Annotated in this window: 110 protein-coding genes, 1 tRNA gene and 5 pseudogenes (2 of these 116 running past the window's edge); 48 read left to right on the forward strand and 68 right to left on the reverse strand. The window is 46.3% G+C overall.

Annotation, left to right across the window (positions count from 1 at the left end; all coding sequences use genetic code 11):
• From BST99_RS07515 to BST99_RS07525, 3 genes and pseudogenes are all read left to right on the forward strand, one after another.
• Positions 1-715, forward strand: partial view of a phosphatidate cytidylyltransferase gene (locus BST99_RS07515; RefSeq protein ID WP_105001250.1) — the 3' portion only. It extends 80 nt beyond the left edge of the window; 715 of the gene's 795 nt are visible here — the last part of the coding sequence; its start codon lies beyond the left edge, outside the window; the stop codon is at positions 713-715.
• Positions 702-1,346, forward strand: a pseudogene (locus BST99_RS07520) (phosphatidylserine decarboxylase family protein); the annotation flags it as partial. The gene BST99_RS07515 and the pseudogene BST99_RS07520, both read left to right, overlap by 14 nt.
• 124 nt (positions 1,347-1,470) lie before the next feature.
• Positions 1,471-1,746, forward strand: coding sequence for an acyl-CoA-binding protein (locus BST99_RS07525; protein WP_105001252.1), 276 nt, complete (start codon positions 1,471-1,473; stop codon positions 1,744-1,746).
• Here the strand turns inward: BST99_RS07525 and BST99_RS14925 are convergent.
• From BST99_RS14925 to BST99_RS07535, 3 genes and pseudogenes are all read right to left on the reverse strand, one after another.
• Positions 1,743-2,279: a hypothetical protein gene (locus tag BST99_RS14925; protein ID WP_317046128.1), complete on the reverse strand. Its 537-nt coding sequence runs from the start codon at positions 2,277-2,279 to the stop codon at positions 1,743-1,745. The genes BST99_RS07525 and BST99_RS14925 overlap by 4 nt on opposite strands.
• Before the next feature lie 26 nt (positions 2,280-2,305).
• Positions 2,306-3,001 carry a sterol desaturase family protein gene (locus BST99_RS14930; protein WP_317046129.1) on the reverse strand — a complete coding sequence of 232 codons (696 nt, stop codon included), beginning with the start codon at positions 2,999-3,001 and terminating at the stop codon, positions 2,306-2,308.
• A 45-nt stretch (positions 3,002-3,046) separates the two neighbouring features.
• Positions 3,047-5,675: pseudogene (locus BST99_RS07535) on the reverse strand (valine--tRNA ligase).
• A gap of 183 nt (positions 5,676-5,858) precedes the next feature.
• On the opposite strand from BST99_RS07535, the gene BST99_RS07540 reads away from it, so the two are divergent.
• Positions 5,859-6,245 (forward strand): DUF1573 domain-containing protein, encoded by a 387-nt coding sequence (locus tag BST99_RS07540; RefSeq protein WP_105001253.1) that lies wholly within the window; start codon positions 5,859-5,861, stop codon positions 6,243-6,245.
• A 41-nt stretch (positions 6,246-6,286) separates the two neighbouring features.
• Here the strand turns inward: BST99_RS07540 and BST99_RS07545 are convergent, their stop codons facing one another.
• Positions 6,287-7,627 (reverse strand): PDZ domain-containing protein, encoded by a 1,341-nt coding sequence (locus BST99_RS07545; protein ID WP_245916212.1) that lies wholly within the window; start codon positions 7,625-7,627, stop codon positions 6,287-6,289.
• Positions 7,628-7,721: 94 nt separating this feature from the next.
• Between BST99_RS07545 and BST99_RS07550 the strand changes: the two genes are divergently transcribed.
• The 9 genes from BST99_RS07550 (at position 7,722) to BST99_RS07590 (ending at position 16,440) form a co-directional block, all read left to right on the forward strand.
• Positions 7,722-8,915, forward strand: coding sequence for a pyridoxal phosphate-dependent aminotransferase (locus tag BST99_RS07550; protein ID WP_105001254.1), 1,194 nt, complete (start codon positions 7,722-7,724; stop codon positions 8,913-8,915).
• Positions 8,912-9,928, forward strand: coding sequence for a UDP-N-acetylmuramate dehydrogenase (gene murB / locus BST99_RS07555; protein WP_105001255.1), 1,017 nt, complete (start codon positions 8,912-8,914; stop codon positions 9,926-9,928). The genes BST99_RS07550 and murB overlap by 4 nt, the downstream gene beginning before the upstream one ends.
• Before the next feature lie 169 nt (positions 9,929-10,097).
• Positions 10,098-10,667, forward strand: a complete 570-nt coding sequence (locus tag BST99_RS07560) for an RNA polymerase sigma factor (RefSeq protein ID WP_105001256.1) — start codon at positions 10,098-10,100, stop codon at positions 10,665-10,667.
• A complete protein-coding gene (locus BST99_RS07565; protein ID WP_105001257.1) occupies positions 10,664-11,437 on the forward strand; it encodes an anti-sigma factor in 774 nt (257 codons plus the stop codon). The genes BST99_RS07560 and BST99_RS07565 overlap by 4 nt, the downstream gene beginning before the upstream one ends.
• 48 nt (positions 11,438-11,485) lie before the next feature.
• Entirely contained in the window at positions 11,486-11,689 is a 204-nt protein-coding gene (locus tag BST99_RS07570; RefSeq protein ID WP_105001258.1) for a membrane or secreted protein, read from the forward strand.
• Between the two features lie 11 nt (positions 11,690-11,700).
• Positions 11,701-12,267 carry an RNA polymerase sigma factor gene (locus tag BST99_RS07575; protein WP_245916213.1) on the forward strand — a complete coding sequence of 189 codons (567 nt, stop codon included), beginning with the start codon at positions 11,701-11,703 and terminating at the stop codon, positions 12,265-12,267.
• 46 nt (positions 12,268-12,313) lie between these two features.
• The gene (gene lipA, locus BST99_RS07580) at positions 12,314-13,189 is read left to right on the forward strand and encodes a lipoyl synthase (RefSeq protein ID WP_105001259.1); all 876 of its coding nucleotides are present in this window, start codon (positions 12,314-12,316) and stop codon (positions 13,187-13,189) included.
• 6 nt (positions 13,190-13,195) lie between these two features.
• Positions 13,196-14,203 (forward strand): type I glyceraldehyde-3-phosphate dehydrogenase, encoded by a 1,008-nt coding sequence (gene gap, locus BST99_RS07585; protein ID WP_105001260.1) that lies wholly within the window; start codon positions 13,196-13,198, stop codon positions 14,201-14,203.
• Positions 14,200-16,440 carry a response regulator gene (locus BST99_RS07590; protein WP_245916214.1) on the forward strand — a complete coding sequence of 747 codons (2,241 nt, stop codon included), beginning with the start codon at positions 14,200-14,202 and terminating at the stop codon, positions 16,438-16,440. Before gap ends, BST99_RS07590 begins: the two co-directional genes overlap by 4 nt.
• Position 16,441: 1 nt before the next feature.
• Here BST99_RS07590 and lpxK read toward each other — a convergent pair whose 3' ends face one another.
• The gene (lpxK, locus tag BST99_RS07595) at positions 16,442-17,452 is read right to left on the reverse strand and encodes a tetraacyldisaccharide 4'-kinase (RefSeq protein WP_105001261.1); all 1,011 of its coding nucleotides are present in this window, start codon (positions 17,450-17,452) and stop codon (positions 16,442-16,444) included.
• A gap of 49 nt (positions 17,453-17,501) precedes the next feature.
• On the opposite strand from lpxK, the gene BST99_RS07600 reads away from it, so the two are divergent.
• Both BST99_RS07600 and BST99_RS07605 read left to right on the forward strand, forming a co-directional pair.
• Positions 17,502-18,596 (forward strand): Nif3-like dinuclear metal center hexameric protein, encoded by a 1,095-nt coding sequence (locus tag BST99_RS07600; RefSeq protein ID WP_105001262.1) that lies wholly within the window; start codon positions 17,502-17,504, stop codon positions 18,594-18,596.
• Between the two features lie 3 nt (positions 18,597-18,599).
• Positions 18,600-19,379, forward strand: coding sequence for a zinc ribbon domain-containing protein (locus BST99_RS07605; RefSeq protein ID WP_105001263.1), 780 nt, complete (start codon positions 18,600-18,602; stop codon positions 19,377-19,379).
• A 20-nt stretch (positions 19,380-19,399) separates the two neighbouring features.
• Here BST99_RS07605 and BST99_RS07610 read toward each other — a convergent pair whose 3' ends face one another.
• The 5 genes from BST99_RS07610 to BST99_RS07630 all read right to left on the reverse strand — a co-directional run bounded on the left by BST99_RS07610 (position 19,400) and on the right by BST99_RS07630 (position 23,169).
• On the reverse strand, positions 19,400-20,755 hold the full coding sequence (locus BST99_RS07610) for an FAD-dependent oxidoreductase (protein WP_105001264.1): 1,356 nt from the start codon (positions 20,753-20,755) through the stop codon (positions 19,400-19,402).
• 172 nt (positions 20,756-20,927) lie between these two features.
• The gene (locus BST99_RS07615) at positions 20,928-21,476 is read right to left on the reverse strand and encodes a ClpP family protease (RefSeq protein WP_105001265.1); all 549 of its coding nucleotides are present in this window, start codon (positions 21,474-21,476) and stop codon (positions 20,928-20,930) included.
• 48 nt (positions 21,477-21,524) lie between these two features.
• Complete coding sequence (locus BST99_RS07620) at positions 21,525-22,373, reverse strand: mechanosensitive ion channel family protein (RefSeq protein ID WP_105001266.1); 849 nt, start codon at positions 22,371-22,373, stop codon at positions 21,525-21,527.
• Positions 22,374-22,375: 2 nt separating this feature from the next.
• A complete protein-coding gene (locus BST99_RS07625; RefSeq protein WP_105001267.1) occupies positions 22,376-22,594 on the reverse strand; it encodes a hypothetical protein in 219 nt (72 codons plus the stop codon).
• Positions 22,594-23,169 (reverse strand): RNA polymerase sigma factor, encoded by a 576-nt coding sequence (locus BST99_RS07630; RefSeq protein WP_245916215.1) that lies wholly within the window; start codon positions 23,167-23,169, stop codon positions 22,594-22,596. Before BST99_RS07630 ends, BST99_RS07625 begins: the two co-directional genes overlap by 1 nt.
• 147 nt (positions 23,170-23,316) lie before the next feature.
• On the opposite strand from BST99_RS07630, the gene BST99_RS07635 reads away from it, so the two are divergent.
• On the forward strand, positions 23,317-24,000 hold the full coding sequence (locus BST99_RS07635; protein WP_105001269.1) for a hypothetical protein: 684 nt from the start codon (positions 23,317-23,319) through the stop codon (positions 23,998-24,000).
• Between the two features lie 2 nt (positions 24,001-24,002).
• Here the strand turns inward: BST99_RS07635 and BST99_RS14935 are convergent, their stop codons facing one another.
• From BST99_RS14935 to BST99_RS07650, 4 genes are all read right to left on the reverse strand, one after another.
• Positions 24,003-24,536, reverse strand: coding sequence for an MFS transporter (locus BST99_RS14935; protein WP_317046130.1), 534 nt, complete (start codon positions 24,534-24,536; stop codon positions 24,003-24,005).
• Positions 24,537-24,634: 98 nt separating this feature from the next.
• Complete coding sequence (locus BST99_RS14940; RefSeq protein ID WP_317046131.1) at positions 24,635-25,150, reverse strand: MFS transporter; 516 nt, start codon at positions 25,148-25,150, stop codon at positions 24,635-24,637.
• A gap of 15 nt (positions 25,151-25,165) precedes the next feature.
• Positions 25,166-26,440 (reverse strand): kynureninase, encoded by a 1,275-nt coding sequence (gene kynU / locus BST99_RS07645; RefSeq protein ID WP_105001270.1) that lies wholly within the window; start codon positions 26,438-26,440, stop codon positions 25,166-25,168.
• Positions 26,441-26,470: 30 nt separating this feature from the next.
• On the reverse strand, positions 26,471-26,959 hold the full coding sequence (locus tag BST99_RS07650; RefSeq protein ID WP_105001271.1) for a GNAT family N-acetyltransferase: 489 nt from the start codon (positions 26,957-26,959) through the stop codon (positions 26,471-26,473).
• A 30-nt stretch (positions 26,960-26,989) separates the two neighbouring features.
• Here BST99_RS07650 and BST99_RS07655 point away from each other — a divergent pair, with 30 nt between their 5' ends.
• Complete coding sequence (locus tag BST99_RS07655) at positions 26,990-27,634, forward strand: O-methyltransferase (RefSeq protein WP_105001272.1); 645 nt, start codon at positions 26,990-26,992, stop codon at positions 27,632-27,634.
• On the opposite strand, the gene BST99_RS07660 is transcribed toward BST99_RS07655, so the two are convergent.
• From BST99_RS07660 to BST99_RS14945, 6 genes are all read right to left on the reverse strand, one after another.
• Entirely contained in the window at positions 27,635-27,907 is a 273-nt protein-coding gene (locus BST99_RS07660) for a Sec-independent protein translocase subunit TatA/TatB (RefSeq protein ID WP_105002466.1), read from the reverse strand.
• 90 nt (positions 27,908-27,997) lie between these two features.
• Positions 27,998-30,310: a M1 family metallopeptidase gene (locus BST99_RS07665; protein ID WP_105001273.1), complete on the reverse strand. Its 2,313-nt coding sequence runs from the start codon at positions 30,308-30,310 to the stop codon at positions 27,998-28,000.
• A gap of 59 nt (positions 30,311-30,369) precedes the next feature.
• Complete coding sequence (locus BST99_RS07670) at positions 30,370-30,906, reverse strand: DUF6702 family protein (protein WP_146106239.1); 537 nt, start codon at positions 30,904-30,906, stop codon at positions 30,370-30,372.
• A 42-nt stretch (positions 30,907-30,948) separates the two neighbouring features.
• Positions 30,949-31,740 (reverse strand): carboxypeptidase-like regulatory domain-containing protein, encoded by a 792-nt coding sequence (locus BST99_RS07675; RefSeq protein ID WP_105001275.1) that lies wholly within the window; start codon positions 31,738-31,740, stop codon positions 30,949-30,951.
• Positions 31,724-32,278 (reverse strand): hypothetical protein, encoded by a 555-nt coding sequence (locus tag BST99_RS07680; protein WP_317046132.1) that lies wholly within the window; start codon positions 32,276-32,278, stop codon positions 31,724-31,726. Before BST99_RS07680 ends, BST99_RS07675 begins: the two co-directional genes overlap by 17 nt.
• Positions 32,248-32,469 (reverse strand): hypothetical protein, encoded by a 222-nt coding sequence (locus tag BST99_RS14945; RefSeq protein WP_317046133.1) that lies wholly within the window; start codon positions 32,467-32,469, stop codon positions 32,248-32,250. Before BST99_RS14945 ends, BST99_RS07680 begins: the two co-directional genes overlap by 31 nt.
• Before the next feature lie 214 nt (positions 32,470-32,683).
• On the opposite strand from BST99_RS14945, the gene BST99_RS07685 reads away from it, so the two are divergent.
• The 6 genes from BST99_RS07685 to BST99_RS14950 all read left to right on the forward strand — a co-directional run bounded on the left by BST99_RS07685 (position 32,684) and on the right by BST99_RS14950 (position 38,548).
• Complete coding sequence (locus BST99_RS07685) at positions 32,684-35,002, forward strand: beta strand repeat-containing protein (RefSeq protein WP_146106240.1); 2,319 nt, start codon at positions 32,684-32,686, stop codon at positions 35,000-35,002.
• Complete coding sequence (locus tag BST99_RS07690) at positions 35,002-36,156, forward strand: gliding motility-associated C-terminal domain-containing protein (RefSeq protein ID WP_105001277.1); 1,155 nt, start codon at positions 35,002-35,004, stop codon at positions 36,154-36,156. The genes BST99_RS07685 and BST99_RS07690 overlap by 1 nt, the downstream gene beginning before the upstream one ends.
• A gap of 51 nt (positions 36,157-36,207) precedes the next feature.
• Positions 36,208-36,651: a GNAT family N-acetyltransferase gene (locus tag BST99_RS07695; protein ID WP_105001278.1), complete on the forward strand. Its 444-nt coding sequence runs from the start codon at positions 36,208-36,210 to the stop codon at positions 36,649-36,651.
• A complete protein-coding gene (locus BST99_RS07700) occupies positions 36,648-37,394 on the forward strand; it encodes a M15 family metallopeptidase (RefSeq protein ID WP_105001279.1) in 747 nt (248 codons plus the stop codon). Before BST99_RS07695 ends, BST99_RS07700 begins: the two co-directional genes overlap by 4 nt.
• A 39-nt stretch (positions 37,395-37,433) precedes the next feature.
• The gene (locus BST99_RS07705) at positions 37,434-38,213 is read left to right on the forward strand and encodes a M48 family metalloprotease (protein WP_105001280.1); all 780 of its coding nucleotides are present in this window, start codon (positions 37,434-37,436) and stop codon (positions 38,211-38,213) included.
• A 167-nt stretch (positions 38,214-38,380) separates the two neighbouring features.
• Complete coding sequence (locus BST99_RS14950; protein WP_317046134.1) at positions 38,381-38,548, forward strand: DUF6747 family protein; 168 nt, start codon at positions 38,381-38,383, stop codon at positions 38,546-38,548.
• Positions 38,549-38,611: 63 nt separating this feature from the next.
• Here the strand turns inward: BST99_RS14950 and BST99_RS07710 are convergent, their stop codons facing one another.
• The gene (locus BST99_RS07710) at positions 38,612-39,007 is read right to left on the reverse strand and encodes an ankyrin repeat domain-containing protein (RefSeq protein WP_105001281.1); all 396 of its coding nucleotides are present in this window, start codon (positions 39,005-39,007) and stop codon (positions 38,612-38,614) included.
• A gap of 128 nt (positions 39,008-39,135) precedes the next feature.
• Here BST99_RS07710 and gpmI point away from each other — a divergent pair, with 128 nt between their 5' ends.
• Genes gpmI through BST99_RS07725 form a run of 3 tightly spaced genes read left to right on the forward strand, consistent with a single transcriptional unit; the run spans position 39,136 to position 42,260 of the window.
• Entirely contained in the window at positions 39,136-40,653 is a 1,518-nt protein-coding gene (gene gpmI, locus BST99_RS07715; protein ID WP_105002467.1) for a 2,3-bisphosphoglycerate-independent phosphoglycerate mutase, read from the forward strand.
• Positions 40,654-40,656: 3 nt separating this feature from the next.
• Positions 40,657-41,469 (forward strand): type I methionyl aminopeptidase, encoded by an 813-nt coding sequence (gene map, locus BST99_RS07720; RefSeq protein ID WP_105001282.1) that lies wholly within the window; start codon positions 40,657-40,659, stop codon positions 41,467-41,469.
• A gap of 5 nt (positions 41,470-41,474) precedes the next feature.
• Positions 41,475-42,260 carry a class I SAM-dependent methyltransferase gene (locus tag BST99_RS07725; protein WP_105001283.1) on the forward strand — a complete coding sequence of 262 codons (786 nt, stop codon included), beginning with the start codon at positions 41,475-41,477 and terminating at the stop codon, positions 42,258-42,260.
• Here BST99_RS07725 and BST99_RS07730 read toward each other — a convergent pair.
• From BST99_RS07730 to BST99_RS07765, 8 genes and pseudogenes are all read right to left on the reverse strand, one after another.
• A complete protein-coding gene (locus tag BST99_RS07730) occupies positions 42,217-43,227 on the reverse strand; it encodes an FAD:protein FMN transferase (RefSeq protein ID WP_245916216.1) in 1,011 nt (336 codons plus the stop codon). The two genes, BST99_RS07725 and BST99_RS07730, sit on opposite strands and share 44 nt — an antisense overlap.
• A gap of 52 nt (positions 43,228-43,279) precedes the next feature.
• A complete protein-coding gene (locus tag BST99_RS07735; protein ID WP_105001285.1) occupies positions 43,280-43,648 on the reverse strand; it encodes a Na(+)-translocating NADH-quinone reductase subunit F in 369 nt (122 codons plus the stop codon).
• Positions 43,649-43,707: 59 nt separating this feature from the next.
• Positions 43,708-45,012: an NADH:ubiquinone reductase (Na(+)-transporting) subunit F gene (gene nqrF, locus BST99_RS07740; RefSeq protein ID WP_105001286.1), complete on the reverse strand. Its 1,305-nt coding sequence runs from the start codon at positions 45,010-45,012 to the stop codon at positions 43,708-43,710.
• Positions 45,013-45,014: 2 nt separating this feature from the next.
• Positions 45,015-45,755 (reverse strand): NADH:ubiquinone reductase (Na(+)-transporting) subunit E, encoded by a 741-nt coding sequence (gene nqrE, locus BST99_RS07745; RefSeq protein ID WP_105001287.1) that lies wholly within the window; start codon positions 45,753-45,755, stop codon positions 45,015-45,017.
• A gap of 3 nt (positions 45,756-45,758) precedes the next feature.
• On the reverse strand, positions 45,759-46,406 hold the full coding sequence (locus BST99_RS07750; protein WP_105001288.1) for an NADH:ubiquinone reductase (Na(+)-transporting) subunit D: 648 nt from the start codon (positions 46,404-46,406) through the stop codon (positions 45,759-45,761).
• 1 nt (position 46,407) lies between these two features.
• Positions 46,408-47,157 (reverse strand): Na(+)-translocating NADH-quinone reductase subunit C, encoded by a 750-nt coding sequence (locus BST99_RS07755; RefSeq protein WP_105001289.1) that lies wholly within the window; start codon positions 47,155-47,157, stop codon positions 46,408-46,410.
• 3 nt (positions 47,158-47,160) lie between these two features.
• A pseudogene (locus BST99_RS07760) lies at positions 47,161-48,407 on the reverse strand (NADH:ubiquinone reductase (Na(+)-transporting) subunit B).
• Between the two features lie 3 nt (positions 48,408-48,410).
• Complete coding sequence (locus BST99_RS07765) at positions 48,411-49,763, reverse strand: Na(+)-translocating NADH-quinone reductase subunit A (protein WP_105001290.1); 1,353 nt, start codon at positions 49,761-49,763, stop codon at positions 48,411-48,413.
• A gap of 150 nt (positions 49,764-49,913) precedes the next feature.
• On the opposite strand from BST99_RS07765, the gene BST99_RS07770 reads away from it, so the two are divergent.
• From BST99_RS07770 to pruA, 4 genes are read left to right on the forward strand one after another with little or no spacing between them, the layout of a single operon-like run.
• On the forward strand, positions 49,914-51,194 hold the full coding sequence (locus BST99_RS07770; RefSeq protein ID WP_105001291.1) for a type IX secretion system plug protein: 1,281 nt from the start codon (positions 49,914-49,916) through the stop codon (positions 51,192-51,194).
• Between the two features lie 27 nt (positions 51,195-51,221).
• Entirely contained in the window at positions 51,222-52,454 is a 1,233-nt protein-coding gene (locus BST99_RS07775; protein ID WP_105001292.1) for a DUF3667 domain-containing protein, read from the forward strand.
• 4 nt (positions 52,455-52,458) lie between these two features.
• Positions 52,459-52,845, forward strand: a complete 387-nt coding sequence (apaG, locus tag BST99_RS07780; RefSeq protein ID WP_105001293.1) for a Co2+/Mg2+ efflux protein ApaG — start codon at positions 52,459-52,461, stop codon at positions 52,843-52,845.
• Positions 52,846-52,889: 44 nt separating this feature from the next.
• The gene (gene pruA, locus BST99_RS07785) at positions 52,890-54,521 is read left to right on the forward strand and encodes an L-glutamate gamma-semialdehyde dehydrogenase (RefSeq protein ID WP_105001294.1); all 1,632 of its coding nucleotides are present in this window, start codon (positions 52,890-52,892) and stop codon (positions 54,519-54,521) included.
• Here pruA and rsmG read toward each other — a convergent pair.
• Positions 54,494-55,129 (reverse strand): 16S rRNA (guanine(527)-N(7))-methyltransferase RsmG, encoded by a 636-nt coding sequence (gene rsmG / locus BST99_RS07790; RefSeq protein WP_105002468.1) that lies wholly within the window; start codon positions 55,127-55,129, stop codon positions 54,494-54,496. The genes pruA and rsmG overlap by 28 nt on opposite strands.
• Before the next feature lie 87 nt (positions 55,130-55,216).
• Here rsmG and BST99_RS07795 point away from each other — a divergent pair, with 87 nt between their 5' ends.
• Both BST99_RS07795 and BST99_RS07800 read left to right on the forward strand, forming a co-directional pair.
• Positions 55,217-56,314 (forward strand): fatty acid desaturase family protein, encoded by a 1,098-nt coding sequence (locus BST99_RS07795; RefSeq protein WP_105001295.1) that lies wholly within the window; start codon positions 55,217-55,219, stop codon positions 56,312-56,314.
• Between the two features lie 105 nt (positions 56,315-56,419).
• Positions 56,420-57,615: pseudogene (locus BST99_RS07800) on the forward strand (pyridoxal phosphate-dependent aminotransferase).
• Here BST99_RS07800 and BST99_RS07805 read toward each other — a convergent pair.
• Entirely contained in the window at positions 57,612-59,111 is a 1,500-nt protein-coding gene (locus BST99_RS07805) for a TrkH family potassium uptake protein (RefSeq protein WP_105001296.1), read from the reverse strand. The pseudogene BST99_RS07800 and the gene BST99_RS07805 sit on opposite strands and share 4 nt — an antisense overlap.
• Positions 59,111-60,460 carry a Trk system potassium transporter TrkA gene (gene trkA / locus BST99_RS07810; RefSeq protein ID WP_105001297.1) on the reverse strand — a complete coding sequence of 450 codons (1,350 nt, stop codon included), beginning with the start codon at positions 60,458-60,460 and terminating at the stop codon, positions 59,111-59,113. Before trkA ends, BST99_RS07805 begins: the two co-directional genes overlap by 1 nt.
• A gap of 147 nt (positions 60,461-60,607) precedes the next feature.
• On the opposite strand from trkA, the gene ubiE reads away from it, so the two are divergent.
• Both ubiE and porT read left to right on the forward strand, forming a co-directional pair.
• Entirely contained in the window at positions 60,608-61,336 is a 729-nt protein-coding gene (gene ubiE, locus BST99_RS07815) for a bifunctional demethylmenaquinone methyltransferase/2-methoxy-6-polyprenyl-1,4-benzoquinol methylase UbiE (protein ID WP_105001298.1), read from the forward strand.
• Positions 61,337-62,035: a type IX secretion/gliding motility protein PorT/SprT gene (gene porT / locus BST99_RS07820; RefSeq protein ID WP_105001299.1), complete on the forward strand. Its 699-nt coding sequence runs from the start codon at positions 61,337-61,339 to the stop codon at positions 62,033-62,035.
• On the opposite strand, the gene BST99_RS07825 is transcribed toward porT, so the two are convergent.
• Positions 62,022-62,735, reverse strand: coding sequence for a TrmH family RNA methyltransferase (locus BST99_RS07825; protein WP_105001300.1), 714 nt, complete (start codon positions 62,733-62,735; stop codon positions 62,022-62,024). The genes porT and BST99_RS07825 overlap by 14 nt on opposite strands.
• A 78-nt stretch (positions 62,736-62,813) precedes the next feature.
• Between BST99_RS07825 and tamL the strand changes: the two genes are divergently transcribed.
• The 3 genes from tamL to accD are packed head-to-tail and all read left to right on the forward strand — an operon-like array spanning position 62,814 to position 67,350.
• Positions 62,814-65,336 (forward strand): translocation and assembly module lipoprotein TamL, encoded by a 2,523-nt coding sequence (tamL, locus tag BST99_RS07830; RefSeq protein WP_245916217.1) that lies wholly within the window; start codon positions 62,814-62,816, stop codon positions 65,334-65,336.
• A gap of 46 nt (positions 65,337-65,382) precedes the next feature.
• Complete coding sequence (gene fbaA, locus BST99_RS07835; RefSeq protein WP_105001302.1) at positions 65,383-66,450, forward strand: class II fructose-bisphosphate aldolase; 1,068 nt, start codon at positions 65,383-65,385, stop codon at positions 66,448-66,450.
• 33 nt (positions 66,451-66,483) lie between these two features.
• A complete protein-coding gene (gene accD, locus BST99_RS07840) occupies positions 66,484-67,350 on the forward strand; it encodes an acetyl-CoA carboxylase, carboxyltransferase subunit beta (RefSeq protein ID WP_105001303.1) in 867 nt (288 codons plus the stop codon).
• A 72-nt stretch (positions 67,351-67,422) separates the two neighbouring features.
• Here the strand turns inward: accD and BST99_RS07845 are convergent, their stop codons facing one another.
• On the reverse strand, positions 67,423-68,286 hold the full coding sequence (locus tag BST99_RS07845; RefSeq protein WP_105001304.1) for a hypothetical protein: 864 nt from the start codon (positions 68,284-68,286) through the stop codon (positions 67,423-67,425).
• A gap of 133 nt (positions 68,287-68,419) precedes the next feature.
• Between BST99_RS07845 and rpsO the strand changes: the two genes are divergently transcribed.
• The 6 genes from rpsO (at position 68,420) to BST99_RS07875 (ending at position 74,976) form a co-directional block, all read left to right on the forward strand.
• Positions 68,420-68,689: a 30S ribosomal protein S15 gene (gene rpsO / locus BST99_RS07850; protein ID WP_105002469.1), complete on the forward strand. Its 270-nt coding sequence runs from the start codon at positions 68,420-68,422 to the stop codon at positions 68,687-68,689.
• A 147-nt stretch (positions 68,690-68,836) separates the two neighbouring features.
• Complete coding sequence (locus tag BST99_RS07855) at positions 68,837-71,056, forward strand: polyribonucleotide nucleotidyltransferase (protein WP_105002470.1); 2,220 nt, start codon at positions 68,837-68,839, stop codon at positions 71,054-71,056.
• A gap of 193 nt (positions 71,057-71,249) precedes the next feature.
• Positions 71,250-72,113: a sigma-70 family RNA polymerase sigma factor gene (locus BST99_RS07860; RefSeq protein WP_105001305.1), complete on the forward strand. Its 864-nt coding sequence runs from the start codon at positions 71,250-71,252 to the stop codon at positions 72,111-72,113.
• Between the two features lie 475 nt (positions 72,114-72,588).
• Positions 72,589-73,242 carry a ribulose-phosphate 3-epimerase gene (gene rpe, locus BST99_RS07865; protein WP_105001306.1) on the forward strand — a complete coding sequence of 218 codons (654 nt, stop codon included), beginning with the start codon at positions 72,589-72,591 and terminating at the stop codon, positions 73,240-73,242.
• Between the two features lie 5 nt (positions 73,243-73,247).
• On the forward strand, positions 73,248-74,234 hold the full coding sequence (locus tag BST99_RS07870) for a YpdA family putative bacillithiol disulfide reductase (RefSeq protein ID WP_394335610.1): 987 nt from the start codon (positions 73,248-73,250) through the stop codon (positions 74,232-74,234).
• Positions 74,227-74,976 carry a hypothetical protein gene (locus BST99_RS07875; RefSeq protein ID WP_105001308.1) on the forward strand — a complete coding sequence of 250 codons (750 nt, stop codon included), beginning with the start codon at positions 74,227-74,229 and terminating at the stop codon, positions 74,974-74,976. Before BST99_RS07870 ends, BST99_RS07875 begins: the two co-directional genes overlap by 8 nt.
• Here the strand turns inward: BST99_RS07875 and BST99_RS07880 are convergent.
• The 15 genes and pseudogenes from BST99_RS07880 to BST99_RS14470 all read right to left on the reverse strand — a co-directional run bounded on the left by BST99_RS07880 (position 74,973) and on the right by BST99_RS14470 (position 85,616).
• The gene (locus BST99_RS07880) at positions 74,973-75,749 is read right to left on the reverse strand and encodes an ATP-grasp domain-containing protein (RefSeq protein WP_105001309.1); all 777 of its coding nucleotides are present in this window, start codon (positions 75,747-75,749) and stop codon (positions 74,973-74,975) included. The two genes, BST99_RS07875 and BST99_RS07880, sit on opposite strands and share 4 nt — an antisense overlap.
• A complete protein-coding gene (locus BST99_RS07885; RefSeq protein ID WP_105001310.1) occupies positions 75,749-76,027 on the reverse strand; it encodes a hypothetical protein in 279 nt (92 codons plus the stop codon). The genes BST99_RS07880 and BST99_RS07885 overlap by 1 nt, the downstream gene beginning before the upstream one ends.
• Positions 76,024-76,716 (reverse strand): NRDE family protein, encoded by a 693-nt coding sequence (locus tag BST99_RS07890; RefSeq protein ID WP_105001311.1) that lies wholly within the window; start codon positions 76,714-76,716, stop codon positions 76,024-76,026. The genes BST99_RS07885 and BST99_RS07890 overlap by 4 nt, the downstream gene beginning before the upstream one ends.
• The gene (locus BST99_RS07895) at positions 76,704-77,189 is read right to left on the reverse strand and encodes a hypothetical protein (RefSeq protein WP_105001312.1); all 486 of its coding nucleotides are present in this window, start codon (positions 77,187-77,189) and stop codon (positions 76,704-76,706) included. Before BST99_RS07895 ends, BST99_RS07890 begins: the two co-directional genes overlap by 13 nt.
• 9 nt (positions 77,190-77,198) lie before the next feature.
• Complete coding sequence (locus BST99_RS07900; protein ID WP_181044184.1) at positions 77,199-77,816, reverse strand: LysE family transporter; 618 nt, start codon at positions 77,814-77,816, stop codon at positions 77,199-77,201.
• A gap of 66 nt (positions 77,817-77,882) precedes the next feature.
• On the reverse strand, positions 77,883-78,314 hold the full coding sequence (locus BST99_RS07905; RefSeq protein ID WP_105001314.1) for a YHS domain-containing (seleno)protein: 432 nt from the start codon (positions 78,312-78,314) through the stop codon (positions 77,883-77,885).
• Positions 78,315-78,330: 16 nt separating this feature from the next.
• Entirely contained in the window at positions 78,331-78,870 is a 540-nt protein-coding gene (locus BST99_RS07910; protein ID WP_219843822.1) for a hypothetical protein, read from the reverse strand.
• A 268-nt stretch (positions 78,871-79,138) separates the two neighbouring features.
• Positions 79,139-79,552: a Rieske (2Fe-2S) protein gene (locus tag BST99_RS07915; RefSeq protein WP_219843823.1), complete on the reverse strand. Its 414-nt coding sequence runs from the start codon at positions 79,550-79,552 to the stop codon at positions 79,139-79,141.
• Positions 79,512-80,171 carry a ferric reductase-like transmembrane domain-containing protein gene (locus BST99_RS07920; RefSeq protein ID WP_105001317.1) on the reverse strand — a complete coding sequence of 220 codons (660 nt, stop codon included), beginning with the start codon at positions 80,169-80,171 and terminating at the stop codon, positions 79,512-79,514. The genes BST99_RS07915 and BST99_RS07920 overlap by 41 nt, the downstream gene beginning before the upstream one ends.
• A 2-nt stretch (positions 80,172-80,173) precedes the next feature.
• Entirely contained in the window at positions 80,174-80,557 is a 384-nt protein-coding gene (locus BST99_RS07925; protein WP_105001318.1) for a hypothetical protein, read from the reverse strand.
• Positions 80,550-80,768, reverse strand: a complete 219-nt coding sequence (locus tag BST99_RS07930; RefSeq protein WP_105001319.1) for a hypothetical protein — start codon at positions 80,766-80,768, stop codon at positions 80,550-80,552. The genes BST99_RS07925 and BST99_RS07930 overlap by 8 nt, the downstream gene beginning before the upstream one ends.
• 1 nt (position 80,769) lies before the next feature.
• Complete coding sequence (locus BST99_RS07935; RefSeq protein WP_105001320.1) at positions 80,770-82,716, reverse strand: thiamine pyrophosphate-binding protein; 1,947 nt, start codon at positions 82,714-82,716, stop codon at positions 80,770-80,772.
• Between the two features lie 4 nt (positions 82,717-82,720).
• Positions 82,721-83,989 carry a cation:proton antiporter gene (locus BST99_RS07940; protein WP_105001321.1) on the reverse strand — a complete coding sequence of 423 codons (1,269 nt, stop codon included), beginning with the start codon at positions 83,987-83,989 and terminating at the stop codon, positions 82,721-82,723.
• 3 nt (positions 83,990-83,992) lie between these two features.
• A pseudogene (locus tag BST99_RS14465) lies at positions 83,993-85,104 on the reverse strand (FMN-binding glutamate synthase family protein).
• Positions 84,996-85,616: a Rieske (2Fe-2S) protein gene (locus BST99_RS14470; protein ID WP_219843825.1), complete on the reverse strand. Its 621-nt coding sequence runs from the start codon at positions 85,614-85,616 to the stop codon at positions 84,996-84,998. The pseudogene BST99_RS14465 and the gene BST99_RS14470 overlap by 109 nt, the downstream one beginning before the upstream one ends.
• A 386-nt stretch (positions 85,617-86,002) precedes the next feature.
• Here BST99_RS14470 and BST99_RS14475 point away from each other — a divergent pair, with 386 nt between their 5' ends.
• The 4 genes from BST99_RS14475 to BST99_RS07965 all read left to right on the forward strand — a co-directional run bounded on the left by BST99_RS14475 (position 86,003) and on the right by BST99_RS07965 (position 101,321).
• On the forward strand, positions 86,003-86,140 hold the full coding sequence (locus BST99_RS14475) for a hypothetical protein (RefSeq protein ID WP_219843826.1): 138 nt from the start codon (positions 86,003-86,005) through the stop codon (positions 86,138-86,140).
• Positions 86,141-86,446: 306 nt separating this feature from the next.
• On the forward strand, positions 86,447-98,671 hold the full coding sequence (locus BST99_RS07955) for a T9SS type B sorting domain-containing protein (protein WP_245916218.1): 12,225 nt from the start codon (positions 86,447-86,449) through the stop codon (positions 98,669-98,671).
• A 124-nt stretch (positions 98,672-98,795) separates the two neighbouring features.
• Positions 98,796-99,527, forward strand: coding sequence for a pirin family protein (locus tag BST99_RS07960; protein WP_105001324.1), 732 nt, complete (start codon positions 98,796-98,798; stop codon positions 99,525-99,527).
• A gap of 69 nt (positions 99,528-99,596) precedes the next feature.
• Positions 99,597-101,321 (forward strand): amidohydrolase, encoded by a 1,725-nt coding sequence (locus BST99_RS07965; protein ID WP_105001325.1) that lies wholly within the window; start codon positions 99,597-99,599, stop codon positions 101,319-101,321.
• On the opposite strand, the gene BST99_RS07970 is transcribed toward BST99_RS07965, so the two are convergent.
• The gene (locus BST99_RS07970; protein ID WP_146106242.1) at positions 101,318-101,806 is read right to left on the reverse strand and encodes a hypothetical protein; all 489 of its coding nucleotides are present in this window, start codon (positions 101,804-101,806) and stop codon (positions 101,318-101,320) included. The two genes, BST99_RS07965 and BST99_RS07970, sit on opposite strands and share 4 nt — an antisense overlap.
• A gap of 197 nt (positions 101,807-102,003) precedes the next feature.
• Between BST99_RS07970 and BST99_RS07975 the strand changes: the two genes are divergently transcribed.
• Positions 102,004-102,375, forward strand: coding sequence for a hypothetical protein (locus tag BST99_RS07975; protein WP_105001327.1), 372 nt, complete (start codon positions 102,004-102,006; stop codon positions 102,373-102,375).
• 154 nt (positions 102,376-102,529) lie between these two features.
• On the opposite strand, the gene BST99_RS07980 is transcribed toward BST99_RS07975, so the two are convergent.
• The 18 genes from BST99_RS07980 to BST99_RS08065 form a co-directional block, all read right to left on the reverse strand.
• Positions 102,530-102,841, reverse strand: a complete 312-nt coding sequence (locus BST99_RS07980; RefSeq protein WP_105001328.1) for a DUF6122 family protein — start codon at positions 102,839-102,841, stop codon at positions 102,530-102,532.
• 16 nt (positions 102,842-102,857) lie between these two features.
• Entirely contained in the window at positions 102,858-103,328 is a 471-nt protein-coding gene (locus BST99_RS07985; RefSeq protein WP_105001329.1) for a VOC family protein, read from the reverse strand.
• 241 nt (positions 103,329-103,569) lie between these two features.
• Positions 103,570-103,911: a hypothetical protein gene (locus BST99_RS07995; RefSeq protein ID WP_146106243.1), complete on the reverse strand. Its 342-nt coding sequence runs from the start codon at positions 103,909-103,911 to the stop codon at positions 103,570-103,572.
• Between the two features lie 32 nt (positions 103,912-103,943).
• Positions 103,944-104,324: a DUF2750 domain-containing protein gene (locus tag BST99_RS08000; protein WP_105001332.1), complete on the reverse strand. Its 381-nt coding sequence runs from the start codon at positions 104,322-104,324 to the stop codon at positions 103,944-103,946.
• A 37-nt stretch (positions 104,325-104,361) separates the two neighbouring features.
• Complete coding sequence (locus tag BST99_RS08005) at positions 104,362-104,919, reverse strand: hypothetical protein (protein WP_105001333.1); 558 nt, start codon at positions 104,917-104,919, stop codon at positions 104,362-104,364.
• A gap of 49 nt (positions 104,920-104,968) precedes the next feature.
• Positions 104,969-105,499 (reverse strand): hypothetical protein, encoded by a 531-nt coding sequence (locus BST99_RS08010; protein WP_146106244.1) that lies wholly within the window; start codon positions 105,497-105,499, stop codon positions 104,969-104,971.
• Positions 105,500-105,518: 19 nt separating this feature from the next.
• Complete coding sequence (locus BST99_RS08015; protein ID WP_105001335.1) at positions 105,519-106,790, reverse strand: hypothetical protein; 1,272 nt, start codon at positions 106,788-106,790, stop codon at positions 105,519-105,521.
• 45 nt (positions 106,791-106,835) lie between these two features.
• Complete coding sequence (locus BST99_RS08020) at positions 106,836-107,780, reverse strand: hypothetical protein (protein ID WP_146106245.1); 945 nt, start codon at positions 107,778-107,780, stop codon at positions 106,836-106,838.
• A 12-nt stretch (positions 107,781-107,792) separates the two neighbouring features.
• Positions 107,793-108,422 (reverse strand): DUF998 domain-containing protein, encoded by a 630-nt coding sequence (locus tag BST99_RS08025; RefSeq protein WP_105001337.1) that lies wholly within the window; start codon positions 108,420-108,422, stop codon positions 107,793-107,795.
• A gap of 45 nt (positions 108,423-108,467) precedes the next feature.
• Entirely contained in the window at positions 108,468-109,151 is a 684-nt protein-coding gene (locus BST99_RS08030; RefSeq protein WP_105001338.1) for a CPBP family intramembrane glutamic endopeptidase, read from the reverse strand.
• 54 nt (positions 109,152-109,205) lie between these two features.
• A complete protein-coding gene (locus tag BST99_RS08035; protein ID WP_105001339.1) occupies positions 109,206-109,862 on the reverse strand; it encodes an NAD(P)H-binding protein in 657 nt (218 codons plus the stop codon).
• A gap of 413 nt (positions 109,863-110,275) precedes the next feature.
• Positions 110,276-110,349, reverse strand: a tRNA-Arg gene (locus BST99_RS08040).
• Between the two features lie 7 nt (positions 110,350-110,356).
• The gene (locus BST99_RS08045) at positions 110,357-110,809 is read right to left on the reverse strand and encodes a GatB/YqeY domain-containing protein (protein ID WP_105001340.1); all 453 of its coding nucleotides are present in this window, start codon (positions 110,807-110,809) and stop codon (positions 110,357-110,359) included.
• A 97-nt stretch (positions 110,810-110,906) separates the two neighbouring features.
• On the reverse strand, positions 110,907-112,940 hold the full coding sequence (gene ftsZ / locus BST99_RS08050; protein WP_105001341.1) for a cell division protein FtsZ: 2,034 nt from the start codon (positions 112,938-112,940) through the stop codon (positions 110,907-110,909).
• Positions 112,941-112,977: 37 nt separating this feature from the next.
• Positions 112,978-114,327 carry a cell division protein FtsA gene (ftsA, locus tag BST99_RS08055; protein ID WP_105001342.1) on the reverse strand — a complete coding sequence of 450 codons (1,350 nt, stop codon included), beginning with the start codon at positions 114,325-114,327 and terminating at the stop codon, positions 112,978-112,980.
• On the reverse strand, positions 114,314-114,499 hold the full coding sequence (locus tag BST99_RS14630) for a hypothetical protein (protein ID WP_245916219.1): 186 nt from the start codon (positions 114,497-114,499) through the stop codon (positions 114,314-114,316). The genes ftsA and BST99_RS14630 overlap by 14 nt, the downstream gene beginning before the upstream one ends.
• Positions 114,496-115,053, reverse strand: coding sequence for a cell division protein FtsQ/DivIB (locus BST99_RS08060; protein ID WP_245916220.1), 558 nt, complete (start codon positions 115,051-115,053; stop codon positions 114,496-114,498). Before BST99_RS08060 ends, BST99_RS14630 begins: the two co-directional genes overlap by 4 nt.
• Positions 115,043-115,343, reverse strand: partial view of a UDP-N-acetylmuramate--L-alanine ligase gene (locus tag BST99_RS08065; protein ID WP_105001343.1) — the 3' end only. The gene runs 1,055 nt beyond the window's last position; 301 of the gene's 1,356 nt are visible here — the last part of the coding sequence; its start codon lies beyond the right edge, outside the window; its stop codon occupies positions 115,043-115,045. Before BST99_RS08065 ends, BST99_RS08060 begins: the two co-directional genes overlap by 11 nt.

Consider the following 115,343-nt stretch of genomic DNA (forward strand, 5'->3'; position numbering starts at 1 on the left):
CTTGATTTTCATTTTTGGTTTGGCTTGCCTGTACGAACTCAAGAAGATCATCAAATTAAAGTCTCCTCTGGTTTACCTCTTGTACATCGGCCTTTGTGCCTATTTCTACTGGATGCCCTATGGTGACTATGAACTCTGGGGAATGCTGGGCCTGACCTTGCTCATACAAAGTCAGTTGATTTTTTCCCTTTTTAACCCCAGCGCAAAAAGATTGAATACCCTAAAGAAGACGGGGCTTTCCTTTTTTTACGTGGGAGGCGGTATTTTGTTCTTGATTCTGCTTTCTCGGGTGACCGGAGAGTACAGTCCCGAACTAATCACCGGTGTGATGTTTCTGATGTGGACCAACGATAGCTTTGCTTACTTGGTGGGCCGCAGATTCGGCAAACACAAATGGGTACCCCAAATCTCCCCAAAGAAATCCGGAGAAGGCTACATCGGCGGATTGGTCTTCTCTCTTTTGATGGCCTGGGGCATTAGTATTTATGTACCTGTACTAACATTAACGGAATGGCTTTTTCTGGCCCTGGTCGTTATCGTTTTCGGGAACCTAGGCGATTTGGTCGAGTCCAGTTTTAAACGGAAAGCTGGGGTAAAAGACAGCGGAGACCTCCTTCCTGGACACGGAGGTTTACTCGATCGCTTGGATAGTTTGCTAATTGCTGCTCCGTTTGCATTTTTGATGCTACATTTGCTCCACTATGTTTCATCGTGAAGGACAACGCATCATTACGGTAACTTTGATTGCCGTCATCGCCATCATACTGTTGGCGAAATTTCAATTGGATATTTTCTGGCTAAGGGTCGGCGTTCAGTTCGTCGCTATTGTAGCACTATTGGCCGTACTGCAATTCTTTAGAAATCCTGTTCGGGAAACCAATCCGCGATTCCACGAAATTCTTTCTCCCGTCGACGGTAAGGTCGTTACGGTAGAAGAGGTGGAAGAAACGGAATACTTCAAAGAGAAGAGGCTCCAGGTCTCCATCTTTATGTCGCCGCTGAATGTCCACGTAACGCGCTATCCTGCCAGTGGTGTGGTAAAGTACTCCAAATACCATCCGGGCAAATACCTAGTGGCTTGGCACCCCAAATCCAGTACCGATAATGAGCGGACTACCATCGTTGTAAATACCCCGCGCTTTGGTGAAATTCTATACCGACAAATCGCTGGAGCGGTTGCCCGACGCATTATTAATTATGCGGTAACCGGCCAGCAAGTAGAACAGGGGCAAGATGCCGGATTTATCAAATTCGGTTCTAGGGTAGACCTTTTCTTGCCGCTAGATTGTAAAGTGGCTGTTCAAATTGGACAGAAGGTCGTCGGCGGAACCAGTGTTATTGCCGAAATGGGAGAGTTGCAAGTCGATGAGGAAAACTCAGAAGCCATTCTCAGAGCGATGGGCAAAAGCATACGCAGTTCCTGGGAGTGGAACAAGGATACTTCTTCCAAGGACAGTTAAATCCCCGATCATGGCGGCAAAGTCACGCATCAAGTTAGAATTTGAATGGGCTGTTCAGTTCATCAATAATTATGCGGAACCAATTCCTCCAGATACCCTGCTCAAACTCTACGCCTTCTATAAAAAAGGAAACAACCAAGGAGGAGGTCCGGGTCGGAAGGGAATCCCACTGATCAACGCTTTCAAGACCAACGCGCTTATTCAAACACAAGACCTTAGTGAAGAAGAAGCGATGAAAAATTACATCGAACTCGCTAAAACGATGGGGATGCCAGAAATGGACTAACTCTCAGCACTTTTACGGAATTCAAAAAGGCAAAAGTAAGCCACCCACAGGGCGTTCAGGCCAAAATAGAAAGCCATCCACAGCCAGGCATTCTCGCCAAAGGAGTTTAATCCAAACCAATCTCCTTGAACATAAAGGATTCCTAGCCCAAAAAGAGAGCGAACAAGTTCCCAATACATGGACCAGATTTTACGATCCATGACCGACGTAAATCCGAAAATAGCGGTTATGATCATAAGACCGTATAACAACTGTTCATTACGAGTTAAATCGGCAAAGACCCCAAACAAAAAGAGCATTAGGGCCGTATTGAAAAGCAACTGAAAAACCGCGTAAAACTGCAAGCCTCTACTCGCCTTTGGAGCGTATTTTTCAAAATCGTAGACATTGGCGATTCCTTCTCGCGGAAAACGCTCCGCCACATCGGCAGGTCTCCAACCCGTAGGCATAAACCAAACCCTTGCCTTGTCCCACCAGCTCCGAGCATACCAGGCATCGAAGGCCAAACGTCCAAAATGTTGGAAATTGATCAATACCGGGTTCCAAGTATTGACAGGCTTCAGCACCCCATATTGGGGAGCACCTCTTCCAACTCTTCTTGGAATGTACCAAACAAGCGATCCCAAACACAGAAGATCTGCCCTAAATTCTTATCGATATACTCCGGATTAATGGCGTGATGCACACGGTGCTGTGAAGGGGTCACGATCACCCATTCCAACCACCCCATCTTTCCGATGTGCTGGGTATGATACCAAAACTGTGCGAATAAATGCAGCGGGGCCAGAATAGCTATTACTTCTGCCGGAACTCCCAATAGGGCGGCGGGCAGTAAGAGTAGAGGAAAATAACCGATTACATTGGAGATGGACTGGCGAAGAGCGCAGGCCAGGTTAAACTCTTCACTGGAATGATGCACTACATGCTGATTCCAAAGAATATTGATGTGGTGACTCAAACGGTGATTCCAATAACCCGCGAAGTCCAAGGCGATAAAAGCAATGACCCAGACATACCAGGCGTTGCTCAATTCCATCATCGATAATCGATCGACCAGAAAAGGATAGGTCACCAAAATCACGGCCAGTCCTAAAGAATCTTTGATGATATTGGACAATCCAGAACTCAAGCTGCTGACTGTATCCATCAGACGGTGCTTCTGCTTCTTCACCAGTGCCCCATACCCGACTTCGAGCAGGACCAGGACGATAAAAAAAGGAATCGCGTACAGGAGAGCGGTTGCATAGGTTTCCATTAGCCTAAATTAGGCAATCTTATCCAATTTCAGTGACTTTTTGGTCTAGCCCAACTGCTCCAAACTTTTCTCCAGGGTTTCGATCTTGGCCTCGGCATCGCTGGCTTTCTTTTTCTCGATCTCTACCACCTTTTCGGGGGCATTTTGCACAAAACGTTGATTCGATAATTTCTTCTGAACAGAGGCTAAAAAGCCTTTGGTATAGTTGAGTTCTTCCAGGATCTTTTGCTTTTCGGCCTCCAGATCAATACGACCACTTACCGGAACAAAATACTCCAGGGCCCCTACCCGGAACCCGACACTTCCCTCTGGCTGCTCCTCACTAAAGAGAATTTCTTCCATATTGCCCAGCTTACTGACCAAGGATTGGTAGTACTGAACAGCAGGATCTGAAGTTGGAGCCACAAGTTTAAGGGCCTCCTTTTGAGCAATTTGCTTGTCTTTTCGAATGGTTCTGATCCCCGCAATGACTTCCGTAAAATGGGCAAAATTCTGAAGTACTTCGCTGTTCAAAGAGTCCTCTACCTGAGGCCAAGACTGCAAACACAAGGACTCCCCTTCCGCCCGATCTTCCAATCGTTGCCAGATCTCTTCCGTTAAGAAGGGCATGAATGGGTGGAGTATTCTCAGGTTTTGGTCAAAAATCGACAATACCTCCTTCAAGGTTTCTTGATCAACCGGGCTTTGGTAGGCCGGTTTCACCAATTCGAGGAACCAAGAACAGAAATCATCCCAAATCAATTTATAGGTCGCCATCAGTGCGTCTGATATGCGGTATTTGGAGTAGTGATCTTCAATTTGTCCGAGCACTTCCTGGAATCGCTGGCGGTACCACTCAATACCTAAGCGTGCAGATTCCGGCTGATCGATATCGGCCACCTCCCAGCTCTTGACCAAGCGGAAAGCGTTCCAGATTTTGTTCGCAAAATTCTTGCCTTGCTGGCAGAGATTCTGATCAAACAAAAGGTCATTTCCGGCAGCCGAACTCAGCAACAGTCCAACACGCACCCCGTCTGCTCCGTATTCTTGAATGAGTTTCAAGGCATCGGGGGAATTTCCGAGCTGCTTGGACATCTTACGTCCTTTTTCGTCCCGAACCAATCCGGTCAAATAAACGTTGCGGAAAGGAGGTTGATCTCGTAATTCATAGCCAGAAATGATCATACGGGCCACCCAGAAAAACAAAATATCCGGACCCGTTACCAAATCACTGCTGGGGTAGTAATACTGCACCTCTTCATTCTCTGGTTCCAAGACACCCCCGAATACGCTAATCGGCCAGAGCCAAGATGAGAACCAGGTATCCAAAACATCCGGATCTTGGCGTAGGTCTGCTGCGGTCAAATCTTTTCCGGATTGGCTTTTCGCCACTTCAAGGGCCTTTTCAGGAGTCTCTGCAACGACAAAATCATTACTTCCTTCGCCGTAGTAGTAGGCGGAATCTGTTGCCCCCACCACAACTGACGCGAAATATTCCAATCCCGGATGTTTTCCATCCAGTGGCGGTAGGTGTTTTCGAACTTTTTCGGAAACAGACGTACTTCTTCCGTTTCTAAAACCGCCTTCAGAGCGGGTTCGGCCAAATCCTCCATCTTGAGGAACCACTGTTCCGACAGTCTGGGCTCGATTACAGCCTTGGTGCGCTCCGAAGTTCCTACATTGTTGGTATAATCTTCGGTTTTAACCAACTGGTCTTTTTCCTCTAATTCTTTCGCAATAGCCTTTCTAACGGCAAAACGGTCCTGACCTTCATAATGCAACCCATGATGATTGAGTGTTGCGTCCGGGTGAAAAATATCAATAAAATCTAGTTGGTGCTTTTCTCCGAGCTCTTTGTCATTGATGTCATGAGCAGGAGTCACTTTTAGGCAACCTGTACCAAATTCCAAATCCACATAAGAATCGGTGATGATCGGAATCTCGCGACCCGCAATCGGGACTATCGCTTTTTTACCGTGGAGATGCTTATATCGTTCGTCCTCAGGGTGAATACAGATCGCCGTGTCCCCCAATAAGGTTTCGGGTCGTGTGGTCGCTATGGTCAATTTCTCGTCCGAATCCACCACATCATAAGCTACATAATAGAGTTTACCATTGCGTTCCTCATAGATCACCTCTTCATCCGAGAGTGTCGTTTGGGCTTCCGGATCCCAGTTGACCATGCGGTAGCCTCTATAAATTAGTCCTTTTTCAAAGAGATCCACAAACATTTTGATCACCGAGCTGACATATCGTCATCCAGGGTAAACTTGGTGCGTTCCCAATCACAGGAGCAACCCAATTTTTTCAGTTGTTTTAGAATAACTCCCCCGTACTCGTCCGTCCAAGCCCAGGCATGCTTGAGAAACTCCTCCCGAGATAAGGTCGACTTCTCTATACCTTGGGATTTTAAATGCGCTACCACTTTGGCTTCTGTGGCAATACTCGCGTGGTCGGTTCCAGGAACCCAACAGGCATTAAGGCCTTTTAACCTGGCTCGTCGTATCAATACGTCCTGAATAGTGTTGTTCAACATATGCCCCATATGCAAAACCCCAGTCACATTAGGAGGGGGAATCAGTATGGTGTACGGCTCTCTTTCGTCTGGTACAGAGCGAAACATATGGTGTTGCATCCAGTAGTCATACCACTGTGATTCTACCTGAGACGGATCATATTTTGATGGAATATCCATGATTTCGGTACAGTTTTTGGACTTCACTCGTTGTCTGATATAAAAAAACCGGAAAAAGCATTCCGGCTTCAGGCAATTGTAGTGAATACGAAACAAAAATAACGAACGTTATTACATAACAAAAGAATTTTGGGAGCAGGAGCTTTTCTCCTAATTTTGAAAATTCGATTAAACTAAGTAAAGATGAAAAAAGCAGTACTTTTCTTATTTCTCGGTTGTTTTGCACTTGCGGTTAACGCCCAAGACAAGGTGGCCAAAATTGAGTTTAAGACCGAAACCATTGATTACGGAAAAGTGGAGCGCGGCAGCAACGGTGTTCGCACCTTTGAATTCACCAATACAGGTGCTATACCTTTGGTGATTACCGATGTAAAATCAAGTTGTGGATGTACAATCCCTAAAAAACCTGAGGAGCCTATTGCCCCTGGTGAAACCGGTATTATTGAAGTAAAATACGATACCAACAGAGCCGTTGGTCCTTTCCGTAAGGCCATCACGGTAACTTCCAATGCAGATACACCCACCAAGGTGTTGAAGATAAAAGGAGAATTGGTAGAAGGAGCCAAGTAAACGGCTCACTTCACAAGAATTAGAACCCTGATCCATAATGGTCAGGGTTTTTCTTTGAATACATCTTTCAGCAAGAAAGAGAAGGACAACTCCCGGTTGTAGCGCTCAATACGTACTTTAACACGCTTCCCTTCCCGTTCATTCAACATCTGAATGATTTCCTGCAGCTTATACTCGTGGACCTTCCTTCCATTGACAGCCAAGATGATATCTCCCTGCTGTAAACCGGCCTCATCTGCCGGACTACCCGCTCGAATACCCGAAACAACAATCTCGGGAACTAAACTGATACGGGTGCGGGGTTCTAAAAGGATTTTAACGCTCCCAATAGCCGTTCTGTCGTCGGTCTTTACTCGTCCGTGAACATCAGCAATCCGCTCTCGGATTAGGCGCACCCCGTTGTGCTGTATATCAATACCCGCCAGGTTGTACTGGAAAGGATCCTTGTAATACCCGTTCTTTTTGAGATACAGGCGGCTGTTTTTGTAATCCACCACCAGGTTAAACCTTTTGAGCACCTCTCCCCCCACACTGCCATTGCGATCCTCCAGGTTGATGATATTGGCAAAGGAATCTCGGAAAGGAAAAGCGGCTTTGGTTTCAATGAGCTGGTAATTCCCGATTCGGAAAGCTTTAATCTTGGTCCGGAGTCCGTGTATTTCACCACTGAGCCCCTTCCCAAGAAATTCTTCAAAGCTCTTTTCGGGCACATCCAGACCCTGCTCCAGGTCTCTAAACAGCCATATGGCATCGCTACTGCCCGTATCGACCAGCAACTTCACTTCCCGTTCTGTATTGTCTTCCAAGGTGACGACACCTTCCACAAAAGCCTTCTTCTTTTGGAGAATCAGGGGGATCTCCTGCATTTTTCTGAGTTTATCAGTTTTGAGGGTCCCCTGCTTGTGAAAGCGAATGTACTTCTTGCTGTAGTTGACCTCAACGGTAAAAGAACGGAATACTTCCCAACCAATAATCCCGTGGACCGGGCGGCCCAAGGAAGCAGAAAGGTTCAGTTCACGGTCTAAAACAACGAACATATTCTGATTCATCGATCGGGCTTTACCGATCGCAAACTGATTATTCTCGGACTTTAAAGCTTCAATGGGAGGGCCATCTCCCAGGCCTTTTAGACTGATGGTCGAAACATCATTGATTTGAATGGAATCCTCATCGGTCAGGTTGAATAAAATAGGACTGCTCACCCCCGAATCCAGAATAAAGGAGAGCTCCGACCCATTGACATCCATCGGAATAATGATTAAGTTATTGACCAATTCAAACCGAATCTTTTCTTGCTCGACTCCTTTGGGCAGAAGAAAACGCTGAGCACTGACCCAACTGACCATCCCGAGCAAACACACAATCAACATCCCTTTTTTCATATGCCAGAAATTTCCTTCATAAGGTACAAAAAACCCATGTCTTTTGCTTTCTCCTCCCCTATTTCTCATTTTTGTAATCTATTATTGATCCCTTATGCCGAGTATTTCAGAAAAAGGGCTGCAGATGCCCGCTTCCCCCATCCGAAAACTAGTCCCTTATGCAGAGGCCGCAAAGGCTTCAGGCAAAAAGGTTTTACACCTGAATATCGGGCAGCCGGATATCCGCACCCCTAAAGAAGCCTTAGATGCTGTGCGCCAAGCGCCGATTACAACACTGGCTTATAGTCGAACAGAAGGATCAGCTGAATACCGTTCAAAAATTGCGCAGTACTACGCCAAACACGGAATTGCAGTAGAAGGAGAACACATTATCGTCACCACTGGAGGTTCCGAAGCCCTTTCCTTTGCCATGGGTACCATTGCTGACCCCGGAGATGAAGTCATCATTCCGGAGCCGTTCTACGCCAATTACAATGGCTTTGCGCAAGCCAACGGGATTACCGTCAGAGCAGTCCCTTCTCGATTTGAAGATAATTTCGCCTTACCCCCAATCCCGGAGTTCGAAAAGCGGATCAACCAGAAAACCAAGGCCATTCTTTTATGTAATCCAGGGAACCCCACCGGGTACCTTTACACCCAGGAGGAAATTGAGCAATTGACTGCCTTGGCACTTAAACACGATATTTTCTTGATAGCCGACGAGGTGTATCGGGAGTTTGCCTACGACGGCCGAAAACACCATTCCATCATGACCCAAGCTGGGCTAGAGAACCACGCTATATTAGTGGACTCGGTATCCAAGCGCTACAGCATGTGTGGAGCCCGCATCGGATGCCTTGTTTCCCGAAATAAGGAAGTCATTCAAGCCAGTTTAAAGTTTGCTCAGGCAAGACTTTCCCCCCCGACCTTGGCCCAAATCGCCAGTGAAGCAGCTCTGGACACTCCAGAGCAGTATTTTACAGAGGTCATTGGTGAATACGCCGAACGAAGAGATATTCTTATCGCTGCTTTAGAAAAGGCCGAAGGCATCCGTGTAGCGAATCCGGGAGGAGCCTTTTACTGTATTGCTGAGCTGGAGGTTGACAATGCAGAAAATTTTGCTCAGTGGTTGCTTCAGGACTTTGATATCGATGGAGAAACGATTATGGTTGCTCCGGCAGAAGGATTTTACTCGACCCCCGGGCAAGGCCGTAATCAGATTCGAATTGCCTATGTTTTGGAAAAAGACAAACTAAAGAGGGCCGCCCATATTTTGGAAGCCGGCCTTCAACAATACAACAAAGCGTGACGATCCACGAGAACTACTCGCTAAAAAATTACAACACCTTTGGCATTGATGTCAAGGCCCGGTTTTTTGCAGAAGTAACTGGCCTGATGCAATTGCGCAAATTGTTAGACCTCAGTGTTTACCCCAATCGTTTTGTCTTGGGTGGAGGCAGCAACCTTCTCCTCATTGATGATATCGACGCCTTAGTGATGCACATTGCACTCAAAGGGATTCACATTTTTGAAGAAGAGGAAGACTATGTCATCATCAAAGCCATGGCCGGTGAGAATTGGCATGAGCTCGTACTCTGGTGTTTAGAAAAAGACTATGGAGGAATCGAAAACCTTTCCTTGATCCCCGGAAATACAGGAACAGCACCCATACAGAATATAGGTGCGTACGGCGTTGAACTCAAGGATGTGTTTGTCAGTTGCGAAGCAATGGATATGGAAAGTCTCGAATTGGTAGAACTCACCAAGAAAGATTGCCAATTTGGCTACCGTGATTCGATTTTTAAAGGGGTTGCCAAAGGAAAATACATCATCACCTCTGTCAAACTAAGGCTGACGAAAAAAGCCCACATTATTCGGACAGATTATGGAGGGGTTCAGGATCAACTCGAGCAAATGGGGATTAAAGTTCCTGGGATTCAAGAAGTCTCTAGGGCTATCATCCATATCCGCCAGAAAAAACTTCCCGACCCGAGCTTACTGGGCAATAGCGGGTCTTTCTTTAAGAATCCAGTCCTCGAAAAGTCTCGACTACTCCCTCTACAGGATAAGCACCCGGAAATGCCGGTATACGAAGTATCTGAAACCTTGGCCAAATTGCCTGCGGGCTGGCTGATTGATCAGTGCGGCCTAAAAGGCTACAGACAAGGAGACGCTGGCGTACACGAGCGACAAGCGCTGGTCTTGGTGAACTATGGAAATGCGAGCGGACAGGATGTCTTGCAACTCGCCAGGACGGTCCAAGACCGGGTCGAGAAAGAATTTGGAATTCGTCTGGAACCAGAAGTGAATATATTGCCCTAAAAAAGGAAAGACCCCTGTAGGATTATTTTCCTCCAGAGGTCATACCAAACCAAACTAACCAAATTTATTTCAAAGCCTTTCGAATTCGCTGGAAGGCATTTTTTTATTTTAGCTTCGTTATATCTACGGATCAAATCCCCATTTGGATCTTTAGACGCAAAAAAAATTCATGAGTACGCTGCTCGAGAATCACATTATACAACTGCTACACGAGCGCGATGAAAAAGCCATCTCCTTGCTGTACGAGCACTATGGCGACACTTTATTCGGGGTAGCGAACAAGGTCGTTCGAGATGAAGAATTGGCACAGGATATTCTGCAAGAAAGCTTTGTCAAAATCTGGAAGAACTCCGAAACTTACGACCCTTCTAAGGCTAAATTATTCACATGGCTGTTTCGAATTACGCGCAATACGGCTATAGATAAACTGCGCAGCGCGCAAAATAAATCCGATAAAGAAATCCAAATCGACTTTTCGGACGTATATACTATTGGAGTTCAGGGAATCCGACCCGATGAAATGGATATGGAAGAAAACCTGGCCAAGATCGATCCCAAGTACAGGGAAGTCTTGGAAGCCTTGTTTTTTATCGGACTGACCCAGCAGGAAGCCAGTGAAAAACTGGATATCCCTTTGGGAACCATCAAGTCACGATTAAAGATCGGCTTGAGGGAACTTCGAAAGATTTACGGTGACGGACCCTTGGTCCTCTTTGCAATTTTAAGTTATTGGCTATGAAAGAAAAAGTACGCGTTTTTTTAGAAGGAGATCACCTGGAGCAGTACCTGCTTGGCAGCAGCTCCACGGAGGAGTCTTTGCGTGTAGAACGTTATATAGCTTTGTATTCTGAGGTTCGAGAAGCCTATGACGAATTGCAGGAAAACCTCGAGATTTACGCCCGACTGCACGCCAAGAAGGCTCCGGAAAACCTCAAAGAAGAGATCCTGACCAACATCAGAACCCTTCAGCGTAAACGCAGTTCCTTTTTCCGCTTTGGTATAGCGGCCAGTATTGCAGCCCTTGTCTGTATTGCAGTGACCTACTACTTCTGGAACCAAAACAAGACCCTTTCTTTAGAAAACGAAATGGTGCAAACCCAAATTCGCAATCTGGAGATGGACATGAAATTGCAATTGGAAGATATCCGTAACCAGTACATTGTACTGAACAACCCGAATACCCGCAAATTCAATGTTCGCGGAAACCGCAAAGCCCAGGAACTTAAAGCAATCGCCTACATTAACCCGATCAAGAAATTATCGTACATCAATGTACAGAACCTGCCGCAGTTACCGGAAGATCAGTGCTACCAAATGTGGGCAGAAGTCAATGGAGAAATGGTCAACCTCGGAATCATAAACAAAGGCCTGGACAAAGAGCAATTGTTGGCTCTGCCTTATGGCGACAAGGCGATTTCATATATCACCATTGAATCCCAAGGGGGAACCAACAGTCCGACGGTCCAGAATATCGTTGCCAACTTCGACTACCACCAATCCGGGAATTAGTCCCTGTAAGAGAGAAGATTTAGTCCATTCTTTTCGTATTTTTGCCCTATGAAATTAGCAATCCTTACCATTGGATTACTCGCCCTTGCTTTTGCGGGTATTGCCATTAAAATTTGGTCCAAAAAAGACGGCAAATTTGCCGGTACCTGTGCCAGTCAGAATCCTTTTCTGAACAAGGAAGGAGAAGCCTGCGGTTTTTGTGGTAAGGCGCCAGACGAAATGTGTCAGCGCGAAGCGATGGAATCAGCCTAAAACCACATCATTTGTCTACGCCCCCTATCCAAGAGTGGATTGAAGCCGCTAAACAAGGCGATCAAAAAGCATATAGCGCTCTTCTGGACCAATTCTGGCCAGCTGTCTACGGTTTTCAACTGAAGCGAACAGAAGACGAAACAGAGGCGGAGGACATTGCTATACAATCTTTTTCTAAAGCCTTTGATCAACTGGAGCAGTACGATCCGAATTTCGCTTTCCAAACCTGGCTTATCGCCATCTCGAAGAACCTGCAAATCGACCTGCTTCGCAAGAAAAAGTCTCGTCTCCTAGACGAAATTGAACTCCCCGTAAATTCCCAAGCAGACCGCGTCCTGGATGAAACCCCTACTGCAGAAGACCTCATCATCCAACAACAGAATCTCAAAAAGCTTTTGGGCTGTATTAAGCAGCTCAAACCGGCCTACCAAGAGGTCATTCAATTGCGATATTTTCAGGAGCTTCCCTACAAAGACATTGCAGTCCAACTCAACGAATCATTGAGCAGCGTTAAAGTCAAACTTTTGCGTGCCAAAAGACTACTGGCCGAAATCATTCGGCTAGAAGCCGAAAACTAGAGAAAACAACCCTGCTTCGTATATTTGCACTAAAATAATTTGCAGGATGAGTGAGCTAGCAGTTGAGGCAAAAAAAACGAGAGAGGGAAAGCCCAAGTGGCTCCGTGTAAAACTACCGACCGGTAAAAAATACACCCAACTTCGCGGATTGGTCGATCAGTACAACCTTCACACCATTTGTACCTCCGGAAGCTGCCCCAATATGGGAGAATGCTGGGGGGAAGGAACAGCAACTTTCATGATCCTCGGAAACGTTTGTACCCGTTCCTGCGGTTTCTGCGGTGTAAAAACAGGGCGCCCAGAAGCAGTAGACTGGGAAGAACCCGAAAAAGTGGCCCGCTCCATCAAAATTATGCAGATCAAGCATGCCGTTCTCACTTCGGTAGATCGGGATGATCTGAAAGACATGGGATCCATCATTTGGTCTGAAACAGTTCAAGCCATTCGCCGAATGAATCCCGAAACGACTCTGGAAACCCTCATTCCGGATTTTCAAGGGATCACCACCCACTTGGACCGTATTCTCGAGGTTGCCCCGGAAGTTATCTCTCACAATATGGAAACGGTACGTCGCCTGACCCGTCAAGTGCGTATACAAGCGAAATACGACCGCAGCCTGGAGGTTCTTCGCTACCTCAAGGACAATGGTGCTCACCGTACTAAATCAGGTATAATGCTCGGTCTCGGAGAAGAAGCTTCAGAAGTTAAGCAAAGTCTTGTAGATTTAAGAGAAGCTGGCGTTGATGTGGTTACATTGGGTCAATACTTGCAGCCTTCTAAAAAGCATTTACCGGTTCAGCGTTTTGTCAGTCCGGAAGAGTTCAAGGAATACGAACTACTAGGTAAAGAACTCGGTTTCCGCCATGTGGAAAGCGGGCCACTAGTTCGATCCTCCTACAAGGCTCATAAGCACATTCAATAAGCCTTTATGTTACGTGTTGGAATTAATGGGTTTGGTCGAATCGGCCGGCGATTTTTTCGCCTACTCGCCCAAAGAGAGGAACCCATTGAGATTGTCGCAATTAACGATTTATCAGATGCCCAAACCTTGGGGCATCTACTCAAATACGACAGTCTGCACGGCCGGATGACCGAAGACCTGGAGATCAAAGAAAACGCTCTTCATTTCCGTGGGCGCTCAATTCCCATTACCCAGTACCCTTCCCCTGAAGATATTCCCTGGTCTACACTAGCAGTAGATGTCGTGGTGGAGTGCAGTGGTAAATTCAAAACCAAAGCAGCGCTTGAAGGGCATCTCAAGCAAGGAGCCCGAAAGGTCATTCTAAGTGTTCCTCCCTCGGATAACTCCATGAAGATGCTGGTATTAGGGGTCAATGATCAAGAGTGGACAGGGGAAGACGATTGTATTTCTCTGGCTTCCTGTACCACCAATAATGCCGCTCCCATGATTCAACTAATCGATGACCTCTGCGGAATTGAACAAGCCTATATTACCACGGTACATTCTTATACCTCTGATCAGCAACTGCACGATCAGCCTCACCGGGATTTACGAAGAGCTCGAGCAGCCACTCAGTCGATTATTCCTACTACTACAGGTGCGGCTAAAGCCTTAACCCAAATTTTTCCTCACCTCAGTGATGTGATCGGTGGTTGCGGTATTCGCGTACCCGTTCCCAATGGTTCGTTGACCGACATAACCTGTAATGTCAAGCGAGAAACCTCTATTGAAGTTTTGAATCGGCATTTCGAAGAGGCTTCCCAAGGTACTCTTAAAGGAATTCTCGAATACACAGAAGATCCCATTGTCTCGGCAGACATAAACAATAGTTCTTATTCCTGTACGTTTGATTCACAGATGACTTCCGTTATTGGACGGATGGTTAAAGTCATTGGCTGGTATGATAACGAAAGTGGTTACAGCTCAAGACTCATCGATGTGTTATCTTTAATGTTGGAAAAGAAATTTGTTTGAGTAATACTATTCTCTTAATTACGAATCAATTACGGCGGCTCTTACCCGCCCTGCTCCTTTTGTGCCTGCTGATTCCGGCCCAAGCACAGGATCTGAAAAAGATTGATTACAAGCAAATTTCTATCGATTCTCTTCACCGAAGAGCCCTTGTACAACAGCATCAGAACAAGGGCAAAGAGGCCTTTGAGTCTTTGGAACACGCCGCAATGGCTTCCGAAAAACAAGAAGATCTTCGTGAATTAATCGATACCTACCACCTTTTCGCTCGTTTTCATCTAGAAAATGGCGACTTGGATTCAGCGGATTTTTACATACAGTCTGCCCGTATTCGTTTAGGCACCCAAGATTACCGCTACGGAAGCGCCTACCAGGCTTTCTTATCGGCTCGAAGATCCCTTTACCAAAAGAATTACTACCAGGCCGCTGAATTCTTGGAAAAAGTGAAGGGAATGAGCAATGAGCGAAACCTGCTCAACCACATCACCTTGGCCAATGCCGAAGTTCTTTATCACCGGATGAAGTACGACGAGGCGGAAACCCAACTCAACGCGCTTTTAATCAATTCCGATCCGATCGAACGCACCTACCTCGCTACGAAAGCGAATTTGTGGTTAGCGCGCCTTATGGTCGACAAAGGCAAGATTCCGGAAAGTATCGAAGCCGGGCAAAACGCCTTACAGATAGCCAAGAGTAAGGGCTATCCAATGGAAGAAATACAGGCCTACGAGATTTTAAAAAATTCCTATAGCCTAGCCGGCTCCTACAAATCTGCATTGAGCAACAGTCAAGCCCTGCTCGATTTAACCCAAAGCAAGGAAAACGCTGAAAAAGAAAAGCAGGCGGCTATTAAGTCGGCAGAACGTATAACCCTGCAAGACCAGGCGAAAGAGATGAGGTTCTTGGAAGAAGAAAACGCCAAGCTGAATCAATCAGCCAGTCGTTCGGAGATCACAGCGATCTTAACTTCCGCCTTCTTAACCATCATCTCGCTTTTGGCTGTTTCTCTTTACCGAAACAACCAGATCAAACTCAAGACCAATGATCTACTTCACACCAAGAACAAGGAACTAGAGACGGCAAGGGATTCAGCGATCTCTGCCATGAAGGCCAAGGCCAATTTCTTGTCAACAGTAACCCACGAATTGAGAACACCGCTCTATGCAGTAACCGGTCTGACTCACCTCTTGTTGGAAGAGAATCCTTCGGACCACCAAAAAGAGCACCTGAAGTCTTTGAAATTCTCTGGGGACTACCTCTTGAACTTCATCAATGATATTCTTCAGATCAACAAGATTGACGCCGATAAGCTGGAACCCCTGAATATCGAGTTCAAGTTGAAAAAGGTATTGACCGATGTGATCGATTCTCTACAATCCTCGGCCAAAGACACCAATACCACCGTTAGTTTGGAGTACGACCCCAATATTCCTTTAAATCTACTGGGTGACCCTTTAAAGTTGTCGCAGATCTTCATGAACCTGGTTGGGAATGCATTAAAATTCACCAGAGACGGTAAAGTCGAGGTCATCGCTCAACTCAAGAAAAAAGGCAAAGAGCACGTCATGCTCTATTTTGAAGTGAGCGATTCAGGAATCGGAATTTCGGAAGAACAACAGCAGACGATTTTTGAGAGCTTCGAACAAGGCTCTGTCCAAATCAACCGAGAATACGGGGGTACTGGACTGGGGTTGACCATTGTCAAGAGTTTATTGGGTCTCTTTGGAAGCCGTATTGAGCTCGAAAGTGAGCTGGGTGTGGGTAGTTCTTTCTACTTTGACCTGAAGGTAAACTGTGAAGAAAACGCCATCACCGAGGAAGAAGCTAGTGAACAGGCCGAAGACGAATTCGACTTCACCGGCCTTCACGTTTTGATCGTGGAAGACAACAAAATCAACCAGGTCATCACGAAGAAAATGCTGACCAAAAAAGAGATGACTTGCGATATTGCCAATAACGGTAACGAGGCCATCGATGCAGCAAAATCAAAGCACTACGATGCCATTCTGATGGACATCCATATGCCAGGAATCAGTGGAGATGAAGCCACTCGTCAAATCCGCAAGTTCAATACCAATGTTCCAATCATCGCGTTGACGGCGATCTCTATGGATGACAGCGTAGATGCCTTCTATGCCGCTGGTTGTAATGCAGTGGTGACCAAGCCTTTCAAACCGGAAGTTTCTACCAGAAAATTGGGGAAAATGTCTTCAAAAAGGAAGCACCTCAAAAAGAGGTGAGTTAGTCCTCTACGATTCCGTACCAATTAAATAGGGTCTTTTTCAAGCGCTCTTTTCCATCGAATAGCAGCTCGTGGCGCACTTTTAAATAATACAAACGCTGCACTCTTCCTTCTAGGCGTGTAAAGTCTTTTTCTGTGCACAGGATGTACTCGAAGTTGTGAAATCGGAAAAGATCGTTCTCGGTAAAGTAATGGTGATCAGCAAAGCGAAAATGCTCATAATTTAAACCCATTCGATCCATATGCTCCAGAAGCGGAGAGGGGTTCGCAATTCCGGTGACCAAAGCAAAGGGAGTGTCTTTCATTTTAGACAAAGGCAAGGGCTCCTCCCCTCCCTGTAAATCGGTATCGTAACACAGGGTACTAAAAAAGAGTTGTTGGTGTGAAGATAATCCCAATTCCTTCTCAATCTCTAAGGCCTTCTCCTCGCTGAGATCAGCTGGACACTTGGTTACAAAGATGCCTTCGGCCCGCTTAATTTGATTTCTAGCGTCCCGTAAACGGCCCATGGGCAGGTAAAAATCACGGGGATATAAATTGGTAAATTGAGTGAGGACTAAGGAATGAGTCGGCAGAACACTTCGGTGTTGAAAGGCGTCATCTAAGAGGATGAGCTCAGGAGAACAATCGGCTTTCAAGTTTTGAATCCCTCGAATGCGATCCGCATCAACAGCCACTTTTACCTGAGGAAACTTCTTGAAGACCTGGTAAGGTTCATCCCCTAAATCTTGTACAGTTGAGTCGGATTGACCCAAAAGGTACCCTTTGCTCTTTCGGCGATACCCCCTGCTGAGTACAGCGAGATTACGGTGGGGTTCCAAAAGCCGAATCATGTATTCGATCATAGGTGTTTTGCCCGTTCCACCAACACTGAGATTCCCGACACACAAGGTAGGAGTCTCAAAAGATTGCGACCGGAAGATTCCCCAGTCATAGCAAAGGTTGCGGCAGTGCACCACTGTAGCATACACCAGAGAAAAAGGCCAAAGCAAATAGCGGAACAATTGCATTGGGCGAAAATAAATAAATTCGTGACTCCAATCACTAAGAAATAAGCCTATGAAGGTTGCAGATGTGCACCGGCTTTTGGAAGACTGGGCCCCCAGTCATTGGTCAGAAGAGTTTGACAACACCGGTCTTTTGGTCGGCGACCCCCAAAGTGAGGTCACGGGTATACTGGTTAGCCTGGATTGTCTGGAAAACGTAGTGGAGGAAGCGGAGAAAAAAGGCTGCAACCTGATTGTCTGCTTCCACCCCATCATTTTTAAGGGCCTCAAAAAAATCACAGGAAAGACTTATGTTGAACGCGTTGTGCTGAAAGCAATTCAAAAAGGCATCGCTATCTACGCCCTCCACACCCGACTCGATAACCACAGAGAAGGCGTTAACGACCGCATCTGTGAGCAACTCGGCCTCGATAAGCGTCAAATACTACTACCAAAATCCAATGAACTACTCAAGTTAATTACCTATGTACCCAAAGAACATGCCGAGGCTCTAAAACAAGGACTGTTTGAGGCTGGAGCGGGGAGCGTGGGCAACTACAGTGACTGCAGCTTCAGTATGCGGGGTCAAGGCCAATACAAACCCAGCCAGGAGGCCAATCCCCATCAGGGCGTTAAGGGGGAATTAGAAAAGGTGGAAGAACTGCAATTACAGGTATTAGTTGAAAAGTCCAATCAACACAAAGTCCATCGTGCCTTACTGAAAAACCATCCCTATGAAGAAGTGGCGCATGAGTGGGTACCCCTGGCCAATGAGCACCAAGACATCGGTATGGGTATGCTGGGCGAATTTTCAGAAGCCATAGAAATCCCAGCCTTCCTCAAGCTGATTAAGACCCAATTTGGAACCCCGGTTTTACGCCACTCCAATCCGGGCCTAACAAGCATTAAAAAAGTAGCGGTATTAGGAGGCAGCGGGGCCTTTGCTATTAACGCTGCTCGCCGTGCTGGAGCCGACGCTTTTTTGACGGCTGACCTGAAATACCACAATTTTTTTGAAGCCGAAAACCAACTGCTTTTGGTCGATATAGGACATTATGAGTCTGAGCAGTTTACAAAAAATTTGATCTGCGAATATCTTAGCAAAAAAATCAGTAGTTTTGCGGTCACCTTAGCGGAAAGCATAACGAATCCCATCAATTATTTCTGACGTATGGCCAAAACGAAGGAGACCACGGTAGAAGAAAAACTTCGAGCTCTTTACGATTTACAACTTATTGACTCCCGAGTGGATGAAATCCGCAACGTTCGCGGAGAATTACCTCTAGAGGTAGAAGACTTGGAAGACGAGGTTCTTGGATTGAAGACACGCCTTGATAAACTGAAAAGTGATGTCGAGAATGTCAACTTCGAAATCTCGGCCAAGAAAAACATGATCGACGAGTCAAAAGCCTTGATCAAAAAATACAGTGAGCAGCAAAAGAATGTGCGCAACAGTCGCGAATTCAACTCATTGAGTAAGGAAGTGGAATTCCAGGAATTGGAAATTCAATTGGCGGAAAAAAACATCAAGGAATTCAAGGTTCAGATCGAACAGAAGAAAGAGGTGATTTCGACCACCAAAGAAAAACTTTCGGAAAGAGAAAGCCACTTGAAACACAAGAAGTCTGAGTTGGATGCTATTCTTGCAGAAACCGAAAAGGAAGAGCAGGAATTGCTTAAGAAATCAGCTGAATTCGAAAACAAAATCGAAGACCGCTTGGTTCAAGCCTACAAGAGAATCCGCCACAACGTGAAGAACGGATTGGCTGTTGTTCCCATTGAGCGCGGTGCTTCCGGAGGAAGTTTCTTTACCATTCCTCCTCAGATCCAGGTGGAGATTGCTTCGCGCAAAAAGATCATCACCGATGAGCACAGTGGTCGCATTTTGGTTGATCCTACTCTCGCTGAAGAAGAGCAACAAAAAATGGAAACCCTTTTCTCTAAGTTGTAAGAGAAGGTTTTTAATGATATTTAGGAATCCTGTTGTTCGAGTAGCGACAGGATTTTTTGTTCTACCTCATCGCTGTCCCATTTCTCCTCAATATCGGGCAGGGTCATAATCTGCTTCATGATCCCCTCCTGGCGATCACCCTCCTCCAAGGCTTCCGAATAGGAATTATTCGAAAAGGTTACCCGACTGTAGGCAGGCACCCAGCGTTCGGGATGAGCATTAGCAAACTTTCTTTCAATCTTTTTCTGGAGTAAAAACAAAGGATCCGCCGTCTTGGTACTCATCTCTTTGAAGTTGCGAAAGCTGAGCTCCGCGATGGCATCTGCATTGGGTTTACGGGACTTTTCGTATTCCTTAAAGACTCTTTCCCAATTGTCTGGATAACGATTAAGGAGAGCGTCTAAAACATCAATGTCCTCGAAGCCCGCGTTCATGCCCTGTCCGAAAAAGGGAACCACGGCATGGGCCGAATCTCCGACAAGAGCGACCTTATCCCAATAGGTCCATGGAAAACACTTCATGGTGACCATGGCACTGGTTGGGTTTTCAAAGAAATTCTGGGTGAGGTTTTCTATTTCTTTTTGAACCTGGGGAAAATACTTCTTAAAGAAGTCCATGGCCTCCTGTTTGGTCGTGATCTTCTCAAAAGAAACCGGGCCTTCAAAAGGCATGAACAAGGTACAAGTAAAACTGCCATCGATATTGGGCATCGCGATCAACATAAACTGCCCTCGGGGCCAAATGTGAAAGGAGTGCTTATCCAAAACATGGCTTCCGTCCTCAGCAGCCGGGATGGTGAGCTCTTTATAGCCTAAATCAATAAACTCCTGGGAATAATTGAAACGGCTCCTTCTCTGCATGCGGTGACGAACTCTTGAAAAAGCCCCATCGCATCCAAAGACATGATCAAATTGATACTCTTGCCAGTGGCTTTTTTCGGATTCCCCTGTGTATATTTTGGCTTCTGGCAGCTCAACATCCCAGACCTTTTCGTTAAAGCGAAACTCCGCCCCTGCTTCTTCTGCAAAGTCGATCATCTTCCGGTTCAGGATACCACGAGAGATAGACCAGATTGCTTCTCCTTGCTTGCCGTAATCCTGGTAGGTCAATTCCCCATCAGCCGAATGCATGGCTCTTCTGTAAAGCGGAATCGCTATTTTCTTGACCTCTTCTTCCAAATCCACTCCAGCAAGTGCTTTCCAGCCACGAGTACTCATGGCTAAGTTGATGGAACGCCCCGAAAACTCAACCGTTCGAATATCAGGACGACGGTCAAAAACCGTAACCTGATGACCTCGCCTTCTGAGGTAAATGGCCAACAAGGAACCGACTAATCCGGAACCGATAATGGCAATATCCCGTGGGTTTTGGGACATAGAGACTCTTTTAAATTGGTAAGATTACAAATCTACTAAATTCAGGGGGAGTTCAATTTGGCACAGTATGTGCACTTCTTTGAGTGAAAATCCCGCATTAGGCGTCTATATACCAAAAGTCCTCCAGAAGATTGATTCCTCTGGAGGACTTTTACTATTCTATAAACAGTACTTATTTGATCACTTGATCCACGATCCCATAGGCCAGTGATTCGTCGGCATCCATCCAGTAATCACGGTCAAAATCCTTCATGACTTTATCAAAAGACTGCCCGCAGTTTTCTGCTAAAATTCGGGCTCCAATCTCTTTGGTCTTGATGATCTCTCTCGCCTGAATTTCAATATTCGAAGCTTGGCCCTGGGCCCCTCCACTCGGTTGGTGAATCATCACCCGTGCGTGAGGTTGAATAAAACGACGTCCCTTTGCCCCGACAGAGAGCAAGATTGACCCCATAGAAGCAGCCAAACCAGAACAAACCGTAGAAACCGGGCTCTTAATTTGTAAAATGGTATCGTAAATCGAAAAGCCCGAGGTTACGTACCCTCCTGGACTGTTGATGATCAATTGTATCTCTTCATGATTCTGTGCGTCCAAATAAAGCAAACGGTCTACCACATGCTTCGCGGACTTATCATCGACCATACCCCACAGAAAAACCTTACGGTCATTTAAAAACTGCTTATTGATGGCTTCTTGCACTTTCCCTTTTTCTGTATCCATACGAACTATTATTGCCTGATAAAATTACAGAAATAATGTGGCATTCAACTAGCTGTTTTCGTCTTCTGATGTCCTTTTTACGATAACCTCTTTGTCAGCGATCTTCCGGATCGGTAAAACCACTCGCCCTTTATCGGTCATTAAGGTCAAACTGATGTTGTCAATGGCCTCTACAGTTCCGCTCCATTTACCAACCTGAATCTCGTCTCCGACCATATAATTCTTGCGAATGTAGAAGGTACGGAGCAGGTCCTGAAAGACCTCCCTGGACCCCAAACCAAAACCCAGTGCGATGGCCGCCAAAAAGGCGCCAATGATCAAATTAAAATTACTGGTGATCAAGCTGGTGTCAATACCTGCGTGGTTCATAGCCGTAACGGTTACCATCACCGTTACCAGACCAAAGACCACGCCTCCGATGAGCTTGCCCCCACCAATTCCCATGGTTTCAAAAACCCGGACGAGACCTTTACGGAGTTGTTGAGCGAGGTACATTCCTCCTACAAATAAAAAGAGGGCCGTAATCAGTACAGGAAGATATTGCAGCAGCTTGGCGATCTCCTCCGAGATGACGTTGAGCTGAAGTACATCGGCAATAGCCACGATGAGGATCAGCCACATCAATGCCTTCGCAAAGCTTAGCGCCACCTTTTTTAAATCAATCTTTAGGTCAGTATCTCCAAAGATTCGAGCTTCGTTAAGTCGCTCAGACAAAGTATCCGCCTTGGCCGCCTTGAGTACTCGCACGAGGAGCCAAAGCACGACTTTGGTCAAGATCCATCCGATGATCAGGATAAAGAGAGCCGCTACGATTCCATTGAGACCGGAGGCCATTTGATCAAACAAGGACCCCAGGGTGGTAAAGGTCAGCTCCTTCCATTTATCAATTGTTTCCATTCTTATCTACTTTGGTTTGTTGAATTTTGATTAAAGTCTGGTTCTCCTGTCCTGAATAGACCCGAGAAAAGCGATCCAAAATTGGCGGTGATCAGGTAGGCCATTTCCAAAATTAATTTGGCAACAGCAACGTCGTGCATCACTTTTTTGCGCATACCCGGTGGAACTTCACGCAAGCGGGCGTCAAGCTCTTCAAAAGGATTTCGATTCTCTTCTGCCATTATGCAAGCAAATTATATTGTTCAACTAATTTGGCTTTTGCTCTTTTCAGTCTCATTTTGACTGCGCTTTCACCGATTTCAAGTAAGTCGGTTAACTCCTTGATAGAAGCCCCATCCTGATACTTTAAAAGCAGGAGGGATTTGTTTTCGGGACTCAACTGCTCCATGGCTTCCCCCAGTTTTTGTGCTTTGAGTTCCAGCAGTTGCTCATCCGGAACTTCTTCTGTCATTCGATACTCCTCGGTATCGACTTGTACCGATTTGTCGCTCATCTTTCGACTTTTATTGCGGTTGACGTAGTTGACACAGAAATTGTAAGTGAAGGAATAAAGCCAGGTCGAAAACTTCGATTTTCCCTGAAAAGACGGTAATTTGATGAACAGCATCAAAAAGACATCCTGGGTCAAATCCTCTGCTTCTGCCTCCGATCGGGCGAACCCATAACATTTGTTGTACACCCGCTTTGCAAAGCGATCGTACAATTTGCCGAACAGATCAGTATCGCGCTTCTCTACGATTCGCGCAACCAACTCTTCGTCTGTCCATTTTGCGGTTGGGTCGTTTCTCTCTGGCAAGGCTTTACCTCCGTTTACCAAAATGAGAAACAGTTTCTTTAAAAAAGTCACTTTAATGGTTGCTAGCAGTTGCTTGCGTGAAGATACAACCGACGAGCAGTCGCTTGAAAAGCCGTATTTTTACTTATCAATAAAGCTATCAACCTTATGAAGTCTTCTACCTCGTTTTTTACCGCCACTCTGCTGCTTTTTCTTTTTGCTCAATGTAAGCCTAAAGCAGAGGAACCCGCAGAACCGGTAGAACCCCAAACCGTACCAGAACAAATCGCTCTCGCCCACGGTTATGACAACTGGAAATCGGTTGAAAAGTTGAGTTTTTCTTTCAATTTCGAGGGTGGAAACCGCACTTTTAAACGCAGCTGGGTCTGGGAACCCAAAACCAATATGGTGGAAATGCAAATGGATACCGTACAAGTTAGGTACGACCGAAAAGTAGCCTTGGACTCCATAAATATGCGATACGATCGCGGTTTTATCAACGATCGCTATTGGCTCCTACTCCCCTTCAATTTAATATGGGACAAGGAAGGCTATACCTACGAAAATAAAGAGAAGCAATTGGCGCCCATTTCTGCAGACACTTTGAACTGCCTAACCATTGTATACAAGTCAGAGGGAGGATATACCCCGGGAGACGCCTATGACATCTTCTACGATAAGGAATTCATCATCAGGGAATGGGCCTTTAGAAGAGGAAATCAAGAAGAGGTCAGCCTGGTCAGCACTTGGGAAGACTACCAGGACAAAGGAGGCCTAAAGTTGGTGACCAACCACAACTACCCCAATGGTAATCGTCTATTTGTAGCGGACCTCGAGGTCACAACGGAGTAGAACTACTTTTTGGTTGCCTGCATGCGTAAGCTAAGCAGGAGAATAAGCGCTGTGATACCTAAAAGGGTGGCAAAAGTAGCATTTAATGAATAGAACTCTGCGATAAAGCCAAGTAGTACAGGTCCAAGCATAAATCCAGTATACCCTGATCCCGCAATAAAAGAAATGCCCTGAGCAGAATCCACACCGGGCACCTTTCCGCCTATTCTAAATAGTTCGGGTACCATCACGGAGTAACCCAGTCCGGTAAGTGCAAAACCTATCAAAGCCCACAAGGTTACCCCAGACAAAACCAAGGCAAAACCAAGGATGGCAATGACCGCACCCAAAGCCAGCAGGCGATAGGATCCCATTCTTTGACTAATTCCATCTCCCAGGAAACGACCTAAGGTCATGGCGACAGAAAAAGCCAAAAAACCACTTCCAATTAGGCCGGCTCGGGCCAGGGTGACCTCCTTGAGGTAAAGACTACTCCAATCGATAATAGCCCCTTCACTTCCCATGGCCACAAAGGCGATTAGTGAAAGTAGAAACAAAGGTTTAAGAAGGTTCCAGTCCCACCCTTTTTTTTCAATTGGTGGAGCCTTGATCTGGCGGTAGTGTTTAAAGAGAAAAAGATTAATGACCAACACAATCACAACCGAGATCCCCATATGCAAAGGTGGGTTATCGATTTTGGCACCAAAAAACTCCCCAAACCCACCAGTACGCCTCCAAGGCTAAAAAAACCATGGGCTGCTGACATAATGTGTTTTTTGTCTTTGATTTCAATTTCAGAAACCAGGGTATTCATGGCGATATCCGTGAAGCCATTTCCCAATCCCAGTAAGAATAGCGAAATACACAAGCTCCAATAGCCCGGCGCAATAAGTGGAAATAGTGCAAACACGCTACAGAGGTAAACCCCAATTTCTGTACTGCGTCCAACACCAATGCGATTGATGATTCTGGACGCAAAAGGAAAGACAGTAAATACTCCGAGAGACAAACAGAAGATCGCTACACCGAGCTCGGCCTTGTCAATCCCCAACTTATCCTGTACATAGGGAATATAGATGGCCCAGGTACCAAACCACACATTTAAGCTTACAAATACCCAGGACGGAGCAAAGTAGCGGACATTCCCAAGAATTAGAGCGAGAGACTTCATAAGCTCGATTGCCGGCTAAATTAAAACCTGTTGCTGAATTCCAGCGTAGAGTATTTCGGAGAAACGAAAGATATCTTCATGAGAGTTGTAAAAGGGGGCCGGAGCCAATCGAATAACATTCGGTTCACGCCAATCCACGATCACTCCATTCTTCATCAAGTAATCAAAAAGAGAACGCCCTTCCCCGTGCAAAAAGACGGATAGCTGCGAGCCTCGAGCTTCCTTAGGGGTAATGATCTCAAAACGACTCTCCACCTTTTCATCAACGGTCTTCAACACAAACTCCAAGAAGGCCACCAGCGACTTTTGTTTTGCAATCAGTTTAGGCATCCCCACTTCATCGAACATCGCCAAGGAAGCGAGATAAGGTGCCACACTCAGTACCGGAGGGTTACTTAACTGCCAGGCATCGGCGGTCGGAATCGGATCAAACTCAGGAGTCATCATAAATCGGGTCTCCTTTTTGGTCCCCCACCAACCTTCTAATCGCGGGATGTCTTTTTTGTTCAAATGGCGCTGATGCACAAAGGCTCCTGAGGCGTTACCCGGACCGCTGTTCATGTATTTATAGCTACACCAGGCCGCAAAGTCTGCGCCCCAGTCGTGAAGAGACAATTCCACATTCCCCGCAGCATGGGCTAAATCCCAACCCACAAAGGCACCTGCCTTGTGGCCCGCCGCTGTGATGGTTTTCATATCAAATACCTGCCCATTGTAATAATTGAGTCCTCCAATAAAGACCAATGCCAATTCATCGGCATGCTCCTCAATGGCCTCCACAAAATCTTCCGTATGCCAATGGTGTTCCCCTTCCCTTTTCTTCACCTCAATCAGGTGATCTTCGGGTTTAAGGCCATGCCAGCGCAACTGGCTTTGTAACATGTACTGATCCGATGGAAAGGCCTTTTCTTCACACAAGATTTTGGTTCTCTTTCCTTCAGGACGGTAAAAGGAAACCAACAACAGATGCAGATTGACCGTCAGGGTATTCATGACAGTCACCTCCTCAGGTTTCGCACCAACGACTTTGGCCAAAGGTTCTGCCAACCGCTCGTGATAATCCCACCAGGGCTTATCAGCATAAAAATGGCCCTCTACAGCGTGCCGAGACCAATCATCCATGACCTCCTGTATATAAGCCGCACTTCTTTTGGGTTGCAAGCCGAGTGAGTTCCCAGTAAAATAGACCACATTCTGGCCTTGGTGTTGGGGAAAAAGAAATTGATCGCGGTACGATTTCAGAGGATCCTGCTGATCCAACTTACGCGCATAGTCCAAGGAGTATTCCATTGCAGCAAATTGGTTTCTGCAAAAATACAACTACTTCTCGCTTTCATTACGAGGCAGTCGCATCTCGATGATATGGGAAGTGAATCCCGCCTTCTCATAAGCCCTTACGGCCGATTGGTTTCCGGAGTATACGGTTAAGCGAACTTCGAATAATTGTTGACTGCGACACCATTGTACAAGTTCGTCTACCAACAATTTATTGATTCCCTGACCACGGTGCGAAGGACGGGTGTACATAAATCCCAAAAAACCGTGTTCACTATGATCCAAATACGCCCTAGACTTCCATCTTCGGGCCATCCCTGAAGCCACTAACTGTTCATTCACCTCCGCCACTAAAACACAGGCATCTTGACTATAAATCAACTCATCCAAAGGATAGTAATGAATAGGATCTGGTGCGATCGTCGGATCAAAGGGACGTTCATCTCGGATAATTCCCTGTTCAAATTCCAGAAGAACGGGCAGGTCTTCTTTTTTTGCCCGGCGAATTTTGACATCGTTTAGCGCTGTTCTCATGCCCCCAATTATAGTAATTTTGCGACTATCATGCATTTTCTTTCTCCGGCACTCGAACAGTACATCACGGATCTGGCAGAAGACGAACCGGTCTTGCTTCAGGAACTAAGACGCGAAACCCACATCAAAGTGGTTCAACCCCGTATGCTCACCGGGCATTACCAAGGCCGGTTGTTGAGTATTCTCTCTAAACTATTTCGCCCAAAACGTATTCTGGAAATTGGAACCTATACGGGCTACTCCGCTTTATGCCTCGCCGAAGGACTCGCCCCTCAAGGGGAATTGCACACCATCGAGATCAATGAAGAACTGCAGCCCATTCAAAACAAGTATTTTGAGCGCAGTTACTACCGAAGTTCCATTGTACAACATGTGGGATCGGCTTTGGAAGTTCTACCGGCTTTAGAGCCTTCCTTTGACTTGGTTTTTATCGATGCCAAAAAGGTGGAATACCCTGATTACTATACGGCAGTACTTCCCCTCTTAAAACAGGGTTCTATCATTCTTTCTGATAATATTCTCTGGTCCGGTAAAGTGGCTGAAGAGGTACCCGAAGTGGACAAAGCGACCAAGGCTTTGCAACGCTACAACAAAATGCTTAAAGATGATCCTCGGGTCGAATCGATCATACTTCCGGTAAGGGATGGATTAAGTTTGAGTAGAGTCGTGGGCTGACTAGCTTCTTTTGATGGTCCCGGTGACCTCTTCCACGTTCTTTTTAACCTCGTTAATTTCTTTTTGGATACCGTCAGTCAATTCGGTATCAATGCCGTGTTGTTCAGCACTTTTGGTGATTTCTCTCTTGATGTCATCCGTAGCATCACGCAGTTGTCTCATCCCTTTGCCCATACCCCGGGCCACCTCTGGTAGTTTATCGGAACCGAAAACCAGGACCACGATAAAAAGGACAAAAAAGATCTCAGCTCCGCTGATGAATAATGATACCATAAAGTAAAAATACAAATAGAAACCGGCTCTGCCTAAAACAAAAAAGGACCTCCGTGAAGAGGTCCTTTTGTTTTGTATTGAAAAAGGAGATTACTTTCCTTTTACACCTTCTTTGAACTTGTCAAAATCAGACTCTTTCTCTTCTTTTGGCCAAGAGTTGTTGGTGGTATCGATATCTGCTGTTTCCAGTTTTGGATCGACAACGATTCCAACGAGTTCTTTCTGAGAAGCAACTACTCTGCGTACTTCTGCATCGTTCTTTCTCCAAATCTCTGGAGGGAAACGCTTGATCTCAGAAGTTCCGTCAGCATAGGTCAACTCAACGATAAGCGGCATTGGAATTCCTCCCGGCTTATCAAAAGTGATTTCGTAGAAATACTTTGGCTCTTTAACCTGAGCACGCTCTTCAGCCGTCATATTGTCCATCATAAACTCCTTCAAGTTAGCAGAAGCTTCTGTTGGAGACTTGCCTTTAAGAGATTCATTGAAGTCTTCGCTACCTTCTTCAGCCAAGAATACCAATGGAGGAAGGTCGTTCAAGGTCAGGTTACGTGCTTCCATGTACTCCTTCATCTGAGCGTTTGGCTCGCTAGAGACGTAGTATTTCTTCACTCCTTTTACCCCGATATCGACGTAATCCGTAGTATAGAACCATCCTCTCCAGAACCAATCCAAATCAACGGCAGAAGCATCCTCCATGGTGCGGAAGAAATCTTCCGGAGTCGGATGCTTGAACTTCCAGCGTTGAGAGTAGGTTTTGAAAGCGTGATCAAACAATTCGCGGCCCATAACTGTCTCACGAAGAATGTTCAAGGCTGTTGCAGGCTTTCCGTATGCATTTGGCCCTAGACTGTAAACGTTTTCAGGGTTAGACATGATCGGTGCGATGTAGTCTTGGTCTCCTGACATATAAGGCACAATCTTAGCCGGCTCACCACGACGAGAAGGGTACTTCTCATTAGGTGCAATAATCTCAGGATAAGCCTCCCCAAATTCTTGCTCAGCGATGTACTGCATGAAGGTATCTAATCCTTCATCCATCCATCCCCACTGGCGCTCATCAGAGTTCACGATCATAGGAAAGAAGTTGTGACCCACTTCGTGAATAATCACACTGATCATTCCGTACTTCACTCGGTCAGAGTAGGTACCATCAGGATTTGGACGTCCGTAATTCCAGCAGATCATAGGGTACTCCATCCCTTGATTCTTGGCGTGTACAGAGATCGCCTTGTGGTAAGGGTAGTCGAAAGTATGATCAGAATAAGACTTCAAAGTGCTGGCAACAGCAACCGTTGAGTAATCCTCCCATAGCGGGTTACCTTCTTTCGGGTACATAGAAACAGCCATCACGTCGCGGTTGCCAATTTTAACCGCCATCATGTCCCAGATAAACTTTCTGGAACTCGCGAAACCAAAGTCACGAACGTTGTTCGCAACAAACTTCCACGTCTTTGTTTTTGTGGACTTGTTCTTTTCTGCTGCTTCAGCCTCGGCTTGATTAACGATCAAAACAGGCTTGTCATAGGTCTTCTTCGCCTGGTTGTAGCGCTTCATCATTTCACGACTAAAAACTTCTTTTCGGTTTTGAAGAACCCCTGTTGCGTCCAAAACGTGATCTGAAGGAACCGTGATATCTACTTCGTAGTTACCGAATGGAAGAGCAAACTCTCCACTTCCCCAGAACTGGTGGTTCTGCCATCCTTCTACATCGCTGTATACCGCCATTCTTGGGAAGAATTGAGCGATGACATAGGCGCGATTCCCATCAGCAGGGAAGTACTCGAATCCTGAACGGGCACGGTTTACCGTGTGGTCAGGAATGTTGTACCACCACTTGATGCTAAAAGAAACATTCTCTCCACTCTTCAATGGTTGAGGAATGTTGATACGCATCATGGTTTGGTTAATGGTGTACGACAAGGAGCTGCCTTTAGCGTCTTTGACGTAATCAATGTTGAATCCACCATCAAATGGCTCCGTTACATAGGTCTGAGCGAAGTTACCCGCGGTGTACGCAAAGCTCACCCCGTTCCCGTTGCGCAAGGGAGACTTGGAATCCTTTGCACGTACGTTTTGATCCAATTGAACCCAAAGGAACTCCAGGTCGTCTGGTGAATTGTTGAAATAGGTAATTGTTTCTTCCCCGTAAATGCGGGCATTTTCATCATCCAATCGGATGTTCATTTTGTAGTCCGCCTGCTGTTGGTAGTAATCAGGTCCTGGCGCACCTGAAGCAGATCGGTAGGTATTTGGAGTGCTGAACTCCTCATACAGTTGTTTAAATCGGCTTTGGTTGACATGTCCGGGTTTGCGCTCTTCTTTTTCTTCAGCTTCCTGAGCCACAAGGCCAGTCGCGAAAAGCATAAACACCGCACTAAAAAGATAAGTAATCCTCTTCATAATTTTAGTTGATGAATTATTGGGTTAAATTATTGTTTTTTGTCCTGAAACCTCCCTATTTACGGGAAGTTTAACATTCCTTTATTATTTCCTCGGATCAGGACATAGCTCTTCTTTTTTCCACGCATAACCACGTGAACGATGTTCTTTTGTTCCTCAAATAAATCGTTGAGAAGATCGCATTCCACCGCTATGGATTTTGCTGTTTTTAAACCGGATTTAGGAACCTCCATATAGAGGACCACCTGATCGTATTCAAAGCGCTTTCCCAAATAATCATAGGAGACTAATTCTCCATTGATTCGGATGACCATCTTCGCCTTGAGGTACTTGATCAGGTACTCCTTCGCCAACGGGTTTTCTTGGCTTGTATCTAGACCGGCATCAATTCCATAGCGCTCTTCCAAGAGTTTTTCTAAATCATCAATAAAAATTCGCGTGGTGATCTGAAGCTCGTCCGTCGAGGCTTTATGTTCCATCCGTGTCACACTGACATAAAACTTATGGCTAAGGTCCTCTTCGAAGTCCGAAACAGAAAGATTCGAGGGAAAAAGGCCAAGGAAGAAAAAACCGATAAGTGCAATCTCCTTCATCATGTAGGGTGTTTTTTGACTTTTAAGGCAAGGGTCATGCCAGATTTACTCCGGATCCTCAGGGCTTTGGGCGTTGGCCAAATAAAGCTGAGCTCTTCCCTTCATATATTCCCAGATTCTCAGGCGGTCAAGACGATCGACCTCGGCCTGAAAAACGGTGTCTATCTCGCAATAGTACATAAAATCATCAATCTTTTCGGTAGGGATTTTCAATTCCCTGACAAAGAGGGAGTCCGCATAAAATGCCCGAACTCTTTGGGTACGTTCGTAGGTTTGCCTTAACTGCAAATTGCGTTTGAGTCGTTTTGTTCTTCCAGTGATCGCATTGAGTATGGGATTTAAGGGCACAAGACCCGATCCGGTAGTGGCTTCTTGTATCTTTCTTTCTTCCTGTGTGATGATGCGAATACCGGCATTGGGCAAGCCTAAACTCTTGGCACTAGGGGGTGCTTCCGGTTCTACTGCCGCCGCATCCGAACCCAGGTTTCCGCTCAGATTATAAGGCTGAACCACCACTTCGTCCAATTCGTTCACGAAGGCTTCCATGGGTATTCGAACAAAAGAAGAATTGAAGAGGTAATCTTCGACAATCACTTGCTTGACTTTGTACTGAACGGCACTGAAGACCAGGGTATCCTGCTGGCGGACCTGAATAGAAAAACGACCACTTACATCGGTAATCGTTCCCTGTAAACTCCGTTTGTTTAATACCGTGATCCCGGAACAATCCGCATCAGGACAGCTGACCTCCCCACTCAGGGTTTTAACCCGGTTTTGAGCGATTAGGACCCCTGTAAAAAGGAATAGACAGGTGAAATACCTACTTGTTCTCTTCATTGAGGTTTTCCAAGTAAGTCTTGCTGTGGGTTACCAAGAAATCGATGAGCTCAAACTCATTTTCTTTTCGCAACAGCGTATTGGAAGGAATTTTATCATCGCAATACAGCAAGAAATCGTCGATACGTTCAGGGGGTAACTTTAAGTCGACTACAAAGAATCGGTCTTCATACACCTGACGCAGGACCTCGCTCACCTTGATATCTGGAGCTTCTTCTCCTTTATTCTTTCTCGATTTAAAAAGAGCTTTGAAAATATTGACAAAATTGAGGCCGTCTTGCATTCCATTGACGGAGCGATCCAAAGCGATATTCTGGACTTTAGTACTCCTGTCAATCGCGTATTCGTAGCCTTTAAAGTCTTCGTTCTGCATCTCCAGAAACTTCTCCTGGTTATCTGGACTGACCACAACCTCTTCCAATTGCTGAATTTTTTCAACCACTTCGACCACCAAACGATTGTTACGGATAATTTCTTCGGTGATAACAACCACTTTTAGCTGGTAATTCACGGCCGTAAAAACCAAGCGATCCCCCACGCTACGGGAATCAAAAAATCCCCATTTTCGTCTGTGATGGTTGCTTCCTCTGAAGTCGCATTGATCACATTCTCGTTCACCACATTGCTGCTGCGGTACAAAACGGTCCCTCTCAACGGTGTTCGAACAACCTCCTGAGCAATCGTTAAAGTACTGGTAAGCAAGGTGATCAAGAGTATAAGTTTTCTCATAAAAGTCTGGTCTCAGTAGTGTCATAAAAATAAGGGCTAGTGCAGTAGAAAAAAAAATCGCGCTGGTAAACTTTTGTTAAACGATAGTGTTCAAGATCCCATAAAACCGATACTCATCGGTGAAACAAGGGATTTAACCTTGGTTCATCCTATTTGTAAAGAACTAATCCTATTTTTGGAGATCTCCTACGGAGATTGACCATAAACAAACCCCATGAAAAGATTCTTTTCTCTACTGGCTTTCATCTGTCTTGGAACAGGCTTGGCTTTTGGACAAGTCAAAATTGGTGAAAATCCCCAGGCGCTGAACAGCAGTTCATTGTTGGAATTAGAAAGCAACAGCCGGGTCTTTGTCGTCACTCGTTTGAGCCAGGCGCAAATGACGGCGATCACTCCTCTTCAAGGTGCTTTAGCCTACAATACAGACGAAAACTGCATTTTTCAATACGATGGAACACAGTGGGTTAACCTCTGTCAGGCGTTCAATGTCACCTTTGCGGACAACGGAGATGGGACCTACACCTTCTCAAACGGAACCGGTCCGATCACCTTTGATGGAACGGGAGTTGATAATTTTGAGCTGAATACAGATGGCGAACTGGTACTCACCAAAAGTGACGGCACCAGCTTTACCGTCCCTCTGCAAACCCAAATCAACGATTCCTTTACGGCCGACGCGATTGTGAACGATAGTCCGTCTATTGTTATTACGGATACCGGCACGGCCTTAAACTTTGAAGTGAGTGAGATCTCCGGAGCTAACATCGCAGACGGAACGGTCAATGGATTTCTGGACATTCAATTTAAATCAATTACCGATAACCAAATGGCTGCCGAATCCATTGGCACCCCAGAGTTGAAACCAACTTCCGTAACCAAAGACAAAATTGATTTTTCCAGTGTTACGCTGGGAGACTTTTTAAATGATCCCGGCTTTATTACCGATACGGAAATCGTGAGTACGGATCCTGGGAACTCCATCACCAATTCGGGGGGAGCCTTCTATGACGATAGCAGTCTGCTCACTGATATTCAACTCAATCAGATTGGCATCGCTGATAACTTTACCTTGATCGACAATCACCTTACAGGAGATATGGACCTCAGTGCTACCAACGAGGTCAATACCGCTTTTCAAGTCAACGGTTCTAATCTGGAACTGACGGACTCTAACAGTACCTTTTTGGTTCCTCTGGCCAATCTTGGATCAGACGATCAAAACCTGGTCAGTGCCACCTTAGACGGCAGTTCTCAATTGCAGATCGATATTGAAAACGGCACAGGAGTAGCGGCCAACCTCTCGGCGCTTGAGGAATCAGCAGATATAGCCCAAAACGCAAGCGATATCGCTGACAATGCTACCGATATTGCGACCAACACCGCCAATATCACGTCCAATGCAAACGATATTTCGACTTTGCAAAGCAATGTTGCAACCATCAATGCCAGCATCACTGCAAATGCCGGGAATATCACCACCCTACAGGGAGATGTTGCAACCAATGCCGGGAATATCACCTCAAACGCGACCAATATTGCCAACACCACCACGGCTATAACAACGAACACTACGGCTATTGGGACAAACGCTGCCAGTATTGCGACCAATACAGCGGCCATCGCAGCCAACACTACGGCTATTACTGCTGATACCGATGGAAGCGCAACGAATGAAGTCAATACAGCCTTTCAGGTCAATGCCGGGAATTTGGAGATCACCGATTCTGCAGGAACCCTGGCTGTTGCCCTCAACTCTTTAGGAACAGACGACCAAAATTTAGGTACGGCCACTTTGGACGGTAGCGCCCAGCTGGCCATCAATATAGAAGGAGGAACGGGTACATCGGCCGATCTTTCCGCCCTAGAAGAATCCGCCGATATTGCTCAAAATGCCAGTGACATAGCCGATAATACAACAGAGATCGCAACCAATACGGCAGACATCACCACTAACGCCAACGACATCTCTACTTTACAGGGAACGGTGGCGACGAATACGGGAAGCATTAATACAAACATCACGGCTATCGGAACCAATACGACCAATATTGCAGCCAATACGACAGCCATTGGAAATAACACCACGAACATTGGCAATAACACGACCAATATTGGGACCAATACGACCAATATCACGACCAATGCGACGGCCATTGCAGACCACAACACCGCCGATGCGGATTTGAGTATTTCGAACGAACTACAGACGATCAGCTTAACGGGAAGGACACTCGACATTTCAAATATCGCCTCCTCGGTTACCCTGAATTCCTTCAACAGCATCCGAGCCGACAATACAACGACTACGGTAGTCACCAATGCGGATTACACCCTTATTCTCAATGTCGGGGTAACCAATTTGACCTTACCGGGTCAGGAAGCGGGGAGAATTTTGATATTAAAGAACCTGTCCGGAGGAGCGATAACCACCTCAGATCCTTTCTTGGATGAAAGTGGTACAAGCACCACGGTGCTCGGGACGGGGATTACCTGGCTTCAAAGTGACGGAACCAACTGGCATAGAATCAATTAATGAGAAAAGCATTTTCCATCGTCTTTTTACTTTTTGGCTTCATCCAATGGTGTTCGGGTCAGAACAGCTTGTACCACATCGGAAACCTTTACATGGCACCCGATGCCCAGGTGGGAGTGCATACAGACTGGATCAACGACGCTCCTTTAGAAGATGGATTCGGATTGGTTGGATTCTATGGAGACCGCCCTATGGAATTGACGGGAGCCTTTCCTCTGGTCCTTTTTGACGCAGAACTCTTTAATCAGGCTGGCCTTGATTTGGGCATAAGCTTATTCATAAAAAACGGTTTCGACTTTTTTGAAGGGGATATTCGAACGCCCAGGACAGATCTTTCTATCAATGCCTTTTACGAGCGCAATTCTTTTTTACAAGGAAGCACAGATCAAAGTAAAGTGAATGGACAAGTGAGCTTTGCTCAAAAAAGCGTTTTTAATGCTCCGACAGGAACCCTGAATCGCCTACGCTCAGTGGACTTCAATTTTGGAGCATCGACTTCCAATGGTAGTGCCACCTACTTTTCGGAAAATCCGAGTTTCCCCTTATCGCTGAATGAAGGATTCAACACGGCTTCCTTCGCTCCTAGCCTAGATGCAGTGTCCAGCCTTGAGTTCTGGCTGGTCGATGCCGCTGGAACAGCTGCTCTTACAATGAACTGGGATCCCAATAGTGCCCTGAGTTCTCTCACCGCCAATGTCGATGCGATTACGGTGGTCGGTTGGAATTATTCACTTCGGCAGTGGGTGCCTCTACCTGTACAAAATCGAAGTGGGACCTTGGATGAAGGTTTTATAACTACTGGACCCGTGGTACCAGATCAGTTTAGCGCCCTCACTTTTGGGGTCTTGAATGAACCAGATGAAGTTCTAACTCTAGACAACTACTTCCTGTCTCCTAACGGAGATAATGTGAACGACCGCCTGGTTATTGAAGAGTTACTACAATCGCCAAATAACCGCCTGGTCATCTTTAATCGTGCAGGCCTCAAGGTCTTTGAGCTCGATAACTACACCAATGAATTCGATGGCAATGCCAATACCGGTAGCACCTTCTATGGCACCGATATAGGTCTGCCCGAAGGGGTGTATTACTACATCGCAAAACTCAATGACCTTCAACTGAACTTCCAGGGCTTTCTTTTCCTGGACCGCTAAGTCACCGGATTGCTCCCGGTGAATCTGTATTTTTGTTCAAAGCCTTGAACCATGTGGACTGTTAAAGCCATTGCAGATACCGAAACCTATCTGGTGCGCCATCCTGTTTTGCGCAAAGGAAGACCGCTCGAGAGTTGTGCTTTTTCCGGGGATGATCTTCCAACAACCCTGCATCTGGGTGGATTTTACGACCAAAGACTTTCCGCTGTGGCTACCTTTCTGAAACAGGATAATTCCGAAATGAATTGGACTAATGCCTACCAATTGAGAGGGATGGCAGTTCTTTCGGATTACCAGGGAAAAGGACTGGGTATGCGTATACTGAAGAGCGGTGAGGAAGCGTTAATAGAACGAAAGGCAGAAATCCTCTGGATGAATGCCCGTTTGGTGGCCGTTCCTTTTTACGAAAAGCTGGGCTACCAAAAAAAGGGTACGGCATTTGATATACCCGGTATAGGACCTCATTTTATAATGTTCAAAAGACTAGCCCAATGAAAAGACGCGATTTTGTACGCAATGCTTCTCTCACTTCACTCGCTATAGGAGTTAGCCCGGCCTTATCGGCCCAAAACTTTCTGCCTCAAGAAACGTATACACTGGATGAGCTTACCGGTAAAGCGGTACTCGACTTGTATGGGGAAGGAAAAGTACAATTGCGCAAACAAGCGTACGAGGCCTATATTCGAATGAAGCGTGCGGCCTACAGCGCCGGATTTGACATCAAAATGATTTCGAGTTACCGCAGCTACGATCACCAAACCCGTATTTGGGAAGGAAAATACATTCGCTATACCGAAAGTGATGGGATGACTCCGGATAAAGCCATCGAAAAAATTGTGGAATACTCTACCATTCCAGGTACCAGCCGTCACCACTGGGGAACCGAAGTCGACATCATCGACGGTTACCCAAAAAGCAGCGGAGACGTTCTGGTAGCAAAGAAATTTGAGGCCGGCGGTCCTTTCGAAGCCTTCAAAAAGTGGCTCGACGAAAACGCAAATTCCTTTGGGTTTTACCTGGTCTACACCAACGACCCCGATCGCCGAGGGTTTAAATACGAACCTTGGCATTACAGTTACGCCCCTCTTTCTGTTCCCATGCTCAAGCAATTCCGGAAAACCAATATCCTTAAGGTTTTGAGCCAAGAGAGCTTTGAAGGAGCGGACCAATTTAGCCCGCGCTTTTTGAAGTCTTATATCCACGATCATATCATGGATATCAACCCCACCCTGCTCTAGGTCAATTTTTGTACCTTTCCTCTACACGATCCACACAGTATGAGAAGTAGAGGGAGTTGGAAAATCCGCATTTTTATTGGGCTAGCCATTGTGGCTTTTGCCTTTATTCAACGTTGCAGTAATCGCGAAACCAATCCCTACACGGGAAGAGAGCAAACCATCAATATGTCGAGCGAACAAGAGATCGCTATCGGTTTGCAAAGCGTACCCCAAATGATTCAGGATTTCGGGGGGTTGTATCCTGATCAGCGTCTGCAAACCCTGGTGGATGCCGTAGGTAACCGTCTGGTTCAAAACAGTCTGGCTCGCGAAACGCCCTATCAATACGATTTTCATTTGTTGGCAGACAGCAAAACCATCAATGCCTTTGCTCTTCCGGGAGGGCAATGCTTTATAACCTATGCCCTATTTTCTCAATTGAATGAGGATCAGCTCGCTGGTGTACTAGGGCATGAAATTGCTCACGTTGTTGGACGTCATTCTGCAGAACGTATCGCTGAGTCCACCTTTTGGCAAACCTTAGCCACAGGTGCTTCTGTTGGAGGAGATATGGGAAGTTTAGTGGGTTCCATTGGACAAAACACCCTGCTGCAAAACGGACGAGACGATGAGCTCGAGAGTGATGAACTGGGAGTTCTTATGATGATTCAGGCGGGCTACGATCCCAACGAAATGATCGAGGTCATGCGCATCCTTAAAAAAGCAGCCGGGCCGAATCGGGTTCCTGAGTTCCAAAGCACCCATCCAGATCCAGAAAATCGAATAGAAAAGATCCGGGCCGCTATCAAAAAATACAAGGGTAACCGCCCGGTCTTCTAATTTTGCAGGAAGTTCAGACACCTCTTACTGCCATCAGCTTCAAAGCCTTCGAAATCGAGGAAAGAGCACGTTCATCGAGTAAATAATTCCAGGGCTTCCATTTTCTTATCTTTAAATTACGAAGTTGAAAAACAGCTCTTTATAGCTGAAAAAGGTGGTTTAAAATTATGGGAACACTACGACATTTACGGTATTTATACCTCAAAGCCTTTGACGAATGCAAACCCGATTATCTTGTGGTGATGCTAAAAATATACTCGGTCTTTTGTGCCTGCATGTGGAGCCTGGCAGTTTATGCTTTTATCAGCCGAATGGCCACAGGGTATGAGTTTTGACCGGCACTCAAGCCAAATAAAAAGCCATCCGAATCGGATGGCTTTTTTATTGATGATAAACTCCTAAGCTCTCTTCTTTTCTGCAATTTTAATGACGGCAAGAGCAGACTTCGCATTGGATAACTGAGCGTGACGTTTTACCGTATAACCCGCATCACATCGCTGATACAAATCCGCTCCACCTTCCAACAAGAGGTGCAAAATTTCGGCCTTGTTGTAACGCGCGGCGTAATGGGTCGCTGCCTTACCGTTCGATTTTTGACTGAGGTCTACCCCCTGAGCAATGTACTGTTTAACAAGCTCCACGTCACCGTCTACAACGGCTTGACAAAGAGGAGTTAATTGAACAACACTTACTTCGAGGACATCGGTCGATTCCAGTGTAGATCCTTCCGCGGCTTGAACACTTCCAAAACTTCCAATTGCAATAGCACTCAGTGTGATAAAAACTTTTCTCATGATACTCGTTTATTGATTTATAGATTGAATTGATACTTTATAGACTGCACGAATAGCCATACGTTACATCGAAATTTTGCATATAACTTATTTTTAACATCCCTACCTTTGAAGCCCAATGCAAAATGATGAATAAGAAAGCCATACTAATGATCCTCGACGGCTGGGGAATCTCCCCTATTCCGGGGGTTTCTGCAATCGATCAGGCCCATACTCCTTATATCGACATGCTATATGATAAATACCCACACGCCGAACTAAAAACGGACGGAATGAATGTGGGATTACCGGAAGGCCAAATGGGTAACAGCGAGGTGGGCCACATGAATTTAGGAGCTGGGCGAATCGTCTACCAAGACTTAGCTAAGATCAACAAGGCTGTTGCAGAAAATACCCTTAAGGACGAAGCGGTTTTGAGAGAAGTATTGGACTACGTCAAAAACGAAGGCAAAAAACTACACTTACTTGGTCTGGTGAGTGATGGAGGTGTGCACAGCCACATCGATCACCTCAAGGCCCTGGTCGATACAGCAAAAGATAACGGACACGCAGGCACCTTCATTCACGCCTTTACGGATGGGCGCGACGTGGATCCCAAAAGTGGTTTGGGATTCCTCAACGACCTCCACGCCTATTGCCAAGGAAAAAACGCTGCTATCGCCAGCGTGATTGGCCGCTATTTTGCAATGGACCGAGACAAACGTTGGGAAAGAATCAAAAAAGCCTATGATCTCCTGGTCAAGGGAGAGGGGAATAAAACGGAAGACCTCCTAAAGTCGATCGAAGCTTCGTACGATGCCGGTATAACGGATGAATTTATCGAGCCTTTAGTAGCAACGGATACCGAGGGTACCCCTTTGGCTGCCATTGAAGCAGGAGACGCCGTCCTCTTTTTTAATTTTAGAACGGACCGGGGACGAGAGTTGACCCAAGTTTTGAACCAACAAGACTTCCCGGAATTCGAGATGAGCAAACTGCCCCTTCATTACGTCACCATGACGAACTACGATGATAATTTTACCGGCATACGAGTCATCTACGACAAAGAAAAAATCCAGAACACTTTGGGAGAAGTTTTGGCCCAGGCCGGCAAGACCCAATTGCGTATAGCTGAAACCGAAAAGTACCCCCACGTAACCTTCTTTTTCAATGGAGGTCGGGAAGAACCTTTCGAGGGTGAAGAACGTATTCTATGCCCTTCACCCAAGGTGGCTACCTATGATTTACAACCCGAAATGAGTGCTTTTGAGATTCGGGATGCCCTGGTGCCAGCACTGGAAAAGGAGCAGTTTGATTTCGTCTGTTTAAATTTTGCCAACCCGGATATGGTAGGGCATACAGGCGTAATGGAGGCCGCAATTAAGGCCTGCGAAACCGTCGATCAATGCGCTGAGGCGGTTATTGAAGCAGGCTTGAAGCACGGATACAGCACACTGGTCATTGCGGATCACGGAAACTGTGACACCATGGTCAATCCAGATGGAAGCCCCAACACGGCGCACACCACCAACCCCGTACCCTTAATTCTGGTCGACCCAGATCGCCAACAGATCCAGAACGGGGTCCTTGGAGATATCGCGCCGACCATCCTCGCACTTTTGGGTATCAAACAGGTAGAAGAAATGAGCAGACACTCCCTTTTGTAATTTATGATCCAGATTAAGACCGCCGAAGAAATTGAATTGATGCGCGAAAGTGCGCTCATCGTGTCCAAAACCCTGGGGATGATCGCCTCCGAAATAAAACCGGGAGCCCACCCCCTCAAATTGGACAAAATGGCTGAGGAATTCATCCGTGATCAAGGAGCAGAACCAGGTTTTCTAGGAATGTACGATTTCCCGAACAGCCTGAATTGGAGCCCCAATGCCCAGGTCGTTCACGGCATTCCCAATGATCGAGTCCTGGAAGATGGTGATATTATTTCGGTAGACTGTGGAGCACTGAAAAATGGGTTTTATGGAGACCACGCCTACACCTTTGAAGTTGGAGAGGTCGCGGAAGAAACCAAAAAACTACTGAGGGTTACCAAAGAGTCTCTCTATTTGGGAATCGCCGAATTCAAAGCCGGAAACCGCGTAGGAGATGTGGGGTTCACCATTCAAAACTACTGCGAAAAGGAAGGCTATGGAATTGTCCGCGAACTCGTGGGGCACGGTCTTGGACGAAAGCTTCACGAATCACCCGAAATGCCTAATTACGGGCGCAGAGGTCGAGGAAAGAAATTCGTGGACGGTATGGTCGTAGCTATTGAACCCATGGTCAATATGGGAACTCGCAGAATCAAGCAATTGCGGGATGGTTGGACCATTTTGACCGCAGATGGAAAGCCCAGTGCGCATTTCGAGCACGATGTGGCCCTGGTCAACGGAAAGCCAGAATTGCTTTCAACCTTCCAGTATATTTATGATGCCCTGGGCATTGACTCGGATGAAGAAAAACCCTTCCGGGCTCCAGAAGTTTAAAAGCAGTGAAAAAACTATTTAAATGGGCACTTCGGCACATTCCCAGACCGTGGCTGATTCAGTTGAGCTATCTGGTAAGGCCCCTCCTTGCGCTCTATTATCGCGGCAAGGCTGTTGAAGATCCCATTGACGGCAAATCCTTTCGCTACTTTTTGCCTTATGGGTATGAAAAAACAAGAGAAAATGTTCTTTCCCCATCTACGCTCTCTCTCGAGCGACACCGCCTTCTTTGGCTCTATTTAACCAAGGAGACGGAATTCTTCAATAAACCGCTTAAACTCTTGCATTTTGCCCCTGAGCAAGCTTTTTACAAGCGTTTTCGGCAAATGAAGAACTTGGATTACACCACCACAGACCTAAATTCTCCTCTGGCCGATGTTCAAGCTGATATTTGTGACTTGCCTTTTGAAGACAAGAGCTTTGATGTGATTCTCTGCAACCACGTACTCGAACATATTCCAGACCACAAGACCGCAATGAAAGAGATGTACCGGGTATTAAAACCTGGAGGCTGGGGTATTTTTCAAATTCCTCAAGACCTGAATCGCACCACAACTTTTGAAGACAACAGCATCACCGACCCCCGGGAGAGAGCAAGCATTTTTGGGCAGTATGACCACGTACGGGTATACGGCCAAGACTACTTCGAAATACTCAAAGAAGCAGGTTTTGAGGTGGAAGCCGTAGACTATACTTCACAGTTTTCCACTGAGGATATTCAACGCTATGGGCTAGCGGAAGGCGAACTTATTCCCTTGGTAAAACGGCCGATGCAAAGCCTGGAGTCATAAATTCAGTGACTTCGCCTGCCTCATCAAGATAAATGATATAGCCCTCCAAATCATTCGATTCTACAAGGAGTGCTTTTGATTTTTCGAGCGGCATGGCCATAAAGGCGGTCGCAAAAGCGTCGGCCTTGGCGCAGGAAGAGGCCAAAACACTGGTCGCCAATACGGATCCGTTTTCAGTAAAACCAGTCAGCGGATTGATCGTATGCACATAGCGTTTTCCCGTTTCTTCGTCTACCCGAAACTTGCGGTAGTTCCCTGAAGAGGCCAAAGCTTGTTCCTTGATGTAGATAATTTTCTTGAGTTGGCGTGCTCCCGTGGACTGAGGGTCGTCAATTCCAACCTTCCAGCGCAGCTCTGGAGAATCGAGAGCCAAGGAGTCAGTCGATTCAGGATCGAGTTCCTGAGGCGCCCATTTACGCTCACTGGCCAGTACTTCCCCTCCAACTTCAACCAAATAACTCTCAACCCCATTGGTCTGAAGCATGAGGCCCAATCGGTCAATCGCATACCCCTTAGCAATGGCGTTAAAATCAAAGCGTATTTCGGGTTTCTCTTTTTCAACCATGCGGTCCGACTTCAAGGTGACTTTGTCCCAACCGACAAACTGCAATAAGCTATCAACCTTAACCGAATCCAGCTCTTGCTGCTCTCCTGGGCCAAATCCCCAAGCATCGACCAAGAGCCCCACTGTGGGATCAAAATACCCGTCGGTGCGCTCATAGACCTCCTGAGACAAAAAGAAAACTTCTTTGAACTGTCCATCAACACGAACATTGCGTTCCCCTCGATTGATCCGGCTGATGATGGAACCCTCCTGATATGTCGACATCGACTGATTGATCACCAGAAAGACGGAGTCGACTTTACTCTCCCAATCCACGGCTTCATCTCCAAAGAAAATAATGGAATAGGAGGTACCCAGTTCCTGCCCTTGAATGCGTATTTCTCCGGTTTTCTTTTCGGGCAAACACCCGTATAGACCGACAAAAACAAGTAAAAGCAGCGAAAGTTTTTTTGCGTTACGTAAGTTCAATAAGTCCATGATAGTCGACAATATACGATTCATTTAAATAGACCGGCTGTGTACGATCTTCGGCATTCGAAAGCCCTACTCCTGCATAATAGGCCTTCGCCTCATGCTTCAGTGCGTGGTCCTTCATTTTTTCCATCAATTCGGAATCATAGCGCAGAGGATCCTCCGGAAAAGCGACCGAACGCACCACAATAAAGTGGAGGGTCTTTTCCTTCAGACAAACAAACTGCGGATTTCGCTTCGGCTTGCTGTTGACACCGAGGAACTCATAACCTTCTTCTTCCAATCGCCTGCCGACAATATTCATCGCGAGGTTGTGCAGCTCCTGTTCCGTTAATTCTCTTCTCTCTTCCATCCTTTTCAAAGCCAAAAAAGCCGATGCATAACACCGGCTTTCTATATAGTAATTCGCTCTTAACCTCCGAAGTCGTCGAAGCGAATGTTTTCATCTGGAATACCAAAATCCTCGCCCATTTTCTGAACGGCCTTGTTCATCAATGGAGGACCACAGAAGTACAATTCAATGTCTTCTGGGCTTTCGTGGTGATTCAGGTACTGATCAATCACGCAGTTGTGGATAAAACCAACAAAACCATCCCCATCTGCATCGATATTCTCTTTTACTTGCCAGTTGTCTTCTTCCAAGGGCTCAGACAAGGCCATGTAAAACTTAAAGTTCGGGAAGTTGCGCTCCAATTCGCGGAAGTGCTCAATATAGAACAGCTCACGCTTCGAACGACCTCCATACCAATACGTCACTTTACGGTTGGTCTGTAGCGTCTTGAACAAGTGGTACAAGTGCGAACGCATCGGTGCCATACCTGCACCCCCACCAACGTAAAGCATTTCGGCTTCAGATTCGTTGATGAAGAATTCTCCAAAAGGACCGGAGATGGTTACATCGTCCCCTGGCTTCAGGTTAAAGATGTAAGAAGATGCCACCCCAGGGTTCACGTCCATCCATCCGTTCTTCGATCGATCCCATGGTGGAGTCGCAATACGTACATTCAACATGATCTCACGCCCTTCAGCAGGGTAAGAAGCCATGGAGTAAGCACGCTCTACCAATTCGGTGTTCTTCATGACAAGCGGCCACAGGTTGAACTTATCCCACTCTGCCTGGAACTTGTCTGGTGTTTCGTGCTCCTCTGGGTGAGCGGTGATATCCATATCGGCGAATTTCACCTCACAAGCAGGCACTTCAATTTGAATATACCCCCCAGCCTTGTAATTCATATCTTCCGGAATCTCCACGACGAACTCCTTGATAAAGGAAGCTACATTGTAGTTACGAACAACCTTCGCTGCCCATTTTTTGATCCCGAATACTTCTTCTGGAATACTGATGTCCATGTCTTGCTTGACCTTCACCTGACAGGCCAAACGCGCTCCCGCTTGCAATTCTTTGCGTGAGAAGTGTGGCGTCTCTGTCGGAAGAGCTTCTCCTCCTCCATCGTGAACGTGGCATTCACATTGGATACAGGTTCCCCCTCCACCGCAGGCAGAAGGTAAAAAGACTTTTTGATTCCCCAGCGTCGTCAACAGCGTGCTCCCGGAAGGAACCTCGATGGTGCGCTCACCGTTGATGGTGATTTTCACCGGTCCGGATGGAGAAAGTTTTTCTTTGGTAAACAATAAGAGGGCTACCAACAACAGTAAAAGTGCTAAAAAGGCAACTACAGTAATCAGGATAGTTCCTCCAGTACTGGCTAACATCATAACTATTTGTTTACGACTTGATTATAAGAAACCGCAGCCTCTTCCTGCTCTTCGATTTCTTCCTTAATTTCTTTTTCTTCAATCTGCTCCACCGTGGTATTCTCTACCCCTTCTGGTGCTTCGTTATCTCCGGTCAACATCCCTCCAAAACTCTGGAAACCGATTCCCATCAGCCCAGTGATAATGAAGGTGATTCCCAAACCACGTAATGGCGCAGGTACGTTGCTGTAGCGGATTTTCTCGCGAATAGCTGCAATAGCCAAAATAGCCAAGAACCAACCGATACCGGAACTCACTCCATAATTGAAGGCGAGTGCCAGGGTACCAATCTCACGGGACTGCATAAACAGGGATCCACCGAGAATCGCACAGTTCACCGCGATCAAAGGCAAGAAGATACCCAGGGAGTTGTAGAGCGATGGAGAAAACTTCTCTACCACGATCTCTACCAGCTGTACCATGGTCGCGATCGTCGCGATAAACAGGATAAAGGACAAAAAGCCTAAATCGTAATCTGCATACTCTGAACCTAACCAAACCAAGGCTCCGTCTCGAAGTAGATATTGATCCAACAACCAGTTCAAAGGAACGGTTACAGCCAAGACAAAGATGACTGCTGCTCCAAGTCCAACGGCAGTGGTTACCTTTTTGGAAACCGCCAAGTAGGAACACATACCGAGGAAGGTCGCGAAGACCATGTTATCGATAAAGATTGATTTAAAAAATAATTCCAGATGTTCCATAGCTTAGTTTTCTTCAATTAAGGCTCGGTTGCGGCTACGCTGCACCCAGATGATGATTCCTACTACGATAAGCGCCATTGGCGAAATCAACATAAATCCGTTGTTTTCGTACCCAATGGAATACAATCCTGTTTTTTCAATGGGATCTCCCAATACCGGAATACCCATCAGAGTTCCTGAACCCAACAGCTCTCGGAAGAATCCGACGATGATGAGGATAACAGCATAACCCAAGGCATTTCCGATACCGTCCAAGAATGATCTCCAAGGTCCGTTACCCAAGGCAAAGGCTTCGAAACGTCCCATGATAATACAGTTGGTAATAATCAAACCAACAAAGACCGATAGGGTTTTTGAGAGTTCATAGGCAAAAGCCTTCAATACCTGGTCGACCACAATTACCAAGGAGGCAATAACGACCAATTGAACAATGATTCGAATTTTAGAAGGAATGATGTTTCTCATCAGGGAGATCACCACGTTTCCTAAGCCCATCACGAAAAGTACCGAAATGGACATCACAATAGAGGCTTTTAACTCCGCTGTAATAGCGAGTGCCGAACAAATACCGAGTACCTGAATGGTAATCGGGTTGTTGTCTGCCAGGGGATCGAGGATCAGCCCAGCGTCTTTTTTAGATAGTAGTGCCATATCAGTTCGTTCTGATGGTTTCTAAATAAGGTTTGTAGAGTTTCAAACTCTCTTTGATCATCGCAGTCACCCCGTTTCCGGTGATGGTTGCTCCAGCAAGAGCGTCCACTTCGTTATCGTCCTTGATCTGGTTTGCAGGATCGTTGTTTCCTTTGATCACAGAAACCCCGGCGTACTGAGATCCGTTCAAGATGGACTCCCCGATGAAATCATCCATGAAGTAGCGCATTTTGATGTTGGCTCCCAATCCAGGCGTTTCTCCTTTGTGATCGAAGTAAACTCCTTGAACGACCATGTTTTTATCTAAAGACATATAGCCCCAGATCGCATCCCAAAGCCCTTTACCATAAAGGGGTAAAACATAAAAGGTCTGCCCGTCTTTCTCTCCGATAAAGAGAGGAAGTTTTCCGGGTTGATCCGATTTGATCAAATCCAGTTCCTTCTTCAAATCGATCAGGTAAGCTTCCTCCATAGGAGTGGCTGTAGTTCCTTCCACCACTAATTGTTGGGTGATGTACTTAGAGAACTGCTCTTCCACCTCCGTAGTCGGAACGAAGTTGACACTTCCAGGACCGTCGTTTTGGTTTACGCCCATGGCGTAGAGAATATTCTGTTGCTTTTCGAAGCGCTCGTTCTCTTTGATCGCCGGCTTCAATGAAGAAGCTACAAAGGCCAAAAGAGCGCCAACGATGATCACCATCACTGCTGCGAAGATGACCGTATACGAGTTTTTTTCGGTGTTTATCGCCATGGCTTAGACTGTTTCTGCGGTTAACTCTTCAGCAGGAGCTTTCGGTTGGCTGCTCACTGCTTTTTTCAATCGCTTCAAACGCTTTTTCACGTTTCCTTGAACCACGTAGTGATCAATGGTTGGTGCGAAAACGTTCATCAAGAGGATAGCCAAGAATACCCCTTCCGGATAAGCCGGGTTGAATACCCGGATCATGACCGAAATAAATCCGATAAGGAATCCGTAAATCCACTTTCCTTTATTGGTCTGTGAGCCTGTAACCGGATCAGTCGCCATAAAGACGATTCCGAAGCCAAACCACCTACGATCAGGTGCTGCCAGAAATCAAAGGCCATTAGGCTGTAAAACTTGCTGTATTCGGGAAGTAGTCCTGCGTCAATCACACCGTTAAAGATCAACCCCATGGCCAAGGCTCCAAGAACAGCGCTGAGCATAATTCTCCAGCTGGCGATTTTGGTGAAGATCAAGAAGAGCCCACCCAAGAGAATCAAGAGAGTCGACGTCTCTCCTACGGATCCCGGGATAAACCCAAAGAACATATCCGACAAAGAATAACTGTACTCATCGACTTTACCGGCAGCTAGATACCCCAAAACAGTTTCTCCAGAAATAGCATCGGGCTGACCAGCCATCTCCATTCCTTTGTGTACCCATACTTTATCTCCACTCATCCAGGTCGGGTAAGCAAAGAACAAGAAAGCACGGATGGTAAGGGCAGGATTCAAAATATTCATCCCCGTACCACCGAAGACTTCTTTCCCGATAACGACCCCAAAGGCAACCGCCACGGCCAACATCCACAGAGGAGTATCGACTGGGATAATAAGAGGGACAAGCATTCCGGTGACCAGGTATCCTTCTTCTACTTCGTGCCCTTTAATCACCGCAAAGATGAACTCGATCAAAAGTCCAACTCCGTAGGAAACGATAACCAGAGGAAGAATAGTTTGAGCTCCCAAAAGGAAGTTCTCCATAGTAAGGAAGTGCTCGAACAAATCGAACTCGGCCGGAAATCCATTCAGCGCAGAGTAGTGTTGGTAACCTGCATTGAACATTCCGAAAAGTAGACAGGGTAACATCGAAATAATGACCGTGTTCATGGTTCTTTTCAAGTCATCTACTGCACGAATGTGACCTCCGCTGTGGGTGGTCTCATTCGGCGTGTACAAAAAGGTATGGATCGCGTTGAACGCGGGGGCCATTTTTTTCCCTTTGTACTTTTCTTTGATCTTGTGTAATGCCTCTTTCATAACCTATCCAATTTCTTCATGTAGTAAATCCAACCCCTCGCGAATAATCTGCTGGTGAGGTTGCTTCGAAATACAAATGAACTCCGTCAGAGCGAAGTCTTCCGGAGCCACTTCGTACAAACCGAGGTTCTCCATTTCGTCCAAGTCCTTTACCATACAAGCTTTAAGCAACTGCAGCGGGTAAATATCCAGAGGAAACACGCGCTCGTAGGATCCTGTCACTACAAAGGCACGGTGTTCTCCGTTGGTATTGGTATCTAAATCGTACTCCTTCTTGGAATTCAACCAAGAGAAGGTCAGCGCACGTGTTGAACTGATTTTATTGAAAACCGGCTTATTCCAACCGAAGAATTCGTAATCGTCTCCTTCTGGAATAGCAGAAACCGCTGTGTTGTAGAAACCAAGATGGCCTTCCGGATCGGTTTGCGTTCCCGTCAAAACGTCTCCGTTGATGAGGCGGAAATTGGTGTCTTTTACCCCACTCGCGTACAACATGGTCGAGAGCTCTGCCCCGATTTTAGTGGTGTAGTATTTGGGCTCCTTGATCATCGAGCCACCAAGAGAAACCACACGCTCAGCGTTAAAGCGACCTGTCTTGAGGAACTCCCCAATAATGACCAGATCCCAGGCGCTAACGGTCCAGACCACTTCTCCTTTGTTGATCGGATTCACTTTATTGATCTGAGTACTGACCAGACCAGCAGGGTGAGGTCCTTTGACCGAGTGAAGTTCAATACCACTGGCTCCTGCAAAGACAGAATTATTTTTGTCGCGTACCGAAACATGAACCTTACCTCTACTGAGTTTACCCAGAGCAGTCAAAGCCATCTGCAGTTCTTCCTGCTTTCCTTCTAAGATATAATCGATGTCGGCGGCCAGAGGAGCACTGCTGATCCCAGAGACAAAAATCGCTTTAGGCAAGCGGTTTGGATCTGCGATAATATCGTACGGACGTTGTTTGATAAAGGGCCAGCAACCGGACTCCAAAAGAGCCGACTTGATCTGCACAGCATCTGCTTGTTGCGGATCCAAAGGTTGGTGTTCCAAGTACTGCTGATCTTTGTCAGCCAAAATTTTGAGAGAAAGAATTCTTCTGCGGGCACCACGCACAATCTCGACCAGCTCACCACTGACAGGAGAAACAAACTTCATTGCTTCTTCTTGCTTGTTGTAAAAGAGGGGATCACCAGCTTTTAGCTCAGCTCCTTCTTTGACCAACATCTTCGGAGTAATACCGTGGAAGTCATCTAGTCGTAAAGAATAGGTGTTGCTACTGGCAGCTTTTGAGGTTGTTTTTTGCGCAGCTCCGATCAGCTTGATGTCTAAGCCTTTTGCGATTCGGATGTTCTTCGCCATATTTTTAAGAGCGCTTTAATTTTCGAAAATCGACGACAAAAATAGCACTTAAACGTTTGGTTTCATAATTCTGATCTAAAATATTGGGCGTATATCGAGCTTCCTTCTCACCCCTGTATTTTTGTTTACCTTTGACTGCAAAAAAGCGGCATGAAGCCCCAAAAGACTAAACAAGTCAGGAGAATAAGGCACGCCTTTTCCCTTCTGCTTATCTTCTTTTCCAGCTCGATTTTGGTACAAGGGCAGGAACTTCTTGAAATTGCCCCTCCCGAGAACATCAAGTCCATCATTTTTAAAGGTCCTACAGAAGATCAGTTTCCGCTAATTCAGTTAGGGGAATCCCTTCGTTTGGAATTTGATGACCTCACCGCCCGCGAAAGCGACTACTACTACCGAATCCGTCACTGCGATCACAATTGGGAGCCTTCTCAGCTGCTAAAATCACAGTACCTGGATGGCATGGACAACCAGCGAATCATCGACTACCGCAACAGCTACAATACCCTGCAGGCCTATTCGAATTACCGTTTACAACTCCCCAATTCCTTGGTTCGCGTTAAGGTGAGCGGAAATTATGTTCTCGAAATTCTGAACTCCAGTAACCAGCTGCAGTTCTCGAGACGCTTCGTGGTTTACGAACCGCTGGTTGTGGTGAGTGGAGTAGCCAAACGATCCCGGAATTTCAATTTTGTCAACACCAAACAGAGCATCCAATTCAGTATTAATACGGGCGCCTTTCGAGTGGTGAATCCACGGCAACAAATCAAGGTGGTCATCATTCAAAACGATCAATGGAGAACGGCCATAAATGGCTTGAAACCTCAATTCACAAGAGGCCCTGAATTGATCTACCGATACGACCAGGAAAGTAGCTTTTTCGGAGGCAATGAATACCTGAATTTTGACACCAGTGATTTGCGGGGCCCAACAGCGGCCATTGCCAAAATTCGGGTAGAAGATGTCTACCAGCATTACCTGTATACCAACCAATACCGCTACGACCGACCCTACACCTATTTTCCTGATATCAACGGAGATTTTGAATTACGCACTCTTCAGGGACGTGATCCCTCCAGAGAAGGAGAATACACCGATGTGCATTTTAGCCTTCCCTACCGTGATGTTATGGGCCTAGACCAGCTCTACATCTACGGCAAGTTCAACAACTACGAATTGGACGATATCAGCCGCTTGGAATACAACGAAGAGAACGGCATGTTTGAAGCCACAGTTCGCCTTAAACAAGGCTTTTACAACTTCAAATACGTCGCTCTGAATGATCGCGGGGAACTGATCGACAGCAAGGTGAGTGGTGACTTTCACTTTACCGAAAACAACTACCGCCTGCTGGTTTACTTCCGGGATTTCGGAGGCCAATACGACCGCCTCATCGGAATAGGCAACGTCAGTTCTGCGGGCATTGCGAATTGATTATCTTTAAAAGACCAAGCCAACACTATGGAAGAGGACAAGCGTCATTTACCCAAAGGCCGGTTCGCTTTGAAATTCCGAGGCACCAGCTGTCTGAACTGCGGTCACACCTTGGATATTAGCGACCGCTACTGTCCGAATTGCGCCCAGATCAACAGCACCAAGAAATTAGCCCTCAGAGATTTCGTCGATGAATTCCTCAACAGTGTAATCAATTACGACTCCCGTCTTTGGCAAACCTTTTACGCTCTTTTACTTCGCCCGGGAAAAATCACGACGGATTATATCGCCGGAAAGCGAATTTCGTACACCAATCCGTTCCGCTTTCTGCTGAGTTTAGCATTCATCTATTTTATTCTCTTTGCGTACAAGAACAACTTTAACCAGCTCGATCAGGAAGTCAAAAATTTGGACGAGCGCATGTTGGGCGGCCCTATCAGTGTGGATTTTGGCAACGATCCAGAGCAACCTGTGAGCGCCCTAATCACCAACCAGCTGGACTCCTTGGCCCCCGGACAGTTGCAGGACACCTCTGCCCAAAAGGCCGTTCAACTCTTGGATTCTATCGTCAAGAACGACCCCAATATCCCAGATACCTTCAAGGCTTTGGACTCCTTGCAAAGCAGCGGAAAGCTCGACTCCCTAGTCCATCGCGATTCGTTAATGCTGAGCAACCCCAAACAGTATTTTGACCTCCTCGAAACCCGAAGCAGCTTTGGAAACTTTCTGGAAAAGGTGGAATTCTTTACCCGCCTGCTGCACAACAGTTACCTCGAAACCTTTGAAGAAGGGATCGATCGCTATGATGTGGAAGACACCTTTTGGAACCGGCTATCCTTTCAATTTGCAGGCAGTGTTTTGAAGACCATTCAGGAACCCGGAAACTTTATAAACGGGCTTTTTTCACGCTTACCGTTTGTCGTATTTTTCTTTTTACCTCTGTTTACGATTTTCATTTTCTTGGTTTATATCCGAAAAAATTTCACTTATACCGATCATTTGATCTTTAGTTTTCACAACCAGTCGCTATTATTTATCTTGCTCATCCTGAGTATGCTGATCGACATGATGCTTAGCATTGACAGTAGCGGAATTTTCGTTTTAATCTTCGGAATTTATCTCTACAAAGCCATGCGAAAGTTCTACGGTCAGAACCGATGGAAAACGATTTTGAAATTCACTTTTCTCAACGCAGTATTTACCGGCTTGGCCATTTTATCTGTCCTTGCCTTACTAATGGGAAGTGTGGTAACCTACTAGAGAAATGATCACCTTAGTCACCAAAGGAATTAAAGTTACAGTTCAAACTAGTTTTGAAGGCACATTCTTCAAAAACTACAAGATGCACTATGCCTTTGGTTACACCATCACCATCGAAAACCAGACCAAGGAACCTGTCCAATTGATCAGCAGACATTGGGATGTATTGGATTCCCTGAAAGAAATGGAATCGATTGATGGCGAAGGGGTGATTGGCAAAAAGCCAGTGATTCAACCTGGACGCTCTCACACCTACAGTTCAGGAACACTTTTGGCTTCGCCTATCGGCGCTATGAAAGGGTTCTACGAGATGGTTAATCTCAGTACCACAGAGACCTTTGAGGCGGAAGTTCCGACCTTCAAGTTCGCTGCTCCATTTGCCCTGAATTAACGAGGGCTAATCCGTACCTTTGCCCAAACTTAAATTTACTACACATGGGGAAAGGTTTCTTCGAAGTTCCTACCGCAATCAACGAACCGGTTAAAGGATATGCTCCTGGAAGTCCGGAACGAGCAGAGGTGCTAAAACAGTACGAGGAATTTTACAACCAACAGATTGACATTCCGATGTTTATTGGAGGAAAAGAAGTGCGAACCGCCAACAAGCGTCCACTTAGCCCTCCTCACGACCACCAACACCAGGTCGGAGAATACTCTTTGGCCACCGAAGAATTAGTAGACAAAGCCATCAGCAATGCGCTAGAGAGCCGCTCTAAATGGGCTTCGATGCGTTGGGAACAACGCGCTGCTATTTTCTTGAAAGCCGCCGAATTAATCGCTGGTCCTTACCGCGCCAAAATCAATGCGGCGACCATGATCGCACAGTCCAAAACTATTCACCAGGCCGAAATCGATGCCGCTTGTGAGCTGATCGATTTCTTGCGGTTCAACGTGGAGTATATGTCTCAGATTTACGCAGAACAACCGGATTCTGCTGAAGGTATCTGGAACCGCGTGGAGTACCGCCCATTGGAAGGATTTGTCTACGCCATCACCCCTTTCAACTTTACCGCTATTGCAGGTAACCTACCTGCCAGTGCGGCGATGATGGGGAATGTTGTTCTTTGGAAACCCAGCGACAGCCAGATTTACTCTGCCAAGGTGATCGTGGACGTATTTAAAGCGGCCGGCCTTCCTGATGGCGTCATCAACGTGGTTTACGGTGATCCGGTTATGGTAACCGATAAGGCCTTAGGTCATGCCGACTTCTCCGGGCTTCACTTTACCGGTTCAACGGACATCTTTAAAAAGTTGTGGAAGCAAATCGGAAACAATATTGACGTTTACAAAACCTACCCACGTATCGTGGGAGAAACGGGAGGAAAAGACTTTATTCTTGCCCACCCTTCTGCCCCAGCTCAACAAGTAGCCACTGCCATCAGCCGTGGAGCTTTTGAATTCCAAGGACAAAAGTGCAGTGCTGCATCTCGCGTCTATCTTCCTGCTTCGAAGGCAGACGAAATCCTGGCTTCAGTGAAAGCGGATATCGAATCCTTCAACCCTCCAGGATCGCCCGCCGATATGAGTAATTTCATCACCGCAGTGATTCACGAAGGTTCCTTTGACAAACTAGCTTCTTATATCGACGGAGCGAAATCCGACAGCAATGCCGAAATAGTTGCAGGGGGTAACTACGACAAAAGCAAAGGATACTTTATTGAGCCTACAGTGATCAAAACAACGGACCCACATTATGTGACCATGGAAACCGAGCTCTTCGGCCCTGTTGTTACCGTGTACGTCTACCAAGATGAAGATTGGTCTTCTGTTTTGAAGCTGGTTGACACGACTTCCATTTACGCCTTGACCGGTGCTGTACTCTCTCAAGACCGCTACGCGATCGAAGAAGCGACTACTGCGCTAGAAAACTCGGCTGGTAACTTTTACATCAATGACAAACCCACAGGAGCCGTTGTAGGGCAGCAACCATTTGGAGGTGCTCGGGCTTCAGGAACAAACGACAAGGCTGGATCAGCGCAAAACCTGTTGCGTTGGGTTTCTCCGCGTCTGATCAAGGAAACCTTCGTAACCCCAGAGGACTACAGGTATCCTTTCTTAGGCAAGTAAACCACCTTTTTGGTTTCGAAAAATTCTTCTTTGAAGAAACGGGATAACGGGATTTCTTCTGCATCAGGGTAGGACTGCATCTCTTCAGTGAGATCACCCCCCTTGAGGTAGAGAATCCCGTTTTCTCTTTCGTGTCGGCTCTTTTTCTTCAAGCGACCCTTTGTCCAGTGAACAAAAGTGGGCATGGCCGCCACGGCACGGCTGACGATAAAATCATAGTGCTGGGGCAAGTTCTCTACTCGCTCATGATGGGCTTGTACATTGGTCAGTCCCAAGCCTTCGACCACCTCATTCACCACCCTTATTTTCTTGCCGATAGCATCGACAAGAGTAAACTGGGTTTCAGGGAAAAGGATGGCCAAAGGAATCCCCGGAAAACCACCTCCGGTCCCCACATCCAAGACCTGCGCCTCGGGTAAAAATTCCTGCACCTTGGCAATCCCTAAAGAGTGCAAAACATGACGCAAATAGAGCTCATCGATATCCTTACGGGAAACCACATTGATCTTCAGATTCCAGTCTTGGTAAAGGGCTTCGAGCTGATCAAATTGCTCTTTTTGTTGAGGCGAAAGATTCGTAAAATACTCGTAAAGCAGTGTGGATTTCATGGATTTCCCCGTATTTTGCATAAAAATACTATTTTCAGTTTCTACCAACGGCTATTGGAAAGCCCTTAAAAAAGGCAGAGAATGACTATGAAAGCAGATCAAATTAAATTCCCCCGACGAGATTCAACGCAGTTTTTCCGTACGCTGAACAGCCGCGTAAACGACTATTTTAAAAGCAATAAGATCAAAAAAACGGGCAATTGGCGCCTGCATGCGAAGACTATCGTGATGTTCGCCATTTTTCTTGCACCTTATTTTTTGATGCTCTCCCTCTCTTTACCGGTTTGGGCCATGTTTCTACTCACCATTGTGATGGGTATCGGAATGGCTGGAGTTGGTATGAACGTGATGCACGATGCAAACCACGGTTCCTACTCCAATAAAAAATGGGTCAACAAATTGATGGGAAGCAGTATGTATCTGCTCGCAGGGAATGTGTATAACTGGCAAGTACAGCACAATGTACTTCACCACACCTACACCAATATCCACGAGCACGATGAAGACATGGAAGCCGGACGGGTTTTGCGTTTTTCGAAGCACGCACCTTGGAAGAAACACCACCGTTTCCAGCACTACTACTCCATTTTCCTCTATGGACTTTTGACCTTTAACTGGGCAATTACCACGGACTTCAAGCAGATGTACCAGTATACCAAACGCAAGCTTTCTTACGGTAAGATGCCAAACCCAATCGCGAACTGGACAACTTTGGCGATCACCAAAGCCCTCTATTTCAGCATTTGGATCGTACTTCCTATTTTGTTTTTTGACATTCCTTGGTGGTACGTACTTATCGGGTTCTTTGTCATGCACTACACGGCAGGATTGATCCTCAGTGTAGTCTTTCAATTGGCTCACATCATTGAAGACGCAGAAACGCCTCTACCAGATGAGAGTGGAAACATGAAGAACACCTGGGCTATTCACCAGTTGTTTACCACGGTAAACTTCGGTACGAAAAGCCGTATTTTGAATTGGTTTACGGGAGGGCTTAACCACCAGGTGGAGCACCATATTTTCCCACACATTAGCCACGTCCACTACACCAAGATCTCGAAGATCGTAAAAGAAACGGCTAAGGAATTCAATTTGCCTTATAATGAGTACAAGTCCATGCAATCGGCTGTACTTTCGCACTTCCGCCACTTAAAAGAATTAGGAAGAAATCCGGCCATGGCCTAACATCTTCTTTCTTTTTTGTGAATTGAGTTGATTTTTCTTCAACAGTCGGTCTGTTCTTTAAAGAAAGCCTGCTACCTTTGGGGCTTTTGATAAAAGAACATCCTTATGTCCACTGAACAATCGCTCTCGCAACGGATCCAAAACATGGAAACTTCGGCCACTCTGGCATGGCAGCTCGCGCACGTGAATTGCGCGCTGAAGGAAAGGATATTATTGGTCTTAGTCTGGGAGAACCGGATTTTACCATCCCTGATTTCATCAAAGAAGCCGCTAAAAAAGCGATTGATCAGAACTACAGCAGTTACCCACCGGTTGATGGCTACGCTGAGCTCAAGACCGCTATTCAAACCAAGTTCAAAAGAGATAATGGTTTGGACTACGGACCCAAGCAAATCGTCGTCTCCACAGGAGCAAAACAATCCCTATTCAATATCGCCATGGTGGTATTGGACCAAGGTGACGAAGTGCTACTTCCGGCTCCGTATTGGGTGAGTTACCGCGATATTGTGAAACTCGCTGAAGGGGTACCTGTGGAAGTATCGACCAGTATTGAGACGGACTTCAAAATCACTCCAGACCAATTGCGAGCTGCAATTACTCCCAAAACGCGTATGTTGTGGTTCAGTTCTCCTTGTAACCCCAGTGGCTCTTTCTACAGTAAAGCAGAATTGGAAGCCCTGGCAGAAGTATTGAAGGAACACCCGAATATCGTGGTGGTTTCGGATGAAATCTACGAACACATCAACTTTACCACCGCAGGTCACTGCAGCATTGCTTCTTTGGACAGTATGTACGACAGAACTGTTACCGTAAATGGAGTTTCAAAAGCCTTCGCCATGACCGGCTGGAGAATTGGTTATATCGGCGGACCTGAGTGGATCGCCAGAGGCTGCAACAAAATTCAAGGACAGGTAACCAGTGGCGCAAATGCCATTGCGCAACGCGCTGTAATTACAGCCTTGGAAGCTCCCGTGGAACGTATTCAGTACATGATCGACGAATTCCACAACCGCCGTGACCTGGTCCTTCAACTACTGGGTGAAATTGACGGATTTAAGCTCAATGAACCCCAAGGAGCATTCTACGTATTTCCTGATATTTCGGCCTTCTTCGGTAGAGCATTCAAAGGGAAAAAGATCGAGAATGCTTCGGACTTTGCCTTGTATCTTCTAGAAGAGGCCCAGGTAGCAACTGTAACCGGTGCCGCCTTTGGCAGCCCAAACAACATTCGAATCTCTTACGCCGCCTCCGAAGAGGAATTGAAGGAAGCCATCTCACGCATCAAGCAGGCCCTTTCTTAGTGGGCCTTGGTCCAGAAGTAGGGATTGAATAAGATCAATACCGTAAAGAGTTCCAGACGCCCCAAAAGCATCAGAAAGCCACACCACCATTTCCCGAGATCAGGAAGGCCGTTGTAGCTACTCACCGGATCAAGCGAGCCCAGTGCGGGACCTACATTCCCTAAGGCCGAGGCCGCTCCACCAATGGCCGAAACAAAGTCCAGGCCCAAAAAGCCCAAACCTAAGGCTCCTATGATGAAGAGAAGCATATAAAGGACGAAGAATCCGATAATATTGAAAACGATGGTTTCACTGACGGACTTGTCGCTGTAGCGAACCGGAATGATGGCATGCGGGTGCAAAGCCCGTTTAAATTCAAGGATTCCATTCTTAATAATGAGTAGGTGACGCACCACCTTGACCCCCCCCGCCGTAGAACCGGAAGATCCTCCTAAAAACATCAGGCCAAAGAAAAATATAGTCAAAAAGGGTGTCCAGGCTGTAAAGTCAGAAGACACAAAGCCTGTTGTTGTAACCACCGCTAAAACCTGGAAGAGTCCATGACGGAAGGCACTTTCTGCCGCTCCCCAGACCATGGGGTGGGATTCAGAAATACCCACCTCAGTACCCCAGTAGATAACAGCAGTCGCTGTCAGGGTAAAAAGCAGAATAAAACGCAAGTAGTACCGGAACTCTTCATCCATCCATACCCGTTTAAACTTGCGGGTAAATGCGTAGTAACTCAAGACGAAATTCGCACCGGCAAAAAACATAAAAAAGATAACAATGTATTGAATCACGGGTCGATCATTCCAATGTGCCAAACTGGCATTTTTAGTCGAAAAACCTCCGGTCGACATGGTCGACATGGCGTGGTTCAAGGCATCGAATAAACTCATACCCGCCACCCAGAGCAGTAATGTTTCGGCCAGGGTATACCCCAGGTAGATGAGCCATAACCTCTTAGCCGTATCGGTTATACGCGGGTGAAGCTTATCTCCACCCGGCCCAGGGGCTTCTGCAGCAAACAACTGCATCCCTCCTATCCCGAGCAGCGGCAGAATGGCGATAGCCAAAACAATAATCCCCATTCCTCCAATCCAATGGGTTAAAGAGCGCCAGAACAGAATGCCCGCGGGCAAAGACTCTATGTCCTCAAAGATCGTGGCTCCTGTAGTGGTATAACCAGAGATGGTTTCAAAATAAGCATTGGTTACTCCTCCACTAACCCCCGAGATCAGGTAGGGCAGCATTCCCGAGACAGAGAGCAGCACCCAGCCGAGGGTAACAATGATATATCCTTCTCTCTTGGCTACTTCCTTGCGGTGGCCCCGTGTATAGAACATGGCCATCATTCCAATCAAAAGGGTGATAATGGCACCTAATGCAATGTCTAAGGTGGTTGATCGGGGATCACCCGCCAGGGCACTGACCACCGTCGCGAGAAGCATGAAACCTCCATTGAAAATCAATAGGAGTCCCATGATATGAACGATTATCCTCGCGTTCAGGTTCATCAATTAAAAAGCTTTTCGATCGGCCCAATAGCACGCGGCAAACAACAAACAACCACTTTGTCGCCAGCTTTAATCTCAAAATCTCCCAAGGCAATGATCCCAATTCCATCGCGAATAACTCCTCCGATAATGGCTTCCCGCGGAAAATCCATGTCCTTGATCTTTTGACCGGTCACCAGAGATCCAGCCTTTACCTCAAACTCAAGGATCTCAGCATTGAGGTTGTTCAGCCGCGTAAGAGCCAGTACCTTCCCTTTTCGGATGTAGCGGAAAATAGTATTGGCCGCCAGTAGTTTTTTATTGATCAGGGTATCAATTCCGATGGAATGAGACAACTGAAAGTAATCCATATTTTCCACCAAAGCGATGGTCTTCTTGATCTTTTTGGATTTGGCGACCAGGCAAGACATGATGTTGGTCTCTGAATTCCCAGTAACGGCAACAAAGGCATCCATGGACTCCAAGCTTTCTTCCTCGAGAAGTTCGGCCTTTCGCCCATCACCGTTAATGACCAGGGCATTCGGCAATTTATCAGCAATGTCAAATGCACGTTCTTTCTGCTTTTCGATCAACTTGACATTGAAACGGTTGTGGCAGAGATCGCGTGCGGTTTTCATCCCGACACTACTTCCTCCCAGGACCATGACATTTTTTATATCTTTCTTCTTCATCCCTGTCAGCTTATAAAGCTCTTCAACTCCCTCGTCTGCCGTGATAAAGTAAACCTGATCACCTTCCTTGAGCACCGTGTCACCACGCGGCACAACCGTATACTGCGTTCCCTTTCTTCTCAAAGCGATCGGCATGAAGTGAAGTTCCGGAAAAATCGTTGCCGCTTCCTTCACCGACTTCCCGACAAAAGGCGCAGACTTGGGCAAGAACGCGCCCAAAAGGGTTAACAGTCCACCCTCAAACTCATAAGTCTCATTAAAAGCGGATTGGCTTAAGAGCTGCTGAATTTCGGTCGCCGCTAACTCTTCGGGAGAAATCAACTCATCTATTCCTAATTGATCGAAGTCAATGGTTTCGCGGTGTTCCAAAAACTCGGTATTGCTAATACGCGCAATGGTCTTCTTACACCCCATTTGTTTGGCCAACATACACAAGGTAATGTTCGTCGCTTCAGAGGCCGTTACTCCAATCATAAGATCAGAGTTCTCGATATTCGCGTCAGTCAGAACCGCAATAGAAGTCGCATCTCCTCGGATAACTTTGATATCCAAGTGATTTTCGGCGTATACCAGACTGTTTTTGTCTGTGTCGATTAAGGTAATATCCTGTGCTTCGTAGGACAGTAGTTTTGCAAGGTGGAAGCCCACCTCACCTGCACCTGCAATGATGATTTTCATGCAAATATACTTGGGGCCACTTGGGTAATTTTTCAATAATTGGCCACCGTTTCGGGGGTAAAATTACCTAATTTTTGAACAGAAACCAGCACATCAACAGACCGCTGTAGATGTCTTATCTTTGCAACCCCTTAAAATAGGGTCTGAATGGAAAAGAAAGTTGTCCCTTATAAAAAATCAAAACTGGGTAAAAAACAGCAGGTTACCCATATGTTTGATACCATATCCGAGAACTACGATCGCCTCAACCGCGTCATCACCCTGGGTATTGACTTGCGTTGGAGAAAGAAGGTGATCTCTTTGGCTACCGAACATGAACCCCAACGTGTTTTGGACGTAGCCACAGGAACAGGAGACCTCGCCATTGCCTTGGCCGAAAAAGGAAATGCGCAAATCACCGGACTGGATATTTCACCTGGAATGTTGGAGGTTGGAAAGCAAAAGATCCAGAACAAACAATTGAGCAAGCAGATTGATATGCTCATTGGTGACAGCGAAGAAATCCCCTTTGAGGACCACACCTTTGACACGGTTACGGTGGCTTTTGGTGTTCGCAATTTTGACAACCTGGAAACCGGGCTCAAAGAAATTCAGCGGGTCCTGAAACCCAAGGGGAAGTTGGTGATACTAGAAACCTCCGTTCCTGAAAAAGCGTTTTTCCGATGGGGTTATAAAATATACTGCCAAAACTACCTGCCACTGGTCGGTAGATTGCTGTCCCGAGACGAGATGGCTTACTCCTATTTGTCAGAATCCGCCGCTCAATTCCCTCACGGAGAAAAATTCAACAATATTTTGGCCAAAAGCGGGTTTATAGATATCGAGAACATTCCCCAAACATTTGGGGCAGCGACCATCTATACAGCGTCAAAATAAATGAAAAAAGCATTTTTCGGGGCTCTTCTTTGCAGCCTCTTTGCATCAGGCCTGTACGGGCAATTTAAGGAGAACCCTATTCTCAACCTTCAAAACGAAGACAAGAGAAAACTCAATTGGGGGTACTACCTCGGTTTTAACCAATTCGATTTTCAATTTGATTACCAGCTCGACCGCGGACAAGACATCCTCGTTGACAAATCCTATGGGTTTAATGTGGGATTGATTGGCGAAATGCGCATCAATGACTACCTTGATTTACGTTTTGAACCGGGCTTATTCTACACCCAAAGGACCCTCGGATTTCCGGGCTTTAGCTCACAAGTTGACGCTATACGTGAGACCCGATCCACCTACATCAGCTTTCCTTTACTTATAAAAGCGAGTGCCAAACGCTTCGGAAACTGGAAACCTTTTATTATCGGAGGAGTTTCGACCGCACTGAATCTGGGGAGTAAACAGGACAGTCCGGATGACAACCGCGCCGGTGAGTTCCGAATGAAGAAACAGGTGTACAGCTATGAGGTTGGTTTTGGGATCGATTTCTATACCACCTATTTCAAGTTTTCACCCTCCATTCGAGGAGTTTTTGCGCTGACGGATGAATTGGTTCCGGACAACGACCCCGCGAGCCCATGGACCAGCAACATCAATGCGATGAGAACAAGAGGGGTGTTTATCAACTTTACTTTCGAGTAGGAAGAGCCGCCATAAATATGGCAGCGGCTGTAGCCACATTTAAACTCTCTGCTTGAGCAAGGGGATGCTTGCTGATTTTGACTTTGCGGTCGATCACAGCAGCAGTTTCTTCCCGAATCCCTTGCCCTTCATTGCCCAAGACAAGAATACCCTCTTGGGGTAGCGGATTTTCTTCTAAAGCTTCTCCTTCCATAAAGGTTCCGAAAACCGGAAGTTGCTCCTCCTGTAAAAAAGCACGGAGATCACAGTATTCTACCCGAATGTTGGCTACCGACCCCATGCTGGCCTGAACGGCCTTTGGATTAAAACAATCTACCGTATCCTGGGAGCAAACCACACGAGAAAGACCAAACCAATCCGCGCAACGGAGAATAGTTCCCATGTTCCCTGGGTCTCTTAAACCATCCAGAGCCAATATCCACCCATCGGAACGTCCATCATCTTGGGGCTTTTTAAAGACGCCCAAAGTTCCGCTGGGATTGTCCAAGCTTGACAAACGTTTGAAGTCGTTTTCATCCACTTGAACATATTTGGAAGTAGCTTCTTTATCCTGATGCGTCACCAAACATTCAGCTTCGGCACCCCGCTTAAGCAAGTCTTCAACGAGCTTTTTGCCCTCTGCAATAAATAAACCCTCGGCATCCCGGTACTTCTTTTGCTTGAGTTTGGTAAATCGCTTGAGTTGGTTTTTAGAAAGCATGGGCTTCGAAAATGAGCAAATGATGTAATTTTGACGCTTATGAGGGTAATTGGGCCAAGGACTTGGAGGACATCGTTATTGCTGGCATTGACCTCCCTCCTCTTTGTGGGTTGCAGCTCGGTAAAACGAGTGGGCGACCACCAGTACCTCCTGACCAAAAATACGATATACCTCGAAGGCGAAAAAATAAGGTCAGACCAAGAAAACAACCTCCTGCTCCAACAACCCAACCGCAAACTCGCGGGCGTGCCGCTTCGTTTGCTACTGTACAACCTGGCCAAAGAAAATCCCGATTCTCTTTACCAGACCTGGCTCGATAAAAATCCAAAGCGACGCGAGCGTTTGGCCAAACTGCTCTCCGAAAAACAAGTGAGTCGATTAGGTGAATCCTTCTTGGTTTCGGGTTATAGCAATTTTTTAAAGCGGGTCGGGGAAGCACCGACCATCATCGATAGTGTCCGTACCCGAAAATCCAGAGATCGCCTCTCGGCATTCTACAGAAATCAGGGTTACTTCAACAATGCCGTCCGCTTTGAGTTAGAGCCGGGAAAACGAAAAAAGCGGGCCGATATAAACTACCATATTCGTCTTGGACAGCCCTTTTATGTGGATTCGATTCGCTACAACATCACCTCCCCAGAACTGGATTCACTTCTGCAGCTCAATACGGAGCAGTCCGCCGTAAAAAAAGGGCAGTTTAACTTGAATAACTTCAATGCGGAACGGGAGCGCCTGACCCGCCTGTTCAGGAATTCAGGGGTCTACAATTTTCAGGAGAGTTCGATCAACTTCGATGTGGTCGGAGATACCACAGAAGTGGCCCGAGACAGCGCCCTGCAGATCACCCTTAACGTGCGGAATCCCGCATCACGCGACAGCTTGCCTTCTTCAAACTACCGCATACACCGCTTTAAAAAGGTGAACATCTATACGGACTACCGTTTCGACACCGAAAAAGAGGATTTGGAATCACTGAATTATGAGGGTTATACGCTCTACTACAAGGACCGCCTTCGATACAAGCCTAAAGCCCTAATCGACGCGATCTTTTTTGAAAAAGACAGCCTGTACAGGGATCTGGATCGGATCAGGACCAATAGGCAGATCACCAACCTGAATAACTTCACCTACCCCAATATGGAGTTCTTGGCGGACAGCACGGGTTATTTAACCTCCAATATTTACCTGACACCTCGACCCAAATACTCTTTGAATCTTTCTTTTGATGTGCTCCAATCCAATATCCAACAGATCGGGACCACCTTTAGTGCATCGGTTATTTCTCGAAACATCTTTGGAGGTGCCGAAAATCTGAGTTTTTCGGCTCGGGGATCCGTCGGTCTGATCAAGGACAGTCCTGGTGCGATCACCTCGGAATTAGGGGGTACCGTAAACCTGACCTTCCCGAGGATTTGGTTTCCGACCAACACCGAAAAAATCATTCCTTATTATATGGTGCCCAATACCCGTTTAAGTATCGGTACCAATTTCCAACAAAACATCGGATTAGACAGGCAGTCTTTCAACACCACCTTAAACTACAATTGGACGTCCTCCGCCTTTGTCAAGAACGCAGTGGATCTATTGAATATTGAATTTGTACGAAACGTCAACCCGGACAATTTCTTCAATGTCTACCGGAACACCTTTACCTTGCTCGATCAGATCGCAGACCAGGAAGAAGCCAACCTCAGCCCAGAACAGATCGTCAACTTTATCGATCCCAACACCAATCAACTTGGAATTCCCAATGGAGCAGCTGCTTTTACCGCCGCTGCCTTATCGGGTCAAATTCCGACCATTGCCGCGGATTCCCTGGAATTGGTTCGAAGTATAGAGGAGCGCCGTCAACGCCTGGTCGAGAACAACTTGATCTTCACTGCTAACTACACCTGGCTACGTAACAACAGAACCAGCAACAATGATGAGGATTTTTCGCAGTGGCGGATCAAATTAGAGGCCGCAGGAAATCTGCTTTCCACGGTTTCAAATTTTATAGACTTTCGAAAAAACGACAACGACAAAAACCTGGTGTTTGGCGTACCCTATACGCAGTACGTCAAGTCCGAAGTCGATTACATCAAGCACTGGGATTTTCCGGGAAGTAGCGTTTTGGCCATGCGCGGTTTTATGGGCTTGGCGATTCCCTACGGAAATTCAGACAACATTCCCTTCGTACGCAGTTACTTCGCTGGAGGACCCAACGACAACAGAGGATGGAATGCCTATGAGCTCGGCCCTGGAAGAACCAACAACCTGAATGACTTTAACGAAGCCAATTTTAAACTCAGTCTTAACCTGGAGTACCGCTTCCCTTTGGTCGGGGATCTCAAGGGTGCCCTCTTTGCCGATGCCGGGAATATCTGGAACTTTTTAGACAACGAGAGCAATCCCGATGCAACCTTCAATGGATTTCGGTCCTTAGGAGACATTGCCCTGGGAACTGGGGTAGGACTGCGCTTTGACTTTTCTTATTTCGTGTTCCGTTTCGATACCGGCTTTAAAACCTACAACCCCGCCCTGCCCTATTCCGAACGCTGGTTTAGCGATTTTAGACTAAACAGGGCCGTCTTTAACATCGGGATTAACTACCCGTTCTAATGGTCTTTTATTACATTTGCCCGAAATAAATCTAACGTCCAAAACTATGTCGCATTCCATCCAACCTGGTGTAGCCACTGGAGATGAAGTACAAGCTATTTTCCAATACGCCAAAGAGAAGGGATTTGCCCTCCCTGCTGTGAATGTTATCGGCACCAATTCCATGAACGCTGTTATGGAAACCGCTGCCGAACTCAATGCCCCGGTGATTATTCAGTTTTCGAATGGAGGTGCTCAATTCAACGCAGGAAAAGGTCTTTCGAATGAAGGACAACAAGCGGCCATCCTAGGAGCTGTTGCCGGTGCCAAGCACGTACATCAAATGGCGGAAGCCTATGGGGTTTCTGTTATTCTACATACCGACCACTGCGCTAAAAAACTTTTGCCTTGGATCGACGGTCTCTTGGACGCCAGTGAAGAGCACTACAAAGCCACAGGAAAACCCCTGTTTAGCTCACACATGATCGACCTTTCCGAAGAGCCGATTGAAGAAAATATTGAAATTTGTAAGCAGTACCTCGAGCGCATGGCCAAAATGGATATGACGCTAGAAATCGAGCTTGGCGTTACCGGAGGGGAAGAAGATGGAGTAGACAATACCGATGTCGACAGTTCCAAACTGTACACCCAACCAGAAGAAGTGGCTTATGCCTATGAAGAACTTTCTAAAGTAAGCCCACGCTTTACCGTAGCGGCTGCCTTTGGAAACGTACACGGGGTATACAAGCCTGGAAACGTAGTTCTCACACCTAAAATTCTAAAGAACTCTCAGGAATTCATCGCTGAGAAATACGGCGTAGAGCACAACCACATCGATTTTGTTTTTCACGGAGGTTCTGGATCAACAGTAGAAGAAATCCGCGAATCCATCGGTTACGGCGTGATCAAAATGAATATCGACACCGATATGCAGTACGCTTATATGTCTGGAGTTCGCGATTACATCCAAGGGAAGAAAGACTACCTTCAAGCACAGATCGGAAACCCAGAGGGCGATGATGTTCCCAACAAAAAATTCTACGATCCTCGTGTTTGGTTGCGCGAAGGCGAAAAGGCATTTGTCGATAGACTGAAAAAGGCCTTTGCTGATTTAAATAATGTCAATACCTTATAGGTTTAACCTCAAAAGACAGGAAAAGTGAGTGATATGTCTGCATGGTTTCGGAGAAAAGAGAAAGGGATTCAGACCGCTACGGAGGAGAAAAAAGACACCCCTAAGGGGCTGTGGTACAAGTCGCCTACCGGCAAGATCGTCGAATCAGAAGAATTGGCGAATAATTTCTACGTCAGTCCAGAGGATGACTACCACGTGCGCATCGGAAGTAAGGAATACTTCGAAATTCTTTTTGATGACAAGTTCAAAGAACTGGATGCTGAATTGAGTCCTCAGGATCCGCTTCAATTCGAAGACACCAAAAAATACGTTGATCGCATCGAAGCAGCTCAGCGCAAAACAGGGCTTAATGATGCGGTTCGTACCGCTGTCGGAAAATCAATGGGCAAGGACCTGGTCATCGCCTGTATGGATTTTTCTTTTATCGGAGGATCTATGGGGAGTGTGGTTGGAGAAAAAATCGCCCGCGCTATTGACGTAGCCAAAAAGAAGAAGATTCCATTCTTATTGATTTCTAAGTCTGGAGGAGCCCGTATGATGGAGGCTGCACTTTCGCTGATGCAAATGGCGAAAACATCAGCCAAATTAGCTCAATTGGCCGAAGCGAGAATCCCGTACATCTCGTTGTGTACAGACCCGACCACTGGAGGAACGACGGCATCTTACGCCATGCTGGGAGACATCAATATCGCTGAGCCTGGTGCTTTGATCGGTTTTGCTGGCCCTCGTGTTGTAAAAGACACTACCGGTCAAGAATTGCCGGAAGGCTTCCAGACCTCTGAGTTTGTCTTGGAGCACGGTTTCTTGGATTTTATCTCGCACCGCTCTGATTTGAAGAAAAAAATCAACCTCTACATTGATTTGATTTCGAACAATCCTGTTCGAAACGAAGAAGAATAAGAAAATAGCTTAAAATCAAAAAGCCGCAGATCTGTCATCTGCGGCTTTTTTTGCACAAGAAACGTCCGAAAACTACTTTACAAATCGACGCAGGAAGACTTCTTTACTTTCTCCCTGAGCATTGGTAAAGATTCCTTTTGCATCACAGCTGCCGTCCCCAAAGTCCAAGGAAGCCGAATTCGCGTTTCGGCTAAAGGTCACCTCTCCGCTCACGATAAAACGACAAGAAAGTTCGCGGCGCAGGGTCTCGGTAATGGCTTTGCTGTAGGTATTGCCGGCACGACCGGTATAGGTCGCACTCCCTTCTATCAGGATGACATTGTCACCCCAAAATCCTGTTCCTACCCCTTCAACCCATTCGCGGCTGCGGTTACCCTCATAAGAGGCCATATCACCAGAAGGCCAGGTCAAATCGTAATTGGCAGAAACACTGCTTTGTGGATTGCCGTTGGCGTTGGAACGTTGGCGAAGAATGGAAGCAGAACCCTCCACGGCAACACCATTAAAACTGAAACTGGACAAGGAAAGATCAAGGGTTTTTTGAGCCATCTCCGGATCCTTGGCATAACTCAACTTTATGATACCGGCGAGGGTATTGCCATTCGGCAGGGTGCAGCCCTCTCCGAAGTCAATGGTCTTCTCTCTGGTCAATTCGGTCACCACCGTGGTCACGGTGACACATTCGGGAAGGTAATCCGAAACATAGCTGCTTTTTGATAGCAAAAGCGCCTCATCTTCCTTATAAACTTCTTCGGCCACTTGGGCGGTCTCTTCAGCGATCAATTCACTTTCGTCACTAAATTGCAATTCAGCAGTAGTGATCACTTCTTCTTGGTTGGTCTCCAGGGCCTCTGACTCTTCCGTTTCACAGGAAATAAAGGTGGCCAAAGCCAGGGTCATCATCAAGCGGGCCGGGGTTAATCGTATCTTTTTCATCGTTCAAAATTTAAGGTTTCCCTTTTTGGACTTCGAGACTTTCAAATGGTTTAATGGTTCAAAGGAAAACTGTATATTTGCGCCTTGATTGAAAGTCAATCATATACATAAAAATCATTTCAAGAATATTGGCATGTATCTAAGCAAAGAAGTAAAGCAGGAAATCTTCAAGAAACACGGAGGTTCCGAGACAAACACAGGATCCACAGAGGGTCAGATCGCGTTGTTTACCCACCGCATCAACCACTTGACTGGACACCTGAAAAAAAATCACAAAGATTACAACACTGAGCGTTCTTTGGTTCGTTTGGTAGGTAAGCGTCGTAGCTTGCTCGATTACCTCAAGAAAAAGGACATCGAGAAGTACCGTGCTCTTATCAAAGAACTAGGTATCAGAAAATAAAGTCTGCTAAAGGGGAAAGCGATTGCGCTTTCCCTTTTTTCATGGCACTCAAAAAGCTGCCTTAGGTTTTTCATTGGTCGACAACTTCAACACAACAACCCGACCGCCCGGATGGCGGAAGACCAAAAGAATAACAAAGGAAAACCTATGATTCCAAAAACTTTTCGCGAGGTCATCGACCTCGGAGATGGAAGAGAAATTTCCATCGAGACCGGTAAGTTAGCCAAGCAAGCCCACGGGTCTGTTGTGGTTCAATCCGGAAAATGTATGCTGCTCTGTACAGTTGTTTCCAACTACCAAGCAGCCGATGTAGACTTTTTACCCTTAACTGTAGATTACCGCGAAAAATTCGCCGCTGCCGGTCGTTATCCAGGCGGTTTCTTTAAGCGTGAAGCTCGTCCAAGCGACGGGGAAGTATTGACCATGCGTCTTGTCGACCGTGTTCTACGCCCCTTGTTCCCAAAGGACTACCACAGCGAGACCCAGGTTATGATCCAGCTGATGTCGCATGACGAAGAGGTGATGCCTGATGCGATGGCTGGTCTAGCGGCTTCTGCTGCCATTCAGTTGTCTGACTTGCCTTTCGAGTGCCCGATTTCTGAGGTACGCGTTGCACGAGTAGACGGACAACTCATCATCAACCCATCCAAAGCACAGCTGAAGAACGCTGATATCGATATGGTTATCGGTGCTTCCGAAGATTCTGTCATGATGGTTGAAGGAGAAATGAGCGAAATCTCAGAAGAAGAAATGGTAGAAGCCATTCAATTCGCTCACGAAGCCATTAAGGTTCAATGTGCTGCACAGGTGCGTTTAGCTGAAGCTTTCGGTAAAAAGGAAGTACGCGAGTACGAGCCGGAAGCATCTGATGAAGAATTAGAGAAGAAAATCTATGACTTGGCTTACGACAAAGTATACGCCGTTGCCAAAGCAGGATCTTCCAAAAAAGAGCGCTCTGAAGCCTTCTATGCGATCAAAGAAGAAATTGCTGCAGGCTTTTCTGAAGAAGAAGTCGAAGAGTACGGCGGATTGATCTCCAAGTACTATCACAAGGCTGAAAAAGCCGCGGTTCGCAACCTGACTCTAGAAGAAGGATTGCGTTTGGATGGCCGTAAGACCGATGAGATTCGTCCGATCTGGTGTGAGGTAGATTACCTTCCATCCGTTCACGGATCTTCTATCTTCACCCGCGGAGAAACCCAGGCCCTTGCCACGGTAACCTTGGGAACTTCCCGTGATGCGATCACCATTGACATGCCGTCTATGGAAGCAGAAGAGTCTTTTTACCTGCACTACAACTTCCCTCCTTTCTCAACCGGAGAAGCCCGCCCTATTCGCGGAACTTCCCGAAGAGAGGTAGGTCACGGAAACTTAGCCCAAAGAGCTCTTAAGCGAATGATTCCTGAGGACTGTCCGTATACTGTACGTGTTGTTTCTGAAGTATTAGAATCCAATGGATCTTCTTCCATGGCCACGGTTTGTTCAGGAACCATGGCGATCATGGATGCCGGGGTTCAATTGGTAAAACCTGTTTCGGGTATTGCCATGGGATTGATCACCGATACCGATTCCGGAAAATTCGCTGTTCTTTCTGACATTCTTGGAGACGAGGATCACTTGGGAGATATGGACTTTAAAGTAACCGGTACTGCTGACGGTATCACCGCTTGCCAAATGGACATCAAAGTAAAAGGACTTTCTTACGAAATCCTTGTTCAAGCTCTGAAGCAAGCCCGTGACGGACGTTTGCACATCTTGGAAAAACTGACAGATACCATCTCTGCTCCAAATGCAGAAGTGAAGTCTTACGCTCCAAAAATCGTTACAACTACGATCCCTGCGGACTATATCGGAGCCTTTATCGGATCTGGAGGAAAAAACATCCAGGACCTGCAAAAAGACACCGAAACCACCATCGTTATCAACGAAGACGAAGAGAACGAAGTGGGTGTTGTTGAAATTCTGGGGACTAGCCAGGAAGGAATCGACAAGGTCTTGGCCAGCATCGAATCCCTTCTCTTTAAGCCGGAAGTCGGCAGTGTATACGAAGTTAAAGTCATCAAGATCTTAGACTTTGGTGCTGTTGTAGAATATGTAGAGGCTCCTGGCAATGAGGTTCTTTTACACGTTTCTGAATTGGCTTGGGAACGTACAGAAAACGTAACGGATGCTGTAAACATGGGCGATGTATTCGATGTGAAGTACTTCGGATTGGATCCACGTACCCGCAAAGAAAAAGTCTCTCGCAAAGCGCTTATGCCAAAACCAGAGGGCTACAAAGAGCGTCCACCACGTAATGACAGAGACCGCGGAGGCAATCGCAACCGTGGAGATCGCGACCGTAAACCACGTCGCAATAAGGATTAAGCGTTCACACGCTCCTAATCAACCTGACCCGCACCTAAACCGTGCGGGTTTTTTTTACCCCCTAAATAGCGGATTTTCGGGCGGACACATATTTTTTTTCAATTAAATTTTACCGAATTGTAACTTTTTACAACTTTTTACGTATAACTATATGAGCCTCTTGCTCAGTAACTTAAATTGAGGGGAAATTTAGATGAGACAGTTAAAGATTACAAAACAGGTTACCAATAGGGAAACCGCATCGCTTGACAAGTACTTACAGGAAATCGGAAAAGTTGATTTGATTACGGCCGAAGAAGAAGTGGAATTGGCCCAACGAATCAAAGCCGGTGATCAAATTGCTTTGGAGAAATTGACCAAGGCAAATTTGCGTTTTGTGGTATCGGTGGCCAAGCAATACCAAAATCAGGGTCTTACCCTACCCGATTTGATCAACGAAGGAAACTTGGGATTGATCAAAGCAGCCCAGCGTTTCGATGAAACCCGTGGATTTAAATTTATCTCGTATGCCGTTTGGTGGATTCGTCAGTCCATCCTTCAGGCTTTGGCAGAACAATCGCGTATTGTTCGATTGCCTTTGAACAAAATTGGTTCGATCAACAAGATCAACAAGACTTTTGCCTTTTTGGAACAAGCTCACGAGCGTATTCCTTCCGCAGAAGAAATTGCCAAGGAACTCGATATGACCGTTGAGGACGTTAAGCAATCGCTTAAGAACTCTGGTCGTCACGTATCCATGGACGCGCCTCTTATCGACGGAGAAGATTCTAACCTTTACGATGTACTTCGCAGTGGGGAATCTCCTAATCCCGATAAGGACCTTTTACACGAATCATTGCGTACGGAAATTGAGCGTGCCTTAGAAACGCTTACTCCGCGAGAAGCCGATGTCATTCGTTTGTATTTTGGTCTGGCCGGACAGCATTCCATGACCTTGGAAGAAATCGGAGAGACCTTCGATTTGACCCGCGAACGCGTTCGTCAAATCAAGGAAAAAGCGATCCGTCGCCTAAAACATACCTCCAGAAGTAAAATTCTAAAAACCTATCTCGGGTAAGTCGCAGATTTCTCCGACAAAGTGCAGTTAAATTCGTCTTAAATTTTGATTTAGGGATTTAATTCGTATTTTGAACCGATATAACAGTTTATCATGACTGTTCGTTTTTTGATTGATGAATAAACTCCGGCTGATTACCGGAGTTTTTTTGCTCCTATTGAATCCGACAAAACGAAGAGCATAAAAAAAGGAGCCCAAAGGGCCCCTTTTTCCTCACCTAAACCAACACGCTGCTTTCTCAGGCAGCTATCTTAAATATTTTCTTAGAAAGAGCATTCTGTTAAAACCGTATCTTTCTTTTGTTCCATCAGGGTGGACAGAGTGTAATAAAATTTTCGCAAAGTTACGTAATTATTAATTTACTGTTAAATAGGCGCGCTTAACTTATTCACAATTTCCATTCTTTCAATTTGATTCCAAGGAAGTTAGACATACTGTAAAGGGATTGATTACTTTTAAGTGATAATTTAAAACTATGCCCACTCCACTGATTGCTCCCTCCTTGCTTTCGGCAGATTTTGCCAATTTGCAGCGAGACGTAGAAGCCGTTAATAACAGTCAAGCCGACTGGTTCCACATTGACATCATGGATGGACTCTTTGTTCCCAATCTTTCTTATGGTGTACCTGTTGTCAAAGCCATAGCGAAATACGCCCAAAAGCCCTTAGATGTCCACTTGATGATCGTTGATCCAGATCGCTACATCCAAACTTTTGCTGAATTGGGTTCGGCCAACCTCACCGTGCATCTGGAGGCTTGCAAACACTTGCACCGCAGTCTCCAAGCAATCAAGCTCTTTGGGATGAAGGCCGGAGTAGCGCTAAACCCACACAGTTCCGTGCATCTTCTTCAAGATTGCATCGCCGATATTGATTTGGTCTGCCTGATGGGCGTTAATCCAGGATTTGGAGGACAATCCTTCATTCAAAACACCCTGAATAAAACCCGACAGCTCAAAGAAATGATTTTAAGATCCAATTCCTCAGCTCTGATTGAAATTGATGGAGGGGTTGGTACGACCAATGCTAAAGAACTGGTTGAGGCCGGAGCCGATGTCTTAGTTGCGGGAAGCGCTGTATTCAATAGCCCTTCCATCCCGGACAGCGTATTGGCCTTGAAAAACATCTGATTATCATGCACGATTTGATCATTGTAGGAGGGGGTCCCATCGGGATTGCCATAGGTCTGGAAGCCCAAAAAGCCGGTTTGAATTACTTGATCATCGAAAAAGGGGTTTTGGTTAATTCCCTCTTCAACTATCCGGTAAACATGCAGTTTTTCTCTTCTTCCGAAAAGCTGGAAATCGGTGGGGTGCCCTTTATCAGTAAAGAAGCCAAACCAAAGAGAGATGAAGCACTGGAATATTACCGCAGAATTGTTAGCGCGAACAACCTTAACATCCAACTCTTTGAAGCGGTGGAGGAGCTTCAAAAAATGGGCACTCATTTCGAAATTAGAACAGTCAAAGCCCAGTACAAGAGCAAACAACTGGTTTTAGCCACGGGCTTCTACGATATACCAAACCTTTTGGGAGTGCCGGGAGAAGACCTGCCTAAAGTTTCGCATTACTACAAGGATCCTCACTATTACGCCCGTCAAAAGGTAGCCGTTGTCGGCGCGAGTAATTCGGCGATCGATGCCGCTTTGGAGTGTTGGAGAAAAGGGGCCGAAGTAAGTCTGATTATTCGAGGCCCTGAGGTGGGTAAACGGGTTAAATACTGGGTGCGTCCAGATATCCTAAACCGCATTGAAGAGGGTAGTATTCAAGCCTACTACTCTACTGAAATTACCGAGGTAAGAGAAAAGGAACTCCTTCTGACCAACACCGAGAACATGACACAATTCCGTCTTGCCAATGATTTCGTGCTCGCGCTCACCGGATACCAGCCTAATTTTCGCTTCTTGGATACCCTGGGAGTACAACTGAGCAATGACGGGCTTAAGAAGCCCCATTACCGTCCGGAGACCATGGAGTCTAATATCGAAGGGCTCTACTTGGCCGGGGTCATATGCGGCGGGATGGAAACCCATAAATGGTTCATAGAAAACTCCCGTATTCACGCCCCTATGATTGTGAATGACATCGTCAATAAACTCAAGAAAAAACCGGTATATGCTTAAGCAATGGCATTGGGCCGGACAATACTTAGCCACCGCAGCCATCTCTTTTTTGGAGGCCAATGAAGACGATAGCCACACCAACCTGGGATTGGATGAGAGCGGACGCTATCTATCTACCCATCCCCTCGGAACGGCAGGGAAGTTTGTCTTGGATTTGGCACAGGGCTCCTTGTTTCTCGAAAACAGAGCAGAAAATCTATTAGCCCTTCCGGGCAAAACCCACGAGGATATTGTTCAGAGCTTAAAACACTTTTTTCAAGAAAACGGCCTGGGGGACTACGGGTACGACTTGCATTACGACCTCCCATACGAACAAGGAAATGCTCCTTTTTTGTGGTCAGATGATACCGCTATGCAAGCAATGCGGGTTCAGGCACATCGACTGCTGGAGGATTGCAGTCGCGAACTTGGTTTTTGCCAGGTTCCCCGGATTTGGCCTCATCACTTTGATAGTGGAGTTTTTGGTCCCTCGGAACACCACAGCACCTTGTATTTTGGCATGGGATTGGCGGTACCTGATACCCTCTCCGAACAGCATTATTACTACCTAAGCGCCTACCAACAAGGACAATTACTCAGCGCTCCACAAGAGTCAAAGTTGGCTACAGGTCAATGGGTAGAGGATGAGTTTGAAGGTGCTATTTTGCGGATTGATAAAGAAAGTCTGCCAACAGATGAAGAAATCCTAAACTTCTACCGAAGTGCCACCCAGGGCTACATTCAGGACTTCTCTGCAGACTAAAGGGATTCCAAAAAACTTTCGAGCTCTCGGTGCTCCCGGAGCATTTGCCTTCCTTCCTTTGCACCGAGATAGGGAACTCCCTTTCGGTGATTTAGTCGGGCAATCTTGAGCATAAACCTCACGTGTCGGCGAATTTCTTTCCAGGCAAAGAACAAGGAGTGTTTGGGATCGTAGATGTGCGTGGGTTCGCTGCCCGCACCGTTAATTTCAATAATTCGAAATTGACGACCTTCTTCAAAATCAGCCCAATTGTCGTACATAATGTCTAAGCGACCGTAGTAAAAGCCCTTTACCTGCAAACAAATCTCATTCAACCAGGCTTCCAAACCGGGAGTAATTCGATCCGAATAATCCAGAAATAAGGCTCCCCTAGTATGACTGCCCACGGCCAACAAAACCTTCTTCTCCTTGTCTGGTAGAATGGTCTCCAATTCGTTGATCGTAAGTTCTTCCTGCAATTTTGGCCATTGCAATAGGCAACGTGGACTCTGATGTATCAACTCTTTCAAACTAGATTGGCCATCACCAACAACACTCATAAATTCCTTTTGAACAATCCCCGTGATACATCCACGCTCCTCTCCAGGCATGCGCACATAAAAGACCCCCACTTCATTCGGATAGCGAATCAACTCCTGCAGCAGGATTTCTTTGGGAACCTTAGCGCAATAGTCTTTTAAGTCTTCTAGAGAATGAATTTGGCTCACCCCTAATCCTTTTAAGCCCACATCCGGTTTTGCCATGCACGGAAATTCAAGCCCTGCTTGCTTCATCAGATTCTTAAGTTGGCCTTCCTCCCGATCCTCCGCAGTAGAAATGAGCACAGTCTTTGGGATATAGCGTCCGGGATCATCTTGTAGATCTCCATTTTGGACTCTAAGGTGAGTCCACCATAAGCCATGGCCGGATTAGAAGCACTGAAGAAAAACAGGGAACGCTCTTTGAGCGCATACCAGAGCCATATCGGGAAAAGAGGGTAATACACCCAGGCATAAGACCAGTATTCCCAGTGGGTTAGTCGGTACCAACGCGCTTTCCAGGAAAGACTCATACGCTCAATTGGGATTCTGGCTGCATCAGATCCTCATAGCGCATTTCTCCCTGATTAGATTCCAGGAGAACTTGGGTCACACTCACGGTCTTGACTCCATTAGCCCGATCGATCACCAGGCCATTCTCAGAATCGCCCTGCGGGGTAGCGTGAAAAGAAAAAACCTGATCGGAAGGTGGATTTGAATGCGTTTGCAGAAAGCTATCAAAACGCTCTTTTCTCCACGCCTGAACCTCCTGACTGTAGAGGGTAGCAGATGACCATATATGGGCCTCTTCCTTATTCAATTCCTTTGCATGCTTTTCTTGCCCATCCCAACGCATTTCATAAGCCCCCTGATCTCCCAAAATCAAGGTAAAGGGCTCAATGTTTTCCAGATTGAGTTCCTTCCAAAATGCAGCTGGTCGCATAGAACTTAAAATATCCAATAGGATCAGACCTCTACTCTTACGGTAAGGTCCCGTGTGCCGGTGATTCACAAAAGCCCCATTCAGGACCACGCCCCATTGACCTACTCTATTAAAGGCAATCCAACTGCCTCCTCCCTGGGGGTCTTTCGGGAAATAGAGCTCTGTACCTTGATAATCGTGCCACTCAGGGGATGCTGCGCGACGGCGCTTCCTGTGTTCATCCCGGGTAGAAGTGACCAAGGTGCTGTCTCCCTTAAAAAAGAGGCTTACTGTGCACATGATTTTCGGAAAGCAAGAGTTGAAGGCGCTACCCCAAATTCAGTAGGCACATCCAAATGCGTCATAGGAATTAAGGCCACTTTAATCAGGGCATGGTGATGTATTGCGTGTTCCAGGTTATACAAAACCTCCCTTTTGTAGTTTGTTTCTATGGTATAAGAGCTGGACTCATCCTGAAGGACCAATTTCATGGCCTTATTGGGTTTCTCCAGTCTTGACTGAATATCCTTGAGGGATTCAATAGCGAAATCGACATCGGTTTCAATTCGAATATCCCGTTTTCGATTATCGTAGCAAAGGGCTGACTGTTCATAGCCATTTAGCAGGCACTGGTAGAGTTCAATGATGTGGCGAGTGTGCTGACCAATACTGGCTCGAGCCAATAATTCATGCGATTTCGTGTACTCCTCGGTCTCCAACTGACCAAGTACGCCACAAAATAAGTGAAGAGTATTTATGGAAGCTTGAAGCATCTGTCTGCTTTATTTGTTAGGTTGAAATCGGTTTTTAAGTGCAAGAAACACAAAATATAAGGCAAAGGCCAAATACAATAGGCCCAAAATTAGTTCAATTGTCCCTTGATAATCACCAGGGGTCTTTTGGGACCATTCTCCGAGGAGAATAAAAATCCAAAGGGCAGCGATTGTTCCTCCGCCTATACCTGTAAGATAGAAGACAAATCCGGATTGACCTATCCCAAACCAGCCCTTCTCCTGATAGGCCTTATTCCAGGCCATCCAGAACGGAAATTGAAGTGGATTTAAACTACTCATCAATAACCCGAGTAAGAAGGCGGATTTAAATTCCGGCAACTGGAAATTAGAAACACTTTGCGGACTGGTATTCAGTAAATGAGTCATACTTAAATACAGCAAGAGCAATGCTCCTAACGGAAAAATCCACTTTTTTGCCCGAGGGGTTAACGCCCACTTTTTGGCCCCCCAATACATCAGGGTCACCACAATCAATTCAATCAGGACCACCGCGACCGAAAACCATAGGGCTTCTGACTTTCCTCGCCTTAAAGCCAACTGAAAGGCAGTGACATTCAAGGTTCCCAATGGAATAGCTCCGATAAAGCTGGTGAGAATACCCGCCAAAAATATCCTGCTTAGACTCCACCATTTTGCTGTTCCCCCTATTTCTGCCGGCTGTTCGATTTACGGTTATTTCAAATGTGATTTCCAGTTCTTATCGGCTTGGCCGACCAACTTTTCTGGTCCTTCTTCCAGCCAAGACTCTAAGGTATTGTTTATCCATTTGTTGTAAAACAAATACAGCTTTCCATTTCGAATTTCAAAGGTTTCCGGATTCACGGGTACCTTGTTCCCTTTCACGGCCATAGCGTAAGCACAATAACCACCGTACTGAGGCAGGAATTTATCCGGATTGGTCTTGAAGGCATCTCGTTGTTCAGCGCTTGTAAACTGGTAGGTATTCCCTTCCCATTTTACGGTATAATCAGATGTTCCCTTCTGTGCTTTCCCATTGAAATAAGAGACAACATCGTAGCCTTGTACAGCTAAACCTCTTTTGGTATTGACCGGACCTTTTTGTGCTTGCAGGCCATGGGTTCCCAGTCCAAATAGAAGACTCAAGAAGAAATATAATGCTCTATTCTGTTTCGTAAATACTTGCGCGATCATTGACTTTTTCAATTTTTTTGACATCCAGGGCCAGGTAGGACCATCCCCCCTTTTGGCTTACGTTACCCTCCACTTTGGAGGCCTGCCCTATATAGGGTAGTAAGTCTTTATGAATGGCATTTCCTTTCAGGTCAGTGATCAAAAAATATTCTTCGTCTCCAGAATCGGTGCGATTAAGCCAAACAGGGGGAATGCCCCCCGCAATACAAAGAGAAGCACAACTCCGGTGAATTTTTCCAAAGCCTGGCTTCATGACACCAAAAAAGCATTTGGGGTCAATGATTTCTCCTTCCAACTCTGTCTTGACGGCTTCGGATGGATAGAGCTCTTCTTCTGCTCCTTCATTATCGAGAAGGTCGATTTGCTGCTCATCTGTAATCTGCAACAAGCTCTTGCCATTATAGTACAACAGGTTTCCTTCAATCCTCATGAATTGTCCATTGAGATTGGGCTTCCTTTCTTTGGCTTTGGACAAATAAGGAAGAGCCCCCGACTTTCCGAATCCCAATAAAACAATGTCCTTATACTGTTCTGGCCCCAACTCAACCGAAGCAAGGGATAAGGCTTTTCATAGTAGGTGCCTTCGACAGAAGTGGTACTGTCAAAATCGAATCGGCTGTTGGAAGCGGGTTGCTGATACAGAGCAAAAACCCCGGCAACCAGCATCACGGCCAGTACGGCAAAAAAACAAAGAGGCGAACCGTTCTCTTGGTTTTACTTCCCATCTGATTGATGTACCCCACATAGAATTCTTCTTTCTTATTCTCTTTCATAGCTTATGGAATTGGCAGGGGATCAACAGCGGTTCCCTCAGCAAGTGGCTCGGGATGAATATAGACGCTGCCGTCAATCATTTTAAGTTGATAGGTATGCAGTTTCTCTGTAAAAGGAGGAGGCGATTGTCCATTACCCGGCAGGTATTGATAACCGTGCCATGGACAGGTTATACAACCATCAATGATCTTTCCTTCCCCCAAAGGACCCCCTTGGTGCTTACAGTAGTTGTGCACGGCAGAAAGACCACCATCATGGCGAAAAACGGCAATACGCTCCTCGTTGACCGTAAAAATTTTTGCGCGGTCAGCTTCAATTTCTTCCGGTTTACATAAACGCTGCCATCCTTCCTCGTTCCAGCGCGACTTCGCTCGATCAATCCGTCCCTCCTTCACCGCGGCACTGACATGAGTCAAGGCGATTAGTAGGAATCCAAATACCAGGGCTGCCGTGGTGAGCAATTGCCCTTCCTGCTGAAAAGCACCCAGCACCACATGCAAAACAATCAGCATAGGCCAAATAAACTCCCATATGCAAGGCCTTCCAAACTCGAGGAGACAGGTTCTTCAAGAAGAAATCATGACTCGTCGAAGCCATCACAAAAAGGATAATCAAGGCGTAAAAACCCAATACCTGGAAAGGGAACTGCAGCAAACTTCCGTAATCCTGATTGGAAGTAAACAGCGCCCAAATAGGATTGATTTCACTGAGGGCATGAAACTGAAAGAGAGACAACCCCCCATGTAAAAAAGCCGCCAGAAACATACTGACCCCTAAATGGCGGCGATTATAAAGCAAAGGCAGGTAGCGGCTGTTCAAACGACTCAGAGGTCCAATCAGTAAAATCACGTGCAGGGTCAATAGAGCCAGAGTTCCAAAGGCTCGAATCATGACCGTTTCGGCAGTCATTTCTGGATTTAAACCAAACGATAGGCCAAAAAACAGGAGCAGATACAAAACCATACTCAGGGCGATCCACCGGTCGTACCTCTTCTTCTGTTTATTCCAAATAATATAGGTGTAATCTAAACTCATCGCTACTTCAATTCTAGGGTGTACAGTTCATTCTCTTTGATCAAATCCACCAAGCGTACCCGTTGCGGCTTTTGATCCAGATCAAAAGAATAGCTCCCGGTGCCCTCCAATTGACCGATCAGTTGTTCTTCTTCCTCCTGATCCGAAAGGACCAGTACCCCCGTTGCTGCACTGGCCAGCGGACTATGGACCTGAATGTGCAAAAGACTGTCGTAGTGAACCTGTACGGGTATTTTTTGCTGACCTTCTTCCACTTCAGACAAAACAGGTGGAGTCAGCGAATCGGCTGGGATAACAGGGGTGAGTGCCCAAAACAGGAAGAGTGGAATCACCAAAAATAAGATTCCCCATATCCGTCCATGGGCCTTGCGTTGCGCTCTATTCATGAGTGTTCTTTTTAAAGGCATTTCTGAGTAAAAAAGGCCAAGTAGCTACTGTTCCCGGAAAGAGAAGCAGCCTGACCCCTTTGGGTGTCGTCTTCATGTAAGGATCTACTTTTGAAGCACCTCCCAACAAGAAAAAGAGACCAAAAAGAAGGCCAATTCCAAAGTAAATGCCCAAGGCGCCAATCAAAGCGCTGAGTATCGTTTGTATCATCTTAAATCAATTCAACATCAGTTAGTACTTCCAGAAGCCCTGGCCCTTGTTGAGTAAAGAGTTCCTCCATACCCGCTTCCATTTCTGCTTGTGTTTTGGCCTGCTTTCCCCAAGCTCCTGCTGAACGTGCAAAAGCCGCAAAATCCGGATTGGTCAGGGAGGTTTGCCAGACATCAAATTCTCCCGCACGTTGTTCCTTAGAGATCTTTCCGAGCTCGTGGTTATTCAACACAATCAATTTGACCGGCATCCCGTATTTCACCAGGGTGGTGATCTCCGCCAGGTATTGACACAGGCCACCATCTCCTGCAACCGCTACAACAGGACGGGAATCCCCAACCGCTGCCCAGGCTCCCATGGCCGCTGGCAGCGCAAATCCTATGGAGCCCAAATAGCCGGACATCAAAAAGTCATGCGCCTTGGATTCAAAATAACGCCCGAAGGAATAGGCATTGTTCCCAACATCAACACACATCACAGCATTCTCCGGAGTGAGTTTATTCATGCACTCAAAAAGGGCGATAGAACTCAAGCCTTTTTCGCTGGTCTCGGTCAAGCGGGTGGTTTTTTCATCTCTCCAAATTCTCCAGCGTTCCGCGATTTCGTATCGCTGATCAATGGTGTTCGCCACAGGCCCTACTCCTTCTTTAAAGAGTTCAAGACTCCGGGCGATGTCACCGTATACGGCGACTTCCACTGGATGGAATTTACTCAACGCCAGCGGGTCAAAATCCACCTGAATGATGGGCTTTTTTGGAGTTATCCCGGTGTGGTTAGAAAAAGAGGCGCCAAAGACAATCAACAAATCACTCTCGTTCATAAACCAGGAAGCAATCGGCGTCCCGGACCGACCTAAAACTCCGCCGCCCAGCGGGTGATGATCCGATATTAAGCCTTTTCCTTTGAAGGTGGTCACCACCGTAGCATTCAAAAATTGCGCGAAGGCGATGATGGCCTCTTTGTGTTTGCGGGCACCGTGCCCCATGATGATGACCGGACGCTTCGCCTGAGAGATCAAGCCAACGGCTTCCTCAACTGCTTCTTTCGGTGGTGCAATGTCTAAGGCCGTAATCCGTTTCTCAGGACCTTGGGCTTTTGCCCTAGCCGGTACTTCAACTTCTTGCACCTCATCAGGGAAGGTCAAATGACTCACGTTGCGCATGAGTAAGGCGTGCTTCACGGCCAAACTCATCAATTCAGCGTGCTTACTATCTCTTTGAACCCGGTGATTAAACTCCGCCACATTGGCAAAGGCTTGCACCAAATCCACTTCCTGAAAGTTTCCGGTTCCGACAACTTGAGTTGCGACCTGTCCGGTCAATGCCAAAATAGGGGCCCGATCAACCCGGGCATCCCAGAGACCAGTGTACATATTGGTGGCTCCAGGTCCGGCGATAGAAAAACAAGCCGCAGGCTTCCCGGTAAGTTTACCGTAAGCAGAGGCGGCAAAGGAGGCAGTTCCCTCGTGTCGAATTCCAAAATAACGAAGTTTTCCTTCTTGTTCTTTGCGTTTCATTGCATCGGCAAAGCCCAAATTGGAGTGCCCCACCATCCCGAAAACACGGTCTACTCCCCAATTAATCATGGTTTCGACCATTACATCCGAAACAGTTGGTCGATGTTCCGGTTCTGGATCCAGACCGACAAAAATGGCCCCGTCTTCTTCCTTGACTTCGTAGGTAGGCACACCATCGTCATAACCTCCCGGAGGCAGTCCAGTACAAGGATGAAAGTCCCATCCATGCCAAGGGCACCGAAGCATCCCTTTTTCGATTGAGCCCTCCCCCAGGGGTCCTCCCTGGTGCGGACAGCGGTTATCCAAAGCAGAAAACTTGCCCTCAAAATGAGTGAGGCATATTCCTTTGTGACCAGCGGTAACCGATTTAACTCTTCCTTCGGGCAGTCGGTCTTTGTTGTCTAGTACTCGGTACCATATTTTTTCACTCATCTCTTCAACTGTTTAAAGTGTTCTGATTTTGGTCTGTATTTGTAGGAGGCAGGAGTTTTTTGACCAAGGCTCCTACACTGAGACCTTGGACCAGTATAGAAAAAACGACGACGCAATAAGTAATAAACAAGAGGGATTCACGGAAAGGCCCTTCAGGTAAACTCAAGGCCAGAGCAATAGAAATTCCCCCACGCAAACCGGCCCAGGTCAATATACTCAGTTCTTCTTTTTGGGATCGGTGATCGGATCGCAGAAAGATATTTGACATCCACATACTGAGATACCGACCAAAAAGGACCAGGACAATACTGGCCAAACCAGCGATCAAATTGAGGGTTTGGAATTCGAGTTGGATCACTTCCAGCCCAATAAGAACAAAAAGTAAGGCGTTGAGGATATCGTCCAATATCTTCCAAAATACGTTCATGTGGGATATGACCTCCGGACTCTTACAGGCGGTATGTAAGTGATTCCCCAACATCAAACCCAAGACCACCATGGCCAGGGCACCTGATACCAGAAGCTCGGAAGCCAAATAATAGCCTCCCATAACCAGGGCAATTGAAAAGTGAACGCCAATGACCGGAGCACTGTGAATCTGCTTAAATAATCGGATTCCAATCCATCCGAGCAGACCACCGAGCAAGAGCCCCCCAAAAGCTTCGTGAACGAATTCCAAAGCGATATGAGACAACTCGATCTCGCCACCCATAGAGGCGATTCCCGAAAGCGAAAGAAAAACAACAATTCCAACGCCATCATTAAAAAGCGATTCGCCCACAATCTTGATTTCCAAATTCTTCGGAGCACCCGCTTTTTGCAAAAGAGCCAGAACAGCAATGGGGTCCGTGGGCGAAATCAATGCCCCAAAGACCAAGCAATAAATCAAATCAATTTCTAAGCCCAATAGCGTACTGAGGCCATAAAAAAGAGCTCCAATCAGAAAGGTAGAAAACAACACTCCCAAACTGGCATAGATCAGCACAGGACCTCGCTGCTGAATCAAACGGTGCACATCCACATGAATCGATCCCGCGAAGAGCAAGAAACTGAGCAAAAAGTCAAACAGAAGTGTTCGAAAGTCAACCTGATCCACCAAGGAGCAGATTTGGCGAAACCGAACTTCGTCTACCAATCCCAAAAGGCCAATTCCCGCCGAGGCCAGCAAAGCCAAGAGCATAACACCAATGGTATCTGGAAGTCTTAACCACCGGGCATTGAAGAAGCTGAAAAGTGAACTCAGCGCGATAAAGGCGACAAATACCTCAAACATGGTTTAATCTTTGCGAATTCCCGCATAAGCAATTCCGGTGAGCTCATGCATCTCCCGGTTAAAAGTCGAGAGATCGTTGTGATTAAATTGGTTGATATGGCTGTAGCCACAGCTGCGAGCAATCACCTTAATCAAGTCGTTGGTCGCCTCAAAGTAATTGTGCAACTGCTTGGCCGATTGGTCCATGATTAAACGACTTCTCAAAGATTCCTTCTGAGTGGCTATCCCAACCGGGCAGTTGTTGGAGCCACAGGCACGCATCCCCAAACAACCGATGGCCTGAATAGCCGAATTAGAGACGGCAATAGCGTCTGCACCCAGCATAAGAGCTTTGGCAAAATCTTCGGCAATACGCAGTCCTCCCGTGATCACCAAACTCACTTCGCGTGCACCCGCCTGATCCAGAAACTTACGAGCCCGCGCAAGCGCCGGATGGTAGGCACGTTAATATTGTCTCTTAAGACCGTCGGTGCAGAACCTGTTCCTCCACCGCGACCATCGAGAATGATATAATCGACGCCAACGGCCAATGCAAATTGTAAATCAGCCTCGATTTGGCTTGCAGCCAACTTGAATCCAACGGGGATCCCACCAGTTCTTTCCCGAACTTCATCCGCAAAACGTCTGAAGTCTTCAACTCCATTAAAATTCGGAAAAGTGGCAGGACTAATAGCTGTTTCACCTTCCTTCAGGCCGCGAACTTCCGCAATTTCAGCACTTACCTTGGACCCCGGCAAATGCCCTCCGGTACCTGTTTTAGCCCCCTGACCTCCTTTAAAATGGAAGGCCTGGACCTTATCGAGTTTATCCCAGCTAAATCCGAACTGAGCTGAAGCCAATTCGTAAAAATAACGGCTGTTATTTTCCTGTTCTGCCGGCAGCATTCCTCCTTCACCCGAGCAAATACCAGTACCCGCCAATTCTGCCCCTTTTGACAAGGCTATTTTGGCTTCCCTCGACAAGGCTCCAAAGCTCATATCACTAACAAAAATTGGTTTCTCCAAGACTAATGGCTTTTTAGCTCCAGGACCAATAACCGCCTGGGTATTGACCGTATCTTCATCCAATAGAGGCGAGTGGCCAACTGGGCGGGTAAGAACTGAATATCTTTCCATTGAGGAAGGGTATTGCGATCGACCCCCATGGAAGCCGAAAATCCGTGGTGGCCAAGATTAGAAAGTCCATTGCGGGCAAGTTCACGGATGTAGCCTGTGTAAGGCTCTGTTTCTTCTGGATGGGTGTCTTGGTAGGCTCCCAAATAAGCCTCACGGTCAAAAGGTTGAGGATGGTCCTTCTCAAAGGCCGTAATTTCTTCCTCACTGACCCACAAGGCTCCATCGGCTACTCTTTCGGTGAATTTATGAAGCTTTTCGGCATTGTTATACTCGCTAACTCCCGTATCGTATCGGTAATCCCAGCCGTGGACCCCACAGATTAAATTATGGCCATCGATGTGTCCATCGGACATCAAGGCCCCTCGGTGTAAACAGCGTCCATAGAGAACAGAGAATCCGGACTCGTGTTTGACGATGACCAAATCGGTGTTCTTGACTAAGGCATGGGCAGGTACTTTTTCTTCTAATGAGGTTAATTCAGCTACTTTAATCCAGGTGGTTAGTTGGCTCATCACTTTGGTATTGGTTGATTTGAACGATAAATTAGTAAAAACGAAACGTTTAGTCCTTCCTACTAAGAATTACTTACAGAATCCCTTAAAATACCATGGTTATTCTAAGACAAACCTCTTAAGACGAAAAAAATAACTAGCTTCACTTCAACCTTAACCCGCTTAAAGCCTGACCAATGAAAGCCAAAAAGTGGATTTTTTGGATCACAACTGCCCTGCTCTCGATCATGATGCTCCTGTCTGCCGGGATGTAGATTTTCAACGATGGTGAAGTCTCTCAAGTCTTTGTCAACCTCGGTTCCCAACATTTATCATCTGTCCTTTAGCCGTGGCTAAACTCTTAGGGGTGGTCACTTTTCGGGCCTTCAACCGGCGCCCATTCAGGGATGGGCTTATGCTGGTTTTTCTTTGATTTTGCACTGGCTTTGGGCGCGCATTTGGCCGTCAACGACGGAGAGTTTAGTGGTGCCTTGGTAGCCCTGATATTGCTCTTCGCTTCCTCTTTCAATCGCCCAGAAGCTTAAATCTAGTTTTTACACCATCCAAGCTCGCTTGGTTTTTGGCCCGAAAACCGAGTAAAATCAGCCTCTTCGAATTTTTCTGACAGAAAAATAAAGACAACAACTTTCTCTTGGTTGACCACCCATTCCCCTGTGTTGAGAACAAATATCTGTACAGGAGCCAAATAGTGGTTTTTTTTATGAAAAAATCTCGTACTCGATTATCCTATGGGCTTTTTACTACGCAGGAAATTCATTTCGCCGAAGATCGCTTTGCTAGGCCTCTTCTTATTTTTATTCACCTCAGCATTGCAAGCACAGTTGAGCGACTTGCACTACCTCCCGCCACTGAAGCAGGGGAAGAACAATGCTGCCATTCAACAGCAAGCGATCCACTTATCCACCCCGGAACCCAACCCTTTTGTAGTGAACGTCTATCAGGGAACCAACACGACCCCGGTGGCCTCTTACACCATATCGAATACTGCTCCTACTGTTCACAGTGTGCCCGATGGAGATAACAACATAACCCTGGTCACCAATGCCAACACCGGATATGTCTTAACCAATTCTGGTTTGCGATTTGAATCTCCAGCAGGATTCCGCTTTTATGTCAATTACCGAGGGGTATCCAGCGCTCAAGCAGCCTCTCTCACCTCCAAAGGACGAGTTGCCATAGGAACTCGATTTAAGTGGGGAGGTTTGCCCAACCTAGGAGCCCACAATTCAAAATCAAATACCCTAGGGATTATGGCCACGGAAGACAACACCACGGTTCAGCTCTACGGGTATGACCCAGATTGTCAATTCCGACAAGGAAGTAATGCGGGTGGAATCACAGACGACACCTATACCATCACCTTGAATGCCAATGAAACCTTTGTTTTTGAAACTTACCTCGCCCAAAGTCCTGTAGCCCATATCGACGGTTGGATTGGTTCAACGGTAGAATCTGATAAGCCCATTGTCATCAGTAATGGTGGTCTAAACACCGGACGGCAAGCCGGCAAGGGAAACCGGGATGCTGCCATCGATCAGCCTGTACCCGAGAACCGACTAGGAAAAGAATACCTGTTCATACGGGCTAATGGTACTAACGCCACTGAATTCCCTTTGATTATTGCAACCCAAGACAATACAGACGTTTTTGTCGCGGGTTCACCGACCCCCTTTGCCACCCTTAATAGCGGGGACTACGTCGAAATCCCAGGTACTTACTATTCCTCTCAAACCGCTGGGGCCAATATGTATGTAAGAAGTTCCAAAGATGTTTATGCGTATCAGAGTATGGCGGGCGCAACTCAAGTCTACACCCATGGGTTGAACTTTGTAGCTCCGGTTAACTGCTTACTACCCGATGTCATGGATAACATTCCGGACATTACCAATATGGCGGGCACCACACTCGACGGTGGGGTAACCATTACCGCCTCGACCACCACTCCCGAAGCCAATATTCGTGTTTTTGACAGCAATGGCGCTGTAACTCTGCCTGCACCCGTATTTGCTGCAGGAACACCCGATTGGAAAACTTACTACATCCCTAATCTTCAAGGAAATGTTAGTGTGCAGTCCTCTGGACCAATCGCTGTCGGATTTGTGGGAGTAAACGGAGCCCGTGGAGTTGCTGGATACTTTTCTGGATTTGACACCGTACCTGTAGTAAATCTTGAAATTATCGGAAGTAGTGGATGCTTTGTCGGTTCTAAGATTTTGGAGGCGACCGGTAACTTCGATGCCTATCAATGGTATGGTGATGGTCAACTTATTCCTGGAGCCAACGGGTCAAGCTATTCTCCGACGATTGCCGGGGACTACTTTGTCCGAGGTACCAAAGGACCCTGTACCTATGACTCACAATCCATCACCGCTCTTTACTGTGTTCCCGATATCGCAGTGAACAAAACAGTGGACAAAACTGAAATTATAGAAGGAGAAACAGCCACCTTTACCATCCGGGCACGCAATCTAGGCGTAGACCCTGTAACCAACCTGCAATTCACCGATAATATTCCAGCAGGATTGACCTTGGTCAACGCCTTTACCATTCACGGAACCTGGAGTGGCAACACCTGGAACGTGGGCACCCTGAACGGTGGTGAAACAGCTGAGCTAGAACTGGAAGTACGCGCAGATGAAATTGATATACTTCCGCTGATCAGTGTAGTAAACAAAGTGACTCATACCCAGGATCAGGTCGATGACAATTTGACAGAAGACCATCCTTCTGCTGGTATTACAATACACAATGATTCCGACAACGATGGCGTCATCGACACAGCGGATGTCGACGACGATAACGATGGTATATACGATGTAGACGAGTGTATTGGTTTGGCTTTTAATGTCACCAATGGAGATTCTCACAGCAGTACTACAATGACGGCAACCAACTACCTCATCGTTGATATTTTTAGCCTTGACAACTCCTTTAATTTGAACATCAATGGTAATGATGTTGCCGGTGAGATACAATTCCAACTGAGCTTGGCGGGGAACAAAGCACGCTTTGCCGATGGCTATATGTACGGTGAAAACGGTATTCCGAACATTTGGTCTATTTCCGGTTCGAATGGAACGCCCATCTTGCGGGTAGTGATCAATGAAGCAGGAGAATTTCAACTCTTCGGAAGTCGCTCCTCCAATGGTCCATTGGAAGCCATGACACTGGATACTCCTCCTTCTCCAATTACCTGGAATGGAAGTGGAAACAATACCGTTATTCTTGATCAAGCCGTGGTCGGCCCTACGAATCTAAGAGGCGTTCTTCTCACCACAGGTTGCGACACCGACGGAGACGGGATTCCGGATCAATTAGACCTCGATAGCGATGGAGACGGTTGTTCCGATGCCAACGAATTTTATAAAGACGCTAATGCCGATGGAAATGACGGTGGAGAGTACGGTTTTGGCACACCAGGAGTAAATGCTGATGGAAGTGTCAGCACAGCCAGCTATGTTCCGGTAGTGGCTCCTCAAATTGTTCTAACCAACACCACAGAAGACCTCGGGGGCGTAGATATTACCGGACAAGGAGTCAACTTGGGTCAAACCATTGAGTACGTCCTTCGATTCCAAAACGTAGGCGATGATGCGGCCTCCAATTACACCATTCAGAATACCCTACCTGCCAATGTGGTACTAGACAACATCAATTTGGTGAATGCCTCCGGAGTAAGCTATACCTACGATGTGGCCACCCGTCTAATTACCTTGACGATTCCGGATGGACTCGTCGAAATAGGTGACCCCGAATACACCATTCGTATTATGGTGACCATTTCTGATAACTGCTCGAATTTTATTGACGCTTGCTCTGGCACTCTTGAAAATCAAGCCTTCTCATATTACAACGGAGTAGTCAACACCAATACATTTTCGGATGATCCCGCATCGAATCCGGTTTCAAACTGTATTCCTTTGGCGGCTTCTGCCAGCAACACCTTGCTGGACGATTTGAGTAGTTGTAGTACGGCTCGAACAGTACAACTCTGTGGAGACGATGTCATCCTTTCTGCTGGAAACGGCTTTAGCGGATACATCTGGTACCTGGATACCAACAACAACCAACAAATCGATGCTGGAGACACTGTACTCAATGACGGAGATCCAGATAGTGATCCTTCTACCCTTTTGGTTACTGATATTGGTTTCTATATGGTAGCCAAAGAGGGAGGCGTAAGCTGTCCGGATCAGGAGGAATTCATCCTAGCGGAGCGCTTTGGTACCACACAGACCAACCCGGTAATCGACTACTTCAATCAGGTCAATGCCGACGCCAATCCCGATAACGATTTACAGGGAGAAATTGTCAGTTGCTCTGTCGATGGCGATTTACTGCCTAAGATCTTTCTCTGTGGCCAAAACGATGAGGCTACCATTCAACTAGGAATCACCGATGCAGATAGCATTGTCTGGGAAAAATTGGACGAGGGAAGCTGTACTGATGCAGGGGATGACTGTGCCAACAAGAACGGGAGCTGTGTTTGGAACAACCTAGCGACACAAAATACGTTGACCATCACCGAAGCCGGAAAGTACCGCGTGGTGATCAACTACCAGAACGGCTGTTTTAGTCGATTCTATTTTAATGTATTCCAGAATGAACTCGACATCAACTACACCTCTTCTGATATTTTCTGTACGACTCCAGGAAATATCCGCATCACCAATTTGGGGAGTGGTTACGGATTTCAGTTGATTAATGCCGGTGACAATTCTGTTGTGGTTCCTTTCTCAGCCAACAACGGTCCAAACTTTGATTTGACCCAAAGTGGAACGTACAAGGTTCAGGTTTCTCCTTTGGATCCAACTACCGGAAATCCACTTCCCAACAGCTGTGTTTTTGAAACAGAAGACATCGGTATTTTGGAAAGAGATTACCAGGTGACTATCAGCACCACTCCAGCCGACTGTAATCAACTCGGAACAGTAGATGTACAAGCGCTCAACGTTCTGCCGAACTACAACTTCGAACTGCGCTTGGACGACGGATCCAATGGCGGATTAGGTAGTTTAGTAGACAGTCAATTGGCCTCTCCAGATAACCGACACATCTTTACGAATGTCAATCCCGGTAATTACTTGGTTCTTAGCACTACAGAAGACGGTTGTACCGATACCCAATCTGTGGTTGTAAATGAAATTCCCGAAATAACGCTTTCGGCTTTAACTACTGCGAATATTACCTGTACATCAGGGACCGTTAACCTGACTCCCGGTGGTGGACAACCAGCACCAGATTACCTTTTTGCGATCTGGAGCAAAGACGGAACTCCTCTTTACACCGATGCAGCTTCTATTCCTGCAGGAGACTTCCAAACCAACACCAACTTTGTCTTTGGATACCGGGGTAACCCAGCGGTATATTACCCAGGAGAAGCTGGGGAATACGTCTTTCTCGTGATGGACAGCAACGGTTGCTATGCCCTCTCGAATGTGGTCGAAGTACAGGAACCGGGTGCTCTGAATGTAAGTGGAACGAATACCCCTATTCTTTGTGCTGATTCTTCAACGGCAAGCCTGACTGTTTCAGTCACCGGCGGAAACGCACCCTACCAGTACAGCTTAGATGGAACCACCTTCCAAAGCAGCGATACCTTTGTCAACCTGGCGGCAGGAACCTACACCATTACGGTGATGGATTCCACAGGCACCCCCGGAGCAGAGTGTACCCAGACCATTGAATATACCATTGACCAACCCCAAGCCCTTACGGCCTCGCCAGCAATTACTGAAACAGAATCCTGCAGCACAGGGACCGGGGCCTTGGTAAAAATTCTGAATGTTCATGGTGGACAAGCTCCTTATGAGTACAGCTTTGACGGAGGCAGCTCTTTTGGAAACAACAACTCCGCTTATTTGCTATCGGGAACCTATCAATTGGCTGTTCGAGACGCCCTTGGATGTTCAGAAAACCTGAGCATAGTAGTACCTAATTTACCCGTTGATCCTAGTCTTTCTACCGCCGTTGATTACAACTGCGATGGAACAGGGAATTTAACGGTTTCGAGCACAAACACAACCGACTTTAGCTATACCTATAGTTTAAATGGAACCCTAAATACCCCGGTAGATAATGCGGTATTCACCAACTTAGCACCAGGAAACCACACCTTGACCGTAGGTTACTCCAGCACGATTACGCCAGACCAAAGTCGCCTTTTCCTGGAAGACTTTGGTGCTGGACCTACAACGGATAATATTGATGTGGGACCCGGTTACTGCTACGAGCCTCAGGACGGCAGTATTACCCCATGTAACTATGGTCCTGCCGGAATCTTGGTCAACGGAGAATACACCGTGACCTCATTTGTGACCAACCCCATTACAGGCTGGCTGAGTCCAAATGATCACACCGGTCTGACCAACGGAAGATTCTTAGCCATTGATGTCAGTACCACCCATGGAAACAACAACATCTTATGGGCTAGAAGAAATGTGGAAGTTCTTCCTAACCGTGAAATCAGCCTTTCCTTCTACGCCTACAATATGCTCCGTAGTACGGCCAATGGAAACAACCCCGACATCCTGATCGAGCTTTTGGACAATACCGGAACTGTCATCAGCAGTGCAACCACCGGAGATGTTCCTAAAAATACCAATGCAGACGATTGGTACAACTACACCTTTACCTTCGATCCGGGTGCAAATACACAAGTCGATATTGTTTTGAGAACCAACTTGGATTCTGATTTCGGAAACGATTTGGTCTTGGACGATATCGAAGCCTCTCAGATTCCGGAAGTCTGCCCAAGCACACAAGACATCGCCATCGTCGTGGAGGCCAATCAAGAGTTTGCTGCACAACTCTTGGCGAGCAATGATCCCTCTTGTAATGGAGGAACAGATGGTTCTATTCGATTTGAAGTCAACAACTTCAATCCGGTGGACGGATTCGAATACAGCCTGGACGGAGGCACCAATTGGATTCTTTCGATGAGCTCGCCTGTCACAACAAGTGCAAGTCTGGTCGCAGGAAGCTATACCGTGGATGTTCGCAAAGCAAATGACACCAGTTGTACAGCCAGTATTTCGACAAACCTTAGTGAACCTAACGCCTTGGCCACGACACTAAACATGACCGAGCAATACACTTGTTTTAATACAGGTGCAACACTAGAAGCCACAGCGACTGGAGGAACGCCAGGATATGAGTATCAACTGGAAACTTCTGGAGGCACTATAGTTGCGGCCTATCAAAGCAGTCCTCTCTTCACCGGAATTGCTGATGGAGATTACCTGGTTCGTGTACGAGATGCCAATTCCTGCGAAGGACTTCTAGGAACTGCTGTAACGGTTACAGCACCGCAAACCGTGGTTTACGACCTCAGCGCAACAAGTTGCTACGATGGTTTAAACAACGGAACTGTGAGTGTGAATGTTACTGGCGGAAATGGTGGTTATACCTTCCGCATCAATGGAGGCGCTTGGATCAGCCCGAGTCCGGCGACAGCAACAACCCACACATTTACTGGACTATCTAATGGCATTTATACCATTGAAGTGACGGATCAATTCAACTGTACCGTCCCAGCCCAAAGCATCACCATTGAGGACCAGATCCTCGCTCAAGTAGATGTAACTCCAGTAAGTGCTTGCGCCGATGGTTCTATCCTGGTGACTCCTTCTGGTGGAGACGGCAATTATGTCTATGCCTTCCTCCCAACCGGTACAACGGTAAGCAATAGTGACTTTGGTCCAACAAACAGCTTTAGTGTGGCCAATGCCGCAGCCGGTGACTACGAGGTTTATGTGAGAGACGACAATGGAAACGCTCCGGTTTGTCAATACAGCGAAACAGTGACCGTTGACCCTGCTGTTCCTTTAACCATTACGGCCACGCCGACCGATCCAGAATGTTTCGGTGGTACGGGAGACATTGTAGTTAATGTAACCAGCGGACTCGCACCTTTCACCTATACCTTGGTGGATATAACCAATGGTGGTGCTGCAGATCAAACCCAAACGGGTGTGATGAGTACGACCAACAATTACTTCAACCTCCAGGCTGGAGACTACGATATTACGGTTACCGATGCGCTCGGCTGTTCTCAAACGATCACCACAGTAAGTATTGTGGAGCCAGCAGAACTCACAGCCACAGTAGATGGTATTACCCCGGCTTCATGTACCGGTAATATCAATGATTTTGGATTTGGATTCAGTGGATACCCTGCAAGTCTGGGAACCATAGAATTCAGTGCTGACGGAGGCGCCACCTGGATTGGTGACAACAGTGCTCCTGGAACAAGTGATCAATTCACCGGTTATATTTCTGGCCAAACAGTGTACCCTTCTATGAGAACCGTAGATGGCTTAGGCAACACAATTTGTCAAACAGACTTAGCACCTTTTATTATTCCATTTCCACTGGATGACCTGGATATCACCATTTTACCAATCATCGTCAACTGCGACGAATTGCAGGTAACCGTACGCGGTCAAAACGGAACAGGACCCTATGAATACACTTATTCTGAAGATCCAGCAAATTTCAATCCAGCTGCACCGGCCGACCATCCTTGGACCGCTCCTCTGCCCTTAGGGTCAACGTATACCTTCCCTAACTTGGTGCCGGGTCGTACCTATACCTTCTATGTTCGAGATGCTGTGGGATGTATTCGCCAGAGTAATGTCAATGTCAACGACATCATTACCAACCCGATGGAGATCACGGCAGATTACAGCCCATCTTGTAGTGGTGCCAACAACGGTTCTATTACCTACACCATTACGGATACAGATGGGTCGACCGAACCGGAGATGAATTGGACGCTGTATAGCCTTGCTGGAACGGTTGTAGCCAATAGCGGTGGAAATGTTCCTTACAGTACGACGGTTACCGTAACAGGACTTTCTCCAGATGAATACCATATTGAAGTGGTTCAAATCGATAGTGGAGGAAACCCCCAGTGTATTTCTGGTAGTGAGAATCTGTTGCTGGAAGAGCTGGATCCGATTACAGCCAACCTTTCTGTGATTCAAGATATTTCCTGTGAAAACCCAGGCTATATTTCAGTAGACAACATCCAAGGTGGTGGGGGAACCTTCACCTATACCGTAACCGGACCCGCTCCTTTTGTGACCATTACCGGTACGGCAGATAACCCTATTGCTATTCCAGCAAACTCCCCTGCAGGAACCTACAATGTGGATATTCAGGACCAATACGGATGTTCAGCCAGTCTGGGCGGAATTGCTCTGAATCTTTCTCCTAACCCTACGATCGATGCTGTTGCTATCGATAATTGCGGTGGAGCGGCTCAGGTTCAAGTCACGGCGAGTAGTGCTTCGGCCACCATTTTGTATTCCATCGATGGAGGAATAAACTTTGTAAACAATGGAGGTCTGTTCACCAATGTCGAGGCGGGCACCTATACCCTATTCATCCGAGATGGTAATGGCTGTACGGATAGCCAAGCGATTACCGTGCACCCCACCCTTCAAGTGACAGCCAGTCTGGTAACCCTTTTGGGTTGTACAGTCGATGCAGAAATCGCCATTGAAGTAAGTGCCGGTTCAGGTAGCTATGACTATGAAATAACCGATGGTTCGGGTACAGTAATCAGTCGTCAAGCTTTACCAACGCCATCCTTTATTCAGGCGGTCAGTAATGCAGAAACCTATACGGTAACTATTTATGACAACGGTACCAGCGGACCTCAATGCAGCCGGAGTTTCACGGTGGTGGTTCCTCCTGCCATTCAACCCGACTTTACCGAAAACCACAGTGATGTGAGTTGCCTTGGTGCTTCGGACGGTAGTATTCGCCTGAGCGAAATCAATAACGGAAATAACCCCTTGAATTATAGCATTAGCCCCGTAGCGGGAACCTTCGATGCGGCTACCAACAGCTTTATCAACCTTCCTGCCGGCACCTATACGGTCAGTGGAACAGGGCCCAATGGTTGTACAACAGACATCACCAATATTGTCATTAATGAACCGTCTGCCATCAGTGTAAGTGCAAATGTGACTCCTTTTGAGTGTAGTTCTGACAACACCGCTAACAATGCCGAAGTCAGTGTTGACCTGGGTAGTCTTAGCGGAGGAAGTGACACCTTTGTTCGATTTGACTTTGTCGATAACGGCAGTGGCACTGTGCTTCAATCAGGCAGCAGTTCTACCCTGAACTTTACGGATTTTGCTGGAGTTGATTTGGCCATATATGTATACGATGACCAAGGCTGTATAGGCACTACGACAGCTACCGTACCAGCCTTTGATGAAATTCAAAGTAGCAGTATCACGGTTACCCAAACTTTGGGATGTACAAATTCTGGAGAAAGTATCAGGATTGATATCAGCTCAGCTCTGACCAATTATGGATCCGATCCTGCTAACTACCAGTTCCGTGAATTGCCTTCAGTGAGCTTCCAGGCTTCGAATACATTCAACAACCTACAAGTAGGTACACACAGCTTTGTCGCACACAATATCAATACAGGATGTGAAGTCGTATTGACCCATACCGTGAGTGACCCGAATACCTTTGACCTAGAGGTAGAAAAACTAGCTGATGTTGTTTGTTATGGCGATGATGGATCCATTCGATTGTCTATTACAGATGCCAACTTCAGTGGTGGATTCTCTTGGGATATCTATTCCACTAATGGCACCCCTGCTGATCGTTCAGACGATGGACCGCCAATCCTAAGTGGTAGCTCAGCAACGATGGGACCAACAGCACCTATCGCGGTTCCAGCCGGGAATTACCTGGTTGAAGTACAACAAGATGGATTCCCAGATTGTAGCCAAGTGAGGTCATTTAACATCACAACGCCAGACGCCCCCATTACCATCAATACCACAGAAATGTCTAGTGTTGGTTGTACAGATGACCAGGGCAGCGTACAGATTAGCCCGACAGGCGGTGAAGCCCCATACAGCATATCGATCATCCATATTCCGTCAGGAACTAGAACGGACATTACCAATACCAATGCCCACCTATTTGAGGGTCTCTCTTCTGGGGATTACACGGTGGAAATTACGGACGCTTTAGGGTGTACGCATGTCTTTACTAATGCTTTCAATTTTATCCTCCCTGACCCGATTACCGCAAGTATCAGTGCAACCAATTTGGTTTGTGAAGGGGATCAGGATGCCAGCGTAACCGCTCTGGAAGATCCCCGCAATGTTAGTCCAATTTACCGCTATGAACTCTTGAGTTATAACGATGCTAGTGGTGCTGTCTTACTGAACAATTCAACCCCTCAAGGAACTGGCCTATTTGAAAATCTGGGTGCTGGTTATTACAGTGTTCGTATTTCTGATGAATCGAATTGTGTCTTCGAGACAGCCATAGTACAAATTGTAGATCCAACCGATGTTCGGGGTCAATTGACTAAAACCCAGGAACTGAGTTGTACAAGTGATGCCGAACTGTTACTTACCGCAACAGGAGGAACGGGCCCATACACCTGGAGTACGGATGGAATCACCTTCAATGCTATGAACGAGACTGCCGGTATAGGAACTCATGTCTTTGGTAATGTGGGTGTAGGAACCTACAGCTATTACCTGAGAGACAGTTTCAATTGTACTTCTATCATTAGCAATGAATTGAGGATAGAGGCTGTACCTGCTTTAACGCTTGATATAGATACCTCGGCGGCCTTTATCAACTGTAACGGAGACAGTACAGCACTGATCAGCGCTGAGGCTGATGGAGGATTAGGCAACTACCAATACAGTTTATTTGCTGATGCCTCCATGGCAACCACCATTAGACCTGCTCAAAGCAGCGGTATTTTTACCGATCTGCCTCCTGGAACCTACTATGTTCATGTACAAAGTGTGGACTGTGAAACTTTGTCTTCGGTCATCGAAATCTCCCAACCTGCTCCTTTAGATGTATCAGTAGATATTACCGAGATCAGTTGTCAAGGAAATAACAACGGAGCTGTACAAGTAAACATCAGTGGAGGAAGTGGAGACTATCAATTCGCGATTTCTCCTAACCTGAATCAATTTGACGACCAAAGTCTTATTGAAGAATTGGGTCCTGGGGATTACACGGTTATTGCACAAGACAGCAACGGTTGTTTTGAAGTGATTGAATTTACCTTGGTAGAGCCTCAAGAACTTCAACTTACGACCAGCACATCGGATGAAGTCTGCCTAGGCAGCGGGGATGGCGCTATAAGCCTGAGTATTGTCGGGGGAACAGCACCTTATTTCACAAGTCTTAACAGCAATACCGATGCCGATTTCCATGAGGGTATTCTGGACTACAGCAACCTGACAAGTGGTACACATGTGGTTTTTGTGCGTGATTCTCGTGGATGCGAAAGCTCTGAAGTAGTCGAAATCAATCCGGGCATCAACCTGGCAGCAGAAGCAAGAGTAACATACTACTGTGATCCGACGGGCAGCACAGAAGGTAGAGTCGACATCATTTTTGAAGATCCTACCGTGGCTGCCAATGTATTGGTTGGTCTGGACACTACTGATCCTGCACGAATGACCCTGGACAACAACTTCACCAACCTGAGTGGAGGTATGCACACCATCACCCTCTTACACAGCAACGGATGTATGAATACCATCGATTTTGAAATTGAGGTTTTCGAGCCTTTGCAGTTGCAATTGGAAGAGGCCGGAATTAACCGGATCCGTACTAACATTGATGGAGGGTCTGGGAACTACCAAGTCTACTTCAATGGAGGTAATCCTACCACAGAAAGAGAATACATCATCAACAGTACGGGCTATTACAGTGTGACCGTCACGGATGAGAATGGCTGTTCGATCACCCAGGAAATCTTTATGACCTTTATCGATATTGAATTCCAGGATTACTTTACTCCGGATGGTGATTCCAAAAACGATGTCTGGAAACCACGAAATACAGAAAATTATCCCAATATGTTGATCAAAATTTTTGATCGCTATGGACGAGAAATCTATCTGATTAATGGAAATCAAGATGGATGGGATGGTTTCTATCAAAGTACTAAACTTCCAGCCGGAGACTATTGGTATATCCTCAAACTCCAAGGCGAAACGGACCAGCGAGAATTTATTGGTCATTTCACCTTGTACAGATAAACACTACCTTAACTAGCTCAACTCAAAAGCCTCGGGATAACCACCCGGGGCTTTTTTATTCATCTAGATGAATGCTTAGGGCTTTCTTCTCTATTAATTTTGAACAAGTCAAAAAACAAAAAGTATGGATACAACAGTAAAAACAGTGTTGCACAAGGCCGATACCAGAGGACATGCCAATCACGGATGGTTGGATTCTTACCACAGTTTCAGTTTTGCAAGTTATCACAACCCGAACCGGATGAATTTTGGAGTACTCCGTGTGTTGAATGATGATACTGTAGCTCCAGGAATGGGATTTGGTACTCACCCCCACAACAATATGGAAATTATTTCTATTTCCTTATCAGGTGACTTGGAGCACAAAGACAGCATGGGGACCCAAGAGGTCATTCGTGAAGGTGATCTTCAAGTGATGAGTGCGGGAACCGGGATTCAGCATTCTGAGTACAATGCGAATAATGACAAGGAAGTAAAGTTCCTGCAGATTTGGATTTTCCCCAACAAGCAAGGCGTAAGTCCTCGCTATGATCAAATTAGTCTCAAGAAAGAAGACCGACACAACACCCTACAACAAATTCTTTCACCTAATGCGGATGATGAGGGCGTCTGGATTCACCAAAACGCATGGTTTCATCTCGGAGAATTGGATGAAGGAACTGAGTTGACATACAAGCTGAAAGACCCACAAAACAACGGTGTTTATGCCTTTGTCCTAGAAGGGGACGTACAGCTAGCGGGGCAGGAATTAGAACGCCGGGACGGCCTGGGTATTTCGGATATATCTGAGTTTGCGATCAAGGCAAGCAGTAATGCCAAAATACTGCTGATGGAAGTACCTATGGAGCTTCGCTAATCAAATTCCAGCAAGGGATAAGGGAGATTAATTCGTAACTTTTGGGTTTATTTCTGAAAATCACATCTTATGCGCTTCCCTTATCCTTTGTCTTTGTTATTTGCCCTCATTCTGCTTGCCAGTTGCAGTAAAGCAACAGAGGAACAAGCCACTCTTTTGATTTATGGGGGGCCAATCTACACGGTCGATTCTACACAGACAACAGTTGAAGCAGTAGCAGTAAAAGACAGCATCATTCTTTTTGCGGGAAGCATGGAAGAAGCCGAAAAATTTGCCACAGCCGAAACCGAAAGAATGGATTTGGAAGGCAAGACCATGACTCCAGGACTCATTGAAGGTCATGGTCACTTTATGGGATTGGGCGTTAATGAACTTAACCTCGACCTGCTCAACACAACGAGCTATGAACAAATTGTAGAAATGGTCGCCGAACGGGTCAAGACCGCCGAACCAGGAGAGTGGATTCTAGGCCGCGGTTGGCACCAAAGTAAATGGGATTCCATCCCAGGAGAGACCGTAGATGGTTTTCAGACCCACGATATGCTCAGTGCTGTGTCTCCTAATAATCCGGTATACCTAAGCCACGCAAGCGGTCATGCCGGTTTTGCCAACGCCAAGGCGATGGAACTCTCTGGACTGCGTGTGTTACCCATGGAAGGTCTTGACATGATGGAAGTGGAAGGTGGAGAAGTCATCCGAGATAAAACAGGACGCCCAACGGGTGTATTTAACGAAAGAGCCCAACTCCTGATCACCAAAAACATTCCGGAGATCACGAACGATCAATACAACAAAGCCTTTGAATTGGCGGTAAAAGCTTGTCACCGCAATGGCATCACGAGTTTTCACGATGCCGGAATCGGTCGAGAAAACATAGCCCTCTATCAAGCCAAGAAAAAAGCAGGTCAACTCAATGTGCGCATGTATGCGATGCTCACCGGGTGGGATAAGGAACTTCTAGAAGAATGGTACAAAACGGGGCCTTATGTTGATCCGGATCACCGCCTGACTTTTCGATCGATTAAGTTGAATTGCGATGGCGCCTTGGGGTCAAGAGGAGCTTGGTTATTGGAAGAATACTCTGACCGGCCTGGGCACTTTGGGCATGAGACTTTACCCATGGAATTCGTGAAAGAAACCGCCATCACCGGTCTGGCAAACGGCTTTCAAGTTTGTGCTCACGCCATCGGAGATCGGGCCAATCGCGAAATCCTTGATCGCTATGAGATCGCCATTAAAGGAAATCCGAACAAGACCACAGACCACCGATTTAGAATTGAGCATGCCCAACACCTGCATCCAGAAGACATTCCGCGCTTTGCAGAGCTTAAGGTCATTCCGGCTATGCAAGCCATTCACCTTTCATCCGACCGTCCTTGGGCCATCGATCGCCTGGGAGAAAAACGAATCGTAGAAGGCGCCTATATGTGGCAAACGCTTTTAGAAAGTGGTGTGCCCATAGTCAATGGAACCGATGTCCCCGTTGAACCGATTAACCCCATCGCAAGTTTTTACGCCAGTGTGAGTCGGCGAACACTGAAAGGCTTTCCAGAAGGTGGCTTTGAACCAGCACAAAAGATGACGCGGGAACAGGCTTTGCGCTCGTATACTTTAGATGCGGCCTATGGTGCTTTTGAAGAAGACTTTAAAGGCAGTATCCAAGCCGGGTATTTGGCGGATTTCACCATTTACAGCCAAGATATTATGACGGTTGAGGAATCTCAGATTTTGGATACCCAGATCGCCATGACCATCTTCAATGGCCAGGTCGTTTACCAAGCGGGAAGTAACTAAGGGTTAGAGCCGAGTAAGTCGATAAAGTTCTGCATTTGCTCCCGATTGCCATTGATGTAGACCTCAATCGGCTTCTTGAATATACCAGTGATTCCCCCGATAATGCCTCCACCATATACACCCAGAGACGGAAAAATAACATACCCTAAATCCCTGGAGAAGTCATCGTCGGTACTGATATCGGTGGCTAAGGCCATACCGGCGCCCAAAGAAAGGCCTATTAAAGATCCTTTGGCCATGCGATTTCCATAAGAGCGCTTTAGCCGAATCCTTTTGATATTGGATACTTCCAAGGTCTTTCGTTTTCCGCGTAAAACAACCTCGACAGACTCCTGATCGATGCTCTCGATATAGCCTTTGGCAATCTTTTGATCCTGGTAATCGTAGACCCGCACAAAGACCCCTTTATCTTTTTTACGTTGGGCTTCCACCCTGGGGAGGAAAATAAAAAAGGCAAGCACAAATACGAATGGTAGTATCTTCATGCGCGTGTTTTAAACGGTAAGCTACAAGAATTTTAAGGACAAAAAAACCCGACTCAATCAGAACCGGGTTTTCGATAAAATCTAAAAAGAATGATAAGGAGCTAAGAACGAATGGATTGAATGAAATTTTTCTAATTCATAGGAATACACTTTAAGTAGGCACGATTTTTGATATCATTAACACAAAGCAATCAACGATGAAATTCCTGACGGCCCTTTGTCTTTTTATTAGTGTTTTCGCCTATAGTCAGCAAGAAAGTCTTTCTGGAGAATACAATTTGTTTACCTCTGGTGAAGAAAATACTGCCAAGACAGAATACACTTTAGAATTATATCCTGACGGAACTTTCAGCTTCCAATCCTATCGGCAGTTAAAAAAACAGAACGAAGAACGCTTGTTCGTTCAAGGCACCTGGGTGTCCAAGGGACTTCTAATCGAACTGCAGGGCAGTAAAGACATGGATCTCAGCAACACCAAGGCGCGGTTTGATACCAAAACCAAAAAATTGGTTTTCTATGAATCCAAAATTCCCTGGGTTAAGGGCTTAAAACTTCCTAAGGATTCCTAATTGCACGCATTCCATTTTCGTTACTCCAGACGGCTTCGATTTAGAAGAGGATTTGGCCTACAGGGTACAACTGGCCTTGGATTTTAATCCTTTTGCCAAGTCGAGTAAACGGAAGAAATAATTTCCCGTTTCCTAACCATTCTCAACCTTTGAATTAGTTCATCAATAAACAATCGATATAGTCGGTCAGCATATGGAACAACAGGCCCAGACCGATGATCCTGAATGGACGGCGAAGGAACAAGAAAAGTACATACACCCCCATGGCATAATAGGTGTGTAAAGGATGAAAATTAATACTGCAGCGATTGGCCTGAAAAATGGGATCGGCTAAAAAATGATCCAGGTCGACCAGCATAGTGGCCAGCATGATCAGGTAGGCCTTTTTCCACTCCTTTCTGAAAAACACAGAGGCCAATACCACTGGAAAAACCAGGTGTAAGAAGTAATGAAGAAATGTTTCCACACCCGAAGTTAGGCTTCTATTTATCCATTTCCAACCACTCTTGGTAAGTCACGATTCGATGCTCCTCATCGGGCTGGGTCTCACCGGGGAGTAAGCCCAAAAACTCGAGGTAATGCCCATCGGGGTCGGTAAAATAAATCGCTATGGCTGGCACCCAGACAAAGACCATGGGCTTGTCATTGTCGTCCTGCAAAAAATTCCAATAGTGCAGGTTGTGGGATTTTAAAAAGTCGATGGACTCGTTGGCTATCCATTCAGGATCACAACGAAATGCGAAATGACGCTTTTCAATTTCTTCCTTGGGTTTTTCCCAGAGTCCTAACATCTGCTGCCGGTCTTCCCCCACCCAAAAAAAGGCGAGTCGGCGCTTGTTGTCAAAGCGGCATTGTTTTAACCCCAAAACCTCCGAATAAAACCCTATTGATCTTTCGAGGTTTTCGACATCCAAGTGGGTTTCGTACAAACCACTGATTTTAGGCACTGCCATAGAATCACATTTTCGTTACCTCCTGAACATAGGCAAAAAAGCAAAAATCAATTGTAAAAGGCTATGAATCCTTTCTATACTAGAAAATAATATCTCAATAACGGTTGGACCTTGCTCATGCCGCCATTCCTCAATCTGTGCATAGCCATAGCCCCAATGGTTCTTTGAGCGAATCGTCAGTTCGGTAAGGATTTTAGCGTCTTCCCGCTTGGCATTGGTGATTATCATCTTAAATTTACTACTAGACGAATTCTGCAATCAAGTCATAAAAAATGGCAATCCTCGGGCTTCCATAAAAATAGGGTCTTTTAAAAGAGGTCGATATGGCTTCGTTTTCTGTCCGAAAAGTGATTTCATCATTGGCAATTCGGTAGGTGCCTGACCCCCAGCTCTGGCTATGGAAAGTTCCATCTGCTTGAATCCTCAAGGTATCGCCTTCTTTTACACCCAAATAACCGTCTTGACCCTGCACATGTGCCACATAAGTTCCCTTGATCAAAAAGACGGGGAAGGCGTAATTATAAGCCAGGGTCAATGCGAAAAACAAAAGGCAGAAAAGAATAATGGGGCTCCGTTTTATCATCGTTCAGTTCAGAATCTCAACTCTTTTACGATTTACCGGTACTTCTTCAATTCCTCGTGCAAGTGCGCAATCATATCTTCCGGGCTCACTACGGATGCGTTGAGCTCTCGGTTCGGAAAACCAGCGACTAAGTAGTTTTCTTCTGTGAGTTCATCCAGCAGATCGGCAAAATCATCTAAATGCAAGGGGTGTGCCTTGCAGTCCTTCCACTCCCTTTGAATTAATTCCTCTGCAAATTCCCTTTCGGGCCAGACCGGGATAATTACTTCCTTCTCTGAGCCGCAGGTCACATAACATTCTTCCTGGTCCAGAATCACGTACACCTCCTCAGCATCGGCCACTTTTTTGATCAGGTATTCATAGCGCTTCTTGGATTCTAAGGCAAAAACGGCTTCGAGTTGTTTGGGGTGCATGGATTGTTAATTTGAATAACGAAATTATTGAATTTGATTATGGAAAGAACTGATCTCCTCGTCCTAGTGGATGCGATATGCTTGCACTCATTCCAACTGTCAGGTAATCCGCAATAGTTTCGTTGTACACCTTCCCTTCTGAAGAAAACTGAACGGATAAGCCACAATCATTGGGTATTTCAAAGGAAATATTTGCTGACTCTCCAGGTTTCAAAGAACCAATGAAGGAGTGATCACAACCTTGAAGATGAATATTACTCATTTCTGATTCAGTTCTATTTACAAATTTCACCCTAAACGTGCTGCTCAGAGAAAAAGCCAACTGAAGATACACCAGAACTATGGGAATATTCAAAAGCATAATCCCAGCTGTTTTTAAATAAGTAGGGTGTTTAGAATCATCTTTTCGGGCTAAAAACAAAAGACGAATAAGAACAAGCAGATTAAAAAGAACAGCAACGAAAAGAAAGATTAATCCTAATGTTACAAAGCCTGAATCCAATGTCCAATAATAACCACTGATTATTGCTGAGCCTAGAACAAAGGAAATGAGGGCAGTATATAAGGCAAATCGGGTTTTGGGGTTGGACTTCATACTTGAGAAATGAGTTTAGTGGATACAGCCAGCATTAAAGACTTAATCTTTATTTATAGTAATATGCTCTGTAGTAACCAATAAGTTTCTTCCTCTTCCTATGGTCAGTTAAAATAGACCTCAACCACATTTGCGGTTGATCCATAGATCCGGTAGTTTTTTTGTCTTTATAGGAGTTGAAATCTTCAAAATCATACCAATTGACTTTCGTGATTTTTTGGATAGCGTAAACCGCCATTTCCCCATTTGTAGCTATAAAAAAAGGACAGGTATGCACCTTTGTTTTAGTGGTATCAGAAAATTGGCTTATGAGGAACTCAAAGAGATGGTTATTTTCCTGTTTAACAAAGACCTTCCAAGATGACATTCCAAACACAAGGTACTCTTCCATTTCATCACCAAGAGGTTGATGTGCATACTGCATTCCGCCTATGCATCCGCCCTTTTGATAAACCAGCTCTTCCCATTCCGCTTCCAATTTCTGGATCTTTTTTTCCTTAAGTCCAGCATCTTGAGCAGAAACAAAAGTGCAAACACAAAAGATCACAACTAGTAAAAAAAGGTCCTTCTGAATATTCAAAGAACTCTTCTGTATAAACCTACTCCAATTCATATTCAGGTAACAAGTTAACGATGGATTCTATAGACGACCAAGGGTAAGGCCCTTCCCAATTCGGTGGGTCAGAAATTAAATTCTTGAATTTATCCCATTGCCAAACATAGAGGGTTAAATCCATAACCTCACTTGTCGGCTGAACATCAGAAGGACTATAGGAAATCATTTTTATTTGATTTTCCGCATCAAACAAAACACTTAGCTGGTGTTCCGAATGCCATTGCCCTTTTTTTCCTTTTTCTTTCCATTCCCGGAATTGGGATTCCAATTGCCCGGTTTTATAGAATTTTTGTCTTCCATTGGGGTAACGCAGCTCTTCCAAGTCCCCATTAGGAAACCAACGAAAAGTGGTATCCCTTACCTTTAGAAGGCTGGGTTGGCCAGTTTCATAATATTCTTCTCGGTAGACATACTCGTTTTCTATAATTTCCATCGTTACGGCAGTATCACGCTCACTTCCAATAGTTGTAAGATAAGCTCTTTCTAGCCACCTTAGATGTATCGAAAGGTTTTCATGCCACCGATTGCGTCTTTGGAAAGTAGTGTCTCCTTTCTGGTAATTAACAATCTCACTTAACAAATCGCCTCGCTCATTCCACCGCGCTGTGCTATCTGGACTCGTATAAAACAGTAGCATTCCTGATTCTGAATACTTTTTCCACCAAATACGCTCTCCTTTCTTTAGTAAGGAGCTTTCCGGATAGAGGATTTCCATTTCAATGCCACCAGCTTTATTAAAAGTCAACCACCTGCCCTCTCGATGGCCATATTTATTGGTTCGGTTAATCTCCTGTCCTTGATAGCTGGAAGAAGAAACAGGAACTGTCTTATAGAAATCCTCCGAATACTCAATCTTCCGATCATTCAAATAGATCGCTTGATTTTCTAATAGCTCACCACGGATTTGAAGCTCCATAGTAAAGCTGCAACGGCAATCACATTCAGCTACCACCTCCACTTCATCATCTTCATTAGGAAGACTTGTACTAATGATAAGTGAATCATTTACAGTCTCCACCCGAGGTTGGATCTCCGCACAACAGTTCTCGCTAAAGTGAATTGAAAGAATGCTGTTCCCACTTGATACCTTCTGCTCTTTAATGCGATTAAGAAGTCGATACGGATTATAGATATCCTCGCACTTGCTGACTTTCCAATCCAGTAATTCATAGGATGTAGAAGCCTCCCTATCCTGTGCAAAGCCCGTTAGACTATAGCCACAAAAGCAAAAAAAGATAAAAACAGCTTTAGTCATTTGGCAGGTTTACAAAAAAGACCACTAGAATTATGCCAGAGATCATTATTCATCCCAATACTCCAATTCCTGGGTCTCTTCAAAAGCAGGAATAAATTTTGTCCTACCAAAATCCACTTCCTTGATGGTCACGTTTCTCTTTACCCAGTTCCCATGAGCATCATAGCTATATGAATACTTCAATTCCCGGCTCAGTTCATCATCTCTGAAGACCTTCTTGTGGATGACATTGTAATGCTTGTCATAGGTGTTTTTTTCATCAAGATGCTTGGCCCCATCAGGGGAAAGGGTGTAGTTTTCTTGCTGAATTAAATATCCGTTCTCCCAAGTCCGCTCCCAACCCATTTTCATACTATTAAACTCAGTGATATACTTAATGGTCCTGCCTTGCGCATTGTATTCATAAAATTGAGAGCTAACTAACTCTCCATCTTGAAATTTTAGTTCCTTGGTCAGATTACCTTCATCATCTTTCTCGTACCTAAAGGTTTCTTCACTGCTTCCATTATTATTTTCATTTACCATTTTTGTCACCTGCTCTTTTTCATTGTAATACACCTTCAAAATATTCACCAGACTATCAACATGGTAAGTAATCGTCGTGATGTTATTAATGGTATCATAACTGTAAAAAGGCTCGCTCTTTTCATTGTACAAGGGCTGCTTGTTTGTGATTTTCTTTAAAAGATTTTCTGCGTTATACTCGTATTCTTCCGTTGATGAAACTTTACCATTGTCTAGAAATCTCGTGTATTTGACGATCTTCCCATCCTTAGTGAATTTCATAAACCATTGAGGTACACTTTCATAGACATGTCCTTGCTTGGGACTGATAGTCCTATAGCGTTTCATGCTCTTAACCGCTCCAGAAAAATTGTAGAATTCCCGATCGTTCTCGGCATCATCATACTTGGGCCTAGGATGATTTGCCGATTCTGCGCAACTAGCGAGCAGAAGCAGAGTAAATAAGAAAGGGAATATGAATTTCATGAAGGGCGGTTTTTATAAGGGATTGGATTTCGTGCGTAAAATAGTAAACGCACAAAGAATCACCCAACCGATAAAACTCAGCTCGACTGCCCGCTGAGACAGACCGGCATACTCAGAATCGGCTAACCCAAAAAACAGGAGCACCAGAACCACGCTCAGTAACCCCAATTGAATCGATTGATTGGCAAAGCGCTTGTGGGTTTCGAATTGTCTTAGACCGCGACCGACCATAAAAATACAGAGCGGAACTGTAGCATAGGTCACGAAGCCAACCAGGTTATGGATGAACTGCGACAGACTCGGCTCTTTGGTAAACAAGCACCCACTGTCACAAGGGTAGAGGGAAACCACCACAGTAGCGAATCCATAAAAAATCCCAAGACCGATAAAACCCAATGTTGTTACCCGGGAACGCGGAAAAACGCTTCTTCCTGCAAAGCAAAACATGGCCAAGAGTAGACCACTGGGAATGTATCCGTAAAACCGCAAAGACTCCCCATACTCGGTATCGGTCGCATAGGATTCGCTGATCAATTGGCTTAGGGGGTCGTAGCCGTCTATTAAAATACCACCCCAAATAGCAGACCCTACAAAGAGCAGGACGCCGAGGATTCCGATTAAAAAAACAAAGGTGTTTTTCATTAAATAGGCTTGAAGGGGATAAAGACGAAGGGTTTAGAAATTAAGTTACGCAACTTTCTCCACTAAAGAGAGGGTGTTCAGCAAACAGTGCGCCAAAATCAAAGGCCAGAGATTTCTTCCAGAGAGCACGTAGGCTGTACCCATGACAAGGCCAATGATCCCCACGGTGATGGATCTTTCGGACAAGTCATAGGAATGTCGAAATCCGAAAATCGCAGCCTGAAGGAGCACAGCGAATACCGTGGCCACGATATTGGAAGAAAGCGCTTTCTCTATCCAGGAAATCAAGAATCCACGGTCGAGCATTTCTTCCAATGCAGATTGCAACCAGACCAAGGGTATAATCATTAAAAAATGAGTCCAACCTCCTTTTTCAAGCCCAAATTTGACCGACGCCTGCGCAGAGGAGGTGTCTGGATTTAAATCGAACGAAAGAAAGTCTTTGAGAATTTCGAAACTCATGATACCTACAACCGTTGCAATCAAGATCAAAACGGTTATTCCCAAGGTTTTTAGAAGCTTGGGTTTAGTTAAACCCAGGTCTTTCCAACTTATTGCTCGAGCACGCATTCGCCATGTAGCTACCAACAGAGTGGTCAAGGACCAGAACAGCCCATTAGCAATAAAATCCAACTGGTCAAAGTAGAGTTCTCGAATACCGAACATCACGCCCAAGTAGAGAACTAAATCCAAGGCATAGGCGGCCTTAGAGGGTATTGGCTGGGTCATATGGAAAAGGTTGATTTCTCCATAGGTAGGGATTTGACTGAATTTGTTACGCGTTTAAGCCTTCAACACCTTAAGGATATCCCGGTTCTCAAGGATGGACTTGTCCGTACCATCTAACCCTACCTGGAACATGGCCTTGGCCAAATCGGCGGAAGGAATACTCGCGTTCTTCCCGAGCAGTTTGATCAAAGGATACAACCAACGCGAGATGGTGTACATGAGATTCGGTTCTTTTCGCGCAACGCTAGGGTAGATATAAGCCGGACGAAAGCTGAAGAAGATCAATCCTAGTTCGGAGATTTGGTTTTCGGCCATGCCCTTGTATTTGGCAAAGCTCATCCTGCTTTTTTCAGTCCTATCGGCACCCTGCCCACTTAATAAACAGAATTTGGCCTTGGGGCTGTTCTCTTGAAGCGCTTGAGCAAAGGCCACCGCATAATCGACGGTGATCACCTTGAATTGATCATCCGGCACTTTACCGGTATAGACTCCAATGCAGAAATAAGCGGCATCCACATCCTTGAATATTTCGGCTGAGTTGGAATAGTCCGAAAAGTCTTCGATGAGTCTTTCTTGAAGCTTGGGGTGCCTTTTGTCTCCTGCCTTTCTTACCAGAGAAATGACTTTGGCCACTCTGTCTGAGGCGAGGGCTTCTTCGAGAAGGTGTCCTCCAACCATTCCTGAGGCGCCGGCGATTAGTATTTTTTTCATTGAGAAAAGTTGTTGTAAAAATCCATGCCTATTCTCTTATAAATATAGCGGATTGATTCACTTCGTTAATCCTCCTCACTGCACTCCCCTTTGCAAATACAAAGCCCAATGCTAACGAATGAAGAAGAAGAGGATTCATTTGCTCCGCAAATGTTCCTCACAACGCTCCGCGTTGAAAAACCCAAAAAGAAAGGATTGATTCACCTCGTTAATCATCCTCAATGCATTCCCCTTTGCAAATACAAAGCCCAACGCTAACGAGTGAAGAAGAAGAGGATTCATTTGCTCCGCAAATGTTCCTCACAACGCTCCGCGTTGAAAAACCCAAAAAGAAAGCTTCAATCACTCCCAAAAGAAAAAGCGAGCTTTTTCTTTGCTCGCTTTTCGCTTTCCCCTTTTTTGGGTTTTATTCGTGACCGCGGGAGGATTCGAACCCCCAACCCTCAGAGCCGAAATCTGATATTCTATCCAGTTGAACTACGCGGCCGTTTATGTTAGCTGCTTAGAAGCGTCTTTACAATGCCGGAGATGGTCTTCCCATCGGCTTTGCCTGCGAGCTCCCTAGAGGCCATTCCCATGACTTTTCCCATGTCTTGCATGCCGCTGGCCCCAACCTTTTCGATCGTGGCTTTAACGACAGCGGTAATCTCTTCTTCAGAGAGTTGCTCAGGCAAGAACTTTTCGATAACGGCAGCTTGTGCCAATTCAGGTTCAGCCAAGTCGGCACGACCCTGATCGTTGTAAAGGGCTGCACTGTCTTTGCGTTGCTTGACGAGCTTCTGCAAAAGCTTGATTTCTGCCTCCTCAGATAACTCTCCCCCTCCACCGGTTTCGGTTTGGGCGAGCAAGATGGCAGACTTGATGGCACGCAGTGATTCCAAGGCAACACTGTCCTTGGCTTTCATCGCGGCTTTTAGCTCTGTCATAACCTGTGATTGCAAACTCATGGGCTCTGTTTTAAGGAGGGCAAAGTTAAAAAAATAAACCCGAAAGCGAGAGCTTTCGGGCTTAAAACTCCCGTTAGGGAATACAAACTAAACACTACTAATCCACGTTGTCGTGCAAGAACGAATTGTTGGATCGCAGCTGCATATCCTCATTGCTGTCTTCGCTCAAGCTCGTACGTGAGACCTTTTGTTCCTTAGGGACATCCCCAAGGTCTACGCCTTGTCTTTTGTAGGCGGGTTCTTTCTCGATATCCTCGATGCTGTTACGGCGAAAACTGAACTTGTGGTTGAAGTCTTTCATTTTCTTCCGGCGATCGTCTACGCGCTCTTTTAAGATTTCATCGATGGAATTTTCAAAAGGATTTTCCTCAGCAGCCACCTCTCCTTGTGGATCTCCGGTGGAGGCTTCAGTTTCCTGATCAATTCTTTTTAGTACCGGCTCATCGGCAACGGCGGTTTCTTTTTCCTCTGCAGGTTGGGCACCGGCCAATTGCTTTTCAAGCTCCATATAGTCTTGCAAATCGAAGCGGGTCTCGCTGCTTTCTAGAGGCGGCGTTTCGACGATCTCATCCACTTCGATATACGCCTCCTCTTCCATGCTCATGGATTCGTCAGACAAATCAAAGGTGATGGTCGGCGCCTCGTCTTCAGCAACGATTTCTTCCTCTTCTTCAACAGGATTGTCAACAACCAAAGGCAATTCAAAAGCCAAAGCTGTCTGCTCCAATTCCTCCCGGTTCAAAACCTCTTCCGGCTCAACCACATCGATATCGCGCAGTTGCTCGCTGGTTTCGATGATGACGAACTCCTCTTCAGAAACGGCCTGGTCCAATTCGGTTTCCAGGGTCTCTGCGGGAACTTCCGCAGCAATTACTTCAGGCTTGACTTCCTCATAGACCACATCCAGGTTTCTGAGCTCATCTGTCGTGGGGACCAAACCCAAACCCCCAAGATCTTCCTTTTCTATTTCGGTGTCATCGAGTTGGTGCTTGATGATCACTTCTTCCTCTGCAGCAGCCGTCTGCTCAACCGCCACGTCAGACTCAACAGGAGCTGATTCGGGCTTAGCCAAGGCAGCCACTTTCTGGGCCCCGTCCAATTGGTGTACAATTTTCTTGGTCTCGGTGTTGACGATATCGTCTTGCTGATCTACATCAAATCCGGTAGCGATGACGGTAACCGAAATGGCTTCACCCAAGGTTTCATCCTCGCCAACCCCCATAATAATGTTGGCGCTGTAACCGGCTTCGACCTGAATGTAATCGTTGATCTCACCAATTTCGTCAATGGTAATTTCTTGTGTACCCGAAACAATAAGGAGCAACACATTCTTGGCTCCTTTGATTTTGTTATCGTTCAATAGCGGAGAATCCAGGGCTTCTGTAATCGCCTCGTTCGCACGCGTTGAACCACTTGCCTGAGAAGATCCCATGATGGCCGTTCCACTGTCGGAAAGAACCGTCTTGGCATCACGCAAGTCAATGTTCTGCATGTAGTGGTGGGTAATCACCTCTGCAATTCCACGAGCGGCAGTGGCCAAGACTTCATCGGCTTTAGAGAAGCCCGCTTTGAATCCAAGGTTACCGTAAATCTCGCGGAGTTTATTGTTGTTGATCACGATCAGAGAATCGACATTCTCGCGCAAACGCTCGATTCCAGCCTGAGCCTGCTTGGTACGCATGCTTCCTTCAAACTGAAAAGGAATGGTGACGATTCCTACCGTGAGGATATCCATTTCTTTAGAGAACTTAGCGATGATCGGCGCGGCACCTGTTCCGGTTCCACCACCCATACCAGCGGTAATAAAGACCATCTTGGTTGTTGGACCAAGCATGTTCTTGATGTCTTCCATACTCTCCATGGCAGCCTGCTCTCCGATCTCCGGATTAGCACCTGCACCAAGACCTTCAGTCAAAGAAACTCCTAACTGAATTTTATTGGGAACCGGGCTGTTTTGCAAGGCCTGGGAATCCGTGTTACAGATCACGAAATCCACACCGTTAATGCCCGCCTCGAACATGTGGTTAATGGCGTTTCCTCCGCCACCACCGACACCAATGACCTTGATCACGTTGCTCTTGTGCTTCGGCAGATCAAAGTCGATGTTGCTTATATCATCGGTTGTACTCATAGTCTATGCGTTGTGTGTGTGTTTGTATTATGGGGGGTTATTCTGCGTTCTCTAAAAACTTTCTCAGTTTATCACTCCAGCGCTCCAAAACGGTCGCTTTTTGAGCTTGTTCTGTCAAGGTATCCTGAGCCAGAGGCTCCGTTCCCAGTTCAGCTTGCACCATTTCCTCCCCTTCCACCTCCTCAGTTTCTTCTCCGACAATCTGTACCGGAGGGGGCAATTGACGATCTCTCTCGAGTGCGTCCATCAGCAAGCCGACCGCTGTAGCGTACAATGGGCTAGCGATATCTTCGTCCGAGTGTCCCGCGAGGTGCTCGTTCGGATAACCGATACGCGTATCCATGCCGGTGATGTATTCTACCAATTGCTTGAGGTGCTTCAGTTGACTTCCACCACCGGTCAACACGATCCCTGCAATTAGTTTTTTCTTCGGCTCGTCGTAGCCGTAGTTTTTGATTTCGACGTAAACCTGCTCTACAATCTCGACCACACGAGCGTGGATGATTTTCGACAAGTTTTTGAGGGTGATCTCTTTGGGCTCGCGACCACGAAGTCCGGGAATCGAAACAATCTCGTTGTCTTTATTTTCTCCGGGCCAGGCCGAACCAAACTTAATCTTCAAGAGCTCGGCTTGCTTTTCGATGATAGAACAGCCTTCTTTGATGTCTTCAGTAATGATATTTCCTCCAAAAGGAATAACCGAAGTATGCCTTATGATGCCGTCTTTGAAGATGGCCAGGTCCGTGGTTCCCCCTCCGATATCAATGAGGGCCACCCCGGCTTCTTTTTCTTCTTGACTGAGCACGGCCTTGGCAGAGGCCAGTGGCTCGAGTGTGATATTGGCCAGGTCCAGTCCTGCACTCTTGATGCAGCGTCCAATATTCTTGATGGAAGTGACCTGTCCGACCACCACGTGGAAGTTGGCCTCCAAACGTCCACCATACATCCCGATGGGCTGCTTAATTTCGGCTTGAGCGTCGACCTTGTACTCTTGTGGCAAAACGTGAATAATTTCTTCTCCAGGAAGCATGATCAATTTGTACACCTGATCACAGAGCAACTCCAAATCCTGATCGCTAATTACCCGCTCCGAGTTATCACGAGTGATGTAGTCGCTGTGTTGCAGACTACGGATGTGTTGCCCGGCAATACCGACCACCACTTCTTTGATCTCCAGACCCGAATCCGCCACCGCTTGGTCCACGGCGAGTTGGATGGATTGAATCGTTTGGGTGATGTTGTTCACCACACCACGATGAACACCCAGGCTCTTAGACTTGCCCATGCCCAGGACCTCAATTTTCCCGTATTCGTTTTCGCGGCCAATGATGGCTACGATTTTTGTGGTTCCGATGTCTAATCCGACGGAGTACTTAGTTTGTTCCATGCTCTTGTTTTTTGGTGCAGACGACTTGCTTCCTGAATTCCAGACTTACTTTTTCGTAGTCCCTCATCCCTTCTGCCTTAAGCGACTGGGCGTAAAAGGCCTTGAACTTTTGAAATTTGTTAGCCAAGCGATCTGCATTCCCCAAATGCAAACGATAATCCTCGCTTCTCAACTCAACCTGTAGTCGTCTTCTTCTGCGATATGAATACCAATCACGTTTTTCATCAAAAACGAATCGGTTTGCACCTCGGTCAGTATACGATGAACAGCCACTAAGGTGGCCTTATTCACCTTCCCGGTGATCAAGGGCACTCTTGCCGTAAATTGTTCGGACAAGGGCATGCGCTGTCCCGATTGATCGAGGTAGAATGATTCTACAAGAGTCTGAACCCTTCCGATCGGCTGACGCTGCCTCACTTGGACGACCATAGAGCCGGTGTGAGTAAGGAAGACTTGGGCATTATCAACCATAGGATTGGCGTTGATTTCCTCTTCTATGGTATTCAAAACTATCTGATCTACAGGGAGGTTTCTTAGGCTTCCATGATTTTGTATCAACAACTTATCAACGGCATCTTCTGTAATATATAAGTTATTGTCTCCGAGGAATTTAACTTCAATATCTTCTACGACCCGGAGTTGATATCTATGCCCCGCAAATCCGTACAATCCCAAGACGATCACGGCGAGCAATCCCAATTCCCAAAAGGCGGTTTTACGCTTCATATCCCAAGGCGTTTTTTACGGTTCTTACTTCTTTTCCTATATCTCCTGCTCCGAGCATCAACAGGAGCTCGGGCTGGTAGTTTTTAATTTCATCGATCAAAGCCTCTCGGGCGACCAACGCCTTGGTTGGAGTCTTTACTTTTTCGAGGAGCGCAGAAGAGGTTACCCCAGGAATGGGCTCCTCTCTTGCTGGGTAAATCTCCATCAAAAAGACGGCCTCAAAACGGCTTAAACTCTCCGCAAATTCGGTTTCAAAATCCTGGGTTCTACTAAACAAATGAGGCTGAAAC

The sequence above is a fragment of the Aureicoccus marinus genome, from assembly GCF_002954325.1.
GTDB lineage: Bacteria > Bacteroidota > Bacteroidia > Flavobacteriales > Flavobacteriaceae > Aureicoccus > Aureicoccus marinus.

Coding starts and splice junctions, on each gene's coding strand:
- BST99_RS07525 (WP_105001252.1), top strand. CDS start 1,471: ATGGCGGCAAAGTCACGCATCAAGTTAGAATTTGAATGGGCTGTTCAG.
- BST99_RS14930 (WP_317046129.1), bottom strand. CDS start 3,001: ATGGAAACCTATGCAACCGCTCTCCTGTACGCGATTCCTTTTTTTATC.
- BST99_RS07540 (WP_105001253.1), top strand. CDS start 5,859: ATGAAAAAAGCAGTACTTTTCTTATTTCTCGGTTGTTTTGCACTTGCG.
- BST99_RS07545 (WP_245916212.1), bottom strand. CDS start 7,627: ATGAAAAAAGGGATGTTGATTGTGTGTTTGCTCGGGATGGTCAGTTGG.
- BST99_RS07550 (WP_105001254.1), top strand. CDS start 7,722: ATGCCGAGTATTTCAGAAAAAGGGCTGCAGATGCCCGCTTCCCCCATC.
- BST99_RS07560 (WP_105001256.1), top strand. CDS start 10,098: ATGAGTACGCTGCTCGAGAATCACATTATACAACTGCTACACGAGCGC.
- BST99_RS07565 (WP_105001257.1), top strand. CDS start 10,664: ATGAAAGAAAAAGTACGCGTTTTTTTAGAAGGAGATCACCTGGAGCAG.
- BST99_RS07570 (WP_105001258.1), top strand. CDS start 11,486: ATGAAATTAGCAATCCTTACCATTGGATTACTCGCCCTTGCTTTTGCG.
- lipA (WP_105001259.1), top strand. CDS start 12,314: ATGAGTGAGCTAGCAGTTGAGGCAAAAAAAACGAGAGAGGGAAAGCCC.
- gap (WP_105001260.1), top strand. CDS start 13,196: ATGTTACGTGTTGGAATTAATGGGTTTGGTCGAATCGGCCGGCGATTT.
- lpxK (WP_105001261.1), bottom strand. CDS start 17,452: ATGCAATTGTTCCGCTATTTGCTTTGGCCTTTTTCTCTGGTGTATGCT.
- BST99_RS07600 (WP_105001262.1), top strand. CDS start 17,502: ATGAAGGTTGCAGATGTGCACCGGCTTTTGGAAGACTGGGCCCCCAGT.
- BST99_RS07605 (WP_105001263.1), top strand. CDS start 18,600: ATGGCCAAAACGAAGGAGACCACGGTAGAAGAAAAACTTCGAGCTCTT.
- BST99_RS07610 (WP_105001264.1), bottom strand. CDS start 20,755: ATGTCCCAAAACCCACGGGATATTGCCATTATCGGTTCCGGATTAGTC.
- BST99_RS07615 (WP_105001265.1), bottom strand. CDS start 21,476: ATGGATACAGAAAAAGGGAAAGTGCAAGAAGCCATCAATAAGCAGTTT.
- BST99_RS07620 (WP_105001266.1), bottom strand. CDS start 22,373: ATGGAAACAATTGATAAATGGAAGGAGCTGACCTTTACCACCCTGGGG.
- BST99_RS07625 (WP_105001267.1), bottom strand. CDS start 22,594: ATGGCAGAAGAGAATCGAAATCCTTTTGAAGAGCTTGACGCCCGCTTG.
- BST99_RS07635 (WP_105001269.1), top strand. CDS start 23,317: ATGAAGTCTTCTACCTCGTTTTTTACCGCCACTCTGCTGCTTTTTCTT.
- BST99_RS14940 (WP_317046131.1), bottom strand. CDS start 25,150: ATGAAGTCTCTCGCTCTAATTCTTGGGAATGTCCGCTACTTTGCTCCG.
- kynU (WP_105001270.1), bottom strand. CDS start 26,440: ATGGAATACTCCTTGGACTATGCGCGTAAGTTGGATCAGCAGGATCCT.
- BST99_RS07650 (WP_105001271.1), bottom strand. CDS start 26,959: ATGAGAACAGCGCTAAACGATGTCAAAATTCGCCGGGCAAAAAAAGAA.
- BST99_RS07655 (WP_105001272.1), top strand. CDS start 26,990: ATGCATTTTCTTTCTCCGGCACTCGAACAGTACATCACGGATCTGGCA.
- BST99_RS07660 (WP_105002466.1), bottom strand. CDS start 27,907: ATGGTATCATTATTCATCAGCGGAGCTGAGATCTTTTTTGTCCTTTTT.
- BST99_RS07665 (WP_105001273.1), bottom strand. CDS start 30,310: ATGAAGAGGATTACTTATCTTTTTAGTGCGGTGTTTATGCTTTTCGCG.
- BST99_RS07670 (WP_146106239.1), bottom strand. CDS start 30,906: ATGATGAAGGAGATTGCACTTATCGGTTTTTTCTTCCTTGGCCTTTTT.
- BST99_RS07675 (WP_105001275.1), bottom strand. CDS start 31,740: ATGAAGAGAACAAGTAGGTATTTCACCTGTCTATTCCTTTTTACAGGG.
- BST99_RS14945 (WP_317046133.1), bottom strand. CDS start 32,469: ATGAGAAAACTTATACTCTTGATCACCTTGCTTACCAGTACTTTAACG.
- BST99_RS07685 (WP_146106240.1), top strand. CDS start 32,684: ATGAAAAGATTCTTTTCTCTACTGGCTTTCATCTGTCTTGGAACAGGC.
- BST99_RS07690 (WP_105001277.1), top strand. CDS start 35,002: ATGAGAAAAGCATTTTCCATCGTCTTTTTACTTTTTGGCTTCATCCAA.
- BST99_RS07695 (WP_105001278.1), top strand. CDS start 36,208: ATGTGGACTGTTAAAGCCATTGCAGATACCGAAACCTATCTGGTGCGC.
- BST99_RS07700 (WP_105001279.1), top strand. CDS start 36,648: ATGAAAAGACGCGATTTTGTACGCAATGCTTCTCTCACTTCACTCGCT.
- BST99_RS07705 (WP_105001280.1), top strand. CDS start 37,434: ATGAGAAGTAGAGGGAGTTGGAAAATCCGCATTTTTATTGGGCTAGCC.
- BST99_RS14950 (WP_317046134.1), top strand. CDS start 38,381: ATGGGAACACTACGACATTTACGGTATTTATACCTCAAAGCCTTTGAC.
- BST99_RS07710 (WP_105001281.1), bottom strand. CDS start 39,007: ATGAGAAAAGTTTTTATCACACTGAGTGCTATTGCAATTGGAAGTTTT.
- gpmI (WP_105002467.1), top strand. CDS start 39,136: ATGAATAAGAAAGCCATACTAATGATCCTCGACGGCTGGGGAATCTCC.
- map (WP_105001282.1), top strand. CDS start 40,657: ATGATCCAGATTAAGACCGCCGAAGAAATTGAATTGATGCGCGAAAGT.
- BST99_RS07735 (WP_105001285.1), bottom strand. CDS start 43,648: ATGGAAGAGAGAAGAGAATTAACGGAACAGGAGCTGCACAACCTCGCG.
- nqrF (WP_105001286.1), bottom strand. CDS start 45,012: ATGATGTTAGCCAGTACTGGAGGAACTATCCTGATTACTGTAGTTGCC.
- nqrE (WP_105001287.1), bottom strand. CDS start 45,755: ATGGAACATCTGGAATTATTTTTTAAATCAATCTTTATCGATAACATG.
- BST99_RS07750 (WP_105001288.1), bottom strand. CDS start 46,406: ATGGCACTACTATCTAAAAAAGACGCTGGGCTGATCCTCGATCCCCTG.
- BST99_RS07755 (WP_105001289.1), bottom strand. CDS start 47,157: ATGGCGATAAACACCGAAAAAAACTCGTATACGGTCATCTTCGCAGCA.
- BST99_RS07765 (WP_105001290.1), bottom strand. CDS start 49,763: ATGGCGAAGAACATCCGAATCGCAAAAGGCTTAGACATCAAGCTGATC.
- BST99_RS07770 (WP_105001291.1), top strand. CDS start 49,914: ATGAAGCCCCAAAAGACTAAACAAGTCAGGAGAATAAGGCACGCCTTT.
- BST99_RS07775 (WP_105001292.1), top strand. CDS start 51,222: ATGGAAGAGGACAAGCGTCATTTACCCAAAGGCCGGTTCGCTTTGAAA.
- apaG (WP_105001293.1), top strand. CDS start 52,459: ATGATCACCTTAGTCACCAAAGGAATTAAAGTTACAGTTCAAACTAGT.
- pruA (WP_105001294.1), top strand. CDS start 52,890: ATGGGGAAAGGTTTCTTCGAAGTTCCTACCGCAATCAACGAACCGGTT.
- rsmG (WP_105002468.1), bottom strand. CDS start 55,129: ATGAAATCCACACTGCTTTACGAGTATTTTACGAATCTTTCGCCTCAA.
- BST99_RS07795 (WP_105001295.1), top strand. CDS start 55,217: ATGAAAGCAGATCAAATTAAATTCCCCCGACGAGATTCAACGCAGTTT.
- BST99_RS07805 (WP_105001296.1), bottom strand. CDS start 59,111: ATGAACCTGAACGCGAGGATAATCGTTCATATCATGGGACTCCTATTG.
- trkA (WP_105001297.1), bottom strand. CDS start 60,460: ATGAAAATCATCATTGCAGGTGCAGGTGAGGTGGGCTTCCACCTTGCA.
- ubiE (WP_105001298.1), top strand. CDS start 60,608: ATGGAAAAGAAAGTTGTCCCTTATAAAAAATCAAAACTGGGTAAAAAA.
- porT (WP_105001299.1), top strand. CDS start 61,337: ATGAAAAAAGCATTTTTCGGGGCTCTTCTTTGCAGCCTCTTTGCATCA.
- BST99_RS07825 (WP_105001300.1), bottom strand. CDS start 62,735: ATGCTTTCTAAAAACCAACTCAAGCGATTTACCAAACTCAAGCAAAAG.
- fbaA (WP_105001302.1), top strand. CDS start 65,383: ATGTCGCATTCCATCCAACCTGGTGTAGCCACTGGAGATGAAGTACAA.
- accD (WP_105001303.1), top strand. CDS start 66,484: ATGTCTGCATGGTTTCGGAGAAAAGAGAAAGGGATTCAGACCGCTACG.
- BST99_RS07845 (WP_105001304.1), bottom strand. CDS start 68,286: ATGAAAAAGATACGATTAACCCCGGCCCGCTTGATGATGACCCTGGCT.
- rpsO (WP_105002469.1), top strand. CDS start 68,420: ATGTATCTAAGCAAAGAAGTAAAGCAGGAAATCTTCAAGAAACACGGA.
- BST99_RS07855 (WP_105002470.1), top strand. CDS start 68,837: ATGATTCCAAAAACTTTTCGCGAGGTCATCGACCTCGGAGATGGAAGA.
- BST99_RS07860 (WP_105001305.1), top strand. CDS start 71,250: ATGAGACAGTTAAAGATTACAAAACAGGTTACCAATAGGGAAACCGCA.
- rpe (WP_105001306.1), top strand. CDS start 72,589: ATGCCCACTCCACTGATTGCTCCCTCCTTGCTTTCGGCAGATTTTGCC.
- BST99_RS07870 (WP_394335610.1), top strand. CDS start 73,248: ATGCACGATTTGATCATTGTAGGAGGGGGTCCCATCGGGATTGCCATA.
- BST99_RS07875 (WP_105001308.1), top strand. CDS start 74,227: ATGCTTAAGCAATGGCATTGGGCCGGACAATACTTAGCCACCGCAGCC.
- BST99_RS07880 (WP_105001309.1), bottom strand. CDS start 75,749: ATGAAGCAAGCAGGGCTTGAATTTCCGTGCATGGCAAAACCGGATGTG.
- BST99_RS07885 (WP_105001310.1), bottom strand. CDS start 76,027: ATGAGTCTTTCCTGGAAAGCGCGTTGGTACCGACTAACCCACTGGGAA.
- BST99_RS07890 (WP_105001311.1), bottom strand. CDS start 76,716: ATGTGCACAGTAAGCCTCTTTTTTAAGGGAGACAGCACCTTGGTCACT.
- BST99_RS07895 (WP_105001312.1), bottom strand. CDS start 77,189: ATGCTTCAAGCTTCCATAAATACTCTTCACTTATTTTGTGGCGTACTT.
- BST99_RS07920 (WP_105001317.1), bottom strand. CDS start 80,171: ATGAGTTTAGATTACACCTATATTATTTGGAATAAACAGAAGAAGAGG.
- BST99_RS07925 (WP_105001318.1), bottom strand. CDS start 80,557: ATGAATAGAGCGCAACGCAAGGCCCATGGACGGATATGGGGAATCTTA.
- BST99_RS07930 (WP_105001319.1), bottom strand. CDS start 80,768: ATGATACAAACGATACTCAGCGCTTTGATTGGCGCCTTGGGCATTTAC.
- BST99_RS07935 (WP_105001320.1), bottom strand. CDS start 82,716: ATGAGTGAAAAAATATGGTACCGAGTACTAGACAACAAAGACCGACTG.
- BST99_RS07940 (WP_105001321.1), bottom strand. CDS start 83,989: ATGTTTGAGGTATTTGTCGCCTTTATCGCGCTGAGTTCACTTTTCAGC.
- BST99_RS14470 (WP_219843825.1), bottom strand. CDS start 85,616: ATGAGCCAACTAACCACCTGGATTAAAGTAGCTGAATTAACCTCATTA.
- BST99_RS14475 (WP_219843826.1), top strand. CDS start 86,003: ATGGGCTTATGCTGGTTTTTCTTTGATTTTGCACTGGCTTTGGGCGCG.
- BST99_RS07960 (WP_105001324.1), top strand. CDS start 98,796: ATGGATACAACAGTAAAAACAGTGTTGCACAAGGCCGATACCAGAGGA.
- BST99_RS07965 (WP_105001325.1), top strand. CDS start 99,597: ATGCGCTTCCCTTATCCTTTGTCTTTGTTATTTGCCCTCATTCTGCTT.
- BST99_RS07970 (WP_146106242.1), bottom strand. CDS start 101,806: ATGAAGATACTACCATTCGTATTTGTGCTTGCCTTTTTTATTTTCCTC.
- BST99_RS07975 (WP_105001327.1), top strand. CDS start 102,004: ATGAAATTCCTGACGGCCCTTTGTCTTTTTATTAGTGTTTTCGCCTAT.
- BST99_RS07985 (WP_105001329.1), bottom strand. CDS start 103,328: ATGGCAGTGCCTAAAATCAGTGGTTTGTACGAAACCCACTTGGATGTC.
- BST99_RS07995 (WP_146106243.1), bottom strand. CDS start 103,911: ATGATAAAACGGAGCCCCATTATTCTTTTCTGCCTTTTGTTTTTCGCA.
- BST99_RS08000 (WP_105001332.1), bottom strand. CDS start 104,324: ATGCACCCCAAACAACTCGAAGCCGTTTTTGCCTTAGAATCCAAGAAG.
- BST99_RS08005 (WP_105001333.1), bottom strand. CDS start 104,919: ATGAAGTCCAACCCCAAAACCCGATTTGCCTTATATACTGCCCTCATT.
- BST99_RS08015 (WP_105001335.1), bottom strand. CDS start 106,790: ATGACTAAAGCTGTTTTTATCTTTTTTTGCTTTTGTGGCTATAGTCTA.
- BST99_RS08020 (WP_146106245.1), bottom strand. CDS start 107,780: ATGAAATTCATATTCCCTTTCTTATTTACTCTGCTTCTGCTCGCTAGT.
- BST99_RS08025 (WP_105001337.1), bottom strand. CDS start 108,422: ATGAAAAACACCTTTGTTTTTTTAATCGGAATCCTCGGCGTCCTGCTC.
- BST99_RS08030 (WP_105001338.1), bottom strand. CDS start 109,151: ATGACCCAGCCAATACCCTCTAAGGCCGCCTATGCCTTGGATTTAGTT.
- BST99_RS08035 (WP_105001339.1), bottom strand. CDS start 109,862: ATGAAAAAAATACTAATCGCCGGCGCCTCAGGAATGGTTGGAGGACAC.
- BST99_RS08045 (WP_105001340.1), bottom strand. CDS start 110,809: ATGAGTTTGCAATCACAGGTTATGACAGAGCTAAAAGCCGCGATGAAA.
- ftsZ (WP_105001341.1), bottom strand. CDS start 112,940: ATGAGTACAACCGATGATATAAGCAACATCGACTTTGATCTGCCGAAG.
- ftsA (WP_105001342.1), bottom strand. CDS start 114,327: ATGGAACAAACTAAGTACTCCGTCGGATTAGACATCGGAACCACAAAA.
- BST99_RS08060 (WP_245916220.1), bottom strand. CDS start 115,053: ATGAAGCGTAAAACCGCCTTTTGGGAATTGGGATTGCTCGCCGTGATC.